The 115,343-nt window shown below is 69.3% G+C and carries 105 protein-coding genes and 1 pseudogene (2 of these 106 only partly in view); 70 read left to right on the top strand and 36 right to left on the bottom strand.

Annotation, left to right across the window (positions count from 1 at the left end; all coding sequences use genetic code 11):
• On the top strand, positions 1-534 hold the 3' portion of the coding sequence (locus ABZ412_RS16740) for a hypothetical protein (RefSeq protein ID WP_357281596.1). It extends 351 nt beyond the left edge of the window; only the last 534 of its 885 coding nucleotides appear in the window; the start codon falls outside the window, past its left edge; the stop codon is at positions 532-534.
• 16 nt (positions 535-550) lie between these two features.
• On the opposite strand, the gene ABZ412_RS16735 is transcribed toward ABZ412_RS16740, so the two are convergent.
• Entirely contained in the window at positions 551-940 is a 390-nt protein-coding gene (locus ABZ412_RS16735; RefSeq protein ID WP_326357779.1) for a DUF2237 domain-containing protein, read from the bottom strand.
• A gap of 216 nt (positions 941-1,156) precedes the next feature.
• Between ABZ412_RS16735 and ftsY the strand changes: the two genes are divergently transcribed.
• From ftsY to ABZ412_RS16700, 7 genes are all read left to right on the top strand, one after another.
• Positions 1,157-2,845 carry a signal recognition particle-docking protein FtsY gene (ftsY, locus tag ABZ412_RS16730; protein ID WP_357281595.1) on the top strand — a complete coding sequence of 563 codons (1,689 nt, stop codon included), beginning with the start codon at positions 1,157-1,159 and terminating at the stop codon, positions 2,843-2,845.
• 261 nt (positions 2,846-3,106) lie between these two features.
• Positions 3,107-4,411 carry an ammonium transporter gene (locus ABZ412_RS16725; protein WP_357281594.1) on the top strand — a complete coding sequence of 435 codons (1,305 nt, stop codon included), beginning with the start codon at positions 3,107-3,109 and terminating at the stop codon, positions 4,409-4,411.
• A 5-nt stretch (positions 4,412-4,416) separates the two neighbouring features.
• The gene (locus ABZ412_RS16720; RefSeq protein WP_040859831.1) at positions 4,417-4,755 is read left to right on the top strand and encodes a P-II family nitrogen regulator; all 339 of its coding nucleotides are present in this window, start codon (positions 4,417-4,419) and stop codon (positions 4,753-4,755) included.
• Positions 4,756-4,865: 110 nt separating this feature from the next.
• Positions 4,866-7,313 carry a [protein-PII] uridylyltransferase gene (locus ABZ412_RS16715; RefSeq protein WP_357281593.1) on the top strand — a complete coding sequence of 816 codons (2,448 nt, stop codon included), beginning with the start codon at positions 4,866-4,868 and terminating at the stop codon, positions 7,311-7,313.
• Positions 7,314-7,500: 187 nt separating this feature from the next.
• On the top strand, positions 7,501-7,809 hold the full coding sequence (locus ABZ412_RS16710; RefSeq protein WP_357281592.1) for a hypothetical protein: 309 nt from the start codon (positions 7,501-7,503) through the stop codon (positions 7,807-7,809).
• Between the two features lie 49 nt (positions 7,810-7,858).
• Positions 7,859-9,433, top strand: a complete 1,575-nt coding sequence (gene ffh / locus ABZ412_RS16705; RefSeq protein ID WP_357281591.1) for a signal recognition particle protein — start codon at positions 7,859-7,861, stop codon at positions 9,431-9,433.
• 61 nt (positions 9,434-9,494) lie between these two features.
• The gene (locus ABZ412_RS16700; protein ID WP_357281590.1) at positions 9,495-10,232 is read left to right on the top strand and encodes an MBL fold metallo-hydrolase; all 738 of its coding nucleotides are present in this window, start codon (positions 9,495-9,497) and stop codon (positions 10,230-10,232) included.
• Positions 10,233-10,303: 71 nt separating this feature from the next.
• Here ABZ412_RS16700 and ABZ412_RS16695 read toward each other — a convergent pair whose 3' ends face one another.
• Positions 10,304-10,768, bottom strand: coding sequence for a DUF1801 domain-containing protein (locus tag ABZ412_RS16695; protein WP_357281589.1), 465 nt, complete (start codon positions 10,766-10,768; stop codon positions 10,304-10,306).
• Positions 10,769-10,881: 113 nt separating this feature from the next.
• Between ABZ412_RS16695 and ABZ412_RS16690 the strand changes: the two genes are divergently transcribed.
• From ABZ412_RS16690 to trmD, 7 genes are all read left to right on the top strand, one after another.
• Positions 10,882-11,982 (top strand): amidohydrolase family protein, encoded by a 1,101-nt coding sequence (locus ABZ412_RS16690; protein WP_357281588.1) that lies wholly within the window; start codon positions 10,882-10,884, stop codon positions 11,980-11,982.
• 112 nt (positions 11,983-12,094) lie between these two features.
• Entirely contained in the window at positions 12,095-12,670 is a 576-nt protein-coding gene (locus tag ABZ412_RS16685) for a Uma2 family endonuclease (protein WP_357281587.1), read from the top strand.
• A 130-nt stretch (positions 12,671-12,800) separates the two neighbouring features.
• Complete coding sequence (locus tag ABZ412_RS16680) at positions 12,801-14,033, top strand: hypothetical protein (RefSeq protein WP_357281586.1); 1,233 nt, start codon at positions 12,801-12,803, stop codon at positions 14,031-14,033.
• A 420-nt stretch (positions 14,034-14,453) separates the two neighbouring features.
• Positions 14,454-14,900: a 30S ribosomal protein S16 gene (gene rpsP / locus ABZ412_RS16675; RefSeq protein ID WP_357281584.1), complete on the top strand. Its 447-nt coding sequence runs from the start codon at positions 14,454-14,456 to the stop codon at positions 14,898-14,900.
• Positions 14,900-15,142 (top strand): RNA-binding protein, encoded by a 243-nt coding sequence (locus tag ABZ412_RS16670; RefSeq protein WP_029930032.1) that lies wholly within the window; start codon positions 14,900-14,902, stop codon positions 15,140-15,142. Before rpsP ends, ABZ412_RS16670 begins: the two co-directional genes overlap by 1 nt.
• Entirely contained in the window at positions 15,143-15,682 is a 540-nt protein-coding gene (gene rimM / locus ABZ412_RS16665; protein ID WP_357281582.1) for a ribosome maturation factor RimM, read from the top strand.
• Between the two features lie 4 nt (positions 15,683-15,686).
• Complete coding sequence (trmD, locus tag ABZ412_RS16660; protein WP_357281580.1) at positions 15,687-16,388, top strand: tRNA (guanosine(37)-N1)-methyltransferase TrmD; 702 nt, start codon at positions 15,687-15,689, stop codon at positions 16,386-16,388.
• A 43-nt stretch (positions 16,389-16,431) separates the two neighbouring features.
• Here the strand turns inward: trmD and ABZ412_RS16655 are convergent, their stop codons facing one another.
• Positions 16,432-17,652 (bottom strand): PQQ-binding-like beta-propeller repeat protein, encoded by a 1,221-nt coding sequence (locus ABZ412_RS16655; protein WP_357281578.1) that lies wholly within the window; start codon positions 17,650-17,652, stop codon positions 16,432-16,434.
• A 201-nt stretch (positions 17,653-17,853) separates the two neighbouring features.
• Here ABZ412_RS16655 and ABZ412_RS16650 point away from each other — a divergent pair, with 201 nt between their 5' ends.
• Entirely contained in the window at positions 17,854-20,175 is a 2,322-nt protein-coding gene (locus tag ABZ412_RS16650) for a Tex family protein (RefSeq protein ID WP_357281660.1), read from the top strand.
• A gap of 239 nt (positions 20,176-20,414) precedes the next feature.
• Here ABZ412_RS16650 and ABZ412_RS16645 read toward each other — a convergent pair whose 3' ends face one another.
• Together ABZ412_RS16645 and ABZ412_RS16640 are read right to left on the bottom strand one after the other, a co-directional pair.
• The gene (locus tag ABZ412_RS16645) at positions 20,415-20,774 is read right to left on the bottom strand and encodes a VOC family protein (protein ID WP_357281658.1); all 360 of its coding nucleotides are present in this window, start codon (positions 20,772-20,774) and stop codon (positions 20,415-20,417) included.
• A 154-nt stretch (positions 20,775-20,928) separates the two neighbouring features.
• A complete protein-coding gene (locus ABZ412_RS16640) occupies positions 20,929-21,138 on the bottom strand; it encodes a TOBE domain-containing protein (protein WP_357281576.1) in 210 nt (69 codons plus the stop codon).
• Between the two features lie 133 nt (positions 21,139-21,271).
• Between ABZ412_RS16640 and ABZ412_RS16635 the strand changes: the two genes are divergently transcribed.
• The 11 genes from ABZ412_RS16635 to ABZ412_RS16585 all read left to right on the top strand — a co-directional run bounded on the left by ABZ412_RS16635 (position 21,272) and on the right by ABZ412_RS16585 (position 30,824).
• On the top strand, positions 21,272-22,180 hold the full coding sequence (locus ABZ412_RS16635) for a hypothetical protein (RefSeq protein WP_357281574.1): 909 nt from the start codon (positions 21,272-21,274) through the stop codon (positions 22,178-22,180).
• 174 nt (positions 22,181-22,354) lie between these two features.
• The gene (rplS, locus tag ABZ412_RS16630) at positions 22,355-22,696 is read left to right on the top strand and encodes a 50S ribosomal protein L19 (RefSeq protein WP_120737548.1); all 342 of its coding nucleotides are present in this window, start codon (positions 22,355-22,357) and stop codon (positions 22,694-22,696) included.
• 261 nt (positions 22,697-22,957) lie between these two features.
• A complete protein-coding gene (gene lepB, locus ABZ412_RS16625; RefSeq protein WP_357281656.1) occupies positions 22,958-23,659 on the top strand; it encodes a signal peptidase I in 702 nt (233 codons plus the stop codon).
• Positions 23,660-23,689: 30 nt separating this feature from the next.
• Positions 23,690-24,433 carry a ribonuclease HII gene (locus tag ABZ412_RS16620; protein WP_357281655.1) on the top strand — a complete coding sequence of 248 codons (744 nt, stop codon included), beginning with the start codon at positions 23,690-23,692 and terminating at the stop codon, positions 24,431-24,433.
• 43 nt (positions 24,434-24,476) lie between these two features.
• Complete coding sequence (locus ABZ412_RS16615; protein WP_040859817.1) at positions 24,477-24,782, top strand: DUF2469 domain-containing protein; 306 nt, start codon at positions 24,477-24,479, stop codon at positions 24,780-24,782.
• An 86-nt stretch (positions 24,783-24,868) separates the two neighbouring features.
• On the top strand, positions 24,869-25,225 hold the full coding sequence (locus ABZ412_RS16610) for a YraN family protein (RefSeq protein ID WP_357281572.1): 357 nt from the start codon (positions 24,869-24,871) through the stop codon (positions 25,223-25,225).
• 1 nt (position 25,226) lies between these two features.
• A complete protein-coding gene (locus tag ABZ412_RS16605; protein WP_357281570.1) occupies positions 25,227-26,735 on the top strand; it encodes a YifB family Mg chelatase-like AAA ATPase in 1,509 nt (502 codons plus the stop codon).
• 464 nt (positions 26,736-27,199) lie between these two features.
• Positions 27,200-28,357, top strand: coding sequence for a DNA-processing protein DprA (dprA, locus tag ABZ412_RS16600; RefSeq protein ID WP_357281568.1), 1,158 nt, complete (start codon positions 27,200-27,202; stop codon positions 28,355-28,357).
• An 81-nt stretch (positions 28,358-28,438) separates the two neighbouring features.
• Positions 28,439-29,362 (top strand): tyrosine recombinase XerC, encoded by a 924-nt coding sequence (locus ABZ412_RS16595; protein WP_357281566.1) that lies wholly within the window; start codon positions 28,439-28,441, stop codon positions 29,360-29,362.
• A 132-nt stretch (positions 29,363-29,494) separates the two neighbouring features.
• Entirely contained in the window at positions 29,495-30,259 is a 765-nt protein-coding gene (locus tag ABZ412_RS16590) for a siderophore-interacting protein (protein ID WP_357281564.1), read from the top strand.
• 193 nt (positions 30,260-30,452) lie between these two features.
• Complete coding sequence (locus ABZ412_RS16585) at positions 30,453-30,824, top strand: hypothetical protein (protein WP_357281562.1); 372 nt, start codon at positions 30,453-30,455, stop codon at positions 30,822-30,824.
• Positions 30,825-30,897: 73 nt separating this feature from the next.
• Here ABZ412_RS16585 and ABZ412_RS16580 read toward each other — a convergent pair whose 3' ends face one another.
• Both ABZ412_RS16580 and ABZ412_RS16575 read right to left on the bottom strand, forming a co-directional pair.
• Positions 30,898-31,401 (bottom strand): DUF1990 domain-containing protein, encoded by a 504-nt coding sequence (locus ABZ412_RS16580; RefSeq protein WP_357281560.1) that lies wholly within the window; start codon positions 31,399-31,401, stop codon positions 30,898-30,900.
• Positions 31,402-31,408: 7 nt separating this feature from the next.
• Positions 31,409-31,894: a M23 family metallopeptidase gene (locus tag ABZ412_RS16575; RefSeq protein ID WP_357281653.1), complete on the bottom strand. Its 486-nt coding sequence runs from the start codon at positions 31,892-31,894 to the stop codon at positions 31,409-31,411.
• 388 nt (positions 31,895-32,282) lie between these two features.
• On the opposite strand from ABZ412_RS16575, the gene rpsB reads away from it, so the two are divergent.
• Both rpsB and tsf read left to right on the top strand, forming a co-directional pair.
• Positions 32,283-33,149, top strand: coding sequence for a 30S ribosomal protein S2 (gene rpsB, locus ABZ412_RS16570; protein WP_357281558.1), 867 nt, complete (start codon positions 32,283-32,285; stop codon positions 33,147-33,149).
• 108 nt (positions 33,150-33,257) lie between these two features.
• Complete coding sequence (tsf, locus tag ABZ412_RS16565; protein ID WP_357281556.1) at positions 33,258-34,073, top strand: translation elongation factor Ts; 816 nt, start codon at positions 33,258-33,260, stop codon at positions 34,071-34,073.
• 70 nt (positions 34,074-34,143) lie between these two features.
• Here the strand turns inward: tsf and ABZ412_RS16560 are convergent, their stop codons facing one another.
• The gene (locus ABZ412_RS16560; protein ID WP_357281554.1) at positions 34,144-34,368 is read right to left on the bottom strand and encodes a hypothetical protein; all 225 of its coding nucleotides are present in this window, start codon (positions 34,366-34,368) and stop codon (positions 34,144-34,146) included.
• 88 nt (positions 34,369-34,456) lie between these two features.
• Positions 34,457-34,765, bottom strand: a complete 309-nt coding sequence (locus tag ABZ412_RS16555; RefSeq protein WP_357281552.1) for a hypothetical protein — start codon at positions 34,763-34,765, stop codon at positions 34,457-34,459.
• A gap of 313 nt (positions 34,766-35,078) precedes the next feature.
• On the opposite strand from ABZ412_RS16555, the gene pyrH reads away from it, so the two are divergent.
• From pyrH to ABZ412_RS16515, 8 genes and pseudogenes are all read left to right on the top strand, one after another.
• Complete coding sequence (gene pyrH / locus ABZ412_RS16550) at positions 35,079-35,813, top strand: UMP kinase (protein ID WP_357092686.1); 735 nt, start codon at positions 35,079-35,081, stop codon at positions 35,811-35,813.
• Positions 35,814-35,850: 37 nt separating this feature from the next.
• Positions 35,851-36,408 carry a ribosome recycling factor gene (frr, locus tag ABZ412_RS16545; RefSeq protein WP_213556998.1) on the top strand — a complete coding sequence of 186 codons (558 nt, stop codon included), beginning with the start codon at positions 35,851-35,853 and terminating at the stop codon, positions 36,406-36,408.
• Positions 36,409-36,447: 39 nt separating this feature from the next.
• Positions 36,448-37,419 carry a phosphatidate cytidylyltransferase gene (locus tag ABZ412_RS16540; RefSeq protein ID WP_357281550.1) on the top strand — a complete coding sequence of 324 codons (972 nt, stop codon included), beginning with the start codon at positions 36,448-36,450 and terminating at the stop codon, positions 37,417-37,419.
• A gap of 99 nt (positions 37,420-37,518) precedes the next feature.
• A complete protein-coding gene (rlmN, locus tag ABZ412_RS16535; protein ID WP_357281548.1) occupies positions 37,519-38,628 on the top strand; it encodes a 23S rRNA (adenine(2503)-C(2))-methyltransferase RlmN in 1,110 nt (369 codons plus the stop codon).
• Positions 38,629-38,685: 57 nt separating this feature from the next.
• The gene (locus ABZ412_RS16530; protein ID WP_357281546.1) at positions 38,686-39,351 is read left to right on the top strand and encodes a hypothetical protein; all 666 of its coding nucleotides are present in this window, start codon (positions 38,686-38,688) and stop codon (positions 39,349-39,351) included.
• Positions 39,330-39,767, top strand: a complete 438-nt coding sequence (locus tag ABZ412_RS16525; protein WP_357281544.1) for a 2,4'-dihydroxyacetophenone dioxygenase family protein — start codon at positions 39,330-39,332, stop codon at positions 39,765-39,767. The genes ABZ412_RS16530 and ABZ412_RS16525 overlap by 22 nt, the downstream gene beginning before the upstream one ends.
• Before the next feature lie 131 nt (positions 39,768-39,898).
• The gene (locus ABZ412_RS16520; protein ID WP_357281542.1) at positions 39,899-40,333 is read left to right on the top strand and encodes a phage tail protein; all 435 of its coding nucleotides are present in this window, start codon (positions 39,899-39,901) and stop codon (positions 40,331-40,333) included.
• A gap of 274 nt (positions 40,334-40,607) precedes the next feature.
• A pseudogene (locus ABZ412_RS16515) lies at positions 40,608-41,606 on the top strand (RNA polymerase sigma factor); the annotation flags it as partial.
• A 48-nt stretch (positions 41,607-41,654) separates the two neighbouring features.
• Here the strand turns inward: ABZ412_RS16515 and ABZ412_RS16510 are convergent.
• Complete coding sequence (locus ABZ412_RS16510; protein ID WP_357281540.1) at positions 41,655-42,521, bottom strand: SGNH/GDSL hydrolase family protein; 867 nt, start codon at positions 42,519-42,521, stop codon at positions 41,655-41,657.
• 71 nt (positions 42,522-42,592) lie between these two features.
• Complete coding sequence (locus ABZ412_RS16505; protein WP_357281538.1) at positions 42,593-43,429, bottom strand: helix-turn-helix transcriptional regulator; 837 nt, start codon at positions 43,427-43,429, stop codon at positions 42,593-42,595.
• A 110-nt stretch (positions 43,430-43,539) separates the two neighbouring features.
• Between ABZ412_RS16505 and ABZ412_RS16500 the strand changes: the two genes are divergently transcribed.
• The 4 genes from ABZ412_RS16500 to ABZ412_RS16485 all read left to right on the top strand — a co-directional run bounded on the left by ABZ412_RS16500 (position 43,540) and on the right by ABZ412_RS16485 (position 50,075).
• Entirely contained in the window at positions 43,540-44,427 is an 888-nt protein-coding gene (locus tag ABZ412_RS16500; protein ID WP_357281536.1) for an NmrA/HSCARG family protein, read from the top strand.
• Positions 44,428-44,767: 340 nt separating this feature from the next.
• On the top strand, positions 44,768-45,019 hold the full coding sequence (locus ABZ412_RS16495; RefSeq protein WP_357281534.1) for a hypothetical protein: 252 nt from the start codon (positions 44,768-44,770) through the stop codon (positions 45,017-45,019).
• Positions 45,020-45,067: 48 nt separating this feature from the next.
• Positions 45,068-48,550, top strand: coding sequence for a protein kinase (locus ABZ412_RS16490; protein WP_357281532.1), 3,483 nt, complete (start codon positions 45,068-45,070; stop codon positions 48,548-48,550).
• Between the two features lie 361 nt (positions 48,551-48,911).
• Entirely contained in the window at positions 48,912-50,075 is a 1,164-nt protein-coding gene (locus ABZ412_RS16485) for a low temperature requirement protein A (protein ID WP_357281530.1), read from the top strand.
• A 3-nt stretch (positions 50,076-50,078) separates the two neighbouring features.
• Here ABZ412_RS16485 and ABZ412_RS16480 read toward each other — a convergent pair whose 3' ends face one another.
• Both ABZ412_RS16480 and ABZ412_RS16475 read right to left on the bottom strand, forming a co-directional pair.
• Positions 50,079-51,311: a DUF6596 domain-containing protein gene (locus tag ABZ412_RS16480; RefSeq protein WP_357281528.1), complete on the bottom strand. Its 1,233-nt coding sequence runs from the start codon at positions 51,309-51,311 to the stop codon at positions 50,079-50,081.
• Positions 51,308-51,646 (bottom strand): YciI family protein, encoded by a 339-nt coding sequence (locus ABZ412_RS16475; RefSeq protein ID WP_357281526.1) that lies wholly within the window; start codon positions 51,644-51,646, stop codon positions 51,308-51,310. The genes ABZ412_RS16480 and ABZ412_RS16475 overlap by 4 nt, the downstream gene beginning before the upstream one ends.
• Before the next feature lie 133 nt (positions 51,647-51,779).
• Between ABZ412_RS16475 and ABZ412_RS16470 the strand changes: the two genes are divergently transcribed.
• From ABZ412_RS16470 to ABZ412_RS16450, 5 genes are all read left to right on the top strand, one after another.
• Positions 51,780-52,592, top strand: a complete 813-nt coding sequence (locus tag ABZ412_RS16470; RefSeq protein ID WP_357281524.1) for an alpha/beta hydrolase — start codon at positions 51,780-51,782, stop codon at positions 52,590-52,592.
• Positions 52,593-52,694: 102 nt separating this feature from the next.
• A complete protein-coding gene (locus ABZ412_RS16465) occupies positions 52,695-53,357 on the top strand; it encodes a DedA family protein (RefSeq protein ID WP_357281522.1) in 663 nt (220 codons plus the stop codon).
• Between the two features lie 52 nt (positions 53,358-53,409).
• Positions 53,410-54,339 (top strand): cytochrome c oxidase assembly protein, encoded by a 930-nt coding sequence (locus ABZ412_RS16460; protein WP_357281520.1) that lies wholly within the window; start codon positions 53,410-53,412, stop codon positions 54,337-54,339.
• A gap of 188 nt (positions 54,340-54,527) precedes the next feature.
• On the top strand, positions 54,528-55,229 hold the full coding sequence (locus ABZ412_RS16455) for a hypothetical protein (protein WP_357281518.1): 702 nt from the start codon (positions 54,528-54,530) through the stop codon (positions 55,227-55,229).
• A gap of 261 nt (positions 55,230-55,490) precedes the next feature.
• Positions 55,491-56,174 (top strand): hypothetical protein, encoded by a 684-nt coding sequence (locus tag ABZ412_RS16450; RefSeq protein ID WP_357281516.1) that lies wholly within the window; start codon positions 55,491-55,493, stop codon positions 56,172-56,174.
• Positions 56,175-56,279: 105 nt separating this feature from the next.
• Here ABZ412_RS16450 and ABZ412_RS16445 read toward each other — a convergent pair whose 3' ends face one another.
• A complete protein-coding gene (locus tag ABZ412_RS16445) occupies positions 56,280-56,564 on the bottom strand; it encodes a DUF2631 domain-containing protein (RefSeq protein WP_357281514.1) in 285 nt (94 codons plus the stop codon).
• Between the two features lie 93 nt (positions 56,565-56,657).
• Here ABZ412_RS16445 and dxr point away from each other — a divergent pair, with 93 nt between their 5' ends.
• From dxr to ABZ412_RS16425, 4 genes are all read left to right on the top strand, one after another.
• Positions 56,658-57,797, top strand: a complete 1,140-nt coding sequence (gene dxr / locus ABZ412_RS16440; protein WP_357281512.1) for a 1-deoxy-D-xylulose-5-phosphate reductoisomerase — start codon at positions 56,658-56,660, stop codon at positions 57,795-57,797.
• 24 nt (positions 57,798-57,821) lie between these two features.
• Positions 57,822-59,024, top strand: a complete 1,203-nt coding sequence (locus ABZ412_RS16435) for a M50 family metallopeptidase (protein WP_357281510.1) — start codon at positions 57,822-57,824, stop codon at positions 59,022-59,024.
• 150 nt (positions 59,025-59,174) lie between these two features.
• Positions 59,175-60,101, top strand: coding sequence for a peptidoglycan-binding protein (locus tag ABZ412_RS16430; RefSeq protein WP_357281508.1), 927 nt, complete (start codon positions 59,175-59,177; stop codon positions 60,099-60,101).
• On the top strand, positions 60,101-60,823 hold the full coding sequence (locus ABZ412_RS16425) for a peptidoglycan-binding protein (RefSeq protein WP_357281506.1): 723 nt from the start codon (positions 60,101-60,103) through the stop codon (positions 60,821-60,823). The genes ABZ412_RS16430 and ABZ412_RS16425 overlap by 1 nt, the downstream gene beginning before the upstream one ends.
• A gap of 111 nt (positions 60,824-60,934) precedes the next feature.
• Here the strand turns inward: ABZ412_RS16425 and ABZ412_RS16420 are convergent, their stop codons facing one another.
• Together ABZ412_RS16420 and ABZ412_RS16415 are read right to left on the bottom strand one after the other, a co-directional pair.
• On the bottom strand, positions 60,935-61,177 hold the full coding sequence (locus ABZ412_RS16420) for a hypothetical protein (RefSeq protein ID WP_357281504.1): 243 nt from the start codon (positions 61,175-61,177) through the stop codon (positions 60,935-60,937).
• The gene (locus ABZ412_RS16415) at positions 61,174-61,860 is read right to left on the bottom strand and encodes an endonuclease V (protein WP_357281502.1); all 687 of its coding nucleotides are present in this window, start codon (positions 61,858-61,860) and stop codon (positions 61,174-61,176) included. Before ABZ412_RS16415 ends, ABZ412_RS16420 begins: the two co-directional genes overlap by 4 nt.
• A 183-nt stretch (positions 61,861-62,043) precedes the next feature.
• Between ABZ412_RS16415 and ispG the strand changes: the two genes are divergently transcribed.
• The 3 genes from ispG to ABZ412_RS16400 all read left to right on the top strand — a co-directional run bounded on the left by ispG (position 62,044) and on the right by ABZ412_RS16400 (position 66,105).
• Positions 62,044-63,201, top strand: coding sequence for a flavodoxin-dependent (E)-4-hydroxy-3-methylbut-2-enyl-diphosphate synthase (gene ispG / locus ABZ412_RS16410; RefSeq protein WP_357281500.1), 1,158 nt, complete (start codon positions 62,044-62,046; stop codon positions 63,199-63,201).
• Between the two features lie 146 nt (positions 63,202-63,347).
• Positions 63,348-64,211 (top strand): GNAT family N-acetyltransferase, encoded by an 864-nt coding sequence (locus ABZ412_RS16405; RefSeq protein WP_357281498.1) that lies wholly within the window; start codon positions 63,348-63,350, stop codon positions 64,209-64,211.
• A 106-nt stretch (positions 64,212-64,317) separates the two neighbouring features.
• A complete protein-coding gene (locus ABZ412_RS16400) occupies positions 64,318-66,105 on the top strand; it encodes a penicillin-binding transpeptidase domain-containing protein (RefSeq protein WP_357281496.1) in 1,788 nt (595 codons plus the stop codon).
• 58 nt (positions 66,106-66,163) lie between these two features.
• Here the strand turns inward: ABZ412_RS16400 and ABZ412_RS16395 are convergent, their stop codons facing one another.
• From ABZ412_RS16395 to ABZ412_RS16360, 8 genes are all read right to left on the bottom strand, one after another.
• On the bottom strand, positions 66,164-66,364 hold the full coding sequence (locus ABZ412_RS16395) for a hypothetical protein (protein WP_357281493.1): 201 nt from the start codon (positions 66,362-66,364) through the stop codon (positions 66,164-66,166).
• Positions 66,365-66,574: 210 nt separating this feature from the next.
• Positions 66,575-67,075, bottom strand: coding sequence for a peroxynitrite isomerase (locus ABZ412_RS16390; RefSeq protein WP_357281491.1), 501 nt, complete (start codon positions 67,073-67,075; stop codon positions 66,575-66,577).
• Between the two features lie 85 nt (positions 67,076-67,160).
• Positions 67,161-67,982 (bottom strand): ABC transporter permease, encoded by an 822-nt coding sequence (locus ABZ412_RS16385; protein WP_357281489.1) that lies wholly within the window; start codon positions 67,980-67,982, stop codon positions 67,161-67,163.
• Entirely contained in the window at positions 67,982-68,812 is an 831-nt protein-coding gene (locus ABZ412_RS16380; RefSeq protein WP_357281487.1) for an antibiotic transporter, read from the bottom strand. Before ABZ412_RS16380 ends, ABZ412_RS16385 begins: the two co-directional genes overlap by 1 nt.
• Complete coding sequence (locus ABZ412_RS16375) at positions 68,809-69,831, bottom strand: ATP-binding cassette domain-containing protein (protein ID WP_357281652.1); 1,023 nt, start codon at positions 69,829-69,831, stop codon at positions 68,809-68,811. The genes ABZ412_RS16380 and ABZ412_RS16375 overlap by 4 nt, the downstream gene beginning before the upstream one ends.
• Positions 69,832-69,941: 110 nt before the next feature.
• Complete coding sequence (locus ABZ412_RS16370; protein WP_357281485.1) at positions 69,942-83,177, bottom strand: amino acid adenylation domain-containing protein; 13,236 nt, start codon at positions 83,175-83,177, stop codon at positions 69,942-69,944.
• A gap of 41 nt (positions 83,178-83,218) precedes the next feature.
• Complete coding sequence (locus tag ABZ412_RS16365) at positions 83,219-83,632, bottom strand: AMP-binding protein (RefSeq protein ID WP_357281483.1); 414 nt, start codon at positions 83,630-83,632, stop codon at positions 83,219-83,221.
• A 147-nt stretch (positions 83,633-83,779) separates the two neighbouring features.
• Positions 83,780-84,643: a helix-turn-helix transcriptional regulator gene (locus ABZ412_RS16360; RefSeq protein ID WP_357281481.1), complete on the bottom strand. Its 864-nt coding sequence runs from the start codon at positions 84,641-84,643 to the stop codon at positions 83,780-83,782.
• 178 nt (positions 84,644-84,821) lie between these two features.
• Between ABZ412_RS16360 and ABZ412_RS16355 the strand changes: the two genes are divergently transcribed.
• Complete coding sequence (locus ABZ412_RS16355) at positions 84,822-85,265, top strand: DUF4254 domain-containing protein (RefSeq protein ID WP_357092805.1); 444 nt, start codon at positions 84,822-84,824, stop codon at positions 85,263-85,265.
• A gap of 258 nt (positions 85,266-85,523) precedes the next feature.
• Positions 85,524-85,886 (top strand): hypothetical protein, encoded by a 363-nt coding sequence (locus tag ABZ412_RS16350; RefSeq protein ID WP_357281479.1) that lies wholly within the window; start codon positions 85,524-85,526, stop codon positions 85,884-85,886.
• Positions 85,887-85,915: 29 nt separating this feature from the next.
• On the opposite strand, the gene ABZ412_RS16345 is transcribed toward ABZ412_RS16350, so the two are convergent.
• The 7 genes from ABZ412_RS16345 to ABZ412_RS16315 all read right to left on the bottom strand — a co-directional run bounded on the left by ABZ412_RS16345 (position 85,916) and on the right by ABZ412_RS16315 (position 93,881).
• Positions 85,916-87,553 (bottom strand): hypothetical protein, encoded by a 1,638-nt coding sequence (locus ABZ412_RS16345; RefSeq protein WP_357281477.1) that lies wholly within the window; start codon positions 87,551-87,553, stop codon positions 85,916-85,918.
• A 135-nt stretch (positions 87,554-87,688) separates the two neighbouring features.
• The gene (locus ABZ412_RS16340; protein WP_357281475.1) at positions 87,689-88,486 is read right to left on the bottom strand and encodes an ABC transporter permease subunit; all 798 of its coding nucleotides are present in this window, start codon (positions 88,484-88,486) and stop codon (positions 87,689-87,691) included.
• 3 nt (positions 88,487-88,489) lie between these two features.
• Positions 88,490-89,383, bottom strand: coding sequence for a 2-aminoethylphosphonate ABC transporter permease subunit (locus ABZ412_RS16335; protein WP_357281473.1), 894 nt, complete (start codon positions 89,381-89,383; stop codon positions 88,490-88,492).
• 295 nt (positions 89,384-89,678) lie between these two features.
• Entirely contained in the window at positions 89,679-90,863 is a 1,185-nt protein-coding gene (locus ABZ412_RS16330; RefSeq protein WP_357281471.1) for an ABC transporter ATP-binding protein, read from the bottom strand.
• Between the two features lie 22 nt (positions 90,864-90,885).
• Positions 90,886-91,923, bottom strand: coding sequence for a 2-aminoethylphosphonate ABC transporter substrate-binding protein (locus ABZ412_RS16325; protein ID WP_357281651.1), 1,038 nt, complete (start codon positions 91,921-91,923; stop codon positions 90,886-90,888).
• Between the two features lie 128 nt (positions 91,924-92,051).
• Positions 92,052-92,741 carry a phosphonatase-like hydrolase gene (locus ABZ412_RS16320; RefSeq protein WP_357281469.1) on the bottom strand — a complete coding sequence of 230 codons (690 nt, stop codon included), beginning with the start codon at positions 92,739-92,741 and terminating at the stop codon, positions 92,052-92,054.
• Positions 92,742-92,765: 24 nt separating this feature from the next.
• Complete coding sequence (locus tag ABZ412_RS16315) at positions 92,766-93,881, bottom strand: TIGR03364 family FAD-dependent oxidoreductase (protein ID WP_357281467.1); 1,116 nt, start codon at positions 93,879-93,881, stop codon at positions 92,766-92,768.
• Between the two features lie 199 nt (positions 93,882-94,080).
• Here ABZ412_RS16315 and ABZ412_RS16310 point away from each other — a divergent pair, with 199 nt between their 5' ends.
• A complete protein-coding gene (locus ABZ412_RS16310) occupies positions 94,081-94,773 on the top strand; it encodes a GntR family transcriptional regulator (protein WP_357281649.1) in 693 nt (230 codons plus the stop codon).
• 30 nt (positions 94,774-94,803) lie between these two features.
• Here the strand turns inward: ABZ412_RS16310 and ABZ412_RS16305 are convergent, their stop codons facing one another.
• Complete coding sequence (locus tag ABZ412_RS16305; RefSeq protein ID WP_357281465.1) at positions 94,804-95,817, bottom strand: LLM class flavin-dependent oxidoreductase; 1,014 nt, start codon at positions 95,815-95,817, stop codon at positions 94,804-94,806.
• A 129-nt stretch (positions 95,818-95,946) separates the two neighbouring features.
• Between ABZ412_RS16305 and map the strand changes: the two genes are divergently transcribed.
• The 4 genes from map to ABZ412_RS16285 all read left to right on the top strand — a co-directional run bounded on the left by map (position 95,947) and on the right by ABZ412_RS16285 (position 99,273).
• Positions 95,947-96,810, top strand: a complete 864-nt coding sequence (gene map / locus ABZ412_RS16300) for a type I methionyl aminopeptidase (protein WP_357281463.1) — start codon at positions 95,947-95,949, stop codon at positions 96,808-96,810.
• Positions 96,807-97,100 carry a hypothetical protein gene (locus ABZ412_RS16295; RefSeq protein ID WP_357281461.1) on the top strand — a complete coding sequence of 98 codons (294 nt, stop codon included), beginning with the start codon at positions 96,807-96,809 and terminating at the stop codon, positions 97,098-97,100. Before map ends, ABZ412_RS16295 begins: the two co-directional genes overlap by 4 nt.
• The gene (locus ABZ412_RS16290; RefSeq protein ID WP_357281459.1) at positions 97,063-98,643 is read left to right on the top strand and encodes a cobyric acid synthase; all 1,581 of its coding nucleotides are present in this window, start codon (positions 97,063-97,065) and stop codon (positions 98,641-98,643) included. The genes ABZ412_RS16295 and ABZ412_RS16290 overlap by 38 nt, the downstream gene beginning before the upstream one ends.
• 66 nt (positions 98,644-98,709) lie before the next feature.
• Entirely contained in the window at positions 98,710-99,273 is a 564-nt protein-coding gene (locus tag ABZ412_RS16285; protein ID WP_357281457.1) for an alpha/beta hydrolase, read from the top strand.
• On the opposite strand, the gene ABZ412_RS16280 is transcribed toward ABZ412_RS16285, so the two are convergent.
• The gene (locus ABZ412_RS16280) at positions 99,253-100,263 is read right to left on the bottom strand and encodes an alpha/beta hydrolase (RefSeq protein WP_357281647.1); all 1,011 of its coding nucleotides are present in this window, start codon (positions 100,261-100,263) and stop codon (positions 99,253-99,255) included. The genes ABZ412_RS16285 and ABZ412_RS16280 overlap by 21 nt on opposite strands.
• Before the next feature lie 263 nt (positions 100,264-100,526).
• Here ABZ412_RS16280 and mqo point away from each other — a divergent pair, with 263 nt between their 5' ends.
• The 8 genes from mqo (at position 100,527) to ABZ412_RS16240 (ending at position 110,186) form a co-directional block, all read left to right on the top strand.
• A complete protein-coding gene (gene mqo / locus ABZ412_RS16275) occupies positions 100,527-102,050 on the top strand; it encodes a malate dehydrogenase (quinone) (RefSeq protein WP_357281455.1) in 1,524 nt (507 codons plus the stop codon).
• 18 nt (positions 102,051-102,068) lie between these two features.
• Positions 102,069-102,518: a GNAT family N-acetyltransferase gene (locus ABZ412_RS16270; RefSeq protein WP_357281453.1), complete on the top strand. Its 450-nt coding sequence runs from the start codon at positions 102,069-102,071 to the stop codon at positions 102,516-102,518.
• A gap of 394 nt (positions 102,519-102,912) precedes the next feature.
• Complete coding sequence (locus ABZ412_RS16265; RefSeq protein ID WP_357281451.1) at positions 102,913-105,069, top strand: VWA domain-containing protein; 2,157 nt, start codon at positions 102,913-102,915, stop codon at positions 105,067-105,069.
• A 358-nt stretch (positions 105,070-105,427) separates the two neighbouring features.
• A complete protein-coding gene (cobO, locus tag ABZ412_RS16260; protein ID WP_357281449.1) occupies positions 105,428-106,048 on the top strand; it encodes a cob(I)yrinic acid a,c-diamide adenosyltransferase in 621 nt (206 codons plus the stop codon).
• An 11-nt stretch (positions 106,049-106,059) separates the two neighbouring features.
• Positions 106,060-107,454: a cobyrinate a,c-diamide synthase gene (locus tag ABZ412_RS16255; RefSeq protein ID WP_357281646.1), complete on the top strand. Its 1,395-nt coding sequence runs from the start codon at positions 106,060-106,062 to the stop codon at positions 107,452-107,454.
• Positions 107,441-107,833: a cobalamin biosynthesis protein gene (locus ABZ412_RS16250; protein ID WP_357281447.1), complete on the top strand. Its 393-nt coding sequence runs from the start codon at positions 107,441-107,443 to the stop codon at positions 107,831-107,833. The genes ABZ412_RS16255 and ABZ412_RS16250 overlap by 14 nt, the downstream gene beginning before the upstream one ends.
• Before the next feature lie 289 nt (positions 107,834-108,122).
• Complete coding sequence (locus ABZ412_RS16245) at positions 108,123-109,445, top strand: DUF222 domain-containing protein (protein ID WP_357281445.1); 1,323 nt, start codon at positions 108,123-108,125, stop codon at positions 109,443-109,445.
• 372 nt (positions 109,446-109,817) lie between these two features.
• Entirely contained in the window at positions 109,818-110,186 is a 369-nt protein-coding gene (locus ABZ412_RS16240) for a hypothetical protein (RefSeq protein WP_357281442.1), read from the top strand.
• Positions 110,187-110,243: 57 nt separating this feature from the next.
• Here ABZ412_RS16240 and ABZ412_RS16235 read toward each other — a convergent pair whose 3' ends face one another.
• A complete protein-coding gene (locus ABZ412_RS16235; protein ID WP_357281439.1) occupies positions 110,244-111,344 on the bottom strand; it encodes a hypothetical protein in 1,101 nt (366 codons plus the stop codon).
• An 11-nt stretch (positions 111,345-111,355) separates the two neighbouring features.
• Positions 111,356-112,483 (bottom strand): phosphotransferase family protein, encoded by a 1,128-nt coding sequence (locus ABZ412_RS16230; protein ID WP_357281437.1) that lies wholly within the window; start codon positions 112,481-112,483, stop codon positions 111,356-111,358.
• Between the two features lie 293 nt (positions 112,484-112,776).
• On the opposite strand from ABZ412_RS16230, the gene ABZ412_RS16225 reads away from it, so the two are divergent.
• Complete coding sequence (locus ABZ412_RS16225) at positions 112,777-114,135, top strand: DoxX family protein (RefSeq protein ID WP_357281434.1); 1,359 nt, start codon at positions 112,777-112,779, stop codon at positions 114,133-114,135.
• Here ABZ412_RS16225 and ABZ412_RS16220 read toward each other — a convergent pair.
• On the bottom strand, positions 114,128-115,093 hold the full coding sequence (locus ABZ412_RS16220) for a hypothetical protein (protein WP_357281431.1): 966 nt from the start codon (positions 115,091-115,093) through the stop codon (positions 114,128-114,130). The two genes, ABZ412_RS16225 and ABZ412_RS16220, sit on opposite strands and share 8 nt — an antisense overlap.
• Before the next feature lie 228 nt (positions 115,094-115,321).
• On the opposite strand from ABZ412_RS16220, the gene cobA reads away from it, so the two are divergent.
• Positions 115,322-115,343 carry the start of a uroporphyrinogen-III C-methyltransferase gene (gene cobA, locus ABZ412_RS16215; protein ID WP_357281644.1) on the top strand. Its footprint extends 1,187 nt past the window's final position, so the window shows 22 of its 1,209 coding nt (coding positions 1-22); the start codon lies at positions 115,322-115,324; its stop codon lies off the right edge, out of view.

Here is a 115,343-nt window from a genome sequence, read left to right as displayed (position 1 = left end):
GTCACCCTGCTGGCTCTGCTCGGCACCATGCTGGCCATGCTCGGCCAGCAGGCCGAATGGTCCGAGGACTCACGGCGTTCCGCGGCCGGGCTGCTCACCGTGGGCGCGCTGCTGCTCGGGATGAGCGCGGCGCTCGTCCTGCTCGGGTTCAACGTGCTGCCCAGCACGGCCATGCTGTCGGTGACCGCCGCCGACCTGGTGGTGCTGGGCCTGGGTATCGCGGTGCTCGACGCCTACGACGAGGGCGAGGCGCTGCGCGCGGACATGACCCACTCGCTGGTCATCTCGGCTGCCACCGCGGCCGTGTTCGGCGGCCAGGCGGCGCTCACCCTGGCCCTGGCGGGGGAGCGGCCCGCGCTGGTGGCGCTGTTCTTCGGGGCCATCGCCGGTTCCATCACCCTGCAGGTGCTCAACGGCCCGCTGCACGCGGGCGCGGACCGGGTGGCGTTCGCCTCCGATCCGCGACTGTTCGCGGCCCGTGTCGAATTGCGCAGCGCCACCGAGGCTTTGCTGCGCAAGGGCGTTGACGACTAGAGCGGGGCGTTGACGATTAGAGCAGGTCGCTGACGTCGTCGGGAACGTCGACGGCGTATTTGCGCAGCGTCTCCATGGGCACCACCTCGAGGGCGTTCTCATGGGTGGCGGCCAGCACCACGGGTGCGGCCACCCCGTCCTCGTGGGCGTGCAGCCAGCGCACGGCCACCACGCACCAGCGGTCACCCGGTTGCAGGCCGGGGAAGTTGTTCTCCGGCCGCGGGGTGACGAGGTCGTTGCCGATCGACTTCTGGTGCTCCAGGAATTCCGCGGTCACCACCGTGCAGACGGTGTGGCTACCCAAATCCTCGGGACCGGTGCTGCAGCATCCGTCCCGGTAGAAGCCGGTGAGAGGATCGGTGCCACACTCCTCCAGCGGTCCCCCAAGCACATTTCGATCGGTCACGTCGCCGATCCTATTGTCTCGGTGTCGCATTCGCCGCTCCTTCCGCACTGTGGCACGTAGTCGAGCAGACCGGTTGGTAGATGGTCGGATTTTCGGGCCACACCCCGGCGTGTCGATGCATCCCACGGCCCCGCCGTGTGATATCGGCCACGGCCCCCCGACGCGACGGTAGGTGCGTGAAACCGACATCGCAACCACCTCTGAAAGGATGGGGACGTGACGACTGCAGAAGTTTGGATTCTCATCGCCGCCATCGCGGCGGTGCTGCTCGTGGCGCTGGTTGCCGGATATGCCCTGAACAAGCGCCGCCGGATCTCGCTGATCCCGGAGGTCACCGAGACCAAGGAGCTGACCGACAGGTCCGGCGGATACCAGGCCGCGAGCGGATTCAGCTTCAGCCAGGGCACCTCCGCGCCCGAACGCGAGAAGGTCCCGGCCACCAAGGACAAACCGGTGCCGCTCCCGCCCGAGCGCACCGACGACGAGGGGCAGCCGCACATCGGCGACGACGCGGCCATCCCGCGCGACTCCGGCAAGCGCAGCATCCACGAGGTGCGTCTCCCGGAACCTGTCCAGGGGCCCGAACCCGCCCCGGCCGCGGAGACCGTCACGCCCGTCGCGGACACCACCGCGACCGCGGCCGACACCACCGCGAGCGCCGCCGCGCAGACCGCTCCCGCCGACGCGGCAGTCACGCCCGCCACCGATGCCCCCGCCGAGCCGGCGGACGACGCGGCCCACGCCGCGGCGATCGAGGCCGCCGAAGCCGCCGGGGAGATCGCCGCGGGCAAGGCAGCCGGTGATGTCGCCGAGCAGCCGCTCTCGCAGGAGGCCGCGGCCGAGGAGGCCGCCGAGGCCGCCGTCGCCGCCGCCGAGATCGCGGCGGGCGCCGAGGCCGCCGTCGCCGCCCACGCCGGTGCGCACGCCCCCGAGGCCACCGCTCCTGCCGAGCCCGCGGCCGCGGCTCCCGCGATCGCCGAGATCGAACCCACCGCGGGCCGTCTCACCAAGCTGCGCGGCCGCCTGTCCCGTTCCCAGAACGCCGTCGGCAAGTCCCTGCTGGGCCTGCTCGGCGGTGGCGATCTGGACGAGGACTCCTGGGAGGAGATCGAGGACACCCTCGTCATGGCCGACCTGGGCACCGCCAGCACCGCCGCCATCGTGGAGCGTCTGCGCGAGGAGATGGCCGGGCGCAGCATCCGCACCGCCGCCGACGCCCGCGCGCTGCTGCGCGAGGTGCTCGTCGAGGCGCTGCGGCCGGAGCTGGATCGCTCCATCCGCGCGCTTCCGCACGCCAATCACCCGTCGATTCTGCTGGTCGTGGGTGTGAACGGCACCGGAAAGACCACCACCACCGGCAAATTGGCGCGCGTGCTGGTCGCCGACGGCCGCCGCGTGCTGCTGGGCGCGGCCGACACCTTCCGGGCCGCGGCCGCCGATCAGCTGCAGACCTGGGGTGAGCGCGTGGGCGCGGAGACCGTGCGCGGCAAGGAGGGCGCGGACCCCGCGGCCGTGGCGTTCGACGCGGTGTCGGCCGGTATCGATCGCGGCGTGGACGTGGTGCTCATCGACACCGCGGGCCGCCTGCACACCAAGACCGGCCTGATGGACGAGCTGGGCAAGGTCAAGCGCGTCGTGGAGAAGAAGGCCGCCGTCGACGAGGTCATCCTGGTGCTGGATTCCACGGTCGGTCAGAACGGTCTGATGCAGGCGCGGGTCTTCGCCGACGTCGTGGACATCACCGGTGTGGCGCTGACCAAGCTGGACGGAACCGCCAAGGGCGGCATCGTCTTCCAGGTGCAGCATGAGCTGGGCGTACCGGTCAAACTGGTCGGTTTGGGTGAGGGCGCGGATGATCTTGCTCCCTTCGAACCCGGCGCCTTCGTCGACGCCCTGCTGGGTTAATCCCCACTGAACTGCGCCGATATCGAAACCAACATCATCCTCACAATGTCGTCGTAACAGTGGTGCGGGACCGGAAACGTGACCGCAACACTGCAATCTCATCCGTTCACCTACGCGAAACGCCGCAGGATCACGGAGGAAACACCGACTGACGAATCTCATTGCAGGCTTATGCGCAGGTTGCTGCGGGGCCAGAGATGAGGAGGACAAAAGGTGGCGTTTCCCGTAATAGGTGCAGCCGACACCGGCGACACCGCATGGATGCTGGCAAGTTCAGCACTCGTGCTTCTGATGACACCCGGACTGGCGTTTTTCTACGGCGGTATGGTCCGCTCGAAGAACGTCCTGAACATGATCATGATGAGCATCGCCTCGATGGGCGTGATCACTGTTCTATGGGCGCTGTACGGCTTCTCCGTCGCCTTCGGCGACGACAAGGGGAGCCTGATCGGCAGCCCGACCCAGTACTTCGGGCTGAAGTCGCTGTTCGGTGGCACCTACCTGGCCAGCAGCACCGACCAGACGATCAAGTCGGCCATCCCCCTGGCGGGAACGGTGCCGGCGACGGTCTTCGTGGCCTTCCAGCTCATGTTCGCGATCATCACCGTCGCCCTGATCTCCGGTGCGGTAGCCGACCGCCTGAAGTTCGGGTCCTGGGTGCTGTTCTCGGCCGTGTGGGCCACCGTGGTCTACTTCCCGGTCGCGCACTGGGTCTTCGCCTTCGACGGCGTCACCGGTGAGCACGGCGGCTGGATCGCCAACAAGCTCAAGGCGATCGACTTCGCCGGTGGTACCGCGGTCCACATCAACGCCGGTGTCGCGGGCCTCGTCCTGGCGATCGTGCTCGGCAAGCGCAAGGGCTGGCCGAAGACCCCGATGCGTCCGCACAACCTGCCGTTCGTGATGCTCGGCGCCGGTCTGCTGTGGTTCGGCTGGTACGGCTTCAACGCCGGTTCGGCCGTCGGCTCCAACGGCATCGCGGGCGCCACCTTCGTCACCACCACCGTCGCTACCGGTGCCGCCATGCTGGCCTGGCTGCTCGTGGAGAAGATCCGCGACGGTCACGCCACCTCCCTGGGCGCCGCCTCGGGCATCGTGGCCGGTCTGGTCGCCATCACCCCCTCCTGCTCCTCGGTCAACGTCATCGGCGCGCTCGCCATCGGTGTGGTCGCCGGCGTCCTCTGTGCTCTCGCGGTGGGCCTGAAGTTCAAGTTCGGCTTCGACGACTCGCTCGACGTGGTGGGCGTCCACCTGGTCGGCGGTATCGCGGGCACCCTGATGGTCGGCCTGGTCGCTGCCCCCGAGGCTCCGGCCGCGGTCAAGGGTCTGTTCTACGGCGGCGGCTTCGATCAGCTGATCAAGCAGGCCGTGGGAGCCGGTGCGGTGCTTGCCTTCTCGGGCATCGCCACCCTGATCATCGCGCTCGCCATCAAGTACACCATCGGTCTTCGGGTGAACGAGGAAGCCGAGTTCCAGGGCTTGGATGAGTCCGAGCACGCAGAATCGGCATACGATTTCGCTGCTGTGAGTGGTGCGGCGCGCACCGCCGCCGTCAAGGAGGCATGACGAACATGAAACTGATCACTGCGATCGTGAAGCCGTTCACCCTGGAGGACGTGAAGACCGGCCTGGAGCAGGCGGGCGTGCTCGGCATGACCGTCAGCGAGGTGCAGGGCTACGGCCGTCAGAAGGGCCACACCGAGGTCTACCGCGGCGCCGAGTACTCGGTCGATTTCGTCCCGAAGGTCCGGGTCGAGGTTGTGGTGGACGACGCCTCCGTCGACAAGGTCGTCGAGGTCATCGTCGAAGCCGCCCGCACCGGCAAGATCGGCGACGGCAAGGTCTGGGTCACCCCGGTCGACGCCATCGTCCGGGTGCGCACCGGCGAACGCGGTTCCGACGCTCTGTAATTCGAGCGGGATCCCCGTGGCGGCCCCGGCCCCGTCGGTGTCGAAACCGGCGGTGACGGGGCCGTCCCCGTGCCGGGGCGGCGAACTGAATTGAATCGAGAGGGGCGGTTGTGGGTTTCCAGCAGGAACGCGAAGACAAGGCCGAGGACACGAAAGTCCCCGGAGGCGCCTCGGACCTGGTCCGGGCCCGCAACCAGCTGCTGGGCGAGCACGGCTCGAACGGCCGCGCCACCCGTCTCGACGCGGAGGCCCTGCGCGAGGCCCTGGTGGATCTCTACGACCTGTGGCTGACCACCAAGGGCCACGAGGTCGGCATCACCGCCGACAGCGGGCTCGCCCTGGTCGCGGTGGGCGGACTGGGCCGCCGGGAGATGCTGCCCTACTCCGACCTGGATCTGGTGCTGCTCTACGACGACGTCGACCCCGCCCGGGTCGCCGAGGTCGCCGATCAGCTCTGGTATCCGCTGTGGGACGCCCACATCAAGCTCGATCACAGCGTGCGCACCGTCCCGCAGGCGTTGCGCGTCGCCGCCGACGATCTCACCGCCGGCCTCGGCATGCTCGAGGCGCGGCACATCGTCGGCGACGACGGATTGAGCAATCTGCTCATCGGCGGCGTGCGCCGGGACTGGCGGGCCGGAATCCGGTCCCGTTTCGACGCCCTGATCGAGCAGGCCCACACCCGCTGGCGGCGGAGCGGAGACGTCGCCCACCGTGCCGAACCCGATCTCAAGAACGGGCGCGGCGGACTACGGGACATCCAGTTGCTGGACGCCCTCGCCATCGCACAACTGACCGACGCCATGCCGGGGCTCGGTCCGGAAGTGCCGGGCGGCGGGCTGAAGCAGGCGCACCGCCGCCTGCTCGATGTACGCACCGAGCTGCATCGGGTGGCGGGCCGCGCCCGCGACCAGCTGCGGGCCCAGGACGCCGACGAGATCGGGGCGGCCCTGCGGATCGGTGACCGCTTCGATCTGGCCCGCACGCTCAGCGACGCGGCCCGCACCATCGGCTACTCCACCGATGTCGGGCTGCGCACCGCCGGGAACGCGCTGCCCCGCCGCGGGCTCGCGCGCTTGCGCCGTGTTCCGGTGCGCCGACCACTCGATGAGGGGGTGGTCGAGCATTCCGGAGAAGTGGTGCTCGCCCGCGATGCCCGCCCGCAGCGCGATCCCGGCCTGATCCTGCGGGTGGCCGCGGCGTCGGCGCAGACCGGGCTGCCGATGTCGGCCACCACCCTCAACCGCCTCGGCGAGGACGCGCCCGAGCTGCGCGAGCCGTGGCCGAAGGAGGCGCTCAACGACCTGCTGGTGCTGCTGGGCGCGGGCCGCGGCTCTGTCGACGCCGTCGAGGCCCTGGACCGAACGGGCTTGTGGGGCAGGCTGTTTCCGGAATGGGGTGTGGTGCGCGACCTGCCGCCGCGCGACGCCATGCATACCTGGACCGTGGACCGCCACCTGATGGAGACGGTCGCCCAGGCCGGGGCGCTGTCCACCCGCGTCTCGCGCCCGGACCTGCTGCTGCTGGGCGCGCTGTTGCACGACATCGGCAAGGGCCGCACCGAGGATCACAGCGTGGTCGGCGCGGAGCTGGCCGTGTCGATCGGAAATCGCCTGGGGCTGTGGCCCTCCGACGTGCAGACGCTGGCGGCCATGGTGCGCCACCACCTGCTGCTGCCCGATACCGCCACGCGCCGCGACACTTCCGACCCCGACACCGTGAAGATGGTGATCGATGCCCTCGACGGCGACCCGCACCTGCTGGAACTGCTGGCCGCGCTGGCCGAGGCCGACGCGCTGGCCACCGGGCCCGGGGTGTGGAACGACTGGAAGGCCTCGCTGATCGGCGACCTGGTCCGCAACTGCCGCCACGCCATGGCGGGCGATCCGCTGCCGGAGCCGACCCGGATCCCCGAGGAATTGCGCGCTCGCGCGGCATCCGGTGGCGTGCACGTGGATCTGAGGCCGGGGGACGGCCGCTACCACCACGTGGTCACCGTGGTCGCCCCGGACAGTCCGGGCCTGCTGTCGGAGGCCGCTGGCGTACTGGCCGTGCATTCGCTGCGAGTGCTGTCGGCGGAGCTGGCCAGTGTGGGCGAGTCGGCCATCGACACCTTCGTGGTGGCCCCGCGTTTCGGTGATCCGCCGGACGCCGGTCTGCTGCGGCAGGAGCTGATCCGCGCCATCAACGGCGATCTGGATCTGGCGTCGGTGCTGGCCCGCAAGGAGCGTGACGCGGTCGGCACCCAGCCGAGCCCGTTCGCGCAGGCGCGGCCGCGGGTGTTCTGGCACGAGACCGCCGAGCCGGGGCGGGTGTTGCTGGAATTGCGGGCCGAGGACCGGATCGGGTTGCTGAACCGGTTGGCCGCGGCGCTGGCCGAATCGGGGGTGAACGTGTCGTGGGCGAAGGTGGTGACCATGGGTTCCGCGGTCGTCGACACCTTCTGCCTGGATCTGGGCGATACCGACACGCCCGGGCGGCGAGCCGAGATCTCGGCGGCGGTGCTCGCGGTGGTGCCGCCCCAACAACCGAAGAAATCGCCCGAATCAGACAGCTGAATCGGATCTTCCAGCCGTTTTCCGGTTGGAGAGCAGGCGACGGAGGTAACCGGCAAACCAGGCGTTTGCCCGTTGATCAGAATGTTGCAGGAGATTTGCTGCAATGCGGTCGAGTGACCGGCGTCACACCCTAGTATTCCGCGTGCACGTGTCCGTCATGAGTCGCGAACACGAGGGGAGTGAGTCGGTGGCAATCGAAGTCGTTTCCGCGTCGATGATTACGAGCGATCTGACCGCGCACATCGCCCGCTGTGTCGGTGGCGACCGCTGGGTGGTCTCCTGGCTGCCCGGCCGGACCCTCACCGGGCAGCAGGCCGTGACCGCCATGACCATCGCCTCCGCCGTCACCGGCGAGAGCCCGTCGGACGCCGGCTGGGCGATCCTCGACGGGCTCGCCCTGGAGCTGGGCCTCACCGCCCGCGAGGCGGTCGGCATGGTTGCCATCGAGAAGCACGACCTGCGCCGCCCCGGCCCCCGCCCGCGGTCGCTCGAATAACCACTACCCTGGTATCTCGAGTGAACGTCCCTCGAGATCAGGAGCATCGGTGTTCGAATCCCTTTCCGACCGGTTGGCCGGTGCCCTCAAGGATCTGCGTGGCAAGGGACGCCTGTCGCCGGCGGACATCGACGCTACCGCTCGGGAGATCCGCCTGGCCCTGCTCGAGGCCGACGTCGCGCTGCCCGTGGTGCGCGGCTTCATCGCGAAGATCAAGGAGCGCGCCAAGGGCGCCGAGGTCTCCGCGGCGCTGAACCCGGCCCAGCAGGTCGTCAAGATCGTCAACGAGGAACTCATCAATATCCTCGGCGGCGAGACCCGGCGGCTGCGCCTGGCCAAGAACCCGCCCACGGTCATCATGCTGGCCGGTCTGCAGGGTGCCGGTAAGACCACCCTCGCGGGCAAGCTCGCCAAATGGCTGAAGGGCCAGGGGCATACGCCGCTGCTGGTCGCGTGCGACCTCCAGCGTCCGGGCGCGGTCACCCAGCTGCAGGTGGTCGGCGAGCGGGCCGGGGTGCCGGTCTTCGCGCCGCACCCGGGCACCTCCATCGGCGGCGGCGAGAACCCGCTGGGCGTCTCCGCGTCCGATCCGGTCGACGTCGCGAGCGCCGGCATCGAGGAGGCCAAGGCCAAGCAGTACGACGTGGTCATCGTCGACACCGCCGGTCGCCTCGGCATCGACGAGGAGCTCATGCGGCAGGCCGCGGGCATCCGCGACGCCGTCAACCCCGACGAGACTCTGTTCGTCCTCGACGCCATGATCGGTCAGGATGCGGTCTCCACCGCCGAGGCCTTCCGCGACGGTGTCGGCTTCACCGGTGTCGTGCTGACCAAGCTCGACGGTGACGCCCGCGGTGGCGCGGCGCTGTCGGTGCGTGAGATCACCGGCCAGCCCATCCTTTTCGCCTCCACCGGCGAGAAGCTCGAGGACTTCGACGTCTTCCACCCCGACCGCATGGCCTCGCGCATCCTCGGTATGGGCGACCTGCTCACCCTGATCGAGCAGGCCGAGCAGGTCTACGACGCCAAGCAGGCCGAGGAGGCCGCCCGCAAGATCGGCTCCGGTGAGCTGACCCTCGAGGACTTCCTCGAGCAGATGCTGGCCATCCGCAAGATGGGCCCGATCGGCAACCTGCTGGGCATGCTGCCGGGCGCGGGCCAGATGAAAGACGTTCTCGCGCAGGTCGACGACAAGCAGCTCGACCGCGTGCAGGCCATCATCCGCGGCATGACCCCCGCCGAGCGCGCCAACCCGAAGATCATCAACGCCTCCCGCCGCCTGCGCATCGCCAACGGCTCGGGTGTGGCGGTCTCCGATGTCAACCAGCTCGTGGACCGCTTCTTCGAGGCCAAGAAGATGATGGGCGCGATGAGCCGCCAGTTCGGCTTCCCCGGCGGCAACCGGGGCGGTAAGAACACCAAGAAGGGCGGCAAGAAGGGCAAGAAGGGCGGACGCGGCCCGACCCCGCCCAAGGTGCGCGGCGGCTTCCCGGGCATGCCCGGCCTCCCGGGCGGCATGCCCGGCGGTATGCCGGATCTCTCCAACCTTCCGGCCGGCCTCAACGAACTGCCCCCGGGCCTCGAGGGCTTCGATCTCAGCAAGCTGAATTTCCCCAAGAACTGACGGATCACAGCGGGTTTCGTGTCGCCGTGTGCGGCGGTCGGATCGTCGGTACGGTTCGGGCGTGAAAATCGATCAGGTTTCCGATTCCGTGTACGTCGTGGCGGGGACGAACGTCAACTGGGCGTTGGTCAGTGATGATCGTGGTGTGACCGTGGTGGACGCGGGGTATCCCGCCGATACCGCCGCGGTGCTGAGTTCGGTGTCCCAGATCGGGCATCAGCTCGGCGATATCGCGGCGGTCCTGGTGACCCACGCGCATCTGGATCACATCGGGGCGGTGCCGGCCCTGGTCGAGCGGGTCGGGGTGCCGGTGTACACCGGGGCCGAGGAGGTCCGCCACGCCAAGCGGGAGTATCTGCAGCAGATCACGCCGCTGCAGATGGTGGGGCAGTTGGGGAGTCGGCGCGGCGCGGTGTGGGTGGCGCAGACGCTGCGGGCCTGCGTGGGGCATATCGGGATGAGTGTGCCGACCGCGGTGGCGGCGGACGCGGAGACCCTGGCGGCGTTGCCGGGCGGGTTCGTCGCGGTGCCGACGCCCGGTCACACGAACGGTCACACCGCGTACTTCATGCCGTCGGAGGGTGTGCTGTTCTCCGGGGACGCGCTGGTCACCGGTCACCCCATCGCGCGGGGGACCGGTTTGCAGCTGCTGCCGGGCGTGTTCAACCACGACGAGGCCGGGACGTTGGCGAGCGCGCGGAGCCTCGCCGACCTGGGGGCCGAGGTGCTGGTGCCCGGGCACGGACTCCCGATCCGCGAGGACCTGCCCGCGTTGCTCGGCGCTTTCGCGCGGGCGTAGCGGTCGCGGAGCCCCGGCGTCCGCGTGGCCGTAGCGCGGTGGTGTGGTTGCCGGGGAGCGGGCCGGGTCGGTCAGCTGGCGGCCTGCTTCACGAGGGCGGTGATCCGGGCCTCGATCTCGGGCGTCATCTCGGTGATGGCGAACGAGGTCGCCCACATGCCGCCGTCGTCGAGATTGGCCGCGCCCTCGAATCCGAGGGTGGTGTAGCGGTTCTTGAACTTGGCCGCGGGCTGGAAGAAGCAGACGTTCTTGCCGTCGCGGGTGTAGGCGGGCATGCCGTACCAGGTGCGGGGGACCAGGTCGGGGGCCGCGGCCGTGATGAGGGCGTGCAGGCGCTGGGCGATGTGCAGGTCGGTGCCGTCGAGTTCGGCGATCTTGTCGAGGACGTCGCGGGTGCCGTCGGCCTTGGTGGCCTTGCCGCCGCGGGCGTTGGCCTTCTTCACCTCGGCGGCGTGCTCTTTCATCGCGGCGAGTTCGTCGGTGGTGAACGCCGATGCGGGCTTCTTCTTCGCGGTGCCGCCCTGCTTGGTGGCCATGGTGGTTTCCTCCGTCGTCGGTGTCGATGGGGACTCTTCTCATGCTAGGAAGCGGCGGCGGCCGGAGGCTTCTTCGAAACCGATCGATTCGGTGGCCGTGCGATAGTGATCCCATGCGGCTGCATTTCCGTGGCTTTGTCCTGCCCGACGGCGAACTCCGCGATCTGTGGGTACGGGACGGGGTGATCTCCGCCGAGCCGGTGCCCGGCGCGGACACCGTGCACGCCTCCGGCTGGATCCTGCCCGGCCTGGTCGACGCGCACTGCCATGTCGGCATCAAATACGGTGGCGGGCACGAGGATTCGGACGGGTTGATCGCCCAGGCCGAGGTCGAGCGGGACGCCGGGGCGCTGCTGCTGCGGGACGCGGGCTCACCGGTCGACACCCGTTTCCTCGACGAGCGCGCCGATCTGCCGCGCGTGATCCGCGCGGGCCGCCACATCGCCCGCCCCAAACGCTATATCCGCGAACTCGGCATCGAACTCGACGACGAGCGCGACCTGCCCGACATCGTCGCCGAGCAGGCGCGCCGGGGCGACGGCTGGGTCAAGATCATCGGCGACTGGATCGACCGCGCGGTCGGCGACCTCGCGCCGCTGTGGTCGGATCCGGCCCTGAAGGCCGCCATCGACGCCGCCCACCGCGAGGGCGCCCGCGTCACCGCCCACGTCTTCGGCGAGGACGCCCTGCCCGGGCTGCTCGCCGCGGGCATCGACTGCATCGAACACGGCACCGGCCTCACCGACGACACCATCGCCACCATGGCGGCTCAGGGCACCGCCCTGGTCCCCACCCTCGTCAATATCGACACCTTCCCCGGAATCGCCGACGGCGCAACCAAATTCCCCGCCTACGCCGCTCACATGCGCGACCTCCACCGCCGCTCCCGCGACACCGTCGCCAAGGCCCACGACGCCGGGGTCCCCGTCTACACCGGCACCGACGCGGGCGGCTCCATCCGCCACGGCCGCATAGCCGATGAGATCATCGCCCTGACCGAAGCCGGTTTCAGCACCCACGACGCGCTGGGCGCGTCCGCCTGGAACGCCCGCGACTGGCTCGCCCACCCCGGCATCACCCCCGGCGCCCCCGCCGATTTCGTTGTCTACCAGGACGACCCCCGCGTCAACCTCCGCATCCTCACCACCCCGTCCTGGGTCGTCCTGCGCGGCCGCGTCTACGACCGCCGCGACCCGGTGACCGCGTACCGCTGAGCCTGCCGGTGCGTGGATCAGCGGCGCATGTCCCGCGTTCGGGCCACGACTGTTCAGCGCATGAAACAATGTCGATCAGATTGAACCCACACCCGGACAGATCGGACGGGAAATGACGATGACCGCTGAGGTTTCGACGTTCCACCCACTCGGCCCGTCAACGATGGAAGACTGGCTGGCCGCAGAGCAGCCGTCCGATGGATCTCGTCTCGAGCTCGTCCTGGGGTACCTCTACATGACACCTCCGCCCACGGGGTCGCACCAGTACGCGACCGGTGAATTGTTCGTGGCGCTTCGCGCGGCGGTCCGGGCCGCGGGGCGATCGGATCTCCAGGTGCTCCCCGGCGTCGGCGTGAAGATCAGTACCGCGTTCCGGACTGGCGTCATCCCCGATGTCGCGGTCGTCGCGCACCGCAAGAGTTTCGAGGCGCACGAACTGGTGTTGGCCGTCGAAGTCTGGTCGTCGGGAAACACGCGTGAGGAACGCGATACGAAGATCGCCGGGTACGCCGCCGCTCGAGTTCCCTATCTGTGGATCGTGGAACTCCCCGAAGACAAACCCGCCAAATTCTGCGGCTATCGACTGGGCGAATCCGGCTATCGCCAAGAGATTTACGCGGCCGAGGGTGAAGTAGTGTCGCCGCCCGCCCCGGTCTCGGTCGAGATTGCGACAGCGGAGCTTCGCTGATCGGTCCGCGCCGACCTAACCACGGCGTATAGGTACCCGAATCCGTCACCCGGCAGCCGAAATGCCGGAACTTAGGATCGCCCCCTGCATTGTCGCGGAGAGTTTCCGCAGCATTCCGTGGGAGGGAACCATGCTCGAACCATCCGATCCCGGCGCCCGCGTGGCGGGGCCGTCGGACCAGTCGCCCGGGCAGTCCGAGGAGGTGAATCTCGGTTGGGGGCAGACGGTTTCGGCTGATGGTCCGGGGGAGCGGCCGCAGGAGACGGGCGGGTATCCGCCGCCTGCGGGAGTTGTGCCGGCGGGTGACGCGCCGGGGGTTTCTCCCTCGGCGCCACGGAAGCGGCGGTGGTGGGTGTGGGGCGCGGTGCTGGCGGTGGTGATCGTGGGGGCGGCGTCGGCGTTGTTCGGGTGGGTGCTCACCCGGCCGGATCCGGTGGCGTTCCCGGTCGGGTCGTGTGTCGCGCTCGAGACTCCGGTGAAGCCCGTGGTGTACGGGTGCGGTGACGAGCATTCGCTGTACACGATCGTGGGCCGCGAGGATCTGGTGTTCCCGGTGGAAGGGGCGTGCGCGAAATACGCCGACGCCACCCGGGCGGTGACCGAGTGGCCCGTGTCGGGCAAGCAGACCAGCACCATCCTGTGTCTGGCCCCGACCCGGTTCAATCTCACGGACCCGGGCTCGCTGCGGTCCGAGGACTGCGTTGACGTGAAGGGCGCGGGGGACACCCTGACCCGGGTCGACTGCGGTATGACGCCCGCGCCGGCGAAAGTCGTTGCCGTCGAACTGCATACGAAGGTTCCGGTCACCGATCAAGCGTGTAAGCAGCATCCGGTCGCGCGGATGGCGTTCGCGCAGTCCTCGCTGGGCGGCCGGGCGATCGTGGTGTGTGCCGATGACACCGACGCCATGTCCATGGGTACCGCGAAACTCGGTGACTGCGGTGACCGCAACACCATGAAGAAGGTGGCCTGCACCGATCCGGGCGCCTCGCAGCGGGTGTTGTCGGTGCGCACCAGCTACGGCAAGCCCGCGCGCCCGGAATGCTCGGACGATCTGGGGGCGAACTCGGTGTTCACCCGCGGCAACGACAAGACGGATCTGGTGCTCGTGGTCTGCATGGGCCCGGCGGATCTGAGTGATTCGCGGTACGCGGTGGTCGGTGACTGCATCACCGACGACAATGTCCGCGCGACCTCGGCGTCGGCGACACACCGGATCGATTGCGGGGACCCCGGGGCCCGGTACGAGGTGACCGATCGCCACGACTCGAACGACAACGTGTGTCCCGCCGGCACCGCGGTCAGTCTGACCTACGGCCCGGGCACCACCGCGGGCCTGACCATCTGCATGCGTCGCCGGTAGGACTCTTCTGTCGATTCGCCTGCGCGGCGATAGTGAATCGTGCATGCTTCACACGTTTCATTTCTCGACCCCTGATGAGGAGAACGACCGTGGGTTCCATCGAAGCCCTGGCCATCAGCGTGCTGGCCGGACTGATCGTGAAGCTGCTGACCTCGGGCAGCTCGACCCCGAACTAGCGGCGGGTACGGTCACAGCCCATCGGGACCCTCCGGTGGGCTGTCGCCGTTTCCGGGGGTTGCGGGGCGATTTCTCCGGTCGGACGGGGGTCTGGCAGAATGAACGACCGTCCTCATCGAGGACAGTGTCAGCCCGTCTCCGGTTCCGTACCGCGCGGCGGTCACAGCACTTGACGCAAAACCGGGCCCACCGCGAGTGGGTCGCTGAATTGCGACGTGACCAACCTTTGAAAGGAAGCAGCTCATGGCTGTTCGTATCAAGCTGACCCGTCTGGGCAAGATCCGCAACCCCCAGTACCGCATCGTCGTCGCCGACGCCCGCACCCGTCGTGACGGCCGCGCCATCGAGTCGATCGGCATCTACCAGCCGAAGCAGGAGCCCTCGCTCATCCAGATCGACTCCGAGCGCGCCCAGTACTGGCTGGGTGTCGGCGCGCAGCCGACCGAGCCGGTGAAGCGTCTGCTGGAGATCACCGGCGACTGGCAGAAGTTCAAGGGCCTGCCGGGCGCCGAGGGCACCCTGAAGGTCGCGGCCCCGAAGCCGTCCAAGCTGGACCTGTTCAACGCCGCGCTGGCCGCCGCCGAGAACGAGCCGGTCGCCGAGGCCGTCACCCCCAAGAAGAAGGCCGCCAAGAAGGACGAGGCCGCCGAGGCCGAGGCCGCTGAGGCTACCGCCGAAGCTGCCGAGTAATGAGCGCCGTCGTGGCTGATGCCGTCGAACATCTCGTTCGCGGCATCGTCGCCAATCCGGACGACGTCCACGTCGAGCTGATCACCAGCCGTCGTGGCCGCACCGTCGAGGTGCACGTGCACCCCGACGACCTGGGCAAGGTGATCGGTCGCGGCGGTCGTACCGCGACCGCCCTGCGCACCCTGGTCGCCGGCATCGGCGGCAAGGGCATTCGCGTCGACGTGGTCGACACGGATCAGTAGATGACGGAGCTCGTGGTCGGACGGGTCGCCAAATCGCACGGTGTGCGTGGCGAACTCGTCGTAGAAGTCCGCACCGACGAGCCGGAACTGCGGTTCGCGCCCGGCAGCGTCCTCACGGGGAAGCTGCCGCGGGCGAAGCAGACGCAGGAATTCGTAGTGGAGTCGGCCCGGGAGCACTCGGGCCGGCTTCTGCTGCGTCTGGACGGGCTCGTCGATCGCACGGCCGCGGATGCGTTGCGCGGCATGCTGTTCGTGGTCGACACCGCCGATCTGCCGCCGTCGCAGGATCCGGACGAGTACTACGACCACGAGCTCGAAGGGCTCCGCGTCGAACTCGCCGACGGCACCGTCGTCGGCACCGTCAACGAAGTGCTGCATTCCGCTGCGGGAGAACTGCTCTCGATCAAGGCCGGGGACGCCTTCCCCCCCGCGGGCCGGGAGATCCTGGTGCCGTTCGTGCTGGCCATGGTGCCGACCGTGTCCGTCGCCGACGGCCTGATCGTCATCGACCCGCCCGAGGGCCTGCTGGACCCGGAGTAGCGGCATGCGTATCGACGTCGTCACGATCTTCCCCGAATACCTCGAGCCGATGCGAGCGGCCTTGCTGGGCAAGGCCATCGACAAGGGACTGCTCGAGGTCGAGGTGCACGACCTGCGCCGCTGGACCCACGACGTGCACAAATCCGTGGACGACACCCCTTACGGCGGCGGGCCCGGCATGGTCATGAAACCGACCGTGTGGGGCGACGCCCTCGACGAGGTGTGCCCGGACGACGCCCTGCTCGTGGTGCCCACCCCCGCGGGCGTGCCGTTCACGCAGGAGACCGCGCAACGCTGGTCCGGCGAACAGCACATCGTGTTCGCGTGCGGCCGCTACGAGGGCATCGACCAGCGAGTCTTCGACGATGCTGCGCGGCGCGTGCGCGTCGAGGAGGTCAGCATCGGCGATTACGTGCTGATCGGCGGCGAGGCCGCGGTGCTGGTGATGACCGAGGCGTTCGTCCGGCTGATCCCCGGTGTGCTCGGCAATCAGCAATCCCACGAACAGGATTCGTTCTCCGACGGCCTGCTCGAGGGTCCGTCCTACACGCGGCCGGTGAGCTGGCGTGGACTGGACGTGCCGGAGATCCTGTTGTCCGGCAATCACGCCAAGATCGCGCAGTGGCGGCGTGAGCAGTCGCTGGAACGCACCGCCGAGCGCAGGCCCGACCTGCTGCCCGAGGCCGCACCGACCGAACTGGGCTGAGGCCGCGCGGACCGAACTCGGCTGAGACCGGTCGCTCGCGTGGTCAGCGTTTCGGGATGGCGGCGAAGCTGTTGTCCGGACCCGTGACGAGGATGCCCCACGGCGCGGGGTAGAGGCGCGTGCGCGAGATGTCCAGATTCATGGTGAGCGTGGGCTTTTCGCCCGCCGCGGTCGAGCCCGGGCCGAGGACGACGGTCCGTTTGCCGTTCTTGGTGTCGTAGGCCACCAGCCACGCCTTGGCGCCGCCGTTCTCCCGCATGAGCAGGAAGACCGCGTTGCGGCTGCTCACCATCAGCGGCTGCATCTCCTCCTTGGTCGCGTCCAGCGGCACGCTCCAGCGGACGGTGCCGTCGGGCGCCTGCAGCCGCATGTTCGTGTCGTCGGCGATGACGTAGCTGTCCATCGTGAGTGACGAGCCGTCGGCGAGCAGTGCGCGGAATTCCTTGTCGGAGGCGGCTTGCCGGGTGCCGAGTGAGGCGCCGTCGGCCATGTCGACGGTGTCGACGGTGCCCTCTGTCACCACGATGGCCATCCGGCCGGGCCCGCGCAGGAAGTTCCCCTTCTCGGGGAGGTCGCGACGCCAGACGGTGGATCCGGTGGTGCGATCGAGTCCGCCGACGATTGTCCGGCCGCCCGCCGCGGCGCAGCGGAACACGACCACGCCGGGTCCTTCGGCCAGGCTGGGCGCATCCGAATCGAACAGAGCCGGAAGGTCTTTCGGCAGCGGTGTGGCGCAACCGAGTGTCCCCGGATCGACCGACCATCGCTGCGCGCCGGTGCGCGGATCGAAATGGACGAATTGCCCGGTGGCGGAATCCGACTCGAACCACTGCTCGGCCGGGGTGTCCCACAGCCGCTTGCCGGAGGTGGTGTCGTAGGCGGTCAGTCCCGGGGTGTCCTGCCATCCGGCCAGCATCACATGTCCGCGGTCGAGCACCTGGATCTTGCCCTGCTCGGGCGGAGCGCCGGTCGACGCGATCTTCCAACGCTGTAGTCCGGTACGGACATCCACGCGGGTGATCCCGTCGTCGGCCAGGGTGTATACCCCCGTGGACATGACCCCGAAGGATTCGTTCGGGCCCAGAGACAGCGTCTTGACCGCGTTCAGGTCCACGTCGGGCACCGTGGATCCGTCGGTGATGGTGGCGGAACCACTCGAACCACAGCCCGTCGCGGCCGCCGCCAGCCCCGCCGCCAGGGCGACGCGGGCGCAGGCCCGGAACACTCGACGTGGAACACGTTCGCGCAGAGTCGGGATCGGCACGGGGGTCGATCCTGCCACCGGCCTCGCGGCGCGCCGATCGGAGACTCGCGGGACAGAACGGACCGAATCGCGCGTGGGCGTTGCACCGGGTGTCGGGCGACGGCGGTAGTGTCTGCGGGCGTGACGACAGCCTCCGAAACCGTCAGCGCAGCATCCGCAGGTGCCACCGGCACCGTCCGCCTCGCCAGCGTCGGCCGGCGTATCGCCGATGAGCTGGGCGTGCGCGAGGAGCAGGTGCGCTCCGCCGTCGAACTCCTGGACGCCGGCTCGACCGTGCCGTTCATCGCCCGCTACCGCAAGGAAGTCACCGGCGGGCTCGACGACGCGCAGCTACGCACCCTCGACGAGCGCCTCCACTACCTGCGTGAACTCGACGAACGCCGGGGCTCGATCATCGAATCGATCCGTGGCCAGGGCAAATTGGATGACGCGCTGCACGCGCAGATCATGCTCGCCGACACCAAGGCCCGCCTCGAGGACATCTACCTGCCGTTCAAGCCGAAGCGGCGCACGAAGGCGCAGATCGCGCGTGAGGCCGGGCACGAGCCGGTGGCCGACGCGCTGCTGGGCGACCCCGCCACCGATCCCGCGCAGTACAACGCCGAACAGCTCGACGGCGCCCGCGCCATCCTGGTGGAACGTTTCGCCGAGGACGCCGACCTGGTCGGTGAACTGCGCGAACTCATGTGGGAGCGCGGCCAGGTGTCCTCGACCGTGCGCGCGGGCAAGGAGGAGGCGGGCGCGAAGTTCGCCGACTACTTCGAATTCTCCGAGCCGTTCCACAAGCTGCCCTCGCATCGCATCCTCGCGCTGCTGCGCGGTGAGAAGGAAGAGGTGCTCAACCTGCACCTCGAACCCGACACCGAGGAGCTCGAGGACGGGCAGCGCTCCATCTACGAGGGCCGCATCGCCGTCAAGTTCGACATCGCCGATCGCGGCCGGCCCGCCGACGGCTGGCTGCTGGACACCGTGCGCTGGGCGTGGCGGACCAAGCTGCAGGTCAGCCTGGGCATCGACACCCGGATGCGGTTGCGCCAGTCCGCCGAACGCGACGCCGTCGACGTGTTCGCCGCCAACCTGCGCGACCTGCTGCTCGCCGCGCCCGCCGGCACCCGCACCACCATGGGCCTGGACCCGGGCTACCGGACCGGTGTGAAGGTGGCCGTGGTCGACTCCACCGGCAAGGTCGTCGCCACCGAGGTCATCTACCCGCACAAGCCGCAGGGCCAGACCGAGAAGTCCCTCGCGGTGCTGGGCGCACTGGTCGCCCGGTTCAACGTCGAACTGATCGCCATCGGCAACGGCACCGCCTCCCGCGAGACCGACGCCCTTGCCGCCGAACTGATCTCGCGTATCCCGGAACACAAGCCCACCAAGATCGTGGTGTCCGAGGCCGGCGCGTCGGTGTACTCGGCCTCGGCGTACGCCTCGGCGGAGTTGCCGGACATGGACGTGTCGCTGCGCGGCGCGGTCTCCATCGCCCGCCGACTGCAGGACCCGCTGGCCGAGCTGGTGAAGATCGACCCGAAGTCCATCGGCGTCGGCCAGTACCAGCACGACGTGTCCGAAACCCTGCTGGCCCGCTCGCTGGGCGCGGTGGTCGAGGACGCGGTGAACGCGGTCGGCGTCGACGTGAACATCGCCTCGGTCCCGCTGCTGTCGCGGGTGTCGGGCATCTCCAACTCGATCGCCGAATCCATTGTGGCCCACCGCGATGCCAACGGCCCGTTCCGCAACCGCGCCGGGCTCAAGGACGTGCCGCGCCTGGGCCCCAAGGCCTTCGAGCAGTGCGCCGGCTTCCTCCGCATCCGCGAGGGTGACGACCCGCTCGACACCTCCGGCGTGCACCCCGAGGCCTACCCGGTGGTCCGCCGCATCCTCGACGCCAGCGGCAAGGGGGTCAAGGAGATCATCGGCAACACCTCCGCGCTGCGCGCCCTGCGTCCCGCGGACTTCACAGACGAGCAGTTCGGTGTCCCGACCGTCACCGACATCATCTCCGAGCTCGAGAAGCCCGGCCGCGACCCGCGACCGGAGTTCAAGACCGCCGAATTCGCCGCGGGCATCGAGAAGGTCGCCGACCTGAAGCCCGGCATGGTGCTCGAGGGTGTCGTCACCAATGTGGCCGCGTTCGGCGCGTTCGTCGACGTCGGCGTCCACCAGGACGGCCTGGTTCACGTCTCGGCCCTGTCCCACAACTTCGTCAAGGACCCTCGCGAGGTCGTGAAGTCCGGCGACGTGGTCAAGGTCAAGGTGCTCGAGGTCGACGTCCAGCGTCAGCGCATCGGCCTGTCCCTGCGCCTGGACGACGAGCCCGGCAAGCCCAAGCAGGACCGCGGCGACCGCGGCCCCCGCGGGAACCAGGGTGGCGGCCAGCGCGGCGGGCGCGACAACGGCGCCCGCCAGGGCGGCAACCGTCAAGGCGGCCAGGGCGGCGGCAACCGCAACCAGGACCGCCGCAACCAGCCCGCTGCCAGCGGCTCCATGGCCGACGCACTGCGCCGCGCCGGCTTCGGAAAGTAACGTCACGCGACGTGTGGGCCCCGGAATCCCCGGGGCCCACACGGCTTTTCGGGCCTGCCCGATCAGTTCGGGGCGAGCCGCCGCGGCGAGGTGATCTCGTCGGCCCGACGGGCGCGCGCACGTTCAGACGTTCGGCGAGGTCGGAGATGACCAGCCGGCCTTCGCCGCGTAGCCCCGGCGCCGCGCCCACGCGAAGCCGTTGATAGCGAGATGCTCTCGAATCGGGAGGGATCGGCGGGCTAGCGGGGGAGCGGAGATCCGACGCGGTGGAGGGTGCCGTCGGGGTCGACGTAGGCGAATTCCCGTAGGCCGTAATCGGTGTCGGCCGGAGCGGTGAGACAGCCGGGGAGCTCCGCGGCGGACCATTCGGCGTGCAGGGCGTCCGCGTCGGACACAGAGAGGTAGACGGCCGAGGCGGTGCGCTTCGGATCGTGCTCGCTCCATTCGGTGAGGTGCAGCGCGATGCCGCCGCGGTCGGCGAAGCCGTAGCGGGCGTCACCCTCGTAGGCGCGGGTGGTGAAGCCGAGGCGGCGGTAGCGGTCCAGGGCCGCGTCGAGGTCGAGGACGGGGATGACCGGGGCGACGCTCTCGAAGGCGATCTCGTTCGGCATGCGGATTCCGTTCGTCGACGGCGGTATGCCCGGGACGGTACCGGTGCGGACCGACGGCCCGGCCATCCTGGCGGGTCGAGCGGGGTGGTGAAAAGTGGAGCGGCCGAGGGGGATCGGGTCCGGCTCGGCCGCTCCGGGGCGGCTATTCGACGCCGAGCGAGACTTCGGTCGATTTGATCAGGACCTTGACGGGCGTGCCGTCGGCCAGGCCGAGGTCGTCGGCGGCGTCGCGGGTGATGGAGGAGGTGATCTCGTCGCCACCGGTGAGGCGGATGCGGACGACGGCCATGGCCTCGCCGCGGGTGACCTGGGTGACCGTTCCATCGAGTTGATTTCGTGTACTCAGTCGCATGATCGCCAGCGTAGTTGGCTGGTTGGTTGCTGTAGTCGTCGTCGGGTGATTGTGATCTCGGCGTGCCGATCTCGGACACGGGTAGCGTGGCGGGGGTTGCGGTTCGCGCGAGGATTCCGGAGGCGACACGGGCATGCATGTGCGGCAGTGGTGGGAAGATGTCGTGGTGGCGCACGGCCGATTGCCGCTGGCATGCCTGCTGCTGGGGTTCATCATCGGATTCCTGTTGATCCGGATCAGTGTGCGGCTCATCCGCAAACAGGTGCGGTGGTGGCCCGGCAATGTGCGGGCCGGGGACGTGCACATCCATCACATGGTGTTCGGCGTGATCCTGGTGCTCGGTTCCGGCATGGGGCTGGTGGCGCTGTATCAGAGCTCGGACGGCGTGATCAGCGCGCTGGCAGCGGTTTTCGGGCTCGGCGCGGCCCTGGTGCTCGACGAGTTCGCGCTCATCTACTACCTGCGCGACGTGTACTGGGAGGAGCAGGGCCGGACCTCGGTGGACGCGGTGTTCGTGGCCCTCGCGGTGACCGGGCTGCTGCTGCTCGGGTTCCATCCGCTGTGGCTGCTCGATATCGGCGACGTGCGGGACCTGCGGTCCGAACCTAATGTGCCCGAGCGTTTGCTGACCATTGCCTTCGCGCTGATGAACCTGCTGCTCGCGGCCGTCGTCATCGCCAAGGGCAAGATCTGGACCGGTCTGTTCGGCATGTTCTTTCCGCCGCTGCTGTTCATCGGCGCGCTGCGTCTGAGCCGTCCCGGCGCGCCCTGGGCCCGCTGGCGCTACGGCTCGCGCTCGGGCCTGATGCGCCGCGCCATGCGCCGTGAACGCCGGTACCGCCGCCCGATGATCCGCGCCAAGATCTTCGTCCAGGACCTCCTCGCCGGAAAACCCGATGCCGCGCACGTCCTGCGCGCCACCGAGGAGGAGTTGACCCGTACCATCGTCCCGGCCCCGCCCGCCCCGCCGCCGACGCACATCCACCTGCTCCCGGTCCGCAAGCACGAGGAGCGGCCCCCGGAGCCCGTCGACAGCCAATAGCCGGGGCCCGACCCCGATTCCCGTCCGGGTCGCGTCCTCTGGCACAATGCTCAGGTTGCCTTGGGTGCACTTCGCCCGGGCACCGCCCAATTATCCGGAGCACGAACCGGTAGAGCACCCTCCCCGGGTAGCCGCCAGGTTCCTCTGTTCGCGCGAAAACCAATAAGGACGGACATGAACACCCTCGACTTCGTCGACGCAAGCTCGCTGCGCAACGACATCCCGGACTTCCGCCCGGGTGACACTGTCAACGTGCACGTGAAGGTTATTGAAGGCAACAAGGAGCGAGTCCAGGTCTTCAAGGGCGTCGTCATCCGCCGCCAGAACGGCGGCATCCGCGAGACCTTCACCGTGCGCAAGGTGTCGTTCGGTGTCGGCGTGGAGCGCACCTTCCCGGTGCACAGCCCCAACCTCGACAAGATCGAGGTCGTGACCCGCGGTGACGTGCGTCGCGCCAAGCTGTACTACCTGCGCGATCTGCGCGGCAAGGCCGCCAAGATCAAGGAGAAGCGCTGAGGTAGCGACCGCCCCCGACTCGTCGGGGGATCGGTTCTCACAGAGCGTCACTGTCGGCTCGCCACAATGCCTGATTGTCGGCTCGCCGACGCCGAGTAGCCCGGCACCGCATGGTTCTTCGCGGTGCCGGGCTACTCTGTTCCGGTGGCAGACGAGAGCGAGTCGGTGACGAAGTCCGGGTCGGGCGATGGCAATGGGTCCCAAACGCCCGAAACCCTTCAGCCGAAGCCGAAGAAGAAGCAGCGCCCGTTCTGGCAAGAGCTGCCCATCCTGGTCGGTTTCGCGGCGTTGATCGTCGCGTTGCTGGTGACCTTCATCGGGCGGCCGTACGTGATCCCGTCGCAGTCCATGGAACCCACCCTGCACGGGTGCGCGGGCTGCACCGGTGACCGCATCTACGTGCAGAAGCTGAGCTACTACTTCGGCGACCCGGAGCCGGGCGACGTGGTGGTCTTCGTCGGCCCGACCGACGACTGGAACCGGCACTACAAGTCGATCCGCTCGTCGAACACCGCGGTCCGCGGCGTCCAGAACTTCCTGTCCTTCTTCGGCCTGGTACCGCCGGACGAGAACGACCTGGTCAAGCGCGTCATCGCGACGGGCGGCCAGTCGGTCAAATGCTGTGACGCGCAAGGCCGGATCCTGGTCAAGGACAGCGCCCCGGGTTCGGAGTGGAAGCCGCTCGACGAGCCGTACGTGCTGCACAACAACCCGTTCAACGCACAGAACCCCGACATCCAGTTCAATGCCGGCGGTCGCGCGTTCCCCGAGGTCAAGGTGCCCGAGGGCAATCTGTGGGTGATGGGCGACAACCGCGCCGAATCGGCCGACTCCCGCTATCACATGCGCGACGAGCTCAACGGCACCGTCCCGGTCAAGGATGTGCGCGGCAAGGCCGTGTTCAAGATCTGGCCGCCCAGCCGCATCGGTCCGGTCCGGGCCGAGAACCCGCAGACGAACTGAGAATCGCGAGATAATCGACCGGTGGGGAAGATGGCAGGCGGAGCCGCCGGCGCGCGCCGGAAGGAGCGCGGCGGCAAGAAGATTCAGCGGATCGACTGCGGCGACTGGCCGCCGCGCGTGGTGATGCGGCAGGCGGGCGGGCTACGCACGCTCGAGGCCGCGCTGATCCGCAGCGGACTGGGCCCGGTCGCGGGCGTGGACGAGGCCGGGCGCGGTTGCTCGGCCGGACCGCTGGTCGTCGCCTCCTGCCTGCTACCGCCCAAGGCCTACACCTCGCTGGCCGGCCTCGACGATTCCAAGAAGCTCACCGAGAACACCCGTGAGCAGCTGTTCCCGATCATCAAGCGGATCGCGCTGGCCTGGTCGGTGGTGGTGATCCCGGCCTGGGAGATCGACGCCATCGGCATCCACGTGGCCAATATCGAGGGCATGCGGCGCGCGGTGGCCGGACTCGATCCGGTGCCCGGCTACGTGCTCACCGACGGTTTCCGGGTGCCGGGCATTCCGGTGCCGTCGCTGCCGGTGATCGGCGGCGACGCGTCCGCGGCCTGTATCGCCGCCGCCAGCGTGCTGGCCAAGGTGACCCGCGACCGCATGATGGTCGAGATGGACCGCGAGTATCCCGGCTACGGTTTCGCGGCCCACAAGGGCTACAACACCCCCGAGCACAATGAGGCGCTGACCCGTCTCGGCATCACGCCCGAGCACCGTCGATCGTGGCGAAACGTCCGGGAGACCGCCCGAGTGGCTACCGACACGGCGTATGCGGGATGATGTCTCTACACCCAGTTGGGCGACAAGGAGGACGTTCCACCCGATGAGCGCCGAGGACCTCGAGAAGTACGAAACCGAGATGGAGCTATCCCTGTACCGCGAGTACAAGGACATCGTCGGGCAATTCTCGTACGTGGTGGAGACCGAGCGTCGCTTCTACCTCGCCAATTCCGTCGAACTGCGTCCGCAGAACGCCGATGGCGAGGTGTACTTCGAGGTTCGGATGTCGGATGCATGGGTGTGGGACATGTACCGGCCCGCCCGCTTCGTGAAGCACGTTCGCGTGATCACCTTCAAAGACGTGAATATCGAAGAGCTGGAGAAGACCGACCTGCGGCTTCCCGACTGATCCACAGGCTGGAGGTTATCCCCAGCCCCGCTGTTTTCCCAGTTCGGCATGGCCGCGTCCGGTACGGGCGCGGCCATGCTGGCTGAATGGCACAGCATCTGGCGCTGGGAGCGCAAGGGGAAGACCTGGCCGCGGACTATCTCCGCACGTCGGGCATGTCGATCGTCGCCCGCAATTGGCGATGCCGCTACGGCGAACTCGACCTCATCGCCCGCGAGGGCGACATCACCGCCTTCATCGAGGTCAAAACCCGCCGCAACCTGACCTGCGGCCGCCCCGAGGAAGCCGTCACCTTTCTCAAACAGCAACGCATCCGCACCCTGGCCCGCCATTGGCTGCACGCCAACCCCGGCCCCTTCCCGCGCATCCGCTTCGACGTCGTCTCCGTCATCCTGCGCCCCGGACGCCCACCGGAGATCCTGCACCTGAAGGCGGCGTTCTGACATGCCCCTCGGCAGGGCCTACTCCGTCGCCGTCAACGGCGTCGAAGGCCAACTCGTGGAAATCGAAGCCGACATAGGCCAGGGCCTCCCCTCGGTCCACCTCGTCGGCCGCCCCGACACCACCCTCCAGGAATCCCGGGACCGAGTCCGAGCCGCGGTGGCAAATACCGGCGAGAAATGGCCCGACGGCCGCGTCATCCTGGCCTTGTCGCCGGCCACCCTCCCGAAGGTGGGCAGCGTCTACGACCTCGCCCTCGCCGGCGCGGTCCTCGACGCGGCGGGAGTCATCCCCGCCGACCGCCTCGCCGAATCCGTCCTACTCGGCGAACTGGCCCTCGACGGCCGCGTCCGCCGAGTCCGAGGCATCCTGCCCGCGGTCCTCGCCGCCCGAAACGCGGGCCGCCGCACCGTCATCGTCCCCACCGCCGCCCTGCCCGAAGCGGGCCTGGTCGACGGCATCCGAGTCCTCGGCGCGGCCACCCTCCTCGAACTGCTCGACTGGCTGCGCGGCGGGGGCGAACTGACCGTCCCGGATCCGGTCCTGCCGGTTGCCGATCCACCGATCGGAGACCTCAGCGAGGTGGTGGGCCAGGACGAGGCGCGCTGGGCGCTGGAGGTGGCCGCGGCCGGTGCGCACCATCTGCTGCTGACAGGTCCGCCCGGCATCGGGAAAACCATGCTGGCGCAACGCCTTCCAGGCCTGCTGCCGCCGCTGCGTGAGCGGGATTCCCTGGAGGTGACCGCGATCCATTCGGTCGCGGGCACGCTCTCCGGCGACGCACCGCTGATCACCGCGCCGCCATTCGTGGCGCCCCACCACTCCTCGTCGGTCACGGCGATGATCGGCGGCGGTTCCGGTTCCGCGCGGCCGGGCGCGGTGAGCTGCGCCCATCGCGGTGTCCTGTTCCTCGACGAATGCGCGGAGCTGGGCGCCAAGGTCCTCGAAGCCTTGCGAACTCCCTTGGAGGAGGGCGAGGTTCGCATCGCGCGCAGGGACGGAGTCTCCCGCTTCCCGGCGAGATTTCAGCTCGTGTTGGCGGCCAATCCGTGTCCGTGTGCCCCCGCCCGGGATATCGACTGCATCTGTGCGCCCCTGGCTCGCCGTCGCTACCTCGGCAAACTCTCGGGCCCACTGATGGATCGCATCGACATCGCCGTGCAGATGCACGCCCAGGCCGCGGGCGCGTTCACCGGCGACGAGGTCGAGACCAGCGAGGTCGTCCGCGCCCGCGTGACCGCGGCCCGCGCGGCAGCCGCGAAGAGATGGATCGAACTCGGCATGTCCACCAACGCCGAAGTCCCCGGCCACGTTCTCCGCCAACGCTTCCGCCTCCCCCACGAGGCCCTCGCCCCGGTCGAGAACGCTCTCCAACACGGCCGCATGTCCGCCCGCGGTGCCGACCGCGCAATCAGAGTCGCGTGGACCGTCTGCGACCTTCGCGGCGGCGACATACCGAATGCCCAGGACGTCCTGCAAGCCTTGAGCTTCCGGCAGCGAGGTACAACATGAGCGACAGCATGATCGGACCGGATCCGACACGTCGGCCCGCTGTGAGCGGCGAATCCGATTCGCCCCCAACGGATGAGGCGAATCGATCCGCTGCTGCGACCGTCGATCTCGATACGACCGCGCCTCGGACCGGCGATATGCCCGTGCCCACTCTTGACGGCCCGATCGAAGCGCGGACACGTGGCATGACCGTGCGTACTCCTGATGACGAAACGGTGGCTCCGCCCGGCGAGTCGATCGTGCCTGGGCTCGATGAGGCAGTCGGTCTCGGGCTCGGTGCCGAGGTGTCCGGCTACGGGCACGGTAGTGGGACCGACCAGGGGTCCTCTGATGCCGGTGACGACGGGACCCGCGCGCCCGGCAACCCTGAGCATGGTCGTGGCTCCGGCTGGACAGGAGTCTTGTACGGGAGGGCGATCCACGACGGCGGTTCGGCCGCGGGTGGTGATGCGGACGAGCGGCGGTTGGCTTGGGTGTATCTGTCGCGGGTGGTGGAGGGGCCTTGTGCGGCGTTGTCGGCGTTGATCGAGTCGGTGGGGGTGGTGGAGGCGGCTCGGGCCGTGCGGGAGAGGGAGTTGCCGGAGGTGTTGCGGGGGCCTACCGAGGTGCGGCGCGGGATCGAGCAGGCGGATGCGGATCTGGCGCACATCGAGCGGCTGGGCGGTCGGGTGGTGACGCCGGAGGATGCGGAGTGGCCCGCGTGGCGAATGCTCGGGTTGCGCCAATTGGATCCGGCGCATGATGCCGATGGGGCAGTGCCGCTGGTGTTGTGGGTGCGCGGGAGCAGGTCGCTGCTGGAGACTACCGAGCGGGCGATCGCGGTGGTGGGGGCTCGGTGCAGCACCGGGTATGGCAATCATGCGACCGGGGAGATCGCTGGGGAGCTGGCCGCGCGGGGATGGACCGTCGTGTCCGGGGCTGCGTTCGGGATCGACGGAATGGCTCACAGGGCCGCGCTGGGAGTCGGCGGCATGACGATCGCTGTACTCGCGTGCGGTCCTGATCGCCCGTATCCGGTGCAGCACGATCATCTGCTCGCCGAGATCGCCGATCGTGGTCTGGTCGTCACCGAGTACCCGCCCGGAACATCCGCGCGCAAGCACCAGTTCCTCGCTCGCAATCGGTTGATAGCGGCCCTCGCCGACGGTGTTGTCGTGGTGGAGGCCGGGATTCGTAGTGGATCACGGAATACGGTGAAGTGGTGCCGGAGGTTGGGGCGGCCGGCGATGGCGGTGCCGGGGCCGATCACTTCGGCGGCGTCGGTCGGGTGTCACCGGATGATCCGGGAAGGGGAGGCGTTCATCGTGACTCGGGCCGAGGACATTCTCGACGAGGCCGGGCCGTTGCGGTTGTCGTTGCCGGGAGCGGTCGCGACCGCTCCGGAGGACAACCTGTCGGGGGATGAGGCGTTGGTCCTGGCCGCGTTGCCCGCGACCGGTTCGCGGCTGCCGCGGGCGGTGGTCACCGATACCGGCCTGGCGTTGCCGACGGTGCGAGCCACCTTGTCCGCGTTGGAGATCGCCGGTCTGGTCGGCTGCGACGGCAACGGCTGGTACCGGATGCGGTCGCCGGGGGCCGGCGCGGGCGGGGCCATTGTCGCGAGCCATGAGGACCATCGGTGATCCCGTCCGCCGAAATGGGTGTGGCGCGATCGTGCGGCGGGGGTGCTTGAAAAGGCGGCGCAATGCGGTCAGCGTGGGGGGATGAGTGGGTTGCCCGAGGATTTGGAGGCATTGCTGGCCGAGTACGGCCGGCATTTGCGGTTGGGCCGGAATCGATCGGCGCATACGGTGCGGGCCTATGTGGGGGATGCTCGCGGATTGCTGGAACATTTGCTGGAGCGGGCGGTGGATTCCGGTGTGGGGGAAGTGGATCTGGCGTTGCTGAGGTCGTGGCTGGCGGCGCAGGCGTCGGGGGGAGCGGCCCGCACCACGATGGCGCGACGGGCGTCGTCGGCGCGGACATTCACCGCGTGGCTGACGCATACGGGTCGGCTGGCGGTGGATCCGGGGCCACGCCTCGGGTCGGCGCGAGCGCATCGCGTGCTGCCGTCGGTGCTGGGGAAGGAGCAGGCCCGAGCGGCCATGGAGGCGGCGGAATCGGGCGCGGCGCAGCAGGATCCGATGGCGCTGCGGGACCGGCTGATCGTGGAGATGCTGTACGCCACCGGGATTCGCGTGAGCGAGCTGTGCGGGCTCGATATCGAGGACGTGGATCGGGAACGGCGCCTGGTGCGGGTGCTCGGCAAGGGCAACAAGGAGCGTTCGGTGCCGTTCGGCGGGCCCGCCGAACAGGCCCTCGAGGCTTGGCTCCGGTTCGGCCGGTCGGCCCTCGCCACGCCGGACTCGGGTCGCGCGCTGCTGCTGGGCCGCCGCGGCCGCCGCATCGACCCTCGGCAGGCGAGAACCGTGGTGCATGAGGTGGTTTCCGCGATTCCCGGCGCACCCGACATGGGCCCGCACGGGTTCCGTCACACCGCCGCCACCCACCTGCTGGAGGGTGGTGCCGACCTGCGCGTGGTACAGGAGATCCTCGGCCACGCCAGCATGGCCACCACCCAGCTCTACACCCACGTCTCGATCGACCGGCTCAAGAAGGTTCACGACCAGGCGCACCCGCGCGCCTGACCGGCCCGTTCGCCCGGGCCCGAGAAGCGATGGGTGATCTACGGCCTATCGGAAAGCTATCGACGACCTATCGACACCCGTGCTAGCGTCAGTTAGGTAACCCTAATTATGTACTGACCATGGAGGTGTCCTTTGGCGCGCACACGCATCACGCTGGTGGTCCAGAACACGGTTCACCTGACCGATCACCTGATCCGGGTCCGATTGGGCGGCCCCGGCTTCGCGTCCTTCCAGCCCAACGACAGCACCGACGCCTACGTCAAACTGATCTTCCCGGGCCCGGACGGCGACGTCATGCGCACCTACACCGTGCGCGAAGTCGACCGCGCCGCCCAGGAGATCGCCATCGACTTCGTCCACCACGGCGATGAGGGCGTCGCCGGCGCCTGGGCGGCCGCCGCCCAGCCCGGCGACACCATCGATCTGTTCGGCCCCGGTGGCGGCTACGCCCCGCGCCCCGACGCCGACTGGCACCTCCTCGCCGGAGACGAATCCGCCCTCCCCGCCATCGCCGCCGCCTGCGCGGCCCTCCCGGCGGATGCCGTCGGCCAGGTATTCGTCGAGGTCGGCGGCCCTTCGGACGAACTCGCCTTCCCGCACCCGGAGGGCGTGGAGCTCACCTGGGTCCATCGCGGCGACGCCGAACCCGGCGACCGGCTGGCCGCCACCGTCCGCTCCGCACCCTGGCGAGACGGCCGGGTCCAGGTCTTCATCCACGGCGAGGCCCGTGCGGTCATGCACGACCTGCGCCCTTACATCCGCAAGGAACGCGCTGTCCCCGCCGAATGGGCGTCCTCCATCTCCGGCTACTGGCGACGCGGCCGCACCGAAGAGGGTTTCCGTGCCTGGAAGTCCGAACTGGCCGAACGCGAAAAGGCCGCGCCCGCAGCCGTTTAGCCGATCGCGCCGTATGCCGCGCGGATGTCCGATGTCCGGGCTGACCGGCGGGTGGCGACTGTCCCCGCTGCGCAGGATTCGGATACGCACCGCGAAGCGCTCGATCACCGGGTGTGGCAGCCGAATTCCCCGCCGGCGACACCCGGTCGCTGAGATCCGGTTCGGGGCATATCGGCGGGTAGCGTCGATTGTCATGACGACGCCGCCCGCCGAGACCCCCGCCCTACGCGAACGCCTCCGCGCAGCACTCCCCGCCGCCATGAAAGTCCGCGATCGTCACGCCACCGCCGCGCTGCGCTCGGCGTTGGCCGCGATCGACAATGCCGAAGCCGTGGACGGTTCCGATGCTCGCGCCGGAGCGATCGAGAGCAGCGCCGTCGGTGTCGGCGCGGCCGAGCGTCCCCGCCGCACCTTGACCGAAGCCGAGGTCGCCGCCATCGTCCGCGCCGAGATCGACGAACGTCTTACCGCCGCAAGGGAATACGCCGAGTTCGAGAGTGGGGCGGATCGCGCCGCCGGTCTCCGTGCCGAGGCCGCCACACTCGCCGCTCACCTCAAAGGGTGATCTCGCCCTCGGCGCTGCCGAACCGCGCGCCGACCGATCGTGATCCGGTCGAGTGCGCGGTGGTTCGCGCCGCTCAGCGGGGCCCGAGCGCGGCGATGTAGCGACCGGAGAACCAGCGTTGGACGAGGCGGACGACGGGTGCGCCGAGGCGGGCGTACCAGGGGTCGGGGTTGGAGAACGAGGCGATGATTCCGTACACGGAGTCGTCGGCGGGATCGTATTCCACGGCGAAGAGTTCCTCGCCGCGCAACGGGTGGCCGGGGAGCGTGCCGTAGGCGAATCCGCGGCGGTTCGGTTGGTCGACGACATAGACGACGCGGCAGGGCGCGGTGAAGCCGATCGGGCCCACGCCGATGTGGACGGTGATGTCGGTGCCGGGCCGGGCCTCGGGCGTGGTCGCATTCTGGAAGACGCCGCTGCCGCGTTGCATGCGGTAGGTGAGGACCTGTTCGGCGGCTTGGTCGAAAAACGCACGGCCGGAACCGATTCGGCGCCGCAGCCGGAAATGGTGGTACCCCGCCGGGAACTCGCCCGCGGTCGCGCCGACGTCGGGATAGGTGAAGGGCTGCTGCGACATCGGTCCATCATGGCCCGCCTCGTGACCCGGTGGATGGATCTGTGAGCGGTTTCAACCGGATCGGCGCGCGATGGATCAGGCCGAGCGGATCGACGTATTCGCCGTCGCGCCGGGCGCCCCAGTGCAGGCAGGGGGAGCAGGGTGGATGTCCGTCGTCGAGCACACCGATCACGGTGCCGCGAGTCAGCCTGCGGCCCACCGTGATCGACGCGGTGACCGGCTCATAGGTGGTGCGCAGTCCGCCCGGGTGATCGATGGAGACCACCGGTTTCCCGGCCACGATTCCGGCGAAGACCACGATCCCGTCACCCGCCGCCAGCACCGCCTGGCCCCGGCTCCCCGCCAGGTCCACGCCACGATGTCCGGGCAGCCAGTCGTGCTCGGGTTTGTCGAAGACTCGAACCACGGCGGGCCGCGGCGCGAGCGGCCACCCGAACTCCCCGCCGGGTGCCGCCGACCCGGGCGCGGCCAGGACGACCGTCATCACCACCATCGCCGCGGATGAGAATGCGCGGCGAAATTCCGGATCGAAGTAGTTCGCGGACATGCGAATCAGCGTGCGCCCCGCAACCGTCATCCAGTCCCTCCCGCCCCGCGAGTGTGGATGAAATTCAGTATTGTGAATAGAACAAGCGCAGCGTTCTGACCTGCGTCGACGGGTCCGGATCCGCCCCTGCTCCGGGCCCGATTTCGATCTGACGGAACCGCTGCGTAAACTGATTCAGCGGTTTGCGTTAACGCGGACCGACTTCGCGCGCCCACAGTGAGTGTCGCCGGCTGGTCCCCCTGATTCGTTCTCGGAGGGTTCCGGTGGCCGTGGGCGCCAGGGCAGGGATCGCCGATTCCTGTGTCAACCAGCAACGAGAGGAAGTTACGGAGCCATGGCTGTCGTAACAATGAAGCAGCTGCTCGACAGCGGCGCGCACTTCGGTCATCAGACCCGCCGGTGGAACCCGAAGATGAAGCGTTTCATCTTCACCGACCGCAACGGCATCTACATCATCGATCTGCAGCAGACGCTGACCTACATCGACAAGGCCTACGAGTTCGTCAAGGAGACCGTTGCCCACGGCGGCACCGTCCTCTTCGTCGGCACCAAGAAGCAGGCCCAGGAGTCGATCGCCTCTGAGGCGACCCGTGTCGGCATGCCCTACGTGAACCAGCGCTGGCTGGGCGGCATGCTCACCAACTTCCAGACCGTGCACAAGCGGCTGCAGCGCCTGAAGGAGCTGGAGTCGATGGAGCAGACCGGCGGTTTCGAGGGTCGCACCAAGAAGGAAATCCTCATGCTGACGCGTGAGAAGAACAAGCTGGAGCGCACCCTGGGCGGCATCCGGGACATGGCCAAGGTTCCCTCGGCCATCTGGGTTGTCGACACCAACAAGGAGCACATCGCCGTCGGCGAGGCTCGCAAGCTGAACATCCCGGTCATCGCGATCCTGGACACCAACTGCGACCCCGACCTGGTCGACTACCCGATCCCGGGTAACGACGACGCGATCCGTTCGGCCGCGCTGCTGACCAAGGTCGTCGCTTCCGCCGTCGCCGAGGGTGTGCAGGCTCGTGCCTCGCGCGCCGGTGGCGACTCGAAGCCGGAGGCCGGCGCGGGCGAGCCCCTCGCCGAGTGGGAGCAGGAGCTGCTGTCGCAGGCTGCCCCGGCCGAGGCTGCCGCCGAGGCCCCCGTGGAGACCGCTGCCGAGGCGGAGCTGAAGGAAGACCCGGCCACCAAGACCCCGGCCGACTTCTGATCCACCGCCGCCAGGCATCTGTTCACCTTGCCGACCGCTGTCGTTCGATGACGGTCGGCAAGGTGTGACCACCACAGACTTTCACTCACACAGGGAGGCTCGCCCGAGATGGCGAACTACACCGCCGCCGATGTGAAGCGGCTCCGCGAGCTCACCGGCTCCGGCATGATGGACTGCAAGAAGGCGCTCGAGGAGAACGCGGGCGACTTCGACAAGGCCGTCGAGTTCCTGCGTATCAAGGGCGCCAAGGATGTCGGCAAGCGTGCTGAGCGCGCCACCGCCGAGGGCCTGGTCGTCTCGCAGGACGGCGTCCTGATCGAGATCAACTGCGAGACCGACTTCGTGGCCAAGAACCAGGAGTTCCAGGACGTCGCGGCCGCCATCGTGGCCGCCGCCGCGAAGGCCCGCCCGGCCGACCTGGACGCCCTGAAGGCGGTCGAGGTCGACGGCAAGACCGCCGACCAGGTGCTGCAGGAGCTGGCCGCCAAGATCGGCGAGAAGCTCGAGCTGCGCCGCGTCGCCGTGTTCGACGGCCAGACCACCGTCTACCTGCACAAGCGTGCCACCGACCTGCCGCCCGCCGTGGGCGTGCTGATCGAGTACACCGGCACCGACGCCGACGCTGCCCGCGCCGCCGGCATGCAGGTCGCGGCCCTCAAGGCCAAGTACCTCACCCGCGAGGACGTCCCGGCCGAGCTCGTCGCCAAGGAGCGCGAGATCGCCGAGGCGACCGCCAAGGAAGAGGGCAAGCCGGAGGCCGCGCTGCCGAAGATCGTCGAAGGCCGCGTCAACGGCTACTACAAGGACGTCGTCCTCCTGGAGCAGGCTTCGGTCACCGACTCCAAGAAGACCGTCAAGGCCCTGCTGGACGACGCCGGTGTCACCATCACCCGCTTCGCCCGCTTCGAGGTCGGCCAGGCGTAATCGCCTGAAGCATCGAAAAGGCCCTTCGCCCATCGGATTCCGATGAGCGAAGGGCCTCTTTCGTGCTTGTTCAGCTGCACAGGCCGTGGCAGGGGTCGGTCGACGGCTTCGGGAAAAGCTGTTCGATCAACCAGCCAACTACATTCAGAGCGCTGCTGCCGGTGTCGGTGGCGACCGGGGTGGCCGCCGACGGTACCGGTGTCTCGGCTGCGGCAGGACCGGCCGTGACGGTGAGCGCGGCTGCGGCCGCGAGGCTGGCGAATCCGATGCGGATCGTGGGGTTCTTGAAATTCACGAGCCGAACATATGTGAAACACAAGTGATTCCGTTTGGAAACGGGTGCCCCAGCTTTCGGGGGCGGGTGCCGCCCCGGGCTAATCGATTCACTCGGGGTCGTTGGCGCAGCCGTGGCAGGGCTTTCCGCCCATCAGGATGGTGAGCGCGTCGATCAGGTTGCCCATGACGCTCGCGCTTCCAGGGGAGATGTAGGGGACGACCGGGCTGTTGGCGGAACCGGTGTAGGGGTTCCAGGATCCGGTGCCGGAGCCGGTCGTCGTGCCCGCGACGGCGGTCGGCGCCTCGGCGGGGGTGAGGGCGATCTCCGCGGAGGCGGGCGCGGCGACCGTGGTGAGGGCGGCGGCGAGGGCGAAGGCGGCGAATCCTGTTCGGGCCGTGAGGTTCTTCGAGTTCACGGGCCGACGATATGTGAAATGCGAGTGCGTTAAATCTGAATGCGTGCCCCCGATTTCTTGGTGGCACATCCTTGCCGGGCCCTGCCGGTACGGTGGGAAAGGCATAGCTCCGCGATTGCGGGAACAGTTGCCGCGGGGACTCCCGTGCGCCCGGATTGTGACGAACCGGTAGCCCGATACGAGGGTCGGCTCACGCTCGTGACCGGTCGTGAGGCAGGATGGATGGAGCTTTGTTGCCGTCCCGTGCAATTCGTCGGCCGGGATGGTCTTTTCATGTGCCTGCGCACGCTCGAACGTCTGGACAAGGAGACCGATGACGGACCCGGATACCGCCCCCGATCGCAAGGGCTATCGCCGAGTGCTCCTCAAGCTGGGTGGCGAGATGTTCGGCGGTGGCCGTGTCGGGCTGGACCCCGATGTGGTGCAGGCGGTCGCCGAGCAGATCGCGGAGGTCGTCGAGGACGGCGTCCAGGTGGCCGTGGTGATCGGCGGCGGCAACTTCTTCCGTGGCGCCGAGCTCGAGGAGCGCGGCATGGAGCGGGCCCGCTCGGACTACATGGGCATGCTCGGCACCGTCATGAATTCCCTTGCGCTGCAGGACTTCCTGCAGAAGCAGGGCATCGACACCCGGGTGCAGACCGCCATCACCATGGGTCAGGTCGCCGAACCGTACCTGCCGCTGCGCGCCAAGCGGCACCTGGAGAAGGGCCGCGTCGTGATCTTCGGCGCCGGTATGGGCATGCCCTACTTCTCCACCGACACCACCGCCGCGCAGCGCGCCCTGGAGATCGGCGCCGAAGTGGTGCTGATGGCCAAGGCCGTGGACGGCGTCTTCACCGCGGACCCGCGGGAGGACCCCGACGCCACCATGTTCACCCAGATCACCCACAAGGAAGCGTTGGAGCGGGGCCTCAAGGTCGCCGATGCCACCGCTTTCAGCCTGTGTATGGACAACCAGATGCCGATGCTGGTGTTCAATTTGTTGACCAAGGGAAATATCGCCCGCGCCGTCGCCGGTGAGAAGATCGGCACCCTGGTCCGGTCGTGACCGACGACAAGAACCATGACGCAGTGGAGGAAACGCCGTGATTGAAGAAGCGCTCTTCGACGCCGAGGAAAAGTTCGAGAAGGCCGTCTCGGTGGTGAAGGACGACCTGGCCTCGATCCGGACCGGTCGCGCGAATCCTGGTATGTTCGCGCGGATCGTCGTCGAGTACTACGGCTCGATGACGCCGATCACCCAGATCTCCTCGATCACCGTGCCCGAGCCGCGCATGGTGGTGATCAAGCCGTACGAGCAGGCGCAGATGCAGCCGATCGAGACCGCGATCCGCAATTCGGATCTCGGGGTGAACCCCACCAACAACGGTGACATCATCCGGGTCTCGATCCCGCAGCTCACCGAGGAGCGGCGCCGGGAAATGGTCAAGCTGGCCAAGTCCAAAGGCGAGGACGCGAAGATCTCGATCCGCAACGTCCGCCGGAAGGCCATGGAAGAGCTGGGCCGCATCCAGAAGGACGGCGAGGCGGGCGAGGACGAGGTCGGTCGCGCCGAGAAGGAACTCGACAAGACCACGCAGAAGTACGTCGCGCAGATCGACGAGCTGGTGAAGCACAAAGAAGGCGAACTGCTCGAGGTCTAGACGGCCGATCTTCGGCCGGGGGTAGGGAACGGACGACAAGTGAGCGACGGGACAATCGTGGCCGAAGAGACTGCTGCCACCGGCGAGCTGCCGGAGGAAGCCACCGCATCGCCGGCCGACCCGCCGGCCGCGGATTCGGCCGCGCCGGACAATGCGGGCGAGGCCGCCTCGGGCGGGAAGCCGAGCGCGCCCGCGTCGAAGGCGGGCCGCAACCTGCCCGCGGCGCTGGCGGTCGGATTCGGGCTGGGGTTGTCCCTGATCGCGATCCTGCTGTGGGCCCCCAAGGTGCTCGTCGGCGTGATAGCGGTCGCGGTCGCGGTGGCCACCTGGGAGGTGACCAAGCGGCTGCGTGAGGCCGACGTGCTGGTGCCCCGGATTCCGCTGTTGATCGGCGGGCAGGCGGTGGTGTGGCTGGCCTGGCCGGTCGGACCGCAAGGCGTGCTGGGCGCGTTCGGCGCGACGGCGCTCACCCTCATGGTGTGGCGGCTGTTCGACCACGGCCTGACGGCCACCCCGCGAAACTACTTGCGCGACACCGCGATCTCGGTGTTCACGCTCACCTGGATTCCGCTGCTGGCCTCGTTCGCGGTGCTGATGCTGTCCGAGGACAACGGCAACCTGCGGGTGCTGTCCTTCATGATCCTGGTGGTCTGCTCCGACGTGGGCGGTTACGTGGCGGGCGTGCTGTTCGGCAAGCACCCGATGGTGCCGCACATCAGCCCGAAGAAGTCCTGGGAGGGCTTCGGCGGTTCGCTGGTGTTCTGCGTGATCGGCGGTCTGCTGACGGTGACGCTGCTGCTACAGGCGAATTCGATGATCGGCGTGCTGCTGGGCGTCGGGCTGGTGCTGGTGGCGACCAGCGGCGACCTGATCGAATCGCAGGTGAAGCGGGAGCTGGGCATCAAGGACATGGGCACCCTGCTGCCCGGGCACGGCGGGATCATGGACCGGCTCGACTCGATGCTGCCGTCGGCTTTCGTGGCGTGGCTGGTGCTGACCGCCCTGCTCTGATCGATCGCGCGGCTACCGTCACCTGGTCCGGGCGGTGTGACGAGCGCCCCGCACCCCGCGGCGCCGAACGCGTGTTTCGGATGGAACACTGGAAGGGTTATGACTACCCCGTTGCCCCTCGTTTTCGACGCCCCTCGTCGCGGCATGCCGCCGCGGCATCTCGCCGACCTCGATTCGCGGGAGCGCAAGGCGGTGGTCGAGGAGCTCGGCCTCCCCAAATTCCGCGCCGACCAGATCGCGCGCCAGTACTACGGCCGCCTGGTCGCCGACCCGGATCAGATGACCGATCTGCCCGAGGCGATGCGTTCCAAGGTCGCGGAGGCGCTGTTCCCGCAGCTGCTGACCGAGATCCGGCACATCGAATGCGATGACGGCACCACCCGCAAGTCGCTGTGGCGCGCCAATGACGGCACCCTGCTCGAGTCGGTGCTGATGCGCTACCCCGACCGCAACACCCTGTGCATCTCGTCGCAGGCTGGTTGCGGCATGGCGTGCCCGTTCTGCGCCACCGGTCAGGGCGGTCTGAACCGCAACCTGTCCACGGCCGAGATCGTCGACCAGGTCCGGGCCGCCGCGGCCGCCCTGCGTGACGGCGAGGTCGCGGGTGGACCAGGCCGCCTGTCCAACATCGTGTTCATGGGCATGGGCGAGCCGCTGGCCAACTACAAGCGCGTGGTGAACGCGGTCCGGCGCATCACGTCTCCGTCGCCGGAGGGCTTCGGCATCTCGCAGCGCTCGGTGACCGTTTCCACGGTCGGCCTGGCTCCCGCCATCCGCAAGCTGGCCGACGAGGACATGTCGGTGCGGCTGGCCGTCTCGCTGCACACCCCCGACGACGAGCTGCGAGACACCTTGGTGCCGGTCAACAATCGCTGGCCGGTCGCCGAAGTCCTCGATGCCGCACGCTATTACGCCGACAAGTCCGGCCGCCGCGTCTCCATCGAGTACGCCTTGATCCGCGACATCAACGATCAGGGCTGGCGCGCCGACATGCTCGGCAAGAAGCTGCACAAGGCGCTGGGCCCGCTGGTGCACGTCAACCTGATCCCGCTCAACCCGACACCCGGCAGCAAATGGGACGCGTCCCCGAAGCCGGTGCAGGACGAGTTCGTCCGCCGGGTCCAGGCGCAGGGCGTCACCTGCACGGTCCGCGACACTCGTGGCCAGGAGATCGCCGCCGCCTGCGGCCAGCTCGCCGCAGAAGGCTGACCCGGGCGCCGGTCTCGCCGGGGCCTTGGCCAAGTCGGCTATCCGGCATGACTTTTCGTGTACGGGCTGCTGCGGGTCACTCGCGACCGGCGATGGCGCCCCTGCCATCTGGGCAACGCTGTTTACGTCCTGCCGATCTCGATGCTCTACGAGTTCGGGATGTGCGTCTATCATCTGGAGATCCCGAAAGTCGTGGCGGGCCGCAAGGATCCGCAGGAGCTCAGAGGGGCCCGCGACGAGATTCTCCGCAAGGCGAGCAGACAGCTCTTCAAGGACTATGTCGCCTTCCCCGCATTGTCGACACGGAACTGGAAATCGACCGTCCGCGCCAACCTGACCGCCAATGTCGCGAAGAACATGTGGGAGCAGATCGTCACCTTCTGCGGCCATTTCCCCGACGGCGCCGAGAAATTCACTCGACGGGACCTGGCCACCGAGACCCGAGGGGAGTGGTATCTGCGGCAGTTCCTCGGCAGCGCGAACTTCCCGTCCGGTCCGGTCGGGAGAATCTTGACCGGGTCATTGGGATACCAGATCGAACACCATTTCCCGAGCTCGACGCCGACAGCGCACCCGAAATCACGTCGGAACCTGGTGGGCGGGCGGGCTTCCGCGGTCGTCGGAGCAAGAGTGTGGAACGCCACCGTCTCGATATTCCGGATTCCCTTCGCCGGGAAGGCTCTTGACCTAGCGTTTGCTTCATGTTGCAGCAACCGCTCGTAGGGCACGTGAACGAAGCCGATATCCCCTGGGTGTGGGCCGGTGATGTCGGCTTGCAGCTGCTGCGCGTCTCGCCGTCGGGGTTCGTGCTGCGCAATCGGTTCAAGGCCGGGTTCAGCCTGCCCACGCACAAGCACACCGGTGCGGTGAACGCGTACACCTTCTCCGGCGACTGGTTCTACGCCGAGCAGGGCATCCATTACACCGCCGGGACGTTCATCCACGAGCCCGCCGGGTCTGTGCACACCCTCACGGTCGCCGAGGACGCCGATGTCCTGTTCATCGTCGAGGGCGCGTTCATCGACCTCGACGCCGACGGTGCTGTGACCGGTGTCGTCGATTCGAAGACCATCCAGGACGCCTACTTCGCGCTCTGCGATGTCGCCGGTATCGCCCGCCCGACCGGAATTCTCGAATAGCGTTCCCACCGGCGGACTTGTTGCCCAAAGGTAGCTATGCGGCTGATTTCCTGTCGCCGGGCGTCCCGCGCTTCCTACACTGGGTTGAAGGCGGACGCTTGCCGGGCGTCCGATCGGCCGAGGAGCGCATGATGCCAATGTCGCAGCTCACGACCATCTCCTCCTTCGTCATCGTCATCGACGGCCTCCAGATCGCGTCCTTCGCGGAGCTGGGCGGCATCGTCTCGGAGATCGAACCGGTGTCCTACCTCGAAGGCGGTGGCGGCGGTCCGATCCAACTGCCCGGAAAGGTCAAGCCGCCCCAGGTCACCCTGTGCAGGGGCCGCACCGGCACCGCCGACCTGTGGGCCTGGCACCAGTCGGCGCGCAACGGCCAGATGGCCGTTGCCCGCCGCGACTGCACCTTGGCGATGTACGGCGATGAGGGCACCCCGGTCCCGGGCTACCTGCTCGAGCACGCGTGGCCGTCCAAGATCGAGGTCTCCGCCCTGCGGGACGGCCCCGGCGAAATGCTGTACAACAGCGTCACATTGGTTTGCGAGAACCTCCGGCACATGGCGGCCTGACCGGTCGCGGTCGGAGGGCGGCGATCAACGGTCGCCGCCTGATCCGAGGATTTCGGCCGGCGCGCTCCGTATCGCCCCGGGGTGGGAGCCGCGAGATATCGGCTGAGAAGCAGTAGCCTGACGGCAGGCCCGGCGATTGCCGAGCCGCTCGAGGCCTCTCTGCGGTCCTGTTCTCGAATCGCGATGCCGCCCGAAATTTCTCGGAGAGGCACATGTGGCAACGACCGCAGGCGAAACGAATGACCAGGATTTCGCAGACGGCGGGCCGGAGAGCGCCGACACCGACGCCGGGATCTGGGACGAGGACGAGTCCGCCGCCCTGCGCCGGGCGCGCAAGGAAGCCGGGCTCACCGCGAGTGGGGATTCGACGCGGGCGTATCTGAAGCAGATCGGCCGGGTCCCCCTGCTCTCCGCGGAGGAGGAGGTCGATCTGGCGGTCCGGATCGAGGTGGGGCTGTACGCGGCGGAGAAGCTGCGGATCGAATCCGAGGGCCCGTCCGGTCTCACCGCCGCGCGTCGCCGGGACCTGACCTGGATCGTGCGTGACGGCGTCCGCGCCAAGGATCATCTGCTCGAGGCGAATCTGCGCCTGGTGGTGTCGATTGCCAAGCGGTACACCGGGCGGGGCATGGCCTTTCTGGATCTGATCCAGGAGGGCAATCTGGGGCTCGTGCGTGCGGTCGAAAAGTTCGACTACAGCAAGGGATTCAAGTTCTCGACCTATGCCACGTGGTGGATTCGCCAGGCGATCAGCCGTGCCATGGCCGACCAGTCGCGCACCATCCGCATTCCCGTGCACATGGTGGAGATCATCAACAAGCTCGGGCGCAGGCAGCGTGAGCTGCTGCAGGAGCTGGGTCGCGAGGCCACGCCCGAGGAACTCGGGCAGGAGTTGAACATCACCGCCGCGCGGGTGCTGGAGATTCAGCAGATGGCCCGGGAACCGATCTCGCTGGACCAGACGATCGGTGACGAGGGCAGCGGCCAGTTCGGCGACTTCATCGAGGACACCGAGGCCGTCGTCGCGGTCGAGGCGGTGGCGTTCACCCTGCTGCAGGAGCAGTTGCAGGCGGTGCTGGGCACGCTCAGCGAGCGCGAAGCCGGGATCGTGCGCCTGCGTTACGGACTGGGCGACGGGCAGCCCCGGACGCTCGACGATATCGGGAAGATCTACGGCGTCACGCGCGAGCGGATCCGGCAGATCGAGTCGAAGACGATGTCGAAGCTGCGGCATCCGTCGCGCTCACAGTTGCTGCAGGATTACCTCGAATAGTGCGGGCGGGTGGCCGGGCGGGTCGGCCGCCCGGCTTCGTATCCGGCGTCAGAGGGTCGCGATCATCCGCTGCGCGGTGGCGGCGTGACCGTACTGGTTCGGATGGAATTGCGCGCCTTCGCCATTGTCGACCGAGGTGCCGTTGACCCACCGGTCCGGGATGACCTCACAGACGTCGTGGCCGTCGTAGAGCTCGTAGGTGCTGAAGTAGGTGGTGCCGGGCTGGGAACGCAGCATGGTGTTGAGGCCGCCGATCACGCTGTCGCGGATCCAGTCGGCGTCCGCGGCCAGGACCGGCTGGCGGCCCGCGCACAGGGATGCGTTGTCCGGCAGGATCTTCGGGTAGCCGACCAGGACGATGCGGGCCTGCGGGGCCTGGGTGCGGATGGCGGCGAGCAGCTGGGCGAGCTTGGCGGCGGTCATCGAGAGACGGCCGGGCATCTCCGGGCCGTACTTGTTCTTGCAGCCCGCCACCAATTCGGCGACCGCTCCCGCGCTGCCGCTGGCGCTGCCCGTCGCGAGACTGCCTGTGCCGCTGCCTGTTCCGAGGGTGCCCGCGAGCACACAGTCCTTGACCAGCTGCCCGAAGCCGATATCGTTGCCGCCGACGCCCAGGGTGACCAGCGTGGTGTCGGCGGTGACCGCGGAGAGCTGAGTGCTGGCCACCGAGTCGATGGTCGCGCCCCCGCAGGTGACATCGGTGAGCGCATACCCGCGCTGGGCCGCGAACAGGTGCGCGTAGTTGCGGTCCGACCGGGAACAGCTCTTGTCGAGAATGGTCGAGATGCCCACCCCCGCCGCATACGAATCGCCGAGGGCCACGTACTTTCCGCTGTCGGCGGCGGCCGGGGTGATGCTGGTCAGGGAGGCTGCGGCGATCAGCGCAATTGCGGACAGGCAGTGTTTCAGTTTCAAGAGAGGGTCCTGGTGGCAGAGCGGGGAGGGGATCGCCGCCGACCCTAGAAGATGACCTACCACCCGGTAGGTCAGTTTGCGCGATCGTTATCGAGCAGGGTGGCGATGCGGTGGCGGTCGGCGGGGGTGGCGGGGAGTTGGACGACCATGAGGAGGTCGGGGTTGTCGACCGGGCGGAGTTGGTAGACGTCGAGGTCGAGGCGGCCTGCGGTGGGGTGATCGAGGGTGATGGTGGCGGGGCGGAAGTCCTGGACGGGGTATTCCTGCCACCAGGTGCGGAATTCGGGGCTGGCTGCGGTGAGGTCGGCGATGAGGGCGGTGAGGCGGGGATTGTCGGGGGTGCGGCCGGCTACGGCGCGGAATTGGCCGAGAATGGCTCGGGCGGCGCGTTCCCAGCGGGGCATCATGGCGCGGGTGCGGTCGTCGGTGAACATCCACCACAACAGATTTCGGCGGTCGGCGGGGAGCTCGGCGGGGTCGATGCGAACGCGGGCGAAGGCGGCGTTCCAGACGACGAAGTCGAAGCGGGCGTCGTGGACGACGGCCAGGTCGGGCATCAGGGCATCGACCAGGCGTTGTAGTCGGCCGTCGTCGATATCCTTGTGCTCCAAGGGATCCGCGAGGCCCGCCAGGGTGCGCAGATGGCGATGCTCGGCGGGGGACAGGAGCAGGGCGCGGGCCAGGGCGTCGACCACCTGAGGGCTGGCCACGATCTTGCGGGCCTGTTCGAGCCAGGTGTACCAGGTCAGGCTGACGCCGGCGAGCTCGGCGACCTCCTCGCGCCGCAGCCCGGGGGTGCGGCGGCGACCCGGCTCCAGATCGTCGACCAGGCCGACGTCCTTGGGCGTGAGCCGGGCCCGGTGCGCTTTGAGGAACGCGGCCAGTTCGGAACGGTGATTGTCGGGCATCGCATCCCCTTGTGGCTAGCAGTATCGGTACCAGGACCAGGTGTCGGCGCGTCCTTACCGTCAGAGGCATCAGGTGATCGACACGGATCGCCGCTCACGGGGAGAACGACATGACGAACGACAAGGGACCGGTTCTGGTCATCGGCGCGACCGGACAGCAGGGCCGGGCGACCACCCGGCAGCTGCTCGAACGCGGCTGGGAAGTACACACTTTCGTGCGCAACCTGGAGTCGCCCGCCGCGACCGCGCTGCGCGCCGAGGGCGCGAACCTGATCCAGGGCGACCTCGACGACACCGATTCGATCCGGGCCGCCATGGAAGGCGCGTACGGCGTGTTCATGATGCTGACCATGATGGAAGGCGTCCACATCACCACGGAAGGCATTGCGGCCGAACAGCGCCGGGGCCGGACGGTCGCGGAGCTGGCGAAGGAGCTGGGCATCGAGCACTTCGTCTACAGCTCCCTGCGGGGCGCGGGCCAGAACACCGGCGTGGAGTACTACGCGGCGAAGACGGCCATCGAGGGGTACATTCGCGAACTCGAACTGCCCGCCACCATCCTGCGGCCCACCTTCTTCATGGACAACCTCAACGGCTTCAACCGGCCGGTGCTCGACGAGAACGGCGTGCTGCAGATCGATCTCGCGGTGCGAGGCGACATTCCGGTATCGCTGATCGCGACGCGCGACATCGGCGCCTTCGCCGCGATCGCCTTCGACCGGCCTCGGGAGTTCCTCGGCCGCACGGTGCCGCTGGCCGGGGACTACCTGACCCCGCCGCGGATCGCGGAGATCATCGGAGCGCACGCCGGACTGCCCGCGCGCAGCAATGTGGTGCCACTGGAACAGGTCCGGGCGTTCGACCCGCACGTCGGGCAGATGTTCACGCACTTCAACGAGAGCCCGGACGGGCCGCTGGACCTGGCGGCGCTGCGCGCCGAACACCCTGGCCTGCTGGATCTGCCGGCGTGGTTGCGCTCGATCGATTGGAAGCCGTGACGCCACGGGATCACTCGGCCGGAGCGGTCGGCGGGCGGGCGAATCCGGCCCGCGTGGGTGGCCGTTCGCGCGGTAGCGACCCGGGGCGGCGCGAAGCAACTGCTTCGTGCCGCCCGTTCGGCGTGTGCGTGCAGTCGCTTGTGGTGCTTGGTCGTGGCGCACGCCTGACCTCCCTGCCGGCGATTCGATGGCCCGACTCCAGCCGGATCTGCTTGGGCGGCACCGTGACTCGGGCCGGTGCCCGGCGGCGCGCACTCGTCGTGTGCCGGGGCGATCGATCGCGGGGTGCGAAGTTTTCGAACGGCCGCGGTGTGCCGCGCCGCGAGGCCAGCCTTGACATATGAGCACACAACGAAGCCGAATGGACTCGGCGGCACAACCGTTGAAGCGGGCGGCAGCGGCGGCCCGGCTGGAAATCGCGGTGGCGGATCTTCCGGAGCTCGGCGCCGGCTGGACGGTCGGGGAGGTGTGGCGGCTGCGACGGGAACGGCCCGATTGGCTGATCGAGGCGCGGCGGCGGTTTCCCGGGCGCGGGCCTCGGGGGCGGGTCCGGGCGCGCGCCGGTTCGAATGGCCCCGCCGGCGGGCGGTGATCGGCTTATGCTCGGGTTTACTGGCACGTTCTGGGTATCGAGGTCGCCGTGGCGCATGTCGATCCGTTCTCAACGCGCCGCGATACCACCCTCGGGTACGCGGCGGAGCTGGAGGCTGCCGGATTCGGGGAGGCGGTCGAGGTCGGGCGCGGCGGATTCGGCGTGGTCTACCGATGTTTCCAGCCGTCACTGGGGCGGACGGTGGCGATCAAGGTGCTGACCTCGGACCTGGAATCCGATGGTTTGGAGCGGTTCGTCCGCGAGCAGCTCGCCATGGGCACGTTGTCGGGGCATCCGAACATCGTGCCCGTGTTCGAGGTGGGGTCCACCGAGACCGGGCGGCCCTACATCGTGATGCCGTATCACTCGCACGGGTCCCTGGACGCGCGCATTCAGCAGCGCGGCCCGGTGGACTGGCCCGAGGTGCTGCACTTCGGAGTGCGGCTGTCCGGGGCGCTGGAGACCGCGCACCGGCGCGGGCTGCTGCATCGCGACGTGAAGCCGGGAAACATCCTGCTCACCGAGTACGGGGAACCGCAGCTGGCCGATTTCGGCATCGCGCGGGTGCCCGGCGGGTTCGAGACCGCGGCGGGCATGGTCACCGGATCGCCCGCCTACACCGCGCCCGAGGTGCTGCAGGGCCAGGCCCCGGACGCGACCGCCGACATCTACGGACTGGCGGCCACCCTGTTCTGCGCGGCCACCGGGCACGCGGTGTTCGAACGGCGCAGCGGGGAGCAGCTGGTCGCACAATTCGTGCGGATTACCAAGCGTCCGCTGCCGGACCTCACCGTTGCGGGCCTGCCCGCCGACCTGACCGGCATCATCGAGACCGCGATGGCGCGAGAACGCTCGCAACGCCCGGCCTCGGCCGTCGAATTCGGCACGGCGCTGCGGGAGCTTCAGCAATCGCACGGGCTGCCGGTCGACGACCTGCCGATCCCGGTGCCCGCCGAGGAGTCCGAGCCGGGGAACGCGCCGCCCACGCCGAGCCCGGCCACGCCGACCCTGGGCGGCCGCCGCCGCGCCCGCGATACGGCGGCCACGCCGCCGGTCCCCGCCACCCGCCTGCGCCCACCCACCATCACCCGCGCCCTGGTGGAACGACCCCGCCTTCTCGACGCGCTGGGTGCGGGCAGTGACCGTCGGCTCGCGGTGATCCACGGCCCCACCGGCTTCGGCAAGACCACCCTGGCCGCGCAGTGGAGTGCGGTGCTCGCGGCGTCGGGCGCCTCGGTGGCCTGGTTGACCGTCGACAGTGACGACGACAATGTGGTGTGGTTCCTCTCGCACCTGATCGAGGCCGTGCGCGCGGTCCGGCCCGCCCTCGCGCGCGAACTCGGCGAGCTGCTCGAGGAACACGGTGACGAGGCCACGCGGTTCGTGCTCACCTCGCTCATCAACGACATCGACCAACGCGGTGAGCCGGTGACCGTCGTCATCGACGACTGGCAGCGGGTAACCGACCCGAAAACCCAGGCCGCGCTGCGGTTCCTGATCGAGGGCGCCAGCCCGGCGCTGCGCATCGTGGTGACCAGCCGCTTCCAGACCGGCCTGCCCATGAGCTCCATGCGGGTGCGCGACGACCTGGTGGAAATCGACACCGCCGCACTGCGATTCACCCTCGACGAGGCCTATCAGCTGCTGGTCGGGCTGGGCGGGCTGGACCTGGATCGCGGCGATGTCGAGGACCTCACCGAATCCACCGGCGGCTGGGCGGCGGCCCTGCAGCTGGCCGCGCTGTCGCTGCGCGGCAGTGACGATCCCGGACAGCTCATCGGCCGTCTCACCGGCCGCCACCACGCCATCGGGGAATTCCTCGCGGAGAACGTGCTGGAAACCCTCGAACCCGGGGTGCTCGACTTCATGGTCGCCACCTCGATCACCGAAAGAACCTGCGGCGAACTGGCTTCCGCGCTCACCGGCGTCACGGACGCACAGGCCCTGCTGGAACACATCGAGCAGCAGGATCTGTTCCTGCGCCGCGTCGACGGCGGCCAATGGTTCCAATACCACCAGCTGTTCCAGGACTTCCTGCGCCAGCGCCTCGAATACGACCGGCCCGAGCGGATCGACGAGCTGCACCGCGCCGCCTCGCGCTGGTTCGCCGACCACCGGCACGTGAGCGAGGCGGTCGACCACGCCCTGCTGGCCGGTGACGAGCAGAGCGCCGTCGACATCGTGGAGCGCGACGGCATGTCCTTGCTGGAGTACGGCCAGATGGCCAGCCTCATCGTCCTGGTCAACAAGCTGCCCCCGGCGGTCATCGAAACCCATCCGCGGCTCCAACTGGATCTGGCCTGGGCCAATATCCTGCTGCACCGGGCCTCGCAGGCCGAGCGCGCGCTGTTCCTGGCCGAATGCACCCTGGACAGTGGCGAGTTCGATGCGCGGACCTCGGCCCGGCTGCACGCGGAGGCGGGCGTGGTGCACGCCGTGGTGACCGTGCGCGCCGACGTGCTCAACGGCGTGGAGGATTGGCTCGCACCGTGTTTCGGCATGGCCGACGAGCTCTCGCCGTACGTGGTGGCCGTCGGGGCCAATTGCGCCAGCTTCGCCGCGGGCTACCGCTACGACTTCGACGAGGCGGTCCGCCTGCAGGAATGGTCCGCGCCCTACATGCGCCGGAACAAGGGCTGCTACAACAATATTCACGGATTGTGCTTCCTGGGCCTGGCCGCCGGCCTGCAATTGGACCTCCCGCGCGCCGAGCGGTACTTCCGCAAGGCACTGAAGATCGCGAAGCAGTTCGCGGGCAGCCACTCCTACGGTGCGCGGCTGGCCGGGTCGCTGCTGGGGGCACTGCTCTACGAACGCGGTGAGGTCGCCGAAGCCGAACGGCTGCTCGACGAGGGCTACAAGCTCGGCGCCGACGCGGGAGTGGTCGATTTCAAACTCGCCCGCTACGTGGTGGGTGCGCGGGTGAAGGCGCTGCGCGGTGACCGCGGCGCCGCCATCCGCCGCCTGAACGAGGGTGCGCGCGTGGCCGAGTCGATGTCGCTGCCCCGCCTGCGCGCCGAGATCGAGCACGAGCGCGTCCGTCAGGGTCTGCCGCCGCACCCGGATTTCGGCCCGTTCCCGGGGGCGGATCATGCCGCCCGCCGCCAGCCCACCGACCCCATCGACGAATTCACCGTTCTCTATGAGGAATTCACCGCGATCCGGCTGCTGCTGGCCGAATCCACCACCGAATCCCGGGAACTGGCCCGCGCCTGGGCGCAGGAATGGGTCGACGAGCTCGAAGTCGCCCGCCGCCCCCGCGATCTACTCGAGGCCCGCCGCCTGCTCGTCGCCTGCCTGGCCGCGACCGGCCGCACCACCGCGGCCGAATCGCTGCTGGCCACCATCACCGCCCAATGCGCCGAACTCGGCGCGCTCCGCTTCCTCCTCGACGGCGGCCCCCACGTCGTGGCCACCCTCGACGAGCTATCCGCCGACCAGGCCGACGGAAACTGGGACCAGACCTGGCCCGAAGTCCCGCCCGCCTTCCTCCGCGCCCTCGCCGAAGCCGACGCTGCCCAGCCCTTCTGATGCGCGTTGATGCGCGAACGATCATCGGGTGAGGCGAGCGGCGGAGTTGCCTCGCGTGGGCTGTAGAGGATCTCGTCGCCGTCGCGCAGATCCGCCAGCCCCCGCGACAGGCCCCGTTCCGATCTGGCGTGATGGCTCGAGGGGCCGTCGGGTGCGGTGACTTGCGGGCCCACGAAAGCGATCAGCCGCGGGCCCACCAGTGCGATGAGTCGCGGGCATCGGAGAGTGGTGAGGAGGTCGAGCGTGATGTGCCGCAGCGCCCGGGTGTGACCGGTCCCGCGGTCACTAATGGGACAAACCGGTCATCTGGTGTGACTAGAGTGAACGCGCTGGAAATGGTGCTAGGCAGGGAATGACGGGTGTGACTGAACCTCTACGTGAGGCGCATGAGCGGGCCAGTTGGGCGGAGTTGTTCTTCGACCTGGTGTTGGTGTTCGCGGTGACGCAGGCCGCGCATGTGGCGGTGGCCGGGGAGAGCTGGGGAGCCGTCGGGCAGACGGTATTGCTGCTGGCGATCATGTGGTGGTCGTGGGTGGGGACGACGCTGTCGGTGCACGGGGTCGAGGACTCGAATCGGCAGCGGATCTTCCTGTTCGCGTGTGGGCTGTGCATGTTCGTGATCGCCATCGCCGCGCCGCACGCGTTCATCGGTCGCGCGCTGCCGCTGATCCTGGCGGTGGCGCATCTGGTGCTGCGGCTGCTGCTGTGGGCCGAGATGCGGCGCAAGCGGGCGTTCTCGCAGGCGGGCGTGTTCGGCAGCTGGGTCAATCCGTTCACGATCACTCTGGTCGCGGCGGTGCTGCTGGTGATCGCGGCGCTGGTTCCGGAGGGCGGGGCGCGCAACGTGCTCTGGATCGTCGCGGTGCTGCTGGCCTTCGGCGGCCCGGCGTTGCTGGCGCGGCGGATGGAGTCGGTGCAGTTCGGCGCGACGCATCTGCCGGAGCGGTTCGCCACCTTCGTCATCATCGCGCTCGGCGAGACGGTCGCATCGGTGGGTTCGGAAGCGGCGGAAGCGCATCTGGGCGTGATGTCGTGGATCGCGGTGGTGCTGATCTTCGTGCTCGGCTGCGGCCTGTGGTGGCTGTACTTCGCCTACGGGTTCTCCGCGGTCGAACATTCGTTGCGCACCAACCAGGTTCGCGGCACCGTGGTGCGGGATGTGCTCAGCTACGGCCACATTCTGCTGGTGATCGGCCTGGTCGGGGTGGCGGTGGGCGCGCGCAGCATGGTCGAGCATCCGACCGAAACCGCGCACGGCGTCAACGCGTTCCTGCTGCCGATCGGCGCGACCCTGTACGTGTCGACCTTCCTGTTCACCCGCTGGCGCATGTTCGGCGCGGCCACCCTGGGCCGGTTCATCGCCGCGCTGGTGCTGGCGGCGCTGACCCTCGCCTCGACGCTGCTGCCGGAGATCGTGACGCTGGCCGCGGTGACCGCGGTCCTGGTCGGCCTGAATGCCTGGGAGTACTGGGTGGTTTCGACCGGACGTCCCCTGCTGCTGATGACCCGCACGCGGGCGAACTGACCCTCAGCCCTCGACCTCGGCCAACCGGCGGCGCAGATAGTCGCGCTCGGCGTCATTGGCGGTGAGGTCGAGGGCTGCCCGGTATTCGATTGCCGCGCGATCGTCGCGGCCCAGCCGCCGCAGCAGATCGGCCCGCGTCGCGGTGACCTGCCGGGCCACCTCCGACCCGGCCGGTGCCACCACCGTGTCGAGCAACTCCAAGCCCGCCTCGGGCCCGGAGCGCATGGCCACCGCGATGGCCCGGTTCACGGCCACCGTGGGGGAGGGGATCCGGGCCCACACCATGTCGTACAGTTCGGCGATCCGCGCCCAATCCGTCTGCTCCGGACCCGCGGCGGTGACATGGCAGGCGACGATCATGGCCTGTAACCGATACGGCCCCAGCCGATCCCGGCGCGCGGTGCGCCGCAACTCGGCCAGCCCCGCCGCGATCAACTCCCGATCCCACCGCCCCCGATCCTGCTCCTCGAGCGGCACCAGCACCCCGTTCAGAGTCCGGGTCGCGGCCCGCGACTGCTGGAGCAGGACAAGCGCGTTCAGCCCGCCCGCCTCGGGATCATGGGGCATCAACTCGACCACCAGCGCGGCCAACCGGCGCGCCTCCGCCGCCAGATCGGGCCGTTGCAGATCCGGCCCCGCCGCGGCCAGATACCCCTCGTTGAACAGCAGATAGATCACCCCGAGCACGGCATTGGTGCGCTCGGGCAGCAGATGCGCGGGCGGCACCCGATACGGGATGCCCGCGTCGCGGATCTTCTGCTTGGCCCGCACCAGCCGCTTGGCCATGGTCGGCTCGGGAACGCCGAACGCGCGGGCGATCTCGCCGGTGGTCAGCCCGGTCAGCGTGCGCAATGCCAGTGCCACCTGCGCCTCGAACGCCAGCGCCGGATGGCAGCAGGTGAAGATCAGCCGCAGCCGATCGTCGGGAATGCCGGTGCCGGACACGGCCTCTCCCGCATCGGGGATCGCGGCGCGGGCCAGTTCCCGCAGTTTCCCGGCCCCGACGCGTTCGCGGCGCAGCCGGTCGACGGCGCGGCGGCGGGCCGCGGTCAGCAGCCACGCCCCGGGCCGCTCGGGCACGCCGTCGCGCGGCCAGGTGCGCCAGGCCAGCGCGAACGCCTCCTGCGCGCACTCCTCGGCCAGGTCCCAGTCGCCGAGCCCGCCGATCAGGGTGGCGACCAGGCGCGCCCATTCGGTGCGGAAGGCGGCCGTGATCGCGGCGTCGACCTCGGTCACAGCGTCAGCACCGGCCGGATCTCGATCTGCCCGAACCGGCTGGCGGGATGCCGGGCCGCGACCTCGATGGCCGCGTCCAGATCCGCCACCTCGATGAGCGCGAACCCGCCGATCTGATCCTTCGCCTCCGTGAACGGCCCGTCGGTGAGCAGCACCTCGTCCCCGCGCACCCGGACCGTGGTGGCGGTGTGGCTGGGATGCAGGCCCTCGTGGGCGGTGAGCACGCCGCGGGCGAGCAGGTCGTCGAGCCAGTCCCGGAACTCGCTCATCCCGTCGTCGGTGCGGTGCTCGTCGACCCGGCTCTCGTCGGCGCTGATCAGCAAGAGGTATCGCATGGTCGTCTCCTTTCACCCGCACGACGAACGGGACGGACGCGGATGGACATCACTATGCCGAGCGCCGCTGTCCATTGCCGGGATTCCCGTTCGTCGATCCGGTATCGAGTCCACCCACAGACCGGAGACGACCATGCCCACCGTGACGTCCACCGACGGCACCACCATCGCCTATCACCGCGCCGGCGCGGGCCCGGCCATCGTGTTCCTGCCCGGCGCCTTCAATGACAGCGGCACCTGCGCGGCCCTGGCCGAACAGCTCGCCGACCGCTACACCGTGGTCCGCCCGGACCGGCGCGGCCGCGGCGACAGCACCGACGCCCTCGCCCCCGCCGACGCCGGCCGCTACGACGTGCGCCGCGAGATCGAGGACCTGGACGCGGTCATCGCCGATATCGGCGGCAGCGCAGCGGTTTTCGGCTTCTCCTCCGGCGGCATCCTGGCCCTGCGCGCCGCCGCGGCGGGCTCGCGCATCACCCGCCTGGCCCTCTACGAACCGCCGTTCGCGCTGGGCGGCCTCGCCGATCACACGCCGCAGCGGTTGCCCGAACGACTGGCCGACCTGATCGCCCGCGGCGAGCGCGGAGCCGCCGTGGAATTGATGCAGCTCGAGGGCATCGGCCTGCCTGCGGCGGTGGTCGAGCAGGTCAAGCGGTCACCGATCCGGCCGCACCTCGAGGCGATCGCCCAGACGGTGGTCTACGACGCCGCCATCTGCCGCCCGCCGAACGTGCCCACCGATGAGATGGTCCGCCTCGATATCGAAACCGTGGTGATCAGCAGCCTCGAATCCTGGCCGGGTGTCCGTTCCGCCGCCGAGGCCCTGCCCGCCCGCCTCGCCCGCGCTCACTACGCGGAGGTGCCCGGCGGCGCGGACCACGGCATCCCGGCCGAGGCCACCGCGAAGCTGCTCGACGCGTTCCTCGGTGCGGACGTGACCCGCTGAGCCGGACCGGAATCGACGCCGAGCCACCCGAAAACCGTTGCGCCCGCCCGGATCGTGCGACCGGCCCCGCGGGTGAACGGCGCCGTCGGTACCGTGACGGACATGAATTCGCTGATGCACCGGATCCTGGATATCGCGCCGGTCTGGGTGTACCTCGTCGTCGCGCTGCTGGTGTTCGCCGAGGACGCGATCTTCGTCGGCTTCGTCATTCCCGGCGAGACGGCCGCGGTGCTCGGCGGCGTCGCCGCCAGCCAGGGCCACGTGCAGTTGTGGCTGATGATCGTGCTCGTGATCGCGGCCGCGATCATCGGCGACAGCGTCGGTTACGAGGTCGGCAAGCGGGTGGGCCCGAAACTGTTGCAGGCCCGGATGCTGGATCGCCATCGCGGCCGCCTCGACAGCGCCCAGGACTACCTGGCCCGCCGCGGCGGCTGGGCGGTGTTCCTGGGCCGGTTCACCGCCTTCTTCCGGGCCATGATGCCGGCGCTGGCGGGCACCTCCCGCATGCCGTACCGCCGCTTCCTGATCTTCAACGCGGTCGGCGGAATCGTGTGGGGCGCAATCTTCGTGGTGCTCGGCTTCGTCGCGGGACAGTCCTACGAGGCGGTGGCCAAGACGGTCGGCCGGGATCTGGCCCTGGGCGCGGCCGCGATCGTGGTGGTCGCCTTGATCGTGTGGAAGCTGCGGGAACGCCGCCGCGAGCGCTCGTTCGAGGCCGACTACGAGGTGTCCCATGCGGGCCCGATGACCCCCGAGACCGACTGATTCCCAGCGATCTCCCAGGGAACGCCGCGAACGCAGCGCGCATACTGGGGCCGTGGTTCGGATCGACGCACCGCTGCAACTCGGCGGACTGGTGAGCGCCTGGCGGTGGGACGCCTCGACGGCGCTGGTCGTCGCGCTGCTGGGCCTCGCCTACGCGTTCTGCTTCGTACTGGGCCGCCGTCGCGGGGAACAGCTTCCGGTGATCCGGGCCGCGTACTTCGGCGTCGCCGGGCTGGGCGTGTGGCTGTACACCGGCCTCGGGATGCCCGGGGTGTACTCGGACACCTTGTTCTGGGTGCGCGCGCTGCAGGTGCTGTTGCTGCTGTACGTGGTGCCGTTCGCGCTCGCGGCCGGAGCGCCGTTCACCGTGTTGCGCGCGGCGCTCGGCGATGCGGGGCGGAAACGCCTGGACGCCATGCTGTCCGGCGACGTGGCCCGGGTGCTCACCCATCCGGCCACCGCGTCGATGCTGATCTTGCTGCTGCCGTGGGCGCTGTTCCTCTCGCCCTGGTACGAGGCGGTGCTGCGGCACGGCGCGGTCGACGCCGTCACGCGAATCCTGGTGGTGGCCATCGGGTTTCTGTACTTCTACTCCCGCTTGCAGATCGATCCGGTGCCACGGCATTTCACGCAGGGGCTGTCGCTGCTCATCACGGTGGGCGAATCCCTCGCCGACGGCATCCTGGGCATCGTGCTGTGGCTCGGCCCGCTCGTCGCCGCCGGGTACTACGGTTCGCTCGGCCGCACCTGGGGACCGGATGTCCGCCTGGATCAGACGATCGGCGCGGGCATTCTGTGGCTGCTCGGGGATCTGCTCGGCCTGATCTACTCCCTGGTCGTGATGCGGCGTTTCGCCGACGACGAGAAGCGGGAGGCGGGTGCGCTGGACGCCGAACTCGATGCCGTCGAGGCCGAGGAGCCGGTCTCCACGGGACTGTGGTGGGAGCACGATCCGCAGTTGCGGGAACGCTTCCGCCGCTGATCGGCGGGCTCCAATAGTGGCCTGTGTCACCGGTTCTGGCAATGAGTGATGTTCGCTATCAAAGGAACATTTGTGGCTATTTCTCAGTAGCTTCTTATTGGACGCTCGATCAGGGAAGCTCGAACTGCGTCCCTTCCGATCTTCCGGGCCAACCCGGTGGAAGCCCGCCCGTAAGAAAGCCAGAAGTCATGCAGTTCAGCAAACTCGCCGCCACCTCGGCGCTGGTCATCTCGGCCCTCGGCATCACCGCCGGTGTCGCCCACGCCGACCCCGCCCCGGCCCCCGTTCCGGTCCTGCCCTCGCTGATCGACGGCGTGAACCAGGGCATCGACCAGGTGGCCCCCGCCATCCACTGGAACGCCCGCATCGAGGGCAACGCCATCGTCGTCGATACCGACAAGGGTTCGATGACCACCGACAACGGCCGGCTTCAGGTGCGCGACGACAATGGCATCGTCGTCGCCGCGGTCCCGCTGTCGTTCACCGTCGAGGATCTCGACTACCCGATCCAGGCCAGTGTCGAGGGTCTGCGCGCCACCCTGACCCCGAACACCGATCGGGCCGCCGCGCGCCCGACCAGCCTGCCGCTGCACGAGGTCACCAGCGACCACCAGGCCAGCTTCGATGACGCCATCTCGGCCGCGGCCACCCAGTTCGGCCTGGCCACCGCCATCGGCACCCTGGTCGGCACCGTCATCGGCGGCACCCTCGGCTTCCTGGTCGGCGGCCTGGCGGGCGGCGGCGTGCTGTCCATCCCCGGCGCCCTCGCCGGCGCCGCGACCGGTATCACCCTGGGCGGGGCGGCCGGCCTGGTGCTGGTCGGCGTGCCCGCGGCGATCATCGTCGGCATCATCTTCCTCAACCGCATCAACAACCCGGCCGAGCAGTAGCCGGTAGTTCGCGTACCGCGGCCCGCGGCCATGCCCCACGGTGGGGTGTGACGCGGGTCGCTTGATGTTCTGAGAAGTTGCTCAGATCACCGAACACATGATCGGCAAACACCGTCTTTACGCAAAACATACGTTCAGGACCGTTTTCGCCACGATTTAGCAACAAATAGGCAACATTTGCTGACTTATCTTGTCTCGGGTGCTCGATGAGGACCTCGCTCCCGTGAGGGAAGCGCCCAGTCAAGAAAGCGACGAAAAGTAATGCGTTTCAAGAAGTTTGCTGCCACCTCGGCTCTCGCCATCGCGGCCGTCGGCATCTCCGCCGGTACCGCCAATGCCGCCCCGGCCGCCGCCCCCGAGGGCATCCACTGGGATACCAAGATCGAGGGTGCTTCCGTCGTTCTGAAGACTGACGCGGGCTCGCTGACCACCGAGAACGGTCAGTTCCAGGTGCGCGCCGCCGACGGCGCGGTCGTCACCCAGTTCCCGCTGAGCTACGTGACCGGCGATGTGGCCCACCCGGTCGCCGCCCAGATCGACGGCAACACCGCGACCCTCACCCCGAACCTGGACCCGGCTGCCGCCTTCCCCGCCCCGGCGCTGCCCGCTCCCGCCCTGCACAGCGTCGCCAGCCAGGCTGATCAGGACGCCGCCATGTCGGCCGCGGTCAACCAGTTCGGTCTGTCCACCTCCATGGGCACTCTGCTCGGCACCGTCATCGGTGGTGTCGCGGGTTGCGCCATCGGCGCCGCGGGCGGTGCGATCGCCGGTGTCGTGATCATGTCCGTGCCGACCGGTATCGCGGGCTGTGTCGCGGGTGCGGCCATCGGCATCCCGCTGGGCGCCGCGTCGGGTCTGGTGCTGACCGGTGTGCCCGCGGCCATCGCGGTCGGCATCGGCCTCTACAACCGCATGACCGCTCCGGACTCCGCCCCGGCGAACTGAGGCGGTAGCTCCGCCGGTCGCGACCACAGGCCGGCGGGCGAAAACAATTCGGTCCGGATCGCGTGCAGGGCGATCCGGACCGAATGTCGTTGTGGGGCTACGCGACTAGCGCGGGCGACGCGACAGGATGGAGTCGCGGATCAGGATGACCGCCAGGCCCGCCGCGAACAGCACGAGCGAGATGTAGCCGATATTGCCGGTACCCGACGAGCTGCCCTGCTGGTTCTCGAACAGCATGGTCAGCAGGATCACGACGACGACCCAGCCGGCGATGCGGAAGGTCCGGCGGGACTCGCCGCTCCAGCCCCACGCTGCGGACGGAACCTCGGCGGTGTCGACCTTGGTGACGACCTCAGAGGGGTGCGCGGGTTCCAGTTCCGTGGCGGCCACTGTGGCTCCTTTACGGCTCGAATCGATTGCTGGCCAATATCGTGACATACGACCCAGCGTCGTAGCGACCAGGGGGCGGGGGACAATAAGTGCGTGTCCGACGTTGTGAGAGTTCTGCTGCTGGGCAGCACCGGTTCGATTGGTACGCAGGCACTGGAGGTGATCGCCGCCAATCCCGACCGCTTCGAAGTGGTGGGGCTCGCGGCCCGCGGGGGTAACACCGAACTGCTGGCGAGCCAGATCGCGGCCACCGGCACCACCAATGTGGCGGTCGCCGACGCGGCCGCGGCCGCGGAACTCGGTGTGGCGCTGGCCGGTCCGGACGCCGCGACCGAGCTGGTGCGCCGCACCGACGCGGACGTGGTGCTCAACGCGCTGGTCGGCTCGCTCGGGCTGGAACCCACCCTGGCCACCCTGGAGTCGGGGCGGCGGCTCGCCCTGGCCAACAAGGAGTCCCTGGTGGCGGGCGGCTCGCTGGTGACGAGGGCGGCCACGCCGGGGCAGATCGTGCCGGTGGACTCCGAACATTCGGCGCTGGCCCAGTGCCTGCGCGGCGGGCGCGCCGACGAGGTGTCCAAGCTGGTGCTCACCGCCTCGGGTGGGCCGTTCCGGGGCTGGACCACCGAGATGCTGGAGTCGGTGAATCCGTCCGAGGCCAAGACCCATCCGACCTGGTCCATGGGACCGATGAACACGCTCAATTCGGCGTCGCTGGTGAACAAGGGCCTCGAGCTGATCGAGACGCACCTGCTGTTCGGCATCGGCTACGACGACATCGACGTCACCGTGCACCCGCAGTCGATCGTGCACTCGATGGTCACCTTCAAGGACGGCTCGACCCTGGCCCAGGCCAGCCCGCCCGATATGAAGCTGCCCATCGCGCTGGCCCTGTGCTGGCCGGACCGGGTGCCGGGCGCGGCCGCCGCCTGCGACTTCTCCACCGCCTCGACCTGGACCTTCGAGCCCGTCGACAACGAGGTGTTCCCGGCCGTCGAGCTGGCCCGCAGCGCCGGTAAGGCCGGTGGCTGCGTGACCGCGGTCTACAACGCCGCCAACGAGATCGCGGTGCAGGCGTTCCTGGACGGTCTCATCCGATTCCCCGACATCGTGCGAACCGTTGCGCGCGTCGTGGAGTCCGCCGACCGCTGGGCCGCCGAACCCGGTAGCTTGGACGAGGTGCTCGCGGCCGATACGTGGGCGCGTGACACCGCTCGCACGATCGTGCGCGGCTGACTCCAGGAGAGGGCTCGTAACCGGATGGTCTACGCGATCGGCTTCGCACTGTTCGCCCTCGGGATCACGGCCTCGGTCGCCCTGCACGAATGCGGTCACATGTGGACCGCGCAGGCCACCGGGATGAAGGTGCGCCGTTACTTCATCGGTTTCGGGCCCAAGATCTTCTCGTGGCGGCGCGGCGAGACCGAATACGGTCTCAAGGCGTTGCCGCTGGGCGGCTTCTGCGATATCGCGGGCATGACCGCCCTCGACGAGCTCGAGCCCGAGGACCTGGACCGGGCCATGTACCGGCAGGCCACCTGGAAGCGCCTGCTGGTCATGTCCGGCGGCATCCTGATGAACTTCCTGATCGGCTACATCCTCATCGTGATCCTGGCCGTCGGGTGGGGCCTGCCCCGCTTCGATCAGCCGGCGGAAACCCAGCTCGGCAAGCTCGGCTGCGTCTCCGACATGACCGCCGATCAGAAGCTGATCGACTGCACCGGCACCGGCCCCGCCCAGTCGGCCGGACTCCGGCAGGGCGACAAGGTCACCAAGGTCAACGACGTCCCGATCACGACGTGGAAGGAATTCCGCGCCGAGACCGAGAAGCAGACCGGCCCCTTCACCTACACCTTCGAACGCGACGGCAAGACCATGACCGCCCCGGTCACCCCCAAGATGGCGGTCGTCTACCCGGAGAAGAACGGCGCCCCCAAGACGGTCGCCAAGGTCGGCGTCGGCCAGGACTTCTACGGCCCGGTCCAGTACAACGTCCTCTCCGCCATCCCGGCCGCCGGCGCCTTCACCGGCCAGATCGCGGTCCGCACCGTCGAGTCCCTGGCCCAGATGCCCGCCAAGGTCGTCGACCTCTGGCACGCCGTCACCGGCGGCACCCGCGACCCCGAAACCCCCGTCTCGGTCTACGGCGCCTCCAAGATCGGCGGCGAAACCGCCGAACACGGCCTCTGGTCCATGTTCATCCTGACCCTGGCCAGCCTGAACTTCTTCCTCGGCGCCTTCAACCTGCTGCCGTTGCTGCCCCTGGACGGTGGCCACATGGCCGTGGTCATCTACGAGAAGTTCCGCAACCTCTTCCGCAACCGCAAGGGCCTCCCCGACGGCGCCCCCGTCGACTACCTCAAGCTGCTGCCCGCCACCTACGTCGTGGTCGTCCTCGGCGGCGCGTACATGATCCTCACCCTCGTCGCCGACATCGTGAACCCGGTGAAGCTCTTCCCGTAGCTCCCCCGAAAAGGCCGGACGAATTCGGCTGTTACCTATCCGCGTGGCGGCCCCGACCCTCACCATTGGATGAGAGTGGAGCGCGCTCGAGGATAGTCAGTGCACCGTGCTGTGGTCAGGTTCCATCGCCGACACAGATAAGGACAGCCGATGATTCCGATCGACGGCGGCGTAATGCGTGCTATCGCACCACATTTCACGGGCCAGGCGGGGGTCCGGCAAGCCCAGATCATCGCCGAGGTCGCTCCGGTCCTGCAATCGACGCTGGCGAGCTTCGACATCACGACCTCGCTGCGGATCGCGCATTTCCTCGCGCAGACCTGCCATGAGTCGGCCGGCTACCGCACCACCGAGGAGTTCGCCAGCGGCGACCAATACGAGGGGCGCGTCGACCTGGGCAACATTCACCCCGGCGACGGCCGCCGCTACAAGGGCCGGGGCCTGCTGCAGCTCACCGGCCGAGCCAACTACCGCACCTACGGGGAAGCGCTCGGCGTCGACCTGGAAGGCGATCCGCTGCGAGCCGCCGAGCCGGCACTCTCACTGCGGATCGCGTGTGAGTACTGGAAACGGCACAAGATCAATCCCGATTGCGACCGCGACGACATCATCACCGTGACCAGGAAGATCAACGGCGGCCTCAACGGGCTGGCCGATCGTCGAACACTCCTCGCGAGGGCGAAGAGCGAACTGGCCCGTATCGAGGCGCATCGAATTGACGGCCGACATCCCGATCCCCGTCCGGTATTGCACCGGGGTTCGGTGGGCGAGGCGGTCGGCACACTGCAGACCATGCTCCGGACGCTCGGCTTCGATGTGGCGATCGACCAGGATTTCGGACCCGCCACCGAGCTCGCCGTGAAGGAGTTCCAGCGCGCCCACGGTCTGACGGTCGACGGGATTGTCGGCCCGAAGACGTGGGATGCGCTCGACCCCCGGCGGGACCCCGCCGAGGACCCGAATTTCCCGCGAATTCGCGCCTACCGGTCATCGGACGATCCCGAATGGCCGGCCAACTGGTCGATCGAACCCACCGAAAGGGACTTTGCCGCGATCGCCGCGCAGGAGGCCCGATAATGCCCATAGACCTCACCGACTATGCCCACACCGCTGCCGACCGCGGCTGGGGCAGCGGCTGGCCCAACTGTGTCGCCGGCTCGGACCTGGCCACCGTGGTGTCCGCACGGTCCGGTACCAGCCTCGCGGTCCGCAAAGCACTGGCTGTGCTGGTGGATACGCTGGTCGACTGGACCGAGCGCCCCGAGGGCGGCAACTACCGGCTGAAGCCTGAGCAGTGCGGCGGATTCAACTGCCGTCCCATCGACAACACCAGTGTCGCCTCCAACCACTCCTGGGCCATCGCGGTGGACCTGAACTGGAAGGACAACCCGTTCAGCTTCGACCCCCAGCACACCGTGACCGACCTGGTGGCCACGGTATGGAAGTGGTACGGATTCGCGTGGGGTGGCAACTACCACGGCAAGAAGGACTGGATGCACTTCGAGTTCATGGGAACCCCGGCCGACGCGGCCGAACGCACCCAGGCCGCCCTGGTGGACCTGGCCGTCGGCGCGGTCCCGGAGCTACCGCTGAACCTGGACAGCGCCGGCCCGGCGGTGGCCATGCTCCAGGCGCGCCTCAACCGCGACTTCCCCGATTTCTCCCACCTGGTCGTCGACGGTGACTACGGCCCCAAGACCGCAGCGGCCGTCCGCGAGTTCCAGCGCCGGTCCGGCCTGGCCGAAACCGGTGACGCCGACCGAATCACCCTCGAGAAGTTGGGCCTGGTGTCCCCGTAGGAGCCCCCAGGTCCGGTGTCGGGGCCGCAACCTGGCTCAGGGCGCGCGAACGTTATCGCGCCCGAGGCCCTGACGTCAGCGCTTCCAGACGCCGATCGGGCACCTCGGCCCTCATAGGTGCGGTGGCCGTGGTGTCTTCCTCGCCTCGATATCGCGGGTGAAGGCTGCTTCGGCCTGTGCGAGCAGTTCCGGAGGCACGTCGGGTGTGGCGTCGGCGATGGCCCCCAGCGCGGCCTTTGTACGCGACCCCAGCCCGAGGCATGAGCGCTCGATGCCGACCTGTGCGTCAGCGAGGGCATGCTCGAATCGGAGTCGCAGTTGTGCGTCGTTCGGTTTGTCGGAACTCGATCTCATGGCTGCACCTGGGAAATTTCACGGAGGAGTTGGCGGCAGAGGCGGTCGGCTCGGCGGGTGGTTTCGGGCTGGCGGAATTCCGGGGTCAGGGCGAGGACCTGGGCGCAGGCGGTGTCCAGGTCGATGAGATGGCCTATCGAGACGAAGACGGGTTTGACGCCGGTGCGGGTGCGCAGGGCGCGGCCGACCGGGTCGCCGTCGATGGTGATGATGCCGGAGGAGCCGCGTTCGGGGGCCGGTTCGTCGTAATCGCCCCAGGCGTTCTTGGCTACGCCGAGGGTGGGGATTCCGGTCAGGAGGCCGAGGTGGCAGGCGAAGCCGAAACGGCGGGGGTGGGCCAGGCCCTGGGAGTCGCAGATGATCAGATCCGGTGTGATGGTGAGGGTTTCGAGGGCGGCGACGGTGGTGGGGAGTTCCCGGAAGGCGAGCAGGCCGGGGACGTACGGAAATGCGGTGGTGCCGCGGGCGGTGGCGGTTTCGACGGTGTCGAGGGTGGTTGCGTCGAGAACGACGATGGCGGCGGCCACATTTCCGTGGTCGTCGTAGGCGGAATCGAGGCCGGCAATCGTTCGGAACTGCGGTGGCCGGGGATTCGCGGGAATCACCGCGCTGCGTAGCCGATCTTGAAGTGCCACTGCCTGTTCCGGTGTGGACGGCCAGTCGCCGGGATTCGCTACCTTCACTTCTCGGAGCGTAAACCTTCGCGTCGATTGCTACGAATATGAACTGTAGTTCCCGGCCGCTTCCGAGTCCCGCTTCCGGCGCGGGTACCGTTGTCGCCGCCGTCACAGGGCGACCGGTATTCGAGCCTCGGTAAGCTCGGAGCCGGTAAGGGTGAGGAATCAGTGGAAAGTAGGCAGCCGATCGTGAGCAGTGCCATCGCATTGGGGATGCCGGCCGCACCGGCGGCCGTCCTCGCACCACGGCGCAAGACGCGCCAGCTGATGGTGGGCAATGTCGGAGTGGGGAGCGAGTTCCCCGTCTCGGTTCAGTCGATGACCACCACCAAGACCCACGACATCAACGCCACCCTGCAGCAGATCGCGGAGCTGACCGCGTCCGGCTGCGACATCGTGCGCGTCGCCTGCCCGCGTCAGGAGGACGCGGACGCGCTGGCGACCATCGCCAAGAAGTCGCAGATCCCCGTGATCGCCGACATCCACTTCCAGCCGCGCTACATCTTCGCCGCCATCGACGCCGGGTGCGCCGCGGTGCGCGTCAACCCCGGCAACATCAAGGAGTTCGACGGCCGCGTCAAGGAGGTCGCCAAGGCGGCCGGGGCCGCGGGCATCCCGCTGCGCATCGGCGTCAATGCCGGTTCGCTGGACAAGCGGCTGCTCGAGAAGTACGGCAAGGCCACTCCCGAGGCGCTGGTCGAGTCCGCGCTGTGGGAGGCGAGCCTGTTCGAGGAGCACGGCTTCGGCGACATCAAGATCTCGGTCAAGCACAACGACCCGGTGATCATGGTCGAGGCCTACCGCCAGCTCGCCGCCCAGTGCGACTACCCGCTGCACCTGGGCGTGACCGAGGCCGGTCCGGCGTTCCAGGGCACCATCAAGTCCGCCGTCGCCTTCGGCGCGCTGCTCAGCGAGGGCATCGGCGACACCATCCGCGTCTCGCTCTCGGCCCCGCCCGCCGAGGAGATCAAGGTCGGCTCGCAGATCCTGCAGTCGCTGAACCTGCGCCCCCGCAAGCTGGAGATCGTCTCCTGCCCGTCCTGTGGTCGCGCCCAGGTCGACGTCTACACCCTCGCCAACGCGGTCTCCGCGGGCCTCGAGGGCATGGAGGTCCCGCTGCGCGTGGCCGTCATGGGCTGCGTCGTGAACGGCCCCGGCGAGGCCCGCGAGGCCGACCTGGGTGTCGCTTCCGGCAATGGCAAGGGCCAGATCTTCGTCAAGGGTGAGGTCATCAAGACCGTGCCCGAGCACCTCATCGTCGAGACCCTCATCGAGGAGGCCCTGCGCATCGCCGAGGAGATGGGCGACGAAGCGGGTTCGGGCGCCCCGGTGGTCACCGCGGGCTGACCCACCCCGATCGACACGGCCCGGCCCGCGCAGGACCGGGCCGTCGCCGTCTCCGATCCCCCTGGGCGCGTGATATTTTCGCTGGTCGCCGGGCGGCTGGTGGCAATCTTGCGGCGCGCGGCGGGAAGTTCTGGCAGGCTGTGAGCGTGCGGAGTGTGCTGGAGCCGACTCGCCGGGGCCGGACGTCCGGGGCCCGTCAGCTCGCGAACCGCGACCTGACGCAGGTTCTGCGTGTGCTCGACACCGATCCCGTGGCGACCTGCATGGTGGCCGCGCGCCTGCAGGAGTTCGGACTGGATCAGCGCGGCGTCTACGGCGAACTGTGGAGTCGCGGCGGACCGGAGGATTCACTGTGTTTCTCGGGGGCGAATCTGGTGCCGCTGCGCGGTGGCCGCGAGGATCTGCGCGCGTTCGCGGAGAAGGCGATCAAGAACCCGCGGATCTGCTCGTCGGTGGTGGGGCGACGCGAGCTGACGCTGCCGCTGTGGGAGTTGCTGGCCGGGCACTGGGGGCCGCCGCGGGAGTTGCGCGCGGATCAGCCGCTGCTCGCGCTGGATCGGCCCGCGGGCATCGCCCCGGATTTGCGGGTACGCCGGGTGCGGCCCGAGGAGATCGACCGGTACCTGGTGGCGGCGATCGCCATGTTCACCGAGGAGATCGGCGTCGACCCGCGTACCGGGGACGGCGGGCGCAGTTATCGCCGCCGGGTGGCGGGACTCATCGAATCAGGCCGGGCCTGGGCGCGTTTCGAGGACGGTGAGGTCGTCTTCAAGGCCGAGGTCGGCGCGTTGTCGCGACGCACCGGGCAGATTCAGGGTGTATGGGTCCATCCGGACAAACGCGGCGAAGGCTACGGGACATCCGGCACCGCCGCCGTGGCCAATGTGGTGGTGTCCTCGGGGCGCACGGCCAGCCTGTATGTCAACTGCTACAACGAGGTTGCGCGCCGCGCCTACGCGAAGGTCGGTTTCCGGCAGATCGCCACATTCGCGACAGTGCTGCTGGATTGACCGAATTTCGAGCGCGGGGTGGCGGAGCGGGATGTCGGCGTGAAATCTGTTCCGGTGCAGTGTGTCGCGCCGGTTTGCCAGCAGTTGGCTCCTAGCATCGGATCCGATGTCAACTCGGGTCTTCTCCACGCTGATCGCCGCCGCGGTCGCGGTCGCCGCGGCCGGCTGCTCCTCGGGTCCCCAGGGCCCCGCCCAGGCCGCCGAGGCCTTTGTGTCCGATTTCGCCGACCACGATGTGGACGCGGCCGCCGACCGCACCAGCCAACCCGAAAAGGCCCGTGCCGCACTCGGTTCGGCGTGGGACCGGTTGCAGGCGGAGAAGCTGGTGGCGACCACCGGCGCGGCGCGGATCACCGGCGACACCGCCATCGTCGACTACACCTACGAATGGCATCTGCCCAAGGACCGCGTCTGGACCTACCAGGGCCAGTTGCAGATGGGCCGCGCCGGCGGCCAGTGGCAGGTGCGCTGGTCGGCCGCCGACATCCATCCGCAGCTGGGCAATACCCAGACGCTGCAACTGCGTTCGAACCCGGCGCCGCGCGCTCGGGTGAACGAACGCTCCGGCGGGGACGTGCTGGTGCCGGGCGCGCTGTATCGGGTGCAGTTCAAACCGTCCGCTTCGTCTGATCCCAACGGCGTCAGCATCGCGCTCGCGAATGCGTTGCGCCGCTTCGACGAGAAGATCGACGCCGCCACGCTGCTGCGGACCGCGCGCCGCGCCGACGGTCCCTACACTGTCGCCCAGCTCTCGGAATGGGAGTTCGGCGAGGTCGATTCGGTCCTCATGGGCTTGTCCGGGGTCATCTTCAACAAGGAGTTCGACCTGGTCCCCACCGACCGCCACTTCGCCCCGGATCTCATGACCCAGATCCGCAAGACCGTCATCGACGAGGTGGACGGCAAGGCGGGCTGGAGCGTGGTGACCGTCAACGCCAACGGCGTCGACACCGATGTGCTCGAGGAGGTGGATCCGCAGACCTCCCCGTCCTTCTCGCTGAGTGTCGACCGCTACGTCCAGAACGCCGCGCAGCACGCGGTGGACGTCCGCACGGAACAGGCCATGATGGTCGTGGTGCAGCCCTCGACGGGCGCGATTCTGGCGGTCGCTCAGAACGAGGCGGCCGACAAGGACGGTCCGGTGGCCGCGACCGGTCTGTACCCGCCGGGTTCGACGTTCAAGACGGTGACCGCCGCCGCGGCCATGACCGCGGGCCACGCCACCCCCGACACGGTGGTCCCGTGCCCGAGCCAGATCGTGGTGGGGGAGCGCACGATTCCGAACTACGACCTGTTCAGTGTCGGCAGTGTGGCCATGGCGACCGCCTACGAGCGGTCCTGCAACACGTCGTTCGCCAAGCTGGCCTCCGAACTCGAGGGCGACGATCTGCGCACGGCCGCGGCCGCGCTCGGCCTCGGCGTGGACTACACGATCGCGGGCCTGCCGACGGCCTCGGGTTCGGTGCCCGCCGACCACGATCTGGTGCAGCGCGCCGAGGACGGCATCGGGCAGGGCAAGGTGCTGGCCAGTCCGTTCGGGATGGCGTTGGTGGCGGCGACGGTCGCGCACGGTTCGGCGCCGACGCCGTATCTGATCGCGGGTCATCAGACCCAGGTGTCGGGGGACCGTCCGCAGTTGAAGCCGGGGGTGATCGACGGTCTGCGGTTGATGATGCGCAAGGTGGTGCTCGGCGGTACGGCCGAGCGCATCGTCGATCAGGGTGAGGTGTACGGGAAGACCGGTGAGGCCGAGGTGGACGGCGGTTCGCATTCGTGGTTCATCGGGTACCGCGGTGATCTGGCCTGGGCCACCCTGGTGGTGCGTGGAGGCAGTTCCGACAACGCCGTGGCGGTGACTCGCGATATGGTCGCGGCCCTGCCTACCGGGTATTGAGGCTGCCTGGCGGTTCTATCGAGGAGGGGTGTGGGTCTGTGAGCACTCGGGAGTGAAGTCAGCGCCCGGTGTAGCGGCCGTCGACCTTCACGCATGCGGCGGACTGGATCTCACCGACATTGTCGGTCACGAATCGCTGATCGGCGAAGGTCCTGACGGGTGGTCCCTCGACGGATCCGTCACCGAGCATCTCGGTGACACCGGCGCCCGCGAGAATCATGCCCGCGGTGGTGACTAGCAAAAGGGCCGAGCGCTTCATATCCCGCTCCCTTGTTTTGGGATGAGTAAGGAGACCCGAACGGTATGGATTCGGTGATCCGGTCCTCGATTAGGAGTTGGCTGATTGTTTGCCGATGCAGGAAACGGTAATCGGTGACTTATGCCGAGGCAAGGTGTAAGTGTGCTGCCACACTCCGCTTGTAGCGAAGAACGGCAGGTAGCGGCCACTATCCGACCGTAAAGTTTACTTTCAGTTCGTGCGCTGCAGGGTTGCCGCCAGATGGTGCGTGAGAGGTTGCTCGACGGCAGCCATGCGCAAGGAGTAGTCGAGAGTGTCGCCTGTGACGGAGATGGTCCGGCCCAGCGCGGTCACCGACTTCGCGGTGCTGCTCATCCCGATCGAGGTGGAGTCGAGTTCCAGGCGCAGCTCGCCGTCCTCCTGGACCAGCCGGCCCTCGCAGATCTCGGTGATGCCGGTGGGGTGGGCCAGGATCAGTTCGATCCGATCGTCGGGCAGTGCGCGCAGATAGCCGGTCTCACTGTGCATGGGACGGCTGCCGTCGGCGGCGCGGGTGCGCTGCCGGTAGGTCAGGAAGGGACGGCCGACATGGCCGAAGTGCACTTCCTCCAGGTACTCGAACGAGTCGATGGTCGGGTATTCGCCGCGGCCGCGGCCGCGCCACGTGCCCAGCAGCGGGGCCAGGTGGGCGATATCGGGGTGGGGCGCGACGGCGGTTTCGGGTTCGAGCACGGCGGACAGCTTAATCCGCCGCCCGCGTCGCCGCGCGAGGTCGGGGCACCCGCGCGCCGACTTTCCGGATAGGGGTATTGATCTTTCAGCTGCGGCTTGCCCGCCGATAGCCGTAGCCGGCGGGGACCGCGAACACGATGATCAGCCCGAGTGACCACACGAACGTCTTGAGCAGCGGCCCGGCGACCGGCCCGCCCGCGGCCAGCGCCCGCATCGTGTCGACCGCCACCGACATGGGCTGATGCTCGACCACCGGTTGAATCCACTTGGGGTAGGCCGCGAGCGGCACGAAGCCGGTGCTGAAGAACATGAGCAGCGAGGACAGCAGTGCCACCGCCTCGACCAGGGCGGCCTTGGCGGTGAACACCGCGATGGCGGTGACCATGGTGGCGAAGGCCAGCCCGAACAGCACCGGAATACCCAGGAACGCGAGCGCCTGCCAGGGGCCGCGCTGGAAGCGGAAGCCGAGAGCCATGCCGAAGCAGATGATGACCACGGTTCCCGCGAAGATCCGGATCCCCTCGGCGATGATCCGCGCGGCCAGTCCGGAGGCGCGGTGCACGGGCAGCACCCAGAAGCGGGCCAGGATCCCCGCCTCGCGTTCCCGGCCGAGCATGACGCCGCTGGCTACCGTTCCCGACAGCGCGCCGACCAGGGTCACCATGGGCGTGGATCCATACAGGGCGCTGTGCCCGGAGAACTTCTCGATCTGCGAGCCCACCACGATGTCGAGCATGAGCAGCAGCAGGCAGGGCACGACGAGGGTCTCGAGCAGCGTGACCGGGTCGCGCACCCAGCGGGTCAGCAGCCGCTGGGTCTGAATCCAGGTGTGCCGGAACAAGGCCGGGGCGGAGCCTTCGCCGAACAGGAGGGTGTCGGTGGCTTCGGGGTGTGCGAGGGTGGCCATCACGACCTCTTCAGGTTCTGCCGGACGATGAAATAGCAGGACACGGCGATGGTGCCGACGATCCACAGCACCGTCGGCATCATCAGTGACCAGGTGACCGGGTGCGCTTTGCCGCCGGGGTCGCCGCCGAGCGCGCGCAGCGCCTCGGCGAATTGCGAGACCGGCTGGTTGCGGACGAAACCCTGTACCCAGTGCGGGAATTGGTGGGCGGGGGCCAGGCCGGTGGAGAGCATGCCGAGGATCAGCGGTGGCAGCACCAGCATCTGGGTGGTGGCCTCGGGGCTGCGGGTGGCGGTGCCGATGGCGTCGGCGCCGAGGCAGAAGTTGATGCCGATGAGCAGGCCGAGCGCCAGGAATCCGAGGGTGTGGGCGAAGCTGCCGGCGAATCGGAAGCCGATCACGTAGGTGCTGATCACGCCCGAGACGAGCCCGATGAGCAGCCGGAACACATTGGAGGCCATGCGCGCCGCGGCGGGCACGATGGGGTGCATGGGCATGGCGTCGAAGCGCCGGTCGAGTCCGGAGACGGCGTCGGTGGCGGCGCGGAAGGCGGCGGAGACGCCGGTGAACGCGCAGGCCTGGAGGATGACGATGGGCGCCATGAACTGCGCGTAGCTGCTGAATCCCAGTCCGGCGAAGGTCATCACGCGGTTGAGCGGGATGTAGAAGCTGGCGGTGAAGGTGATGGGTGCGGCGATGGCGGTGATGATCTCGCCGGTCTTGACCGAGGGCACGATCAGCCGCACGGTGAGCACCCACCATTGGGCGAGGGTGGCGGGTGTGGCGCGGACGTCGGTGAGCCAGCCGGTGCGTGCGGCGGTGGCGGTCATGCCCGGGTCCGATCCTCGGTGGCGCGGTGGCGGCCGCTGTCCCCGCGGAGCCGGATCGAGGGTGAATCCTCTTCGGGTTCCTCGGCTTTGGGGATGTGCCCGGTGAGTTCGAGGAATACGTCGTCGAGGGAGGGGCGGCGCAGCGCGATGTCGACCAGTTCCAGTCCGGCCGCGTCGAGTCGTCGCAGCGCCTCGGCGAGGGTTTTCGCGCCTTCGGGAGCGGGAATGGCGAGCCGGTCCGAATCCTCGGTCAGCGCTTCGCGAACGGTGTCCGGGAGCAGGTCGCCGAGGGCGGTCATGAGGGCGGGCAGGTCTTCCAGGCGGAGCGGGACGATCTCGCAGTAGCTGCCGCCGGTGCGGGCCTTGAGTTCGTCGGCGGTGCCGGCGGCGATGACGAGGCCGTGGTCGATGACGATGATGCGGTCACACAGCGCGTCGGCTTCTTCGAGGTATTGGGTGGTGAGCAGGGTGGTGATGCCGTGTTTGCGGAATCCGCCGACCAGGTCCCAGACGCCTTGGCGGCTGCGGGGGTCGAGTCCGGTGGTGGGTTCGTCGAGGAACACCACTTCGGGTCGTACGACCAGTCCGCAGGCGATGTCGATGCGTCGCCGCATGCCGCCGGAGTAGGTGCCGACGCGGCGTCCGGCGGCCTGGGTGAGGTCGAATTCCTCGACGAGTTCGTCGGCGCGGGCGCGGGCGGCACGTTTGCGCAGGCCCATCAGGCGGCCGAACATGACGAGGTTCTCGTAGCCGGACAGGGCGTCGTCGAGGGCGGCGAACTGTCCGGTCAGCATGATGGAGCGGCGGACGGCGGCGGCGTCGGCGACGACGTCGTGCCCGGCGACCACCGCGCGCCCGGCGTCGGGTGCGATGAGGGTGGACAGGATGTTGACCATGGTGGTCTTGCCCGCGCCGTTGGGTCCCAGAATGCCCAGGACCTCGCCGGGCGCGGCCTTGAAGGTGACTCCGCGCAGCGCTTGGACCGCGCCGAAGGACTTCTCGACGCCTTCGACGACCACGCCGTCGACCGAGGTGTCCGCCGAGCTGGTGAGGGTGGCCGGTTCGTCGGTGCCGAGGGTGGCTGCTGTGGTGTTCACATCGGTGGTATCGGGTTTGCCATTGTCGGTGTTCACGGCGTCCCTCCCAGGTGCGCGTCGAGAATTCGGGCGATGGCCGCGAGCGCGTGCGGTGCGGTCAGTTCTTCGTGGCTGACGTCGATGTCGTGGTTGGTGATGGTGCCGGTGATCCAGGGCCGCCAGCCTTCGGGGCCGAAGATGTCGGAGGTGTGCACGGTGGCGCTGAAATACAGCGCGTCGCCGTGGAAGACGGGCCGCTGGTAGCCGGTGCGGGTGGCGGCGGAGGCGTTGTAGGAGGCGGCCATCCGTTCCAGGGTGGCGGCGTCGACCAGGTCGACCCCGCCCATGCGGTCGCGGATCATGGCGGCGGCCTGCGCGGCGGTGGTGTCGGCGGGGATGTCGGTGATGCCGAAGACGGACCCGAAGGTCGCGACGAAGGAACCGGCGGTGAGCTTGTCGATGCTGTCACCGTCGATATCGGTGCTGTCCGCGTCGAGTAGGGCCAGGGTGGCGACCTCGTCTCCGGTTGCCTCGAGCTGGGCGGCGACGGCGTGCGCGATCAGGCCGCCGAATGACCATCCGAGCAGATGATAAGGCCCGTTCGGTTGGAGTCTGCGAATTTCGGCCACGTAGCGTTCGGCGAAGTCGCCGATGCTGCGGGCGTGCGGTTCGCCGGAAAGGTCCGGTGCCTGCAGGCCGTAGATCGGCCGCCCGGGAGCCAGGGCCTCGGCGAATCCGAGGTAGGTCCAGGCGATGCCGGACGACGGATGGACGCAGAACAGCGGTGGCTCATCGCCGCCGGGCCGGATGGGCAGCACCACATCCAGGCCGAGTCCGGGACCGGCTTCGGCGCGCGAGGCTTCCAGCGCGGCGGCCGCCTGCTGCTCGCGCAGTTCGGCCATGTGCCGGCGTTCGGCCTCGGCCGCGAATTCGGCGGCGGGCGAGGTGGCGAAGTACGCCGCGGCGGCGAGCGCGTCGGTCCACAGGTGGGCGAGCATGGTGATCTCGTGCCGGGGCAGCAGGGTCTGCGGGAAGGTGAAGCTGGCCTGCAACCGGTCTCCGGCCACCACCGCGTTGATCTCGATCTCGGCGGTGACGGGCACGTCGGCGTGTTCGGTGGTGCGTAGGTCGCCGAATTCGTCGGTGGGCAGCCAGCCGAGGTCCTCGAGCCCGGCCGGGATGTCGGCGGTGGCGTAGCGGCCGAGGTAGTTGAAGCCGATGCGCCCGGGCACCCGGTGCGGCAGGGCCGCGGCGGTCTCGGGGTTGAGGTAGCGCAGCAGGCCGTAGCCGATGCCCTTGTCCGGCACGGCCAACAGCTGGTGTTTGACGGCCCGGATGGCCGCGCCCATGGCGGGTCCGCCCGCGAAGGCGTCCCGGATCGGGATGTGGGACAGGGCGAGCCGCACCGGGTAGACGGTGGTGAACCAGCCGAGGGTGCGGGACAGGTCCGCGCCCGGCACGATCTCCTGCTGCCGTCCGTGTCCTTCGAGGCGGACCAGTACCGCCTCGGACGGGTCCATGCGCCAGCGCATGACGGCCAGGGTGAGCGCGGCCAGCAGGGTGTCCTCGACGGTGCCGTCGAAGAGTCCGGGCAGGGTGGTGAGCAGGGTGTCGGTGACCTCGGCGTCGAGTTCGATCTCCACGGCGCGCACCGTGGGGACCCGGTCGACGGCCGGGTCCAGTTCGCGCGGCCCGATCGGCGGGTCGGGCGTGGCGGTCACCTCGCGCCAGTAGTCGAGTTCGGCCGTGCGGGTGTCGCGCCGTGCGGCCTCCTCGAGGGCGTGCGCCCAGCGGCGCAGCGAGGTGCCGGTCTCGGGCAGGATCGGGGTGGTGTCGCCGCTGATCTGTGCCCAGGCCGCGATCAGGTCGGGGACGAGGATGCGCCAGGAGACGCCGTCGGTGACGAGGTGGTGGGCGACCAGGATGAGGCGGCCGCGCCGGTCGGCGGGGCTGCCGGGCGCGGGGTCGAGCCACACCAGTTGCAGCACGGTGCCGGTGGCGGGATCGAGGCGGCCGAGTGCGGAATCGGTTTCGGTGACGGCGTATTCGCGCAGGTCGACCGCGTCGGCGGTATCGAATTCGATGCGGTACAGCAGTGCGTCGACGTCGACCGAGCCCGGTTCCCCGACGCTCATCCGCCACTCGCCGTCCTCCTGGGCGAGCCGGGCGCGCAGCGCGTCGTGGTGGTCGACGACGGCGGTGACGGTGGCCACGAGTTGTTCGCGGCTGATCCCCTGCGGCAGTTCCAGGACCGCGGTCTGCGCGAATCGCCGGTGGTCGCCGCCGCGTTCGAGCATCCAGCGCACGATCGGGGTGAGCGGCAGGTCGCCGACGCCGCCGCCGGGCAGTTCCTCGAGTACGACCGAGTCGCCTCCGGCCGCGGCGAGCGCGGCCAGCGCGGCGACGGTGCGGTGTTCGAAGATCTGCAGCGGCGTCAGTTCGATGCCGCGCAGTTTGGCCCGCGACACCAGCTGGATGGCGAGGATGCTGTCGCCGCCGAGGGCGAAGAACGAGTCGTGCACGCCGACCTTGTCGCGGCCCAGCAGTTCGGCGATGATCTCGGCGAGCGCGGTCTCCAGATCGCCGCTGGGCGCGCGGTATTCGGTCTCGGCCTCGAACACCGGGGCCGGCAGTGCGCGCCGGTCGAGTTTGCCGACGGCGTTGAGCGGGATGGCGTCGAGCACCACGAAGGCCGAGGGCACCATGTAACCGGGCAGCCGGTCGGCGGCGTGGGCGCGCAGGTCGGCGAGGTCGATCTCGCGGCCGGGTTCGGGCAGCAGGTAGGCGGCCAGGGCGGTGGCGCCGCCGGGGCCGGGAACGCCGAGGGTGACGGCGAATTCGACGCCGTCGGCGGCGGACAGCGCGGCGTCGATCTCGCCGAGCTCGATGCGCTGTCCGCGCACCTTCACCTGGAAGTCGGTGCGTCCCAGGTATTCCAGGCGCGGTTCGTCGAGGTAGCCGGTCCAGCGCACGAGGTCGCCGGTGCGGTAGAGGCGTTCGCCGGGCCGCCCGTACGGGTCGGCGACGAAGCGGGCGGCGGTGAGGCCGGGGCGATGGTGGTAGCCGCGGGCCAGCGCGTGCCCGGCGAGGTACAGCTCGCCGGCGACGCCCATGGGGACCGGCCGCAGCCGGTCGTCGAGGACCAGGGTGGCCGCGCCCCGGATCGGGGCGCCGATGGTGACGGGCTGCCCCACCACCAGCGGCTCGGAAGCCGTTGCCCAGATGGTGAATTCGGTGGGACCGTACAGGTTGATCAGGGTGCGCCCGGTGGCCCAGCGCGCCACCAGATCCGGCCCGATGGCCTCGCCCGCCACGGCCAGCACCCGCACGCTGGACACGGCGTCCGGGTCCAGGGTGGCCAGCGCCGACGGCGTGATGACCAGGTGTGTGACCCCCTGGGTGGCGATGAGCTCGGTGAGCGGTTCGCCGCCGAACACGTCGGGCGGGGCCACGATGGCGGTGCCGCCGGACCCGAAGGCCATGAGCGCCTCGAAGGCGGAGGCGTCGAAACTCGGTGAGGCGACCTGGAGTACGCGGCAGTGCTCGCCCAGTGCCAGTAGTTCCCGTTGGGCCCGCACCAGATCGGCGATGCCGCGGTGCGATACGGACACGCCCTTGGGCGTGCCGGTCGACCCGGAGGTGTAGATCAGCCAGGCGGGGTGGTCCGGGTGGCTGCGCAGGGCGCGAACCCGCCCGCCCCCGAGCGGGATCCGCACGCTGGAGGCGGCCGGGTCGTCGAGCACCAGCCAGCCGATCCGGTCGGGCAGCACCTCCCGGTGCGCACTGGTGGTGAGCCCGAGCACCGCGCCCGAGTCGGCGAGCATGTGGTCGATGCGGTCGAGGGGGTGGCGCGGGTCGATGGGCAGGAACGCGGCCCCGGCCTTGGCGCACGCCCAGATCGCGGTGATGAGTTCCGCGCCGCGCGAGAGGGCCAGCGCCACCACGGTTTCCGATCCGGCTCCGGCGGCGGAGAGTTGCATGGCCAGCCGCTGCGAGGCGGTGTCGAGTTCGCGGTAGGACACCGCGCGCCCGTCGGCGATGATGGCCGGGCACAGCCGGTGCGCGGTGGCGGCGGCCCGGAACACCTCGGCCAGGGTGGTGATTCCGCTGGTCCGGGGTCCGCGCACCGGGACCAGGGCGGCGCGTTCGGCGAGGTCGAGCAGTTCGATATCGGAGAGCCGGATGCCCGGGTCGGCGGTGACGGCGGTGAGCACGCGCCGCCAGCGGGTGACCAGCCGCGAGGCGGTGGTCTCGTCGAACAGGTCGGTGGCGAAGGTGAGGGTGCCGTCGAGTCCGGCCTCGTCGAAGCCGGGCAGCGGGGCGCGCAGGTCGAAGGTCAGGTCGAACTGGGAGGCGTCGCGTTCGATGGGTTCGACCTCGACCCGCAGGCCCGGGAATTCCACGGTGGGCGGTTCGAAGTTCTGCAGCGACAGCGAGACCTGGAACAGCGGGTGCTGGGCGGTGGAGCGCGGCGGGTCCAGGACCTGCACGAGTCGTTCGAACGGCACGTCGCCGTGCGCGAACGAGTCCAGGTCGGCGGTCCGGACCTGCGCCAGGAAGTCCCGGAATCCCAGTGCCGGGTCGACCGGGGTGCGCAGTGCGAGGGTGTTGACGAACATGCCGACCAGGTCGTCGAGGGCGGCCTCGCCGCGCCCGGCCACCGCGGTGCCGATGAGTACGTCCGGGGTTCCGGCCAGCCGCGACAACAGCACCGCCAGCGAGGCGTGCAAGACCATGAACAGGCTGGTGTCGGTGGCCGCCGCCAATTCGGTGAGCGCTTCGTGGGTGCCGGCGTCGATGCGGAATTCGAGGTCGCGGCTGTGCAGGCTCTGCACCGCGGGGCGCGGCCGGTCGGTGGGCAGTTCCAGCACGTCCGGTGTCGAGGAGAGTCGCTGCTTCCAGAACCGGACCTGTTGTGCGGCACGGGATTCGGGATCGTTCTCGTCGCCGAGCAGTTCGCGCTGCCAGATCGAGTAGTCGGCGTACTGCACCGGCAGCGGCGGCCGCTCGGGCTCAGCGCCGTGGGTGCGGGCGAGGTAGGCGGTGACGAGGTCGGTGGCGAGCGGCGCCATGGAGGCCCCGTCCGCGCTGATGTGGTGCACCACCAGCACCACCACGTGTTCGGCGGGTTCGCCGGGGTGCGGGGTGAGGCGCAGGACGTGCACGCGCAGGGGGGATTCGCGGGTGAGATCGAAACCGGTCCCGGTGTTCTCGGCGATGGCGGCGTGCAGGTCGGGGCCATCGTTCGTGTCGGCGAAACTGATCTCGGGGGCCGCGGCGTCGGCGCTGAGCACCACTTGACGGGGCCCGTCGGCGTCGGCGGGATAGATGGTGCGCAGCGATTCGTGCCGGGTCACCACGTCGGCGACCGCCCGGCGCAGCGCGTCGACGTCGAGTTCGCCGGTGAGGCGCAGCGCGGCGGTGATGTTGTAGGCGGCCGAGTTCGGGTCGAGCCGGTTGAGCACCCACATGCGTTGCTGGGCCGGGGACAACGGGATCCGGTCCGGCCGGATGCGCGGGGCCAGGGTCGGCAGGCCGGGGAGTTCCGCGCCGGGCACGATGCGCGCGGACAGTTGCGCGACGGTCGGCGCGTCGAACAGGTCGCGCAGCGCGATGGTCGCGCCGAGGGCCGCGTTGACCCGGGCCACCACGCGGGTGGCGGTGAGGGAGTTGCCGCCCAGCTCGAAGAAGGACCGGTCGATGCTGACCTCCTCGGCCTCGAGGACGTCGGCGAAGACCCGGGCGACGGCGGTCTCGATCTCGGTGCGCGGCGCGAGGTACTGCTGATCGAAGGTCGCGAAATCCGGTGCGGGCAGCGCGTTCCGGTCCAGTTTGCCGACGGGCGTGAGCGGCACGTCGTCGAGTTCGATGAGGTAGCTGGGCACCATGTAGCCGGGCAGCGCCGCGGCGATGCGGGTGCGCAGCAGTTCGGTGTCGAGGCGTTGCCCGGGGGCGGCGACCACGTAGGAGACCAGTACGGTCTGCCCGCCGGGTCCCGGGCAGCCGAGGGTGGCGGCGTAGTCGACCTGCTCGTCGGCGGCCAGCACGGCGTCGATCTCGCCGAGTTCGATGCGCAGGCCGCGGATCTTGACCTGGAAGTCGCTGCGCCCCAGGTATTCCAGTTCCAGCTGGGTGCCGTCGGCGGTCTTGACCTCCACCCAGCGCACCATGTCTCCGGTGCGGTACATGCGCGCGCCGGGTGCGGTGAAGGGATTGGCGACGAAGCGGGCCGCGGTGAGCCCGAACCGGTTGAAGTAGCCGCGGGCCAGCGCCGGCCCGGCCAGATACAGTTCGCCGGTCACCCCGAGCGGCACCGGCCGCAGCCAGCTGTCGAGCACCAGGGTGGCCGCGCCGCGCACGGGGGCGCCGATGGTGATCTGCTCGCCGGGCCGCAGTTCGCCGGGGCCGGTGGCCCACACGCTGAATTCGGTGGGCCCGTACAGGTTCACCATGCGCCGCCCGGTCGACCAGGCCGCCACCAGTTCGGGCCCGGCGGCCTCACCGGCGACCGACAGGCAGGTCAGGCCGTCGAGTCCGGCAGGGTTCATGGTGGCCAGCACCGACGGCGTGATGACCGCGTGCGTGACCCCTCCGGTGCGCAGCAGTTCCTCGAGGGCGTCGCCGCCGTAGACGTCGGGCGGTGAGATGACCAGCCGCCCGCCCGCGCCGTGCGCCATGAGCAGCTCGTGCACCGAGGCGTCGAAGCTGGGCGAGGCCACCTGCAGGGTGCTGGAGGTCTCGTCCAGATCGAGCAGACTCTGCTGGGAGGCCGCGAGATTGGCGAGTCCGCGATGGCTGAGCAGCACGGCCTTCGGTTTGCCGGTGGATCCGGAGGTGTAGATGAGGTACGCGGTCTGGGCGAGGTTGATGGGCCCGCCGCGTTCGTCGTCGGTGATGTGCGCGTCGGACACGGTCATGACGCGCCGGATGGTGTTGAGGTCGTCGAGCAGCAGCCAGTCGATGGTGCCGGGCAGGGTCTCGCCGACCGAGCACACGGTGACGCCGATGGGCGCACGCGAGTCGGTGAGGATGTGCTCGATGCGTTCGACCGGATAGTTGGGGTCCAGTGGCAGGAACGCCGCGCCGGTCTTGGCCAGCGCCCACACCGCGACCACCGATTCCACCGACCTGGTCAGGGCCAGCACCACGAAGGTCTCGCGACCGACCCCGCGCCGCAACAGCACTCGCGCGAACCGGTTGGACCAGGCGTCGAGGTCGCGGTAGGTCATGGACACGGTGCCGGAGCTGATCGCGACGCCATCGGGGTTGGCGCGCGCGCCCGCGGCGAGGATGTCGGGCAGGGTGCGCAGCGGCGTGGGCGTGCCGCCGCGGACCGGCACCAGCTGTGCCCGCTCCAGGGGGTCGCAGTGCTGCAGCTGCGCGGTGCGGCGTTCGGGGTGTTCGGCGATCTGGTCGAGCAGCAGCAGGAACCGGTCGAGCAGTCGCCGCGCGGCGGCCTCGGGCAGCTCGTCGGCCATGAATTTGACGGTGATGCGCAGGCTTTCGCTGCCGTCGGCGGCGCGTTGCGGGATCACCATCAGGTTCAGGGGGTAGGGGGTGGCGTCGGTGCCGGACACGTCCAGGATCCGCATGCCCGCGATATCCAGTGCCCGCGAGAGGGTTTCGCGGTCGATGGGATAGGACTCGAACACGGTGAGGGTGTCGAACAGTTCCGGCAGCCCGACCGCCCGGTGAATGGCGGCCAGCCCGATGTGCTGATGGTCCAGCAGCCGCGCCTGCTCGGTCTGCACCCGCGCCAGCAGATCGCCCACGCGCTCACCGGGATCCAGTCGCACCCGCACCGGCAGGGTGTTGATGAACAGCCCCACCATCTCCTCGATCCCGCCCAGCTGCGGCGGCCGTCCCGAGACGGTGCCGCCGAAGACCACGTCGGTGCGTCCGGTGAGCATAGCCAGCAGCAGCGCCCACCCGGCCTGCACCGCGGTGTTCACCGTGGCCCCGGCGGCGCGCACGGTCTCGGTGAGCTGCTCCAGTTTCGTCGTGCCGAAAACGGCGGAGACCATGCCGGATTCGGTGGAGGTGATGCCCGCCAGTGTGGGGATCGCCCGGGTGGGGGAGTCGACCCCGGCCAGGGCCTCGGTCCAGGCGGCCAGTGAGGCGGCGTCGTCCTGTTCGCCGAGCCAGGTCAGGAATTCGCGATAGGAGTGCGCCGGGGCCTGCGGGATCTCGTGCCCGGTGACCGCGGCCAGATAGCCCGCGAGCAGTTCGCGCACCACCAGCGGCGTGGACCAGCCGTCCAGCGCCAGATGGTGATTGGTCATCAGCAGCGTGTACGCCTCGGCGTCGGTGCGGATGAGGCTGAAGCGCAGCAGTGGCGGCCGGGTGAGGTCGAAACGGGTGCCCGCGTCCACCGCGATCAGGCGCGCCAGTTCCCGCTGCCGTTCGGCCGGTTCCGCGATGCGGGTGAGATCGATGTCCTGCCAAGGGATCTCAGCCTGGCCGAGGACCAGCTGCCGGGGGCCGTCGGGGGTCTCGACGTAGGCGACGCGCAGCACCTCGTGCCGCTGCAGCAGGGCCGCCGCCGCGGTGCGCAGCCGCCCGGAGTCGACGCGCCCGGCCAGATTCAGCTGGGTCTGCACGGTGTAGCCGTCGGCGGTGTCGGTGTCGTAGCGGGCGTGGAAGAGCAGGCCGTACTGCAACGGTGACAGCGGCCAGACCTCGGTGAGGTCGGGGTATTCGCGTTCCCAGGCGTCGATCTGCGCCTGCTCGACGGCCACCAGCGGGAAGTCCGAGGGCGTGTGCCCGCCCGCCCCGGCGTGGCGGGCGTGGGTGACCAGCGCGGTCACCGCCAGCCCCCACAGCCGCGCCAACTCCTCCACCTGCGCGGCGGACAGCACCCGCGACGCGTAGGCCCAGGTCACCTCGAGGCCGGCGGCGGTGTGGAAGGCATTGATGTCGATGACGGCGGCCAGCGGCGCGGCGTCGTCCTGGGTGGCGGCGAATCGGACCGGCACCCAAGGGGTTTCCGCGCCACCGGGATGCTCCACGCCGGCGCCCGTGCGGCCGAGATAGTTGAAGCTGAGCTGCGGTGTGGGCGCGCCCGCGAGTTCGGCCGCCGTCGCGGCGTCGAGCCGGCGCAGCATGCCGAAGCCGACGCCCTTGTCGGGGATGGCCCGCAGCTGCTCCTTGACCGCCTTGAGCGCCGCGCCCGCCGCGGGTCCGCCGTGGAAGGCGTCGTCGAGATCGAGCTCGCCCAGGTCGAGGGCGACGGGGAAGACGCTGGTGAACCAGCCGATGGTGCGGGAGATGTCCGCGCCCGGCAGCACCGCTTCCTCGCGGCCGTGGCCTTCGACGGTGAGCAGGGTCCGCGGCGTCTGCCGCAGCCGACTCGAGGCGAGGGCGAGCGCGGTCAGCAACGCGTCCTCGAGTCCGCAGTGGAACCGCGCCGGAATGAGTTCCTGTGCGGCCGTAGCGGTGTCGGGGTCGATGACGGTGCGCAGCTGACCCATGGTGGCCACGGTGTCGAGCTCGGGGTCCAGGTCGCGGGTGCCCAGCCGCGGGTCGGGCGCGGTGAGGACCTCGCGCCAGAAGGGGAGTTCGGCGGCGCGGGCGGGGGCCTGTTCCGACTGCCCGTGCGCCCAGCGTCGGAAGGAGGTGCCGACGGGCGCGAGGGCGCCGCCCGCCCACGCGGTGGCCAGGTCCGGCAGCAGGATGCGCCACGAGACGCCGTCGGTGACCAAGTGGTGCAGCACCACCCACAGCAGGGGCAGGGCCTCGCCCCGGTCGATGAACACGAACCGGGCCACCACCCCGGCCGAGGGGTCGAGCAGGTCGGCGGCGCGCTGCAATTCGTCCTCGCCGTCGCTGCCGGGTTCGGCGGTGACGGTGTCGATGAGGGCTCCGGCCTCCACCACGCCGGGCTCGCCGACCCGCCACACCCAGGGGTGCGCGCCGGTGCCGGGCTCGTGGGTGAGGGTGCTGCGTAGCAGGTCGTGGCGGTCGAGCAGGGCCTGGACGCCCGCGGTGAGCGCGGCCCGGGCGGCTTCGCCGGAGGCGACTATGTCTTCGGTGCGCGGCAGCGGAATCAGCACGGCCTGAGCGAATCTCGGCCAGGTGTCGCCGTGTTCGAGCATGTCGTGCACGATCGGGGTGAGGGTCACCGGGCCCACCGCCCCGCCGGGCAGCTCCTCGATCACCGGCGCGGTGACCGCGGTGGCGACGGCGGCCAGCGCGGCGACGGTCTTGTGCTCGAACACATCCCGGGCGCGCAGCCCGAGTCCGGCGGCCTTGGCCCGCGCCACCAGCTGGATGGCCACGATGCTGTCGCCGCCGAGGGCGAAGAAATTGTCGTCGGCCGACACCGCTTCCACGCCCAGCACGGATTCGAACACCGTGGCCAACGCCCGTTCGGCGTCGGTCGAGGGTGCGCGTCCGGCCCGCGGCCCGGATCCGAAGTCGGGTGCGGGCAGCGCGCGCCGGTCCACCTTGCCCGCGGGGGTCAGTGGCAGCGTGTGCAGCACCATCACCACCGACGGCACCATGTGTGCCGGAAGCTGCTGGGCGACGGTGGTTTTCACGTCCTCGGGCGCGACCACCGAATCGGCCGCCAGCACGTACGACACCAGCGCGGTCGCCCCGCCGGGTGTGGTCGCGCCGATCGTGACCGCCATCTCGACGCCCGGGTGCCGGGCCACGGCCGCGTCCACCTCGCCGAGTTCGATGCGGAAGCCGCGCACTTTCACCTGGGTGTCGCCGCGGCCCAGATACTCCAGCTCCCAGCGGCCGGACCGCCGTCGCCAGCGCACCAGGTCGCCGGTGCGATAGATGCGGGCGCCGGGATCGACGGGGCTGGCCACGAATCGTCCGGCGCTGAGCCCGATGCGCTGGTGGTAGCCACGCGCGAGACCCGCACCGCTCAAATACAGTTCGCCGACCACCCCGGGCGGCACCGGCCGCAGCCACGGGTCGAGGACCAGCGCCCCCACCCCGCGCGACGGCGCGCCGATGGTGATCGCCTCGCCCGGCGTCAGCGGCGCGCTGAGGGTGGCGGTGATGGTCGCCTCGGTCGGCCCGTACCCGTTGATGACGCACCGGCCGGCCCACCGCACCGGCAGCTCCGGCGGGCAGGAGTCGCCGCCCACGACCACGGTCCGCAGCCGCGGCAAGGTCTGTGGTTCCAGCGAATTCGCCACCGCCGGAGTCACATTCAGGTGCGTGACCTCGAGCGTGCGCAGCACCCGCGCCAGATCCTCGCCCGCGTAGGCGGCCGGGGGCACCACGCCCACCGTCGCGCCGACCGCGAACGCGACCAGCAGCTCCTCCACCGAGATGTCGAAGCTGGGGGAGACCGCGTGCGCCACCACGGCATCGGAGCCGACTCCGAACGCCGCCCCGGACCCGGTCACCAGATTCGTCAAACCGCGATGGGTGACCGCGACACCCTTGGGCAGACCCGTCGAGCCGGAGGTGTAGATGAGGTACGCGACCTGGTCCAGGCGCACGGGAGCCAACCGGTCGGCGTCGGTGATCGGAGCGGAATCGGTTGCGGCGATGGTCTTCTCGGTCTCCGGATCGTCGAGGACCAGCCACCGCACCCGGTCCGGCAGCGCGGCTCGCGAGCCCGCCACGGTGACGCCGGCGACCACGCCGCTGTCGGTGAGCATGTGCTCGATCCGGTCGATCGGATAGCCGGGATCGACGGGCACGAACGCCGCGCCGGTCGCCGCGACCGCCCACATGGCCAGCACCGACTCGGCGGAGCGGGGAATCGAGATCGCCACGGCGCGTTCGGGTCCCGCGCCCGCGGCGATCAGCACCCGCGCCAGCCGGTGGGCGTACTCGGTGAGCTCGCGATAGGTGAAGGCGGTGCCGTCCACCCGCAGCGCGATGGCCGACGGGGCCTTCGCCGCGCCCCCCGCCAGGATCTCCGGCAAAGTGTGGGGCCGGCTGCCGTCGCGGCCGCGCGCGGGGGCCAGCGCGGCGCGTTCGGCCTCCGACAGCGCGGTCACCGCGGTCAGCGACTGTTCGACGCCGCCCGCCAGGAAGCGGTGCAGGAAGTCCAGGAACCGGGCGTGCAGTGCCGCGAGTTCGGGTTCGTCGTAGCGGTTGGGATTGGCCTGGAAGTCGATGTGGGTGGGTTCACCGCCGGTGCCCGGATAGACGTTGACGAACAGGTCGTCGATCATGCCCGAGGTCAGCACGTGCAGCTGCCCGGTCACCCCGCCGAGACGGATGCGGGTGTCGGCCAGCATGAGGTTGACGGTCGGCCCGAAGCCGGCGACCTCGTCCATGGCCCAGCCCAGGTCGCGGAAGATGTCCTCCTGCCGGTACCGCTGGCGGCGCAGCGCCGCGGTCAGCTCACCCTGGGTGGCGCGCAGCAGATCGCCGACGGTGGCGGTGGGGGACAGCGGCAGGCGCAACGGCACCACATTGGCGACCATGCCGCCGGATCGGCGCAGCGTGGCGGTGGTGCGGCCGGACACCGGCAGGCTCAGCACGATCTCGCCCGCCCCGGTCATGGCTCCGACGTAGGCGGCGAAGGCGGCCACCACGACCGGTGCCGGACTGGTGGATTGCGCGGCGGTCAGCGAGTCCAGCAGGGCCGCCGTGTCTTCGGGCAGCGCGCCGCTCAGCAGTCGCGGGTGGGCGTCGACCGCGCCGGTGCGCCGCCCCAGCAGCGCGGGCTCCGGTATCCCCGCCAGGTGCTCGCGCCAGTAGTCGCGGTCGGCCTGCAGCTTGTCCGAATTCCGGTAGGCCGCATCGGCTTCCACGATGCGTGGCAACGGTTCGGCCTTGCCGGCCGGGACCTCCTGCCCGGTGACGGTGGCGTTGTAGATCTCCGAGGTGCGCTGCAGCATGGTGAGCGCGCCGACGCCGTCGAGCAGGATGTGGTGGAACCGCGAATACCAGTACCAGCTGTCCTCGCCCAGCCGCAGCATCACCATGGTGCACAGGCGGTCGCGGGTCAGGTCCAGGGGCGCGGTGTACTCGGCGCGCATCCACTCCTGGGCGGCGGCGCGCGGGTCGGGCGCGCCGGTGCAGTCCACGGTCTGGACGGCGTCGTCGAGGGTGGTGTCGACCAGCTGCCACGGCAGTTCGTCGATCTCGATCAGCCGCAGGTAGCCGGTGCCGAACTCGCGTCCGGCCCGGCGTGCGGCGTCGGCCAGCAGTTCGGCGTCGATCGACCCGGTCAGCTCCACGTATTGGGCGATGGAGACGGGGGTGTCCCCGGCCAGCTGCTGGGCGAACCAGATGCCGCGTTGTGCGGCGGAGAGGGCGAAGGCCGCCGAGGTGTCGGGAGTGGAGGGCAGGGGACTGCTGAGAGCCATACTGCGGAAACCTTCTGCGGGCTGCGGCGGCTTCGGCGCGGTCAGGAGGCCTTCCGCGCCAGGTTCAGTTCGGCCTCGCTGAGCGGGGCGTCCGAGCCGGTGAGGTACTGCACCAGCGTGCTGCGGTCATCGAGCACCAGCCAGCGGCTCGGGTCGGTGACCAGATCCAGTCCGGCCTTGGTGGTGACGCCGAAGTCGGCGCGGGCCACGCTGGACTCGGTGGTCACCGGGACGGGAATGGCGCCGGTCTTCTCGATGGCCAGGCGGGAGACCATGGCCTCGACTCGCGGCGTCTCCGCGATCACGATCTTGGCCCCGGGGTGGACCCCGAGACCCAGCAGCATGCGCGCCACCCGGTTGCTCCAGCGATCCAGTTCGGCGTAGCTCAGGTCGCAGTCGGCGGTGGTCACCGCGATGGCCGTGGGAGCCGCGGGCGATTCGACCGTCTTGCACATGAACATCATCCTCTCGGAGGGGCCGCTTGCGGTGGCGTTCGGTATGTATCCACTTTCGCCGCCGCGAGCCGCCGCCGGTAGCGACCACAGTGCTGCCGTAATCCGCTCCGAGGGTGCGCGTTGTCCCACCCTGGGGTGGGTGGAAGATCAGCCGTTCAGGGCGTCCATGGCCGCCGAGATCATGGTGATCGAGTCGCGCGGGCTCAGCGCCATGGCCCGGAGCTGGTCGAACATCACCCCGTAGCGGCGCACCTCCGGGTGGCCCTCGATCAGCTCGTCGCTGGCGATGCCCTCCACGTACACCAGCTCCGGGTCGGCGGGGTCGGGGAAGTCGAGCAGGGTGAAGGAGCCCAGCATGCCCGGGTGCGCGCCGGCGTCGAAGGGCAGGATCTGCAGGATCACGTTCCGCTTGTTGGTGTGGTCGAGCAGCTGACTGAACTGTTGGTTCATCACCTCGGGGCCGCCGACCATGCGGCGGATGACGGCCTCGTCGAGCACCACCCACAGCTCCAGGGGGTTGTCCTTGGTGAGCACCTTCGACCGCTCCTGCCGAGCCCGAATCCGTTGCTCGATAACCTGATCCGACACCTTGGGCATGGTGGTCTGGTAGACCGCGCTGGCGTACGCCTCGGTCTGCAACAGGCCGGGGACGTAGGTGGACTGGAAGAACCGCGCCGAGAGCGACTCGGCCTCGAAGTTGATGTATGCGCCGTAGACCTCCGACACCGCGTCCTCGAAAGACCTTGCCATGCCGGGACGTAACGCGTCGACCAGCAACTGCAAGGCATCTGAACGCGCGGGTTCACCGATCCCGTAGAGGTCCAGCATGGCCGTCAGGGTGCGGCGCTGCGGCCTGGCCTGGGCGGTCTCGATCCGGTACAGCGTGGTGACGTTGATGCCGGTCTTGGCGCTGACCACTTCTTTGCTGAGCCCGGCGCTCTCCCGCATCTCGTGGAGCATCGCGGCGAGCCTCCGCAAACGGACAGTGAGCACGGTGCGCTTGCCTGCCATGACGACCCTTTCCCTTGGCGCACTTGCTAGAACGCAGTATTGCGTTCTTGCATTTGTAAGAGCATGATCCAGCTAGCCTATTCGTGAACAACCGATCCGATGACCGGTATAGCTGAATCCGGAGACCAATCATGTTGGTGCGATTAGTGATGCTGTCGGGTGCGTATAGGGAGTCTCGATGACCATGTCGATAGCCGGTGTTCTGCCGACCGCTCCGCAATTGCTCTGTGCGTTCCAAGGGAGGCGATTTCAAGATCGAGTATTGCTGAGGTCCGCGCACGCACTCGCCGAACTGCACGAACGTCGCGCCCAGGTACGGGATCCCATGATGGTCAGCGAGATCGATTGCCGCCGCGGCGAACTCGTTGACGATATCAACGATTGGGTGGAGCAGGAACTGCCGCAGCACCGCAACGGCGCCACCATGCACACCGAGAGCCTGGGCGCCGTGGTGGACCGCATGGCCCGGAGCTGGGTCGAAGCCAACCAGGTGATCGATCACGAGGGCGCTTCCAGTGATAACACCCATAAACACTGGTACCACCTGGCCGAACTGGTTGACGGCTACACTGATCTCGTATTCGACGTGGCCGGTGGTCGTCGCCGTTTGCCGGAACAGTGATCCCGAATGCATTGACACAATTGATGTATTGCCACCGAATCGTTGATTCGTCCCGCCCGTAGACGGCGGGCGCAACGGGGCGCCCCGCCCGGCGTGCCGCGTGGTCGACTGGCGCGGCACGCCCGCCCTGAATTAGTGAGAAGCGTTTAGAACCAACCGTCCGGTGTTTTATTCGCGAAGTATTTCATTCACACGGATTCGAATTCATGACCGTGCGGGTGAAATACGGCGTTCCGCACTATGAGGGGGGAGTTCGACATGAACCAGGGCGAGGGCGCCGCCACCGACCTGTACCAACGGGCCCGTACCGGCGACTTCCGGCTGGACGTCGCAACCGCGCGCCACTGCGCCGCAACCTTCCTGCGGTTCGCGGCCGTGCTGGATCCGCACATCGACCGCAGCCACCGTGTCCACACCCTCGGTGGCTTCGGCGATTTCGGGTCCGCCCGGCAATTGCGGCGCGGCTTCGAACGCAAGGGCCGCGACCTCACCGGCACGCTCACCGCGCTGCGGAGCTCCGCCGAGGACATGGCCGCGGCCTATCTGCTCGCCGCGGGCCTCATCCGCGCCACCGACGACACGCATTCCCGCGCCCTCCTGGCCGCCGCCGCGGGTCTCTGACCCGCACTCGGAGGCCGAAAGTGGTTGGGTCAGCGAGGTTTCCAGTAGTTGTCCGGCCCTACCAGCTGCAGGATGGTGCGTGACGGCGCGTCCAGGCTGGGCTGGAGCGAGGCGTCGACCGCGAGGTCGATCGACAGCGAGTACGCCTCGTACAGGTACCGGTACTGCCAGCGACCCCAGCTGGAATAGGTTGCGGCCCACAGGGTATCGAGGTCGGACTGGCAGACGCTGGCGCCGATGCCCTGGGTGGGGCACCACACGTCCCAGGTCTGCTTCTGGCCCTTGAGGCTGGTGTAGATGGCCTCGGCCTCGGTGCTGGAGGGGAAGGCGAACACCTCCAGCGAGGTCATGAGCTTGTCGGACTTGTCGATGTAGGTGCCCGTCACCATCTGAACGCACTTGTTGGCCTGCAGCGCGGTCTTCACGTTCTGCGACATATTGCTCGCGATGCAGTCCTTCACGCCGGAGGAGCGGCGGGTGAACACCACACCCTTGCTGTCGGTGAAGCTCGACGGGAGCAGGGCGTCGGCGGTGAACGGGGTCTTGTCGGTGCCCTGCTGGTTGAGGGTGGCCTTGTCGACCCCGGGGGTGCCGGGGGTGGACGGGGCGGTGGTGCTGGTGGTGGTCGTCGGGGCGGTGGTGGTGATGCTCGAGCCCTTGGCTCCGTCGGTGGTCTTGTCGTCGCCGGAGAGCACGACCGCGCCCACGCCGATAGAGATGACGAGGACCACCAGCAGGACGCCGAGGATCACTTTGAGGGCGGTATTGGTCGAATTCGATTGGGGTGCACCCTGATACGTCACCAGCGGCTGCGGTGCGGACCAACCGGTCGGTGAGGTGTGGATCGGCGGCAGCGGCGCCGTCGACGAGCCGAAACCCGCCTGCGTCAGGTACACCGTCCGCAGCGTGTCGCCCCACTCCTGCGCGGACGGCCGCGCGTCGGGCCCGAATCCGCCATTGCCGAAGGCCCGGTCGAACAGCGCCCGCACCCGCGGATCGAGATCGGCCGGCACGCCACCCGGCTGCCATGGCGCGCCGGGCGGGCCCGCGCTGTCGGGCAGCAGGGTCCGGTAGAGCAGCGCCGCCAGGTCGTACCGATCCTTGTACCGATCGTGCGCCCGGTCGGCGGGCATCAGCCCGGCGGTGTCGATGAGATGGACCAGCGGCGCGGCGGGCTGCCACAGCACGTTCGCGGCCGACAGATCCCCGTGGATCAGCTGCCGTTCCTCGAGCACCCGCACGATCTCGCACAGCCGAACCGCCAGTCCCGCACGGAGATACGGCGTGGTCTGCCCCGGTGCGGCCCACAGCTGATCCAGGGTGCGCGGCCTGCCGTCGGGTTGCAGATAGTCCATGGGGATCAGCGGCAGGACCGCGCCGATCAGCGCCGCGTCGTGCTGGACGAGGTCGATCGGCCAGTTCACCGCCTCGGCCGCCCCGGACGATCCGCTCGTGGCGGCGACCACGGTCTGCCGCCCGAAAAGCATGGCCTGCCGGGCCCATTCGATCGCATCCGGCGCGGTGACCGGGTTCCGGTAGAGCTTGTAGAGCCGCTGGTGCCCGCGGGGATCCCGGCAGAGGTACTGCACCGAGCGCGCACCCGCGGCATGGAAGGGTTCGCCGTCGACGTCGTAGGACTCGCCGGACAGACCTGTGACAACCACCATCGAACAGCCCCCGCCCGATACATGAGTTCCAGGCGAGTTTACCGGCCCGGGCGTCGCCACGCCCGGGCCTCGACGCAAGACACCGCTGACCGTCCCCTCATGACCCGGTCAGCGGTGCGGGTGCGGCCGCGCCGTTCAGCGCAGCGCCGCACGTCCTTTCACGCGGCCCAGCAGTATCAGGGCGATGAGGGTGACGAAGACCAGCAGGGTGGTGCTGGCGGCGGCGTCGAAGACGGCGCCGCGGTCGGTGGCCGCGAAGATGCTCACCGGCAACGTCTTCCAGGTGGCCGGGTACACCATGATGGTGGCGCCGAGTTCGCCCATGGACAGGGCGATGGCCAGGCCGGCCGCGGCCCCGAGGGCGGGCAGCAGCAGCGGCAGGGTGATGCGCAGCAGGACGCGCACCGGTCCCGCGCCGAGTGATTCGGCGGCCTGCCGGTAGCCCGGATCGAGCCGGTCCAGGGCGGCGGAGACGCCGCTGAACGCGTACGCCAGCACCAGCACGGTGTGGGCCAGGATGACGATCCATTTGGTGCCGCCCAGCAGCAGCGGGTGTTCGTTGAAGGTGATGAGCACGCCCAGCCCGATCGCCACCGACGGCACCGCGACCGGCACGTGGAACACCGCGTCGGTGAGCCGCCGCAGCCAGGCCGGGGCCTCCATCGCGGCCAGGGCCGCCCAGGTGCCGAGGATCAGCGAGAACAGGCTCGCCAGCAGCGCGGTCTGCAAGCTGACGGACAAGCTGGCGGACTCCTCGCCGGAGAGCGCCCGATCGAAGTTGGCGAAGCCGAGATCCGAGGGCAGCGGCCCGGTCCAGTGCCCGGCCAGCGCCGCGGCCACCACGGTCGCGATGGGCGCGACGAACACCACCGTGACGACGATCCCGAACACCGCGAGCACCACGGCCCGCCCGCGACGCGTCCACACCAGCATGGGTCAGCTCTCCTTGCGCGCGCCGGTGAGGCGCGCGAACAGCAGTCGGTATCCGAGGTACAGGCTCAGCGACAGCAGCACCTGCACCGAGGCCAGCACGGCCGCGCCGGGCAGATCGAAGGTCACGATGCCACGGGTGTAGATCAGCGCGGGCAGCGTGATCACGCCCTTGGCGCCGGTGAACAGCACGATGCCGAATTCGTTGAGCGTCAGCAGCAGCACCAGGCTGCCGCCCGCCGCCAGCGCGGGCCACGCCTCGGGCAGCACCACCTGCCGCAGCACCCGCCACGGTGAGGCCCCGAGACTGGACGCCACATCCAGCTGCTCCCTGGGCAATTGGGCGAACGCCGCCAGCAGCGGCCGCACCACGAACGGGGTGAAGAAGGTGACCTCGGCCAGGATCACGCCCCAGGGCGTGCTCAGGAAGTCCAGCACCGGCTGCGTGCCCCCGGTGATCCGATCGATCAACGCGTTCACCGCGCCCGCCGTCCCGTACAGGAACGTGAACGCCAGCGTCACCAGGAACGACGGCAGTGTCAGCACCGAATCGATGAGCCGCCCCACCACCTGCGATCCCGGAAACGGCACGAACGCCAGCACGATCGCCAGGAACGTCCCCAGCACCACGCATCCTGCGGTGGAGCTCACCGCGATGGTGACGGTGCGCCACAGCGCATTCCGGAACGACTCCTCACCCAGCACCTTCGCCCAGGTCCCGATCCCTCGCCCGGACTTGGTCTCGGTGGACTCCAACAGCACCCGCGCGATCGGATACACCGCGATCAGCAGCACCACCAGCACCGGCGGCAAGGTACACAGCACGGGTCGCCACGACCGTCCGGCCTTCCGGGCCCCGGGATCGGAAGGCACGGATGGGGATTCGAGCAGTGCCGTCATGACGTTCTCCGCTCCCGGGCCGCTGTGACTCCGGCGAACAAGGCGGCCCAGACGCCGCCGACCACCGTCCGCGGCCGGGGCTCCGCCCGGCGAGTCCCATCCAGCAGGCTGATCGATCGACCGCCGGTGCCCATCGTGCTGTCGTCTTCGTAGTCGGAAGTGATTCCGGCGCAGGCGAATGCACCCGGCGAGCGTCGTGGGAGCGGTGTGGCCGCCGACTGCGCCACGGTCCGGCCCGGCCGCACCGGCCCGGGCATCGCGAGGACCGCGGTGGATTCAGCCGTATCGGCGGCGTTCATGCGCGCACCTCGGGTTCCTCTGCGGCGGAGGGGGTCCCGATGCCCGGCGGGATCAGAACACCCGCCGGGTCGGCGAAGCGGACGCCGACGTGGTCGCCGGGGGCGATGTCGGTGTGGCCGAGGATGTCGGCGGCGAGTTCGGTGGGCAGGCCCGCGATTTCGAGGTGTAGGCGGGTCGAGGCGCCCTTCCAGACGCTGGCGATCACGGTGGCGCGCAACGCGTCTCGTTCGGTGATCGGGACGATGTGGACGGTGTGGGGGCGGACGCAGAGCTGGGCTTCGGCGTTCGGCACCCAGTCGGGGCGGCCGATGCCCGGCGGCGGGGCGTCCGCGCGCAGCGTGTGCTCACCGGCGGTGACCAGGGCCGCGGTGCCGGAGACGTGCTTGACCTCGCAGGCGATCAGGTTCGCGCCGCCGAGGAAGGAAGCGGTGAACTCGGTCGCGGGCCGCTGCCACAGGTTGCGAGCGGTGTCGATGTCGACCAGCCGGGCGTCGCGCATCACCGCGATGCGGTCGGCCAGCGCCAGCGCCTCGGACTGGTCGTGGGTGACGTACAGCATCGCCGTGTCCGGCAACGCTTGTCGCAGCTGCTGGAGTTCGCCCAGCATGTTCTGCCGCAGCTGCGCGTCCAGGGCGGCGAGCGGCTCGTCGAGCAGCAGCACCTTGGGGCGGATGGCCAGGGCGCGCGCGATGGCGACGCGCTGCTGCTGGCCGCCGGACAGTTCGCGCGGCAGCCGGTCGGCGTAGCCGCCCATGCCGACCATCTCGAGGGCTTCGGTGACGCGCCCCCCGATCTCGTTGCGCGCCACCCGATGTGCCTTGAGCCCGAAGGCCACATTGTCGCGCACCCGCATGTGCGGGAACAGCGCGTAGGACTGCACCACCACCCCGATCCCGCGCTTGGCGGGGGACAGGTCGGTGACGTCGCGGCCGGCCAGTCGCACCGCGCCCGAGGTGGGCCGGACGAATCCGGCCAGGGCCTTGAGCGCGGTGGACTTGCCGGAGCCGCTGGGCCCGAGCAGCGCCACCGTTTCCCCCGCGGCGACGCGCAGGTTGAAATCGGCCAGTGCGACAGTCGATTTGCGACCGCGGCCGTAGGTGACCCCGACCCGGTCGAACACGATGGCCGGTTCGGCGGTGGTGTCGGTGACCACCGTGGATGTCGTCAACGCGGAGGACATGGCTGCTGCTCCTGTGGGTGGGTTAGCTACCGGTGGCCTTGGTGTAGGCCGCCAGGTCGGCGTCGAGCTCGTCGAGGACCTTGGTCCAATCCGGGTGCAGGACCTCGACGTTCTTGATCACCTGCGCGGGCGACTGCGCGCCGGCGGCGGACGGCGCGGCGTCCTTGAGCTCCTGGCGGGCGGGCACCGCGTAGGCGTCCGGCAGCGCCTTCTGCGCGTCGGCCGAGAGCAGGAAGGTCATCAGCTTCTTGCCCGCGTCCGAGTGCGGCGCGCCCTTGGCCAGACCCATCAGGTAGGGCACCGCGACGGTGGACTGCTTGCCGCCCGCGGAGGCCGGGAAGAAGACGTTGAACTTCGAGCCCTTCTCCTTCACGGTGGCCAGGTTCATCTGCACGTCGCCGTTGGCCAGCAGGATCTCGCCCTTGTCGACCTTGGCCTGGAGCTTGCCGGTGGAGGACGACGGGCCGACATTGTTGGCCTGCAGCTTGCCCAGGTAGTCCAGCGCGCCCTGCTTGCCCATCAGCTGCTGCAGCAGGATCAGCACGGCGGTGCCGTCACCGGCCTGGCCGGGGGTGGAGTACTGCAGCTTGCCCTTGTACTCCGGCTTCAGCAGGTCGTCCCAGGTCAGCTTGGACGAGTCGACCGAGGGGTTGGCGATGAAGCACAGGTAGTTGCCCGCCAGCGTCACCCACTTGCCGTTCGCGTCCTTGTCGGTGGCCGCGACAGCGGCGGTGTCCACACCGCTGGTCTGCAGCAGACCCGACTTGTCGGCCTTCTGCATGAACGGCGGCAGCGTGACGACCACGTCGGCCTGCGGGTTGGACTGCTCCTTGTCGACACGGCTCACGACCTCGGCGGAGCCGGCCTCGACCAGGTTGACCGCGATGCCGGTCTGGTCCTTGAACTTCGCGAACTGGGTCTTGTACCAGTCGCCGACACCGTCGGCGGAGTAGACGGTGACCGTCTTGTCCCCGGAGTCGCCGGCGCCGGTGCCGCCGCAGGCGGTCAGGCTGAAGGCGACCGCGGTGGCGGAGGTCAGGATCAGGGCGGTCCGGGTGATGGTGCGTGCGAGGCGGTTGTTCGGATTACGCACGGTGACTGCAACTTTCGGTTCAGGGGACGTGACGGATCGTAGGAACGGGGGGTGATCCGCGGCCCCGGCGAGGCGCGCCGGGGCCGCGGAATTCTCTAGCCGCGCTCGGCGAGCAGCAGCTGCGCGAACTCGGTGACCGAGGGCAGCACGTGGGTCGCGCCCGCGGCCCGCAGCTGTTCCTCGGTGTGCGCGCCGGTGAGCGTGCCCGCGACGATGCGCGCGCCCGCGGCCAGGCCGGTGGCGATGTCGCTGGTCGTATCGCCCAGCACCGCCACGCGATCCACGGCGTCGATCTCCAGGCGCAGCACCGCGGTGAGCACCATGTCCGGGTAGGGGCGGCCGCGACCGGCGTCGGAGGGCGCCAGGGCCAGATCCGCGATGTCGTTCCAGCCCAGCGCGTTCAGCAGCTTGTCCTGCGTCTCGCGGCTGAAGCCGGTGGTCAGCGCCACCTTGATCCCGGCGGCCCGCAGCGCGGCAATGGCTTCGGCGGCACCGGGAATCGGGGTCACCCCGGCCGCCTCGGCGAGCTCGGTGTAGGCGGCCTCGAAGGCGCGGTTGGCGGCCTGGGCACGGTCCTCGTCGCCGAGCAGCGTGCGGAAGCACCAGATCTTGGACTGCCCCATGGTGTCTCGCACGAAGGTCCGGGCGGCCTCGCGCTCCGGGCCCTCGGCGGGCACGCCCGCGGCGGTGACGGCCACCTCGAACGCCTGCTCCACCAGCCCGTCGTCGGCCACGGTGGTGCCCGCCATGTCGAAGACGGCGAGTTCGATCTGCTTGTCGGACACGATGATTCCTTAGGTGAGGTTCGTTCAGAGCTCGAGCAGGTCGGCGGTCTCTTCGCCGAGCGCGGGGCCCAGCGTCATGCCGCGTCCGCCCGGACCGGTGATGACCCACACGCCGTCCGCGGCCTGCGCGCGGGTGACGATGGCGCCCGGATCGATGGACTGGCTGTACACGCCCGCCCAGCGCCGCACGATCGGCGGCAGCTTGCGGCCCAGCAGCTCCTCCATCACGCCGGTGAGGTGCTCGTAGGGAGCCTCGTCCACGTCGAAGGTGAACGGCTCGTCGTATTCGTGGGTGTCGCCGATGGTGAGCCCGCCGTGCAGGCGCTGCACGGCCAGTAGCTGCATCTTGTGCTGGGCGGCCGTGAACGGCTGCGCCTCTTCGCGATTGAGGCGATCCAGTTCCGGTCCGGCGAAGGCCGGGTAGTAGCGGAAGCTGTCGCCGTCGGCGATGGCGGTGGTGAGCGGTTCGCCCAGGGGAGCGGTCTGCATCATCTGCAGGCGCACCCGGCGCACCGGGAGGTCGCCGACCAGTTCGCGGGTCAGGCCGGTGTGCGCCGCGCCCGGGCAGACCAGGACCAGGTCGCCCTCGTGGCGGCGGCCGCGGTCGTCGATCACGGTGGTGCCGGTGACGGTGCGGGCCTCGGTGCCGGCGAAGAAGCTGTAGCGGCCGCCGGCCTCCATATAGCGGCGCAGCGCGGGCAGCGCCTGCCGGGACTCGACGGCGGCATCGGTCGAACAGTGCAGGCCCGCGAGGAATTTGCCGCGCAGCGCGGGGTTGAGCGCGCGCACCCGCTCCGGGTCGAGCAGTTCGAAACCGCGTTCGGCGGCCGAGGGGTGCGCCACGGCGGCCTCGGCGACCGCGAGCTCGTTCTCGCCGCGGACCAGGGTGATGGAGCCCGCGGGCCGGAAGCCCACGCCCGGCACCTTGCCGCCGATCTCCTCCCACAGCTGCCGGGATCGCAGCGTGAGTTCCAGTTCGCTCGCGCTGCGCCCGGACACCCACACCAGACCGAAGTTGCGCACGGTCGCGCCGCGCGCCTCCACCTCGCGTTCGAGGTGGACTACGTGGTGGCCGCGCCCGATGGCGGCGAGAGCGTGGGCGGTACCGAGGATCCCTCCGCCGATGATGACCAATCGCATGGTTGTCATCGTGGGCAATGGTCTAGACCTACGGGTGTTTCGTGTGGAAACGGTAGGTTAATAATTGGTATAGACCAATCCTGTGTACGCTGGGGGCATGGAGACGAGGGAGGCCGCCGGGGTGGAAGACCAGGCGGGGCCGGGGCGTCCGGCGGCCGGAACAGCCGGCGCGGGAACCGATTCCGCGTCCGCCGGGCGCATGCCCAAGTCGTACCGGGTGCGCGCCGAACTGGAGGCGCTGCTCGGTGAGCTCTCCGAGGGCGACCCGGTGCCGTCCGAGCGCGAACTCGCGCTGCGCTGTGGCGTCGCCCGCGAGACCGTGCGTCAGGCGGTGCGGGAACTGCTGGTGGAGGGGCGGATTCGCCGGCAGGGCCGCGGCACCGTGGTCTCGCGCCCGAAGATGGTGCAGCCCTTGTCCTTACGCTCCTACACCGAGGGCGCGATCAAGTTCGGCCGCAAACCGGGCCGTCTGCTCGTCGACTGGTCCGACGTCCCCGCCGACCCAGACACCGCCCACGATCTCGCCGTGAAACCGGGCACCCCGGTCATGCACCTGGAACGCATCCTGCTCGCCGACGGGGAACGCATCGGCCTGGAGAGCACCTGGATGCCGTTGCACCGCTTCGCCGTCCTGCGCGAGTTCTACGACCCGCAGACCTCGCTCTACGTCGCCACCCGCGGCATGGGCGTGGTGTACGCGGTCGCCACCGAACGCATCGAGACGGTGCTGGCCTCCCCGCGCGAGGCCGCGCTGCTGGAATGCACGACGGCCCTGCCCATGCTGCTGCTGCACCGCCGCAGCGTCGACGGGGAAGGCGTGCCGATCGAACGCGTGCGCTCGCTGTACCGCGGCGACCGGATCGCCTTCCAGGCCAAGCTCACCGACTACTGAGCCCGCGATCGGCCGGTGCCGAGCTCGCGGTCAGCCCAGCTGCGGAGCCACTTTCGCGCCCAGCAGCTCGATGCTGTGCAGCACCTTCTCGTGCGGCAGCGTGCCGACGCTGGTGTGCAGCATGAACCGGTCCAGCCCGAGGGTGTCGCGCACCTCGGCGATCTTCTCGGCGACGTAGTCGGGCGTGCCCACGAACAGCGACCCGCTCTGCGAGCGCAGCGCGTCGAACTGCTGACGGGTCATCGGACCCCAGCCGCGCTCACGTCCGATGCCGGTCATCGCCCGCGCGTACGAGCCGTAGAAGTCCTCCACGGCCTGCTTGTCGGTGTCGGCGATGTACCCGTGCGCGTGCACCGCCACCGGCTGCGGCTCGTGCCCGCCCTCGGCCAGCGCCCGGTGGTACAGGTCCACCAGCGGCTTGAACCGCGCCGGCTGCCCGCCGATGATGGCGATGGCCAGTGGCAGGCCCAGGAGTCCCGCGCGCACAACGGATTCGGGGCTGCCGCCGACGGCGATCCACACCGGCAGCGGCCGGTTCTCGGTGCGCGGATAGACGATGGCGTGGTCCAGCGGCGCGCGGAACTTGCCGGACCAGGTGACCGGTTCGTCCTCGCGGATCTTCAGCAGCAGCGCGAGCTTTTCCTCGAAGAGGTCGTCGTAGTCGGTGAGGTCGTAGCCGAACAGTGGGAACGATTCGATGAACGAGCCACGCCCGGCCATCAATTCGGCGCGGCCGTTCGACAGGCCGTCCAGGGTCGCGAAGTCCTGGTAGGCGCGGACCGGGTCGGCGGAGCTGAGCACGGTGACCGCGCTGGTGAGCTGGATGCGCTCGGTCCGCGAGGCGATAGCGGCCAGCACGACCGCGGGGGAGGAGGCGGCGAAGTCCTTGCGGTGATGCTCGCCGACGCCGTACACGTGTAGCCCGGCCCGCTCGGTGGCCACGGCCTCCTCGACCACCTGCCGCAGGCGTTCGCCCGCGGTCGGCACCGGCCCGTCGCCGCCGACGGGATGCGTTTCGGCGAATGTCGTCAGTCCCAGTTCCACGGCCGTTGCCCTTCTCGAGTCTTGTTGCCAAGTCAACCGACAGGATAAACGGACCGCGGTCCGGAAGAATTCCCGCGTGCCCCGGACCTGGGAATCCCACCATTCGGACCGGCAGATAGTCTGGTACCCATGTCTGTGCGCACCCGCAAGCCCCTCGCACCCGGCACGCAGTCGCCCATTCGCGAGGTCCCCAAGAACATCGAACGGCCGGAGTACGTCTGGAAGAAGACGGTCAACGAAGGTAGCGAGCCCTGGGTGCAGACCGCGGAGACCATCGACAAGATGCGGATCGCGGGCAAGATCGCCGCGCAGGCCCTGGAAGAGGCGGGCAAGGCCGTCGCGCCGGGCGTCACCACCGACGAGCTCGACCGGATCGCCCACGAGTACATGCTCGACCACGGCGCGTACCCGTCGACCCTGGGCTACAAGGGATTTCCCAAATCCTGCTGCACCTCGCTGAACGAGGTCATCTGCCACGGCATCCCCGACTCGACCGTGATCGAGGACGGCGACATCGTCAATATCGACGTCACCGCCTACATCCACGGCGTGCACGGCGACACCAACAAGACCTTCCTCGCCGGTGACGTGGACGAGGAGGTGCGCCTGCTGGTCGAGCGCACCGAGGAGGCCACCAAGCGGGCCATCAAAGCGGTCAAGCCGGGTCGCGCGCTCAATGTGATCGGCCGCGTCATCGAGGCGTACGCCAACCGCTTCGGCTACGGCGTGGTCCGCGACTTCACCGGCCACGGCGTCGGACCCACCTTCCACTCCGGCCTGGTCATCCTGCACTACGACCAGCCCGCCGTGGAGTCGGTCATCGAACCGGGCATGACCTTCACCATCGAGCCCATGATCAATCTGGGCGGTATCGACTACGAGATCTGGGACGACGGCTGGACCGTGGTCACCAAGGACCGCAAGTGGACCGCCCAGTTCGAGCACACTCTCGTCGTCACCGACGAGGGCGCAGAGATCCTGACGCTGCCGTGAAGATCGCCATGCCCCAGCGGGGCGTCACCACGCGCGGCATCGGCTCCCGCGGCCCCCGGCGCAAGCCCTCCCGTTTCCTTCCCCCGAACCCCCGGGACGAGGGTCAGGGGGCCCTGCGCGCCACCATGCGCCGCCACGTCGAACTCTCCGCCGGTCGGCCGGTGGACGACGCCGACAAGCAGGACGTCGTCGCCGACACCCGCGGCGATTACGACAATCGGGACGCCTACACCAGCAGCGGCCGCGACCACTATGTCTACCGCCCGCGGGCGGAGTACAGCACCCGGTGAGTCGACGCGAGTGAAGGGTGCGCTGCTGGTCGCCGGAACCACCTCCGACGCGGGCAAAAGCGTTGTGGTGGCGGGGCTTTGCCGGATGCTGGCGCGGCGCGGGGTGCGGGTCGCGCCGTTCAAGGCGCAGAACATGTCCAACAACTCCGTCGTCACCCTCGACGGCGGGGAGATCGGGCGGGCGCAGGCCTTGCAGGCGCGGGCCTGTGGGCTCGAACCCAGCGTGCGGTTCAATCCGATCCTGCTGAAGCCCGGCAGTGATCGACGGTCGCAGCTCGTGGTGCGGGGCAAGGCCGTCGACACCGTCGGGGCCAAGGACTATTTCCGGCATCGGCGAGAACTGCGAACCGTGGTCGCCGAGGAATTGGCTTCGCTGCGCGACGAATTCGATGTGGTGATCTGTGAAGGCGCGGGTTCACCAGCCGAGATCAATTTGCGGGCAACCGATCTCGCGAATATGGGATTGGCGCGCGCCGCCGGGCTTCCGGTCGTGGTGGTCGGCGACATCGATCGTGGCGGCGTGCTGGCCCACCTGTTCGGCACCGTCGCGATTCTGGAACCCGAAGACCAGCAACTGATCTCGGGCTTCATCATCAACAAGTTCCGTGGCGACGTGGACCTGCTGCGGCCCGGCCTGGATCAGCTCACCGCACTCACCGGCCGTCCCACGCTCGGCGTCATCCCCTTCGCCGAGGACCTGTGGATCGACGCCGAGGACTCCCTCGGCACCGTCGCCGACGCCCCCGTGGGCCGCTCCCGGCCGCCGCTGGGCCGCGACTGGCTGACCGTGGCCGCCATCCGCTTGCCGCGCATCTCCAACTCCACCGATGTCGAGGCCCTGGCCTGCGAGCCCGGCGTCTCGGTGCGCTGGGCCGGTGACCCGTCCCGCCTCGCCGGGGCCGATCTGGTGGTGATCCCCGGCAGCAAATCCACCGTCAGCGACCTGGAGTGGTTGCGCCGCACCGGAATCGCCGACGCCCTCACCGCCCGCGCGGCCGCGGGCGGCCCCATTCTCGGCATCTGCGGCGGCTATCAGATGCTGGCCCGCACCATCGTCGACCGCGTCGAGTCCGGCGCGGGGACCGTCGCGGGCCTGGGTCTGCTGGACCTGGACATCGAGTTCGCGGATCCGAAGGTGCTGCGCCGCTCCGGCGGCCGGGTCCTGGATCGCGCCGGTGACACCGATCTCCCCGTGCACGGCTATGAGATCCACCACGGCCGCGTCACCCGCACCGCCGACCGGCCCTGGTTCGAGCTCGGCGGCGCCCCGGAAGGCAGTGTGCGCGAATCGGTGTGGGGCACGCACCTGCACGGGGCCCTGGCGGCGGACGAGTTTCGCCGGACCTGGCTGCACCAGGTCGCCCAGCGCGCGGGTCGCACCGATTTCGTTGTCGCCGAGGACGTCTCGGTCGATGAGGTGCGCGCCTCCCAGCTCGACCTGCTCGCGGATCTGATGGAGAAGCACCTCGATCCGGACGCGCTCGAGCGTCTGATCGACGCGGGCGCACCCCTGGATCTCCCGACCCTGACCGTGGGAAAGTGACCCCGGTCACAGTTATCCGACCGACTGGCGGTCGGCCTCCACACCCCTGCTGTAGCGTGATCGACCATGGAATCTCGGCGGATCACGGTCGGTGACCGCGAGTGGGCGGTGCGAGTCGGCGGGCCCGACACCCGGCACCACGTCCTGCTGCTCCCCGATGCGGGCGATCCGGCCGATGTTTACGACCAGGTCTGCGAACGACTGCAGACCTCGGACCTGCACACCATCGCCTTCGAGTCGATCGACGGTCTCGACGCCGCGACGGTGGTCGACATCCTGGGCCGGCTGAAGGTCCCGTACGTCAACCTCGTCGGCATCGGCGCGGGCGCGGAACTGGCCTGGGAACTGGCCGCCCGCCACTTCAGCCATTTCATGAGCCTCATCGTGGCCGGCGGCGGCCACCCGGCGGTGCCCGGTGTGGACGGCACCGTCCGCGACGCCGCCTGCCCGCCGGTGGAGATCCCCACCACCCTGCTGGCCACCAAGCCCTTCCCGCGCGAGGTGGCCGAGGGCTCGGCCAGGTTCGTCTACGGCGAATTCCGGCTGGTCCCCATGGATGTCACCGCCGTGGCCGCCGAAGCGGGCCACGAACTGGCCACCGAGGTCGTGCTACGCACCAGCTTCTGGTGAGCCGGCGGCCGCGACGGGCCTGGACGCGGCAGCCTGCGTGACCACGGCAGGCGCCGCGGCCGCCGCCGGTGTTTCAGCCTGCCATTTCAGCCAGGAGTCCAGTTCCCGCAACGCCTCGGTGCGCGGCTTCTCCGACGACAGGAACACGTCGTGGCGCGCACCCTCGATCGGCACGATATTGGTGCGGGTGCCCAGGCAGCCCGACCAGCGCTGGATCTGCCGCACATCGAGCACCACGTCCGACACATCGGCGGCGGGTCCGTAGTTGCGCATGAACTTGGTGACCTTGGAGCGCAGGATCAGCGCGGGCACCCCGATATCGAGCCCCTTGTGCAGCCGCAGGTGCCCGCGCCGGATGGCGCGTAGCCAGCCCGCGTGAACGGGGAAGCCGCTCAACGGTTTCCAGTCCAGGTTGTAGTCCCACTCACCGGCCTGGGTCTGGTGCAGGCTGTCGCCGTAGCTGGTGGACACGCCCAGCGGGATCCGGGCGAAAGCCCGTAACCGGCCCAGGCCCTCCAGCACCGGCGTACCCACCGAGCGGTAGTAGCCGGGCCCCTGCAGGTCGAACCACGGGCTGTTGAGCACCAGTCCGGTGATGCCCTGCGCGCGCACGCCGCCCGCGGCTTCGAGCCGGTTGAGCCACAGCGAGGTCACCAGACCGCCGGTGGAGTGGGCCATGATCAGTACCGGCAACTCGGTCTCGGCGCGGATGACCTCGAGCGAGCGGTTGAGCTCCTCGTCGTAGAGGGCCAGGTCGCTGACATAGTGCGGGGTCTGCCCGGCCCGCGTGGAACGCCCGCATTTGCGCAGGTCCAGCGCGTAGAAGGCGTAGCCCTGGGCGGCCAGGTGCTGGGCCAGGTGTTCCTGGAAGAAGTAGTCGGTGAAGCCGTGCACGTACAGCACGGCTCCGGTCGCGGCGGGGGCGTCGGCGGGGGTGTAGCGGACCAGGGTGGCGACGGCGTCGCCCTGACCGTCGGGGTCGGGGCCCATCGACAGCGTCAGCTGCTGGTAGTCGGCGCCCAGGACGTCGGGCTGCCAGGCGGTGGTCGAAGACGTGGTGGAGGACGTTTCGCGGGTCACCAACTCAACATAGACCGCGGCGCGTAGATGTCTATTTGGGAGGGATCTCTCACATTCGGGGATTTCGAAGCGGGATTCGGGAATGGTCAGGGGCAGAATTGAGTCCAAGTGAACGACGGGTAACCTAACCCCCACCTGGTGACCCAAAAAAGACAAGGAAGTCGATCCCCGCCGTGTCGAACGCTGCCACGATTGAAAAGACCGATGTAGTACTCATCGGTGCCGGCATCATGAGTGCCACCCTCGGTGCCCTTCTTCGCCAGGTGCAGCCGGATTGGTCGATCACCATCTTCGAGCGCCTCGAGGCCGCGGCCGCCGAGAGCAGCGACCCGTGGAACAACGCGGGCACCGGCCACTCGGCCCTGTGCGAGCTGAACTACACGCCGCAGAACGCCGACGGCTCGGTGGAGATCGCCAAGGCCATCGACATCAATGAGCGTTTCCAGGTCTCGCGCCAGTTCTGGTCCTACTCGGTCGAGAACGGCGTGCTGGCCAACCCGTCGAACTTCATCAACCCCATCCCGCACGTGAGCTTCACTCATGGCGCGGACGGCGTCGAATACCTGCGCAAGCGTCACGAGGCGCTGTCGCGGCATCCGCTGTTCGAAGGCATGGAGTTCATCGACGACGCCGACGAGTTCGCGCGGCGACTACCGCTGATGTCCAAGGGTCGTGACTTCTCCGACCCGGTCGGCCTGAACTGGACCGACTACGGCACCGACATCGACTTCGGTGAGCTCACCAAGGAACTGCTGGCCTACCTGGGCGCGTCCGGCGCGGACATCGCGTTCGGCCACGAGGTGACCAACCTGACCAAGCAGTCCGACGGCTCCTGGCTGGTGAAGGTGCGCAACCTGCGCAGCAACAAGGTGCGCGTCATCAACGCCAAGTTCGTGTTCGTGGGCGCGGGCGGCGGCGCGCTGCCGCTGCTGCAGAAGTCGGGCATCAAGGAGATCCGCGGTTTCGGCGGCTTCCCGGTGTCGGGCCTGTTCCTGCGCTGCACCAACCCGGCGCTGGTGGCCCAGCACGAGGCCAAGGTGTACGGCCAGGCCTCGGTCGGCGCGCCGCCGATGTCGGTGCCGCACTTGGACACTCGCGTCATCAACGGTGAGAAGGGCCTGCTGTTCGGCCCGTACGCCGGCTGGACGCCGAAGTTCCTCAAGGACGGCAAGCTGACCGACCTGATCAAGTCGGTGAAGCCGAACAACCTGTTCTCCATGCTGGGTGTCGGCGTCACCGAGATGGGCCTGGTCAACTACCTCGTCGGTGAGCTGCTCAACTCGCAGAACGACCGGATCGGCTCGATGGAGGAGTTCATCCCGCGCGCCGACGGCGACGACTGGGAGCTGATCGTCGCCGGTCAGCGCGTGCAGGTCATCCGCCGCAAGGGCGCGGGCGGCGTGCTGGAGCTGGGCACCGCGGTCGTGGCGGCCGAGGACGGCACCATCGCCGGTCTGCTCGGCGCCTCGCCGGGCGCGTCCACCTGTGTGAGCGCCATGCTCGACGTGATGAAGAAGTGCTTCCCGCGCGAATTCTCCACGTGGGAGCCGAAACTCAAGGAAATGGTGCCGTCGCTGGGCGTGAAGCTCTCCGAGAACCAGGCCCTGTTCCGCGATGTGTGGGACTGGTCCACCAAGGCCCTGCAGCTGGACGCCGACAACACGCCGAAGCCCACGGGTATCGCTTCTCACGCGTAGATGTGATAGCAAGACGCGATGATGTCAACGGTTGCTCTCAAACGGTCGTGGTCCCAAGACCTGGACACCGCGACGCTGTACAAGCTGTTGAAACTTCGCGTGGAGGTTTTCGTCGTCGAGCAGAAGTGCGCCTACCCGGAACTGGACGGGTTCGATCTATTGCCGGAGACCCGTCACTTCTGGCTCGACGACGAGGGTGAGACCATCTGCACCCTCCGTCTCATGGAGGAGCACGAGGACGGCGTCAAATCCTTCCGGATCGGCCGCCTCTGCACCACCCCCGAGGCCCGTGGCCACGGCTACACCACCCGCCTGCTGCAGGCCGCCCTGGCCGAAGCGGGTTCGGCGACGGTCCGCCTGAACGCCCAGACCTACCTGCTCGACATGTACACCAAGCACGGCTTCAAGGTCGACGGCCCGGAGTACATCGAAGACGGCATCCCGCACATCCCCATGCGCCGCGGCTGATCCCGCCCCCCGCAACGTCCCGCGCCCGCTGTGAAACCCACAGCGGGCGCGGCTGTTTCATGCGTATGCGGCGTGCGCGGTGCGCGGCGCCAGTCGGCGGTGCGGGGCCGTGCTCACGTACCACCCGGGGCAGCGCGCCCGATGTCGTGGCGGCCGCGGACGGCCCGGGTCGGAGCGAGTGCTGGGTCGCGGGAGCGTGTGGTTCGACCGTACTGCGGGAGCGTGGGCTCGGCCGGAGTGATTGCGGGCCGGTGGGCGGCCGTTCGGGGGAGCGGGCGTCGAGCCCCGTGAGCGCGGGGGCACGGTTCGGTCATGCATGACGCGGGGGCGGGCGCATGTGCGGTGCCGAGGGGTAGCCGGGGTGGAGAAATGCGCCGCGCATAGAGTTGGCGGCGTGTCTGTTCCTTCTGTGGCGTACTCCGAGAGTGTTCGTGCGGCCGGTGACGAGGCCGGATTTCCGTTCTCCGCGGTGGTGGGGCAGGAGCGGCTGCAGCTGGCGTTGATCCTGTGCGCGGTGCATCCCGGCATCGGCGGGGTGCTGGTGCGCGGGGAGAAGGGGACCGCCAAGTCGACCGTGGTGCGCGCGCTCGCGCAGCTGCTGCCCCCGGTCGTGGACGAGTCCGGCGCGCGGCCCGCGCGGCTGGTGGAGCTGCCGGTCGGCGCGACCGAGGACCGCGTGGTCGGGTCTTTGGACCTGGAGCGGGTGCTGCGGGACGGGGAGCAGGCGTTCAAGCCGGGTCTGCTGGCCGCCGCCCATCACGGCGTGCTCTACGTCGACGAAGTGAATCTGCTGCACGACCACCTGGTGGACGTCCTGCTCGACGCGGCCGCCATGGGCCGGGTGCACATCGAGCGTGACGGCGTCTCGCACACCCACCCGGCGCGATTCGTGTTGGTGGGCACCATGAATCCCGAGGAGGGCGAGCTGCGGCCGCAGCTGCTGGACCGCTTCGGCCTCACCGTGGACGTCGTCGCCTCCCGCGTCGTGGACACGCGCATGGCCGTGGTCCGCCGCCGCCTCGACTACGAGGCCGACCCCGCCGCCTTCGCCGACCGCTACGCGGCCGCGGATCGTGAGGTGGCCGAACGCATTCTGACCGCCCGCGACCACCTCGCCGAGGTCAGCCTCGACAATGTCGAGCTGCGCCGCATCGCCGCCCTGTGCGCCGCCTTCGACGTCGACGGCATGCGCGCCGACCTGGTGGTGGCCCGCACCGCCACCGCCCACGCCGCCTGGCGCGGCGCCGCCGAGGTCACCGAGTCCGACGTCCGCGTCGCCGCCGAACTCGCGCTGCCGCACCGCCGCCGCCGCGACCCCTTCGACGAACCCGGCATCAGCGAGGAACAACTCGACGACGCCATGCGGCACGCCGCCGACGAAGCCGCCCGCGCCGAGCAGGATGGAGCTGACGGCCTGGGAAAAGGTGAAGCGGTCCCGCCGAACGGCGCGGGACCGCGGAATCCGGCGGAGGGCGAGGGGCGCGACGCCGATTCGCCTGACGCGGAACAGAACTCACCCGCGGGCCGGAATCCCGCCGACTCGGCCTCGGTGGACCGTCCCGACGGTCCGGACGTGCCTGATAATGGCCGGGACTCGCCTGATGGTGGCCCGGACTCGCCGGACGGCGGCCCGGATTTCCCCGGCGGCGGCCCGAATCCCCCTGGGGGAGACCGGAATCCCTCCGACGACCGCGCCGAGCGCAGCCCGTCCGCCGATCGCCCCGCCCGGGAGGGCAGCGTCGCCGCCCCTGCCGCCACCCTCCCCAAGCCACCGCGCTGGGAGGTGCCCGGTGTCGGTGAAGGCGCCCCCGGCCGCCGCTCCCGCGCCCACACCCGCCAGGGCCGCATCGTCCGCGCCACCGACGACACCTCCACGGGCCTGCACCTGCTGGGCACCATCTTCGCCGCGGCTCCTCGCCAGTTCGAGCGTGGGCGCCTGACCGGCCCCCTCGCCTTCGCCCCCGACGACCTGCGCGGCGCGTATCGCGAAGGCCGCGAGGGCAACCTGGTCGTCTTCGTCGTGGACACCTCCGGCTCGATGGCCGCCCGCGACCGCCTCTCGGCCGTCACCAACGCGGTCGTGGCCCTGCTCCGCGACGCCTACCAGCGTCGCGACAAGGTCGCCGTCATCACCATGCGCGGCCAGGAAGCCGACCTGGTCCTGCCCCCGACATCCTCGGTCGACATCGCCGTCCGCCGCCTGGCCGACCTGCGCACCGGCGGCAAAACCCCACTCGCCCAAGGCTTGTTGCGGGCCCGCGACCTGATCCGCCGCGAGCGCACCCGCGACCCCCACCGCCGCCCCCTGCTGGTTCTGCTCACCGACGGCCGCGCCACCGGCGGCACCGACCCGGTCCCGCGCGCCCGCGCCGCCGCCCGCATGCTGGCCAACGATTCCGTCACCGCCATGGTCGTCGACTGCGAACGCGGCATGATCCGCCTCGGCCTGGCCCGCGACATCGCCGCCGAATTGCGCGGCGGCTACCTGCATTTGGGTGAACTCACCGGTGACGCCGTGGCGCACGTGGTGCGCGCGACCCGCGCCGCATAGGCCCGCCCCTGCGGCCACCGCCACACCCGGTTCCGGTAGTGGGCACAGCTCTGTCCGAATCGCACACCGCGATGCCGTGCCCAGGGCGCGATGACCGGCCGCCGGATCGCGAACACGGTGAGCGGCAGCAACGGGATCGGCCACCGGCTGTCGGCGAGCACCCCCGAATCCGAGCACCACGGCAGCGCGGCTGGAGCTCACCGCGATTCGAGGTCTGATACGTGGACTCGGTAGCGGCCTCGATTCTGTCCGCCCCGTGGCGACTCCGGCCGGGCCGCCGTGCGGGGCCGGGGCCGCCGTATGGCACGGTGAACGTCGACAGCGGTGTGCCTTGCCGCAGCGAAAGGAGCTTCCAGCGATGCCGAAGGGTGTTCCCCTCCCGGAATCCATTCCCGATGACGGTCTGACCACCCGGCAGCGGCGCAACCAGCCGGTGCTGGCGGTGCACACCGGACCCGGCAAGGGTAAGTCGACGGCCGCGTTCGGGATGGCGTTGCGGGCGTGGAACCAGGGCTTCGACATCGCGGTGTTCCAGTTCGTGAAGAGCGCGAAGTGGAAGGTGGGCGAGGAGGCGGCGTTCCGCACCCTCGGGCAGCTGCACGACGAGACCGGCGCGGGCGGCGCGGTGGAGTGGCACAAGATGGGCGAGGGCTGGTCCTGGACCCGCAAGCAGGGCTCAGACGACGACCACGCGGCCGCCGCCGCAGCGGGCTGGAAGGAGATCCGGCGACGCCTGGAGACCGAACAGCATCGCTTCTATGTGCTCGACGAATTCACCTACCCGCTCAAGTGGGGGTGGGTCGATGTCGACGAGGTCGTCGAGACGCTCCGCGAGCGGCCGGGCAATCAGCACGTGGTGATCACCGGCCGCGACGCCCCGCAGGCCCTGATCGACGCCGCCGACCTGGTCACCGAGATGACCAAGGTCAAGCATCCGATGGACGCCGGCCGCAAGGGCCAACGCGGCATCGAGTGGTGAGCGGGCCCGCCATGGTGAGCCCGGCGAGCACCCCCGCCGTCGTCATCGCCGCGCCCGCCTCGGGCAGCGGGAAGACCACGGTGGCCACCGGATTGATCGGCGCGCTGCGCCGTGCCGGGCACCGGGTCGCGCCGTTCAAGGTCGGCCCGGACTACATCGACCCCGGCTATCACGGCCTGGCCGCCGGTCGCCCGGGCCGCAATCTGGACCCGGTCCTGGTCGGCGCGGACCGCATCGCACCCCTGTACCTGCACGGCAGCCGCGACAGCGATCTCGCGGTGGTGGAGGGCGTCATGGGCCTGTTCGACGGCCGCATCGACGAACACCACACCGAACCCATCGCCGAGGGCTCGACCGCCCAGATCGCGGCCATGCTCGGCGCACCCGTGATCCTGGTGGTGGACGCGCGCGGCCACAGCCAGAGCCTGGCCGCCCTGCTGCACGGTTTCGCCACCTACGACAGCGGAATCCGGCTCGGCGGAGTGATTCTCAACCGCGTGGGCAGCGAACGCCACGAACAGGTCCTGCGCGCCGCCTGCGCCCGCGTGGGCCTGCCGGTGCTGGGCGCCCTGCCCCGGCTCGCCGAACTGGCCGTGCCCTCACGGCATCTCGGCCTGATCCCGGCGGTCGAACACGGCAATGCCGCCCAGGCGGCCGTGGACGCCATGACGGATCTCGTCGCGGCGCACATCGATCTGGCCGCGGTGGCCGCCCTGGCCGCCTCCGATGTGCGGGGCCGGGCGTGGGATCCGGCCGCGGAAGTGGCGGTCCAGGAATCCGGACCGGTGGTGGCCATCGCCGGGGGACCGGCCTTCACCTTCGGCTACGCCGAGCACCGCGAGCTGCTCGCGGCGGCCGGGGCCCAGGTCCGCGTCTTCGACCCGCTGCGCGACGAACTGCCCTCCGGCACAGCCGGATTGGTCATCCCCGGCGGCTTCCCCGAGGAACACGCCGCCGACCTCGCGGCCAACACCGGCCTGCTGGCGGCCATCGCCGACCAGGCCCGCCGCGGCCTCCCGATCCACGCCGAGTGCGCCGGTCTGCTGTACCTGACCCGCACCCTCGACGGCCACCGCATGGCCGGTGTCCTCGACGCCGACGCCGAGTTCGGCCCGCGTCTCACCCTCGGCTACCGAGACGCGGTGGCGCTCACCGACTCTCCGCTCTGGAACGCGGGCGACCGCGTCCGCGGCCACGAATTCCACCGCACCCGGCTGACCTCCGCGGGGTCGTCGGAATCGGGCTGGGCCTGGCGCTCACCCGCCGGCGAGACGGTCCGCGAGGGCACGGTGCTCCACCGTGTGCACGCCTCCTACCTGCACACGCACCCGGCCGGGAACCCGGCGGCCGTCGGACGGTTCGTCGCCGCGGCGGCCGACTTCGCCCGGACCGATGTCACGGTCTGACCTGGCGGTCGGCGTCGGGCTGCGCCCCGGGACGACCGCCGAGGTCATCGTGGCGGCGGTGCGGGAAGCCTTGGGGGACAGGGCGGTCGGCCGATTGGCGACCCTCGACCGGCGCGCCGGTGAACCAGGGTTTCTAGAGGCGGCGTTGCGGCTGCACGCGGTGGCCATGGGGTTCTCGGCTCTGGAATTGGCAGCCGTGGCCGTTCCCAATCCGTCAAGCCGGGTTTCGGAGGCTGTCGGTGCCACGAGCGTCGCGGAGGCCGCTGCCGTGCTGGCCGGTGGGGGTGGGGATTTGACGCTCCCCAAGACAGTTGTATCCGGAATCGTGGTTGCTGCTGTGGAATTCGATTTGTCGGGATCGCTAGACCTGGGTTCATGATGCCGCCCTTCCGGGACTCGATCTGAAACGGGAAGACGACTCAGCGCTTCGATTCCCAGCGATGGACTGAGCTTCGGAACTTCGACGAGAATTATGAAAATCATTGCGATACTGGACATTTCGGGTTCTCTGGGTGATCATGCGGGCGTATTATGGAGGCATGGATTCGGATGGGGTGACACTCGACGACTGCGGCATCGCTGAACTGGCGGCCGCGGTCTCGACCCTTTCGGAATCCTCGCAGGGTGGGAAGATGACGGAGTTCTCCGACGAGGATGTCGTGTCGTTGATGCAGCAGCTCGAAACCTGCAAGCGTCAGCTCGCCGCACTCGATACCCGCCTGATCATCGAAGCCGGAGAACGGTCGCTGCATTCACGCAGTGGCGCAGGGAAGATGGTGCCGTTCCTGCGCCACACCCTCGGGCTGTCGCGGTATGACGCGTCGGTGCGGGTGAAGATCACCCACCACTGCGGCGAATTCGTCCAGCAGACCGGACACATCGCCCCGCCGGTGCTCCCGGTAACGGCCGAAGCGTTTGCGGCCGGGGACATTTCCCGCGATCACGTGCGCCACATCATGGACGTGATGAACCACCTGCCCGTCGACGTCCCTGCCGAGGCACGGGCGGAAGCCGAACAGATCCTGGTCGACTACTCGCGTCATGGGTGGCCCGATGATCTGTTGAAGATCGGCCGCGACATCCTCGCCCGCCTGGATCCCGATGGGAAGGTCGTCTCCGATGCTGATCGTCGTCGCCGTCGCGGGATCACCCTGTGCCGCCCCGGCGTGGACGGTATGACGCGCATCGAGGGCTGGATCACCCCCGAACTGCGTGCCTGCCTGGATGCGGTGTTCGCCAAGCTCGCCCGCCCGGGCATGTGCAACGTCGAGGACCCGGAAAGCCCGTCTGCCACGGGTGGGTTCATCGCCGACAGCATCCTCGATGCTGCCGCGCGTTGGGATCGTCGTGATGCCGGGCAGCGGACTCACGACGCGTTGCTGGCGTTGGTGCAGCCGGGTGTGAACATGCGGACCCTGGGCATGCACCGTGGCCTGCCGGTCGAGGTCGTGCTCACCATGAGCCTGACCGACCTCGAGAACGGGACCGGGGTTGCGACCACCGCGTCGGGCACCCAGATCTCGATCAACGAGGCCCTGAAGATGGCCGAGGGAACCCGCCCGGTGATCGCGGTCCTCGACGGCGACGGGATGCCGCTCTACCTGCGACGCTCCTGCCGCACCGCCAACCGGGCCCAACGCCTCGCACTCCTGGCCCGCGATAAGGGTTGTACTCGGCCGGGTTGTGAACAACCCGCCAACATGTGCGCCGCCCACCACATCAACGATTGGACCAAAGGCGGACCCACCGACATCAACAATCTGACCCTGGCGTGCGACCACTGCCACGCGTTGATCAATGATGGGCCCGATGGTTGGAAAACCGTTGTGATGGGTAAAGATTCGCCCCACGCGGGCCGGACGGGGTGGATTGCACCGAAGAGTCTTGATCCCACCGGCACGCCACGCGTGAACGATCGTCATCACGTGGGGCAGGCGATCGCCGCTGCCGTCGATTCCAGTTGCCGAACGTGGCGCTCGCGGGCAGCGTGACTCCCGGCTGCTCGTGCCCTGCTGGCGTGCGCAAAGCGACGGGGAGCGTGGTCGCGTCGCCTGCCCTGCCGGACTGGGGCTGACGCCGGGCTGAGATCCGCTTCCCGCCGATCCCAGCCCACGGACCGCACACATCACCTGCTCGAGCCCGAACCCCAACCCCTCACCCCTTCTTGCTCCGGGATGCTGGACGGTCTTGCTCCGGGATGCTGGACGGTCTTGCTCCGGGATGCTGCACGGCCGAGCCGTGCGGGGGCTGGTAGGCGAGGGGCCTCGCAAGCTCGGCCACCTCTCTTCCTTCTCCAGGCGTCTTTTGATCTTTGCCGCTTTCGGTCTTTGGCCTCAGACCTTTTCTTCTCTATCTTTTGCCATGTGGCCGACCCCACCCTGACCCTCACCCCGGACCACTGGCGCACCTTTCTGACCTGGTGGCGCTTCTGGGGCATCCTGGGTTTCTGCGGCTCGGCCTTCCTGACGTTCCTGATCATCAGCGATCTGGACGGCGTCCCCGCCTACTGCGGCTGGCGGCACCCCTGCCCGCCGTGGATCACCCTGACCATCGGCGCGTTCCCGATGTACGTGTGGGCGGCGGGCGGAGCCGTCACCTGGCAGTTGGGGCGAATGGCCCGCAGACGCGGCTGGCGGCCGTCCCTGAGCATCCCGATCGGAGCGCTGATCTTCTTCCCCGGCCTGCTCCTGAGCCTCTACGTCGTCTACCACTACTGGTGGCCGAACGGCTGACACGCCGCAGCCCCCGCCGACTGGTTGGGTATCGGCGAGGGCTGCGACTTCACGCGATCAGGGCGCGACAGAACCCCAATCGGCGAATCCGGTCGGATCGTGCCGTCCCATGGTGCCGTGCTCGAACAAACCCCAGCCCTCGTCGTCGCCGCAGCGCGCCTTGCCGACGTGGTCGATGACGCCGAACGGAATCCGCCCGGCCACAGCGGGATCGGTCAGGTCGTAGAGCTTGCTCTCGGACCAGTCGCGGCCCTTCCACTGTCCGTGCAGCCAGTCCGGGTCGCCGCCGTAGCCGCAGCCGGCGTTGAGCGCGATGAAGGTTCCGGCCTCGACCTCGACTTCCAGGGGCTTGCCGTCGGGCGTGGAGAGTTCCAGGCGCAGCGCGGTCGGGATGCGGGTGCCGGACTTGTAGGTGAGATGCACACGCGGCCAGCCCAGCTGCTCGACGCGCCCGTCGTGCCAGACGCGGGTGGCGTCGTTGAGCGTGCGGAAGCCGTTGGGCTCCTCCTGCACGATGACGATGATCGAGTAGTCGTCGAACTTCAGCGGCACGTACAGCCACCAGAAGCCCTCGGACGGCTCGTCGGCGACCCGCCCGGCCGGATCGGCGTCACCGACGGGCCGGATGCCCCAGGAGCGGTCGCGGGTGCCGCACCACACGGCGGGATCGATGGCGAAGTCGTCACCGTCGACATTCAGTGTGCCCGACCAGGTTCCGACCTGGGCGAAACGCTGGGCGTCGATGATGGGCCGGTGCAGCTTGGTGATGATGGTGTGCGGCTGCTCGGCGACCGCGGGGTGCGCGCCCTCCCAGGTGAGGTCGAACGACAGGTCGTCGTGCTCGCAGATCACGCGCAGCTTCTGCAGCGGCTCGATCACCTCGATGCGGTAGCCGCCGACCGCGAGGTCCAGGCCGCGCTGTTCGAGCGCGTCGGAGAACCGCACCGCACGCTGGGTGTCGCCGCGGCGCACGGTCGCGAAGGCGTCGGTCACGCCCAGGTTCGGGTAGACGCCGAACCCGGTGATGAGCATGGTGTCGCCGCCGGTCTGGATGGCGTTGTAGTAGCTGCGGTCGTAGAAGTTCCGATCACTGCTCACCACCCGCGCCATCGGCAGCGGGGTCTGGTGGATGGGGTATTCGTCCAGCGGACCGATCATGTCCTCGTCTCTCAATCCCAGTTGTACGTGCCGTCGAGCAGTGTTTCGATCAGATCCGCGTGCATGACGAATTCGTCGCGGTTCTCGGGTTCGGTGGTCTCGCCGAAGTGGATCATCCGCCGCCAGATGCGGGCCATCACGACGCCGTGGCGCAGGGCGGCGTAGGTGAGGTACCAGTCCAGGTCTCGCAGGGTGTGGCCGGTGGCCTCGGTGTAGAGCTTCTCGACGTCGGAGCGCCGCATGTAGTCGGGCACGCCGGGCTGGCCGTACTTGGTGGCCATGTCCTGGAAGAAGCGGTGGATGAGCAGGGTCCAGGCGACGTCGAGTTCGCGCGGGCCGATGGCGGCCATCTCCCAGTCGAGCACGGCGTTGGGGGTGAGGCCCTCGAACATGATGTTGCCGGGGCGGGCATCGCCCCAGCTGAGCACGTCGGCGCTCGGGTGCTCGGGGAAGTTGTCCTCGAGCCACTGGAAGGCGCGGTCCAGGATGGGAATGTTGTAGCCGTCGTCGGTGAGAGCCCAGGCGTACCAGCGCTTCTGGGCGTCGAGGTGGCGGCGCAGCGCGGGGCCGTCGCCGTCGAGGTGCGGGAACCGCTCGGCGGGCTTGTCGATGGCGTGGATGCGCGCGATCACGTCCACGGTGTTGCGGGTGATCTCCATGCGCTGTTCGGGGGTGGCGTCGAAGAGCCAGCCGGTGAACACATAGGGCGGGTTGTCGGCCGGCGCCTGGCCGCCGACGCGGCGCATCACCAGGAACGGCGAGCCGAGGATGCTCTCGTCGGCCTCGTACCAGCACAGCGGCGGGATCGGCAGGTCGGTGGCCTCGGTGACGCCCGCCATGGTGGCGAACTGGCCGCCGAGATCGTATTTCTCGAAGACCGGGAAGGAATCGGCCTCGGGGGCGAGCCGGGCGACGAAGGAGCCGCCCGCGGGCTGACCGTTCTCGGTCCATTCGGCGTCGAACAGCAGTGTGGCGCTGGACATGCCGCCGGCCTGGGGATGGGTCAGCGAGGTGACCCGCGGCGGGGTGTCCGATTCGACCTTGGTGGACAGCCATTGGGTCAATCTGGTCGCGAGCTCGTCGTCATCGCGGTCGGAGACCGTCAATTCCCATTTCTCATTGAGGTCGTCGGCGGACATTGCCGTCCCTTCTAGCGCACCAGCATCGGCGGCGGCCGTGTGGTCTGAGTAACACGTGCCCAAAATGTAACCGGTTCTAGTGGGGGGTGGGAAGCGCTCTCGGCGATTGGTGTAAGCAGTACCGCTGACCGGGATGACGGCTGGTCGGGGGTGTTGACTCGTGCTGTCCCGTAATCCCTTGGGAGGACTTCCGATTAGGCATATTCCGGGTCGGCTCAGGGTCTTCACGGAGGCGCCGGGCGGGGTCCGGAACCTAGCGTCGAAGGTCCGGATCGACGACGAGGGGATGTGGGATGAGCCTGCTGACGGCCGAGGACGGAACCGATCTGGCGGCGCGGCCGCCGGGGGAGCGCGCCGGCTGGAAACCGGCCACCCGGATTCTCTTCCGATTCGGCTTTCTCTATTTCGGACTGTTCTGCGTTTTCTATCCGCAGCCGATCTTCGCTTTTCTCGGCGTCATCGCGGAATGGCTGCCGGAGAATATCCAGATCACGATGGTGAACTGGTATCACGCGCCGATCGAATGGGTCGGGCGGACCGTATTCGGCGCCGAGGTCGCCCTGAATCCGCAATCGGGCAGCGGCGATCAAGGCTATTTGTGGGTGCTGGTCTTCTGTGTGCTGGTGGTCGCCGTCGCCGGCACCCTGGTCTGGACTGTGCTGGACCGCCGCCGCACCGAATACCGCCGCCTCGCGGGCTGGTTCCTGCTGTTCATCCGGCTCTGCCTGGCCGGGCAGATGCTGGGTTACGGCTTCGCCAAACTCGTTCCGACGCAAATGCCGGTGCCGCCGCTGGACGCGTTGGTCCAGCCGCTGGGCAACGTCACCCACTCGTCCATGCTGTGGCTGCAGGTCGGCACCTCGCCGGTCTACGAAATGCTGCTGGGCGGGGCCGAGGTGCTGGGCGGCGTCCTGTTGCTGCTGCCGCGCACCACGCTGGCGGGCGTGCTGCTGAGTCTGGTGAGCATGGCGCAGGTGTGGGTGCTGAACATGACCTTCGACATCCCGGTCAAGCTGCTGTCGTTCCATCTCATGCTGCTGTGCCTGGTGCTGCTGGTCCCGGAGGCGCGGCGCCTGACCGCGGTGCTCACCGGCCGGGCGGCGGGACCCGCGGACACCCCGGAGCCGGTATCGAGCGCCAGGGGCCGCCGGATCCTCGCGATCGGGCAGGTGGCGCTGCTCGCCTGGTTCCTGATCGCGCAGGTGGTGCAGCAGACCCGGGCCTACCACGAGTGGGGTCCGGGGCGGCCGCAGTCCGAGCTGTACGGCATCTGGACGGTCACCGAGTTCACTCGCGACGGCCAGACCGTGCCGCCGCTGGTGACCGACGAAACGCGGTGGCGGCGACTGGTGTTCGACAACCCCGAGGCGGCCTCCTATCAGTCGATGGACGACACGCTGACCACGGTCGGCGCGAAGATCGACGCGTCCGCGCACACGCTGGCGCTGCTCGCGCCCGGCGGCGCGGGCTCGGACGGGCCGCGGCCGCTGGCCACCTTCACTTTCGAGCGCCCGCAATTCGAGCGGCTGGTGCTGACCGGTGATGTGTCCGGGCATCCGGTGACGGTCACCCTGCAACGGGTCGACGAGAGCGATATCCGATTGCGGCAGGGCGGGATTCACCTGGTCCAGGACGTGCCGCGGTTCAGCTGACACCGACGGTGCTGCACTGGTTGTCCCACAGTGGATTCGGCGCGAGGAACTCGCCGCTGCCCCGTACGAAGGCCTGCTTGGCGTCGGTCCGGCCCAGCAGGTGGGCCGCCAGCCAGGCCGTCGGATACCCGAGGTACCCGTGCACCCCGATCGCGCACGGCCAGGCCGCGCGGGCGCAATCCGGTTGGCCTTGCACGTCATTGTGATTCGGGGTGACCAGGGTGCCCCACGCCTTCGGGATGCCGGCGGGCACCGCGTCGTAGTAGGCCCGCACGGACTCCAGCCCGATGGCCTGCGACGGCAGCATCTGGTCCGAGGGCGAGATGACGGTGTCGGCCGCGCCGTTGACGAAGAACACCGAGCCCGCCGTCAGCGCCCGGATATCGGGGCACGACACGCCGAAGACGCACAGCAGTTGGATCGGCAGTTCGATCGGCACCGCGGTCGTGATCCGGCCGCCGGAATGCGCCATGGCATTGAGGACTCCGGTCGCGCCCTGCGAATGTCCCACGGCCCCGACCGCATCCGGGTCGAGGTTGCCGTGGAACACGCTGCCCGGGTCGGCGGCCAGGCTCAGCAGCTTGTCCACCGCGCCCGCGATGTCCACGCCGGAGCCGGTGGCGGCGTTCTCGGTGGCGATCACCACGAACCCCCACGAGGCGAAATGCCGCAGCAGGTAGGCGTATTGGCCCGGGTGCGCGTCGGTGCCGTCGCCCCAGGTGATGATGGGATGCCGGAACCCCCTGGCCCCCAGGTCGGTCGGATACCAGATGTCGTAGGCCGCTCCGGTGGAATCGCAGCAGGTGAAGGCCGTGCGCTCGGTCACCTGCCAGGGGCCCGGTTGCGAATACGCGCTCTCCACAGGCGGATCCGCGTGGCCGGTGCCCGGGGTGAGGCCGAGCGCCAGGAGCGCGGCGAGCAGGAGACTGCGAACGACCACGACGACCCTGCGTGTCATAGCTATTCAGCATAAGAACTGTAGGGCCGGTTCCGTCGCAAGTTACGCGGACCGCCGCGTGCTGTCCGCGCGGATCGTGAACTTCCTATCGATTGCTGCACGGACGCCAGGCGATTGTCGTGCGCGGCCCCGCACGCCGTACCCTGAATCCTTGTGCAGAACCCCGCAGCCACCCCCGATGACCAGCCGGTTCCCGCGTCCCGGGCCGAGACCGGTGACCCGAACTACCTGGTCGGCCTCGATCTGAACG

It is taken from the genome of Nocardia sp. NPDC005746 (assembly GCF_040630785.1).
GTDB lineage: Bacteria > Actinomycetota > Actinomycetes > Mycobacteriales > Mycobacteriaceae > Nocardia.
The sequence above is the reverse complement of the archived record's forward strand: the minus strand, read 5'-3'. Positions and strand labels throughout refer to the sequence as shown.

Bases quoted from the DNA above. Each gene is read 5' to 3' on its own strand.
- ABZ412_RS16680 (WP_357281586.1), top strand. From the start codon at position 12,801: ATGCTCGAACCATCCGATCCCGGCGCCCGCGTGGCGGGGCCGTCGGAC.
- ABZ412_RS16345 (WP_357281477.1), bottom strand. From the start codon at position 87,553: ATGGTGGTTGTCACAGGTCTGTCCGGCGAGTCCTACGACGTCGACGGC.
- ABZ412_RS16285 (WP_357281457.1), top strand. From the start codon at position 98,710: ATGGAATCTCGGCGGATCACGGTCGGTGACCGCGAGTGGGCGGTGCGA.
- ABZ412_RS16505 (WP_357281538.1), bottom strand. From the start codon at position 43,429: ATGCCCGACAATCACCGTTCCGAACTGGCCGCGTTCCTCAAAGCGCAC.
- ABZ412_RS16455 (WP_357281518.1), top strand. From the start codon at position 54,528: ATGCAGTTCAGCAAACTCGCCGCCACCTCGGCGCTGGTCATCTCGGCC.
- ABZ412_RS16450 (WP_357281516.1), top strand. From the start codon at position 55,491: ATGCGTTTCAAGAAGTTTGCTGCCACCTCGGCTCTCGCCATCGCGGCC.
- ABZ412_RS16350 (WP_357281479.1), top strand. From the start codon at position 85,524: ATGAACCAGGGCGAGGGCGCCGCCACCGACCTGTACCAACGGGCCCGT.
- ABZ412_RS16720 (WP_040859831.1), top strand. From the start codon at position 4,417: ATGAAACTGATCACTGCGATCGTGAAGCCGTTCACCCTGGAGGACGTG.
- ABZ412_RS16290 (WP_357281459.1), top strand. From the start codon at position 97,063: ATGTCTACCGCCCGCGGGCGGAGTACAGCACCCGGTGAGTCGACGCGA.
- ABZ412_RS16435 (WP_357281510.1), top strand. From the start codon at position 57,822: ATGGTCTACGCGATCGGCTTCGCACTGTTCGCCCTCGGGATCACGGCC.
- ABZ412_RS16595 (WP_357281566.1), top strand. From the start codon at position 28,439: ATGAGTGGGTTGCCCGAGGATTTGGAGGCATTGCTGGCCGAGTACGGC.
- ABZ412_RS16385 (WP_357281489.1), bottom strand. From the start codon at position 67,982: ATGGCCACCCTCGCACACCCCGAAGCCACCGACACCCTCCTGTTCGGC.
- rplS (WP_120737548.1), top strand. From the start codon at position 22,355: ATGAACACCCTCGACTTCGTCGACGCAAGCTCGCTGCGCAACGACATC.
- ABZ412_RS16605 (WP_357281570.1), top strand. From the start codon at position 25,227: ATGCCCCTCGGCAGGGCCTACTCCGTCGCCGTCAACGGCGTCGAAGGC.
- ABZ412_RS16500 (WP_357281536.1), top strand. From the start codon at position 43,540: ATGACGAACGACAAGGGACCGGTTCTGGTCATCGGCGCGACCGGACAG.
- ABZ412_RS16360 (WP_357281481.1), bottom strand. From the start codon at position 84,643: ATGGCAGGCAAGCGCACCGTGCTCACTGTCCGTTTGCGGAGGCTCGCC.
- rpsP (WP_357281584.1), top strand. From the start codon at position 14,454: ATGGCTGTTCGTATCAAGCTGACCCGTCTGGGCAAGATCCGCAACCCC.
- ABZ412_RS16315 (WP_357281467.1), bottom strand. From the start codon at position 93,881: ATGCGATTGGTCATCATCGGCGGAGGGATCCTCGGTACCGCCCACGCT.
- ABZ412_RS16225 (WP_357281434.1), top strand. From the start codon at position 112,777: ATGAGCCTGCTGACGGCCGAGGACGGAACCGATCTGGCGGCGCGGCCG.
- ABZ412_RS16615 (WP_040859817.1), top strand. From the start codon at position 24,477: ATGAGCGCCGAGGACCTCGAGAAGTACGAAACCGAGATGGAGCTATCC.
- cobO (WP_357281449.1), top strand. From the start codon at position 105,428: ATGCCGAAGGGTGTTCCCCTCCCGGAATCCATTCCCGATGACGGTCTG.
- ABZ412_RS16620 (WP_357281655.1), top strand. From the start codon at position 23,690: ATGGCAGGCGGAGCCGCCGGCGCGCGCCGGAAGGAGCGCGGCGGCAAG.
- ABZ412_RS16575 (WP_357281653.1), bottom strand. From the start codon at position 31,894: ATGGTGGTGATGACGGTCGTCCTGGCCGCGCCCGGGTCGGCGGCACCC.
- ABZ412_RS16635 (WP_357281574.1), top strand. From the start codon at position 21,272: ATGCATGTGCGGCAGTGGTGGGAAGATGTCGTGGTGGCGCACGGCCGA.
- ABZ412_RS16310 (WP_357281649.1), top strand. From the start codon at position 94,081: ATGCCCAAGTCGTACCGGGTGCGCGCCGAACTGGAGGCGCTGCTCGGT.
- ABZ412_RS16695 (WP_357281589.1), bottom strand. From the start codon at position 10,768: ATGGCCACCAAGCAGGGCGGCACCGCGAAGAAGAAGCCCGCATCGGCG.
- ABZ412_RS16335 (WP_357281473.1), bottom strand. From the start codon at position 89,383: ATGACGGCACTGCTCGAATCCCCATCCGTGCCTTCCGATCCCGGGGCC.
- ABZ412_RS16245 (WP_357281445.1), top strand. From the start codon at position 108,123: ATGCAGCAGCTCGAAACCTGCAAGCGTCAGCTCGCCGCACTCGATACC.
- ABZ412_RS16230 (WP_357281437.1), bottom strand. From the start codon at position 112,483: ATGTCCGCCGACGACCTCAATGAGAAATGGGAATTGACGGTCTCCGAC.
- ABZ412_RS16270 (WP_357281453.1), top strand. From the start codon at position 102,069: ATGATGTCAACGGTTGCTCTCAAACGGTCGTGGTCCCAAGACCTGGAC.
- ABZ412_RS16430 (WP_357281508.1), top strand. From the start codon at position 59,175: ATGATTCCGATCGACGGCGGCGTAATGCGTGCTATCGCACCACATTTC.
- ABZ412_RS16670 (WP_029930032.1), top strand. From the start codon at position 14,900: ATGAGCGCCGTCGTGGCTGATGCCGTCGAACATCTCGTTCGCGGCATC.
- ABZ412_RS16685 (WP_357281587.1), top strand. From the start codon at position 12,095: ATGACGATGACCGCTGAGGTTTCGACGTTCCACCCACTCGGCCCGTCA.
- ABZ412_RS16580 (WP_357281560.1), bottom strand. From the start codon at position 31,401: ATGTCGCAGCAGCCCTTCACCTATCCCGACGTCGGCGCGACCGCGGGC.
- map (WP_357281463.1), top strand. From the start codon at position 95,947: ATGTCTGTGCGCACCCGCAAGCCCCTCGCACCCGGCACGCAGTCGCCC.
- ABZ412_RS16420 (WP_357281504.1), bottom strand. From the start codon at position 61,177: ATGAGATCGAGTTCCGACAAACCGAACGACGCACAACTGCGACTCCGA.
- ABZ412_RS16255 (WP_357281646.1), top strand. From the start codon at position 106,060: ATGGTGAGCCCGGCGAGCACCCCCGCCGTCGTCATCGCCGCGCCCGCC.
- ABZ412_RS16465 (WP_357281522.1), top strand. From the start codon at position 52,695: ATGAATTCGCTGATGCACCGGATCCTGGATATCGCGCCGGTCTGGGTG.
- tsf (WP_357281556.1), top strand. From the start codon at position 33,258: ATGGCGAACTACACCGCCGCCGATGTGAAGCGGCTCCGCGAGCTCACC.
- ABZ412_RS16280 (WP_357281647.1), bottom strand. From the start codon at position 100,263: ATGGGCCCCGACCCCGACGGTCAGGGCGACGCCGTCGCCACCCTGGTC.
- ABZ412_RS16340 (WP_357281475.1), bottom strand. From the start codon at position 88,486: ATGCTGGTGTGGACGCGTCGCGGGCGGGCCGTGGTGCTCGCGGTGTTC.
- ABZ412_RS16495 (WP_357281534.1), top strand. From the start codon at position 44,768: ATGAGCACACAACGAAGCCGAATGGACTCGGCGGCACAACCGTTGAAG.
- ABZ412_RS16365 (WP_357281483.1), bottom strand. From the start codon at position 83,632: ATGTGCAAGACGGTCGAATCGCCCGCGGCTCCCACGGCCATCGCGGTG.
- ABZ412_RS16520 (WP_357281542.1), top strand. From the start codon at position 39,899: ATGCCAATGTCGCAGCTCACGACCATCTCCTCCTTCGTCATCGTCATC.
- ABZ412_RS16585 (WP_357281562.1), top strand. From the start codon at position 30,453: ATGACGACGCCGCCCGCCGAGACCCCCGCCCTACGCGAACGCCTCCGC.
- ABZ412_RS16380 (WP_357281487.1), bottom strand. From the start codon at position 68,812: ATGACCGCCACCGCCGCACGCACCGGCTGGCTCACCGACGTCCGCGCC.
- ABZ412_RS16525 (WP_357281544.1), top strand. From the start codon at position 39,330: ATGTTGCAGCAACCGCTCGTAGGGCACGTGAACGAAGCCGATATCCCC.
- ABZ412_RS16250 (WP_357281447.1), top strand. From the start codon at position 107,441: ATGTCACGGTCTGACCTGGCGGTCGGCGTCGGGCTGCGCCCCGGGACG.
- ABZ412_RS16690 (WP_357281588.1), top strand. From the start codon at position 10,882: ATGCGGCTGCATTTCCGTGGCTTTGTCCTGCCCGACGGCGAACTCCGC.
- ABZ412_RS16220 (WP_357281431.1), bottom strand. From the start codon at position 115,093: ATGACACGCAGGGTCGTCGTGGTCGTTCGCAGTCTCCTGCTCGCCGCG.
- ABZ412_RS16610 (WP_357281572.1), top strand. From the start codon at position 24,869: ATGGCACAGCATCTGGCGCTGGGAGCGCAAGGGGAAGACCTGGCCGCG.
- ABZ412_RS16355 (WP_357092805.1), top strand. From the start codon at position 84,822: ATGACCATGTCGATAGCCGGTGTTCTGCCGACCGCTCCGCAATTGCTC.
- ABZ412_RS16475 (WP_357281526.1), bottom strand. From the start codon at position 51,646: ATGCGATACCTCTTGCTGATCAGCGCCGACGAGAGCCGGGTCGACGAG.
- ABZ412_RS16725 (WP_357281594.1), top strand. From the start codon at position 3,107: ATGCTGGCAAGTTCAGCACTCGTGCTTCTGATGACACCCGGACTGGCG.
- pyrH (WP_357092686.1), top strand. From the start codon at position 35,079: ATGACGGACCCGGATACCGCCCCCGATCGCAAGGGCTATCGCCGAGTG.
- rimM (WP_357281582.1), top strand. From the start codon at position 15,143: ATGACGGAGCTCGTGGTCGGACGGGTCGCCAAATCGCACGGTGTGCGT.
- ABZ412_RS16330 (WP_357281471.1), bottom strand. From the start codon at position 90,863: ATGTCCTCCGCGTTGACGACATCCACGGTGGTCACCGACACCACCGCC.
- rlmN (WP_357281548.1), top strand. From the start codon at position 37,519: ATGACTACCCCGTTGCCCCTCGTTTTCGACGCCCCTCGTCGCGGCATG.
- ABZ412_RS16470 (WP_357281524.1), top strand. From the start codon at position 51,780: ATGCCCACCGTGACGTCCACCGACGGCACCACCATCGCCTATCACCGC.
- ABZ412_RS16640 (WP_357281576.1), bottom strand. From the start codon at position 21,138: ATGCGACTGAGTACACGAAATCAACTCGATGGAACGGTCACCCAGGTC.
- rpsB (WP_357281558.1), top strand. From the start codon at position 32,283: ATGGCTGTCGTAACAATGAAGCAGCTGCTCGACAGCGGCGCGCACTTC.
- ABZ412_RS16370 (WP_357281485.1), bottom strand. From the start codon at position 83,177: ATGGCTCTCAGCAGTCCCCTGCCCTCCACTCCCGACACCTCGGCGGCC.
- ABZ412_RS16395 (WP_357281493.1), bottom strand. From the start codon at position 66,364: ATGAAGCGCTCGGCCCTTTTGCTAGTCACCACCGCGGGCATGATTCTC.
- ABZ412_RS16400 (WP_357281496.1), top strand. From the start codon at position 64,318: ATGTCAACTCGGGTCTTCTCCACGCTGATCGCCGCCGCGGTCGCGGTC.
- ABZ412_RS16235 (WP_357281439.1), bottom strand. From the start codon at position 111,344: ATGATCGGTCCGCTGGACGAATACCCCATCCACCAGACCCCGCTGCCG.
- trmD (WP_357281580.1), top strand. From the start codon at position 15,687: ATGCGTATCGACGTCGTCACGATCTTCCCCGAATACCTCGAGCCGATG.
- ABZ412_RS16425 (WP_357281506.1), top strand. From the start codon at position 60,101: ATGCCCATAGACCTCACCGACTATGCCCACACCGCTGCCGACCGCGGC.